This is a genomic window from Mesorhizobium carmichaelinearum (assembly GCF_900199455.1).
GTDB classification, from domain to species: Bacteria; Pseudomonadota; Alphaproteobacteria; order Rhizobiales; family Rhizobiaceae; genus Mesorhizobium; species Mesorhizobium carmichaelinearum.
The window spans coordinates 1-82,283 of the sequence record NZ_FZQR01000023.1; the positions used below are offsets into that span (position 1 = coordinate 1).

Consider the following 82,283-nt stretch of genomic DNA (forward strand, 5'->3'; position numbering starts at 1 on the left):
CCAGCAACACCCCCTGCTCCCCCACCCAAAACCAGTGATCCTCCCCCTCCACCTCGACAAACTTTGCCCCAGGAATCCGCGCCGCCAGGTACCGCCCGGCCTCGACCCGCACCGCCCGGTCACCCCTGCGGTGCAGGACCAGCGTCGGGGCCGCGACCTTTGACAGCAGCGGCCGGACATCGGCGTCGCGCAGCGCCTGCAGCAGGCCGGCGACGGCGCCGGGGCTGGAGGCGGCTCTGAGCAGGCCGGCCCACCAGGCGCGCGCCTGGCGGTCGGCGGCGACGCTCGGCGCAAAAGTCTCGATTTCCGCCGGGCCGCCCCAGCCGGCGAGCAGGCGCTGTTGCCACAGGTCGTATTGCGCCGCTGTGAGCGCGAAGGGGTAGTCGGGCGCGTGGCTGCCCTTGGCGAGCGAGCCCCACAGAACCAAGCCGCTCAGGCGGTCGGGGTGGTCGACGGCGAAGCGGATGCAGCCCGGGCCGCCCTCCGAGGCGCCGACCAGCACGGCGCGGCGGCTGCCGGCGGCATCCATCACCGCCAATATGTCGCGCGCGGTCGCCTCGACGGTCGGGCGGGCGCCGACGCGGTCGGACAGGCCCATGCCGCGCCGGTCGAACAGGATCAGCCGGCCGAGCCGCGACACGGCACTGAGCCAGGCGCGGCAGCTCCTGTCCTCCCAGATGCGCTCGACATGCGAGATGAAGCCGGGAACCAGCACGATGTCGGCCGGGCCGCCGCCTATCGTCTGGTAGGCGATATGGATGCCGTCCACGGCGACATAGCGGGTTCTGGGCACCTCGGCATCGCTCGCGCGCAGCAGAGCGAGCGTGGCGGGATCGGGCGCCACACCGAGTTCGTCGCGCAGCAGCCGCACGCAGGTCTCGCCCTGGCGCTCGGCCGCCACCCGGTCGCCGGCCGCCAGATGGGCGCGGATCAGATGGCGATGCGCGCTTTCACTTAGGGGGTCGAGGGCGGCAAGACGGGTGGCGTGCATGACAGCGCCACGCGCATCGCCGCCGGCGATCTTGGCTTCCACCAGCCGCTCCAGCGCCTGCACCAGCCGGCTGCGCAAGGCCTCGCGGCGGAAGAACACCCATTCCTCGAATTCGGGACAATCCGGCAGCGAGAAGCCGGCGAGGTAGTCGCTGGTGTAGAGGCCGGCGGCATCGTCGAGCAGCCCGGCATCACAGGCATAGTCGAAGGCCTGGGAGTCAGCCGCGACGAACAGCGGCGGGCGCACAATGAGGGATGTCGCGCTGGCTGATATGACCTCTTCGCCGAACGCGATGCGGATCTTGTAGAGCGTGCGCCGCAGCCGCGCGCGTGCGGCTTCCGCGTCGGCCTCGGGCCACAGCAGCGTGGCGGCGACGTCGCGCGCCACCGGTCCGCCGGCCTCCGCCAGGTAGATGACGAGCGCGGCCGCCTTGCGCAAGGCAAGCTCTATCCGCCGCCCGTCCAGCCGGAACTCCGGAAAACCCAGAAGCCTGAGTTGTATCAGCTCCATCGATCCGCACGCGGCCGCGCAAGGAGAGGACGTTGAGGGGACGCCGGCCGTCTATCCATCCCCGCGATGTCGGGCGATCAGGCCCGATCAACTCCCTTGGAGCGAGAAATGTCACCGGTCAATACATCAAGCCACCGCACCCCTCTTGCCATGGGCGCCGCCCCTGCCAACACCGGGCATGGAGGCTGAGCCATGTGCCAGACCTGCCTCTCCTGGTACGCACGCTGCGTCGCCCCCTATTTCGTCCATGCCGGCTGTTCGGCCGGCGCCTTCTCGCGGATGCGCAGGCGCGTCATCCCACGGGCCGAAGGTGTCGTCGTCGAGGTCGGCTTCGGCTCGGGCCTCAACCTTCCCTATTACGATGCCGCCAGGGTCGAGCGGCTGGTTGGCATCGATCCCGACGGCACCATGCTCGGCCTCGCCGCGCCGAAGAGCAGCACCTCGCCCTTCCCCGTCGAATGCATCCGGGCCGGCGGCGAAAGCCTGCCCTTGGCCGACGGTATCGCCGACACGGTGGTCGTCACCTATGCCTTCTGCACCATTCCGGACCCTCAGGCCGCGCTGGGCGAAATCCGCCGCGTCCTGAAGCCGACGGGCCGGCTGATCTTCATCGAGCACGGCCAGGCCGAGGGCCCGCGCCACCGCCGCTGGCAGGAGCGGCTGAACGGGCTGTGGGGATCAATTGCCGGCGGCTGCCACCTCAACCGCGATCCGCTGCGCCTGATCGGCGCGGCCGGTTTCCGCCTGCTCGAGGTCCAGAACGGGCGCTTCCCCCTGCCCCTATGGCAATTGGGCAGCCACCACGCCGGCATCGCGACGGCTGGCTAACCGGTCTTGGGGGCCGGCACTCAGCCCGGCACCGCCCTCTTCGACCGCTGCTCGCCCTGCTCCGCCTCGCCGCGCTCGACAAACCGGCGCCAGCCGCCGAAGGACGAGATGTCGGAGGCACCGCTGAGCCCAACGGTTTCGGCCAGGAAACCTTTGGCCGAACCGCCATCCTCGAGCTCGACGGTGCCGATGCCAAGCGGCGGCGGGATGGCGGCGACGAAGCGGCCGAAAGCATCGGCGGACAGCCGCCAGACCTCGACCTCGACGGCGGCGCCGCCCTCGGCAACGCGGATCAGGCCAGGCTTGGGCACGGACTGGCCCGCCAGCGCATAAAGCCTGTAGGCGGCGGATGTTTTTGCCGCCCGCGAAAACCGCGCGCCGAGCTGGCTGAGCTGGCCGTTGAGCGGCATGCCCGACAGATGCGCGCCGACAACCACGAGATCGATCATGCCGTCATCGGCTGACGACGCTGCGGGCGCAATGCCCGGCTGCGCCCAGCCGGTTGCGCCGAGCGGCAGGCCGCTCGCGGTATGGATGTCCCGAGCCAGTGCCGCCGTCAGCCAGTCCCTGCCCGCCATGGCGAGCAAGGTCACGCTCATCGGCAGCCCGTCGTCGCGCTTGCCGGTCGGTACGGCGATGCCGCACATGTCGAGCAGGTTGACGAAATTGGTGTAGGTGCCGAGCCGGCTGTTGGTGACGATCGGATCGGCGAGCACGGCGTCCAGCGCATAATGTGTCGGCGCGGTGGGCACGCAGAACAGATCGACCGAAGCGATGACCGGGGCGAGCTTCGCCTTGTAGGCCTGCAGCGCATAAAGGCCCTTGAAGGCGTCGGCCGCCGACAGGCCGCGCGCGCCGCCGATGATCTTGCGCGTCACCGGATGCATGGCGGCTTCATTGGCATCCATGAAATCGCGGATCGCGGCATAGCGTTCGGCCACCCAGGCGCCTTCATAGAGCAGATTGGCGGTGGCGTAGAAGTCGCCGAACGGGATTTCCACCAGCCGGCAGCCGAGCTTTTCCAGCAGGCCAAGCGCCGCCTCGAAGCCGGCCTGCATCGAGGCATCGCCGAAGAATTGCAGGTCCGCCTTCGCCGGCACGCCGACGCTCAGCACCGGCGGGCGGGCGGCCAGCGCCGGCACCTTGATCGCGCGCGAATAGGCATCGGCGGCATCCTTGGCGGCCGCGACAGCGAATACCGCATAGGCGTCGTCGACGGTCAGCGCGAACACCGAGACGCAGTCGAGCGTGCGGCAAGCCGGCACCACGCCGGCGGCCGACAGCGCGCCGACCGTCGGCTTCAGCCCGACGATGTTGTTGAGGCCGGCGGGGATGCGGCCGGAGCCGGCCGTATCGGTGCCGAGCGCGAACGAGACGATGCCGCGCGCGGTGGCCACGGCGGATCCCGAAGAGGAGCCGCCGGGCACCAGGCTGGCATCGACGGCGTTTCTCGGGATCGGATACGGTGTGCGCACGCCGACAAGGCCGGTGGCGAACTGGTCGAGATTGGTCTTGCCCACCACCAGCGCGCCGGCGGCCTTCAGCCGCGCCACCACGGTGGCGTCCGTCTCCGGCATATAGGCATATTCGGCGCAGGCAGCGGTCGTCGGCATGCCGGCGACATCGATGTTGTCCTTGACCGCGAACGGTACGCCCCACAGCGGCTTGGCCACCGGATCGAACGGTCCGAGCTTTTGCGCCTGCGCCAGCATCTCCGCCCTGCCGGCGAGGTGAATGAAGATGCCGGGATCGTCCGCCGCCGCGATGCGCTCATGCACGGCATCGATCATGGCGGCGACAGTAGTACCAGCGGCGTAGGCCGCATGCAGACTGCCGATATCGAAGCGAATCTCGCTCATTTGGCCTCCCCCAGAATGATCACCGGCAAATCCCACTGGATCAGCACGACGCAACCGTCCTTCGTCCATACCGAATGCTCGGTCCCGACCGGGTTCAGGATGACGCTGCCCGCGGGATAATCGCCATTCTCGTCGCTCTGCGTGCCCTCGAGCACGACGATGGTTTCAAGCCCGACATGGCGGTGGCGCGGCACGCCGGCGCCGGCCCGGTAGTCGAGGATCGCCACCGACGGCTCGACCGGCCCGCCCTTGAGCAGCCAGTGCACCGTAATGCCCTCGCGAAAAGGCTCGAACGCCAGGTCGCGCCAGCCGCCACCGACGAGGCCGGCAAAACTCAGATTAGCCATTGGCAAGTCCCTGCAGCACCTGGTCGGTCGTCGCCGTCCAGCCGACGATGGCGCCTTGCGCCCGGATCATGGCGATGGCGGCCGCCTTGAACTCGGGGAAATAGCTTTCCGTCGCGTCTTCGGCGAGCAGGCACTCATAGCCGCGATCATTGGCCTCGCGCATCGTCGTCTGCACGCAGACCTCGGTGGTGACGCCAGCGAAAACCAGTTGCCGGGTGCCGAGCCGCTTCAGTTCGTCACCGAAGCCGGTCGCATAGAAAGCCCCCTTGCCCGGCTTCTCGATGACGATCTCGCCCGGCAGCGGCTTGAGTTCGTCGAGGATCGCCGTGCCCGGCTCGCCGACGATCAGCACGCGGCCCATCGGCCCGACATCGCCGATGCGGATCGACGGATTGCCGCGATTGCGCTTGGCCGGCGGCAGGTCGGAGAGGTCGGCACGATGGCACTCCATGGTGTGGATCACCGGCAGGCCGGCGGCGCGGAACCCCTCGATCAGCCGCTTCACCGTCGGCACGATTGCGGTAACCCGGCTGACATCATTGCCGAGGCTGGCGCCAAAGCCGCCCGGCTCGGCAAAATCGCGCTGCATGTCGATGACGACCAGCGCCATCGTCTCCGGCTTGAACGCAAAGCCAAACGGCTGCGCATCGATTTCCGCCATCAGTGATGTCCCGCCATATGCTCGCCGATGGTCTGCACGCTCGCTTGCGCGATCGGCGTCTCGTACACCAGCGCGCCGTCCGACATGACGAAGATGCGATCCGATAGTTCCAGCAACTCGTCGAGATCCTCCGACATCAACAGCACGGCGGCACCGGCATTGCGCGCCTTCATGATGCGGGCGCGGATTTCGGCCACCGCCGAGAAGTCGAGGCCGAAGCACGGGTTGGAGACGATCAGCAGGTCGACCTCGCCGGTCAGCTCGCGCGCCAGCACCGCGCGCTGCACATTGCCGCCCGACAGCGAGGCGATGGGCGACGACAGCGAGGCGGTCTTGACCTTGAACTGCTCGACCAGCCTGGCGCTGAAGGCGCGGATGGCGCTGGCGTTGATCCAGCTCACCGGCCTGCCATTGCCGTCCATGTCGAAGGTGCGGAAAGAGATGTTTTCGGCGACCGTCATTTTCGGCGCGCAGGCATTCTTCAGCGGCTCCTCGGGAATGAGCCGCACATTGAGCGCGCGCGCCTCGGCGCGCGTCGCCGCATAGGCGGAGCCGCGCACCAGCACTTCACCGGCGTCACGCGGCCGCTGGCCGGCCAGCACTTCCAGGAATTCCTTCTGGCCATTACCGGAAATACCGGCAATGCCGACGATTTCGCCCGAGCGCACGCCGAGATCCTTGATGCGGATCGACTTCAACCCGGTGCGATCCGGCGCCTTCAGCGATTTGACCTTGAGCACGATCTCGGCGTCCGGCTTCGGCGCCGCGCGGCTGTCGAGGGCGGCGATCGGCTGGTCGCCGATCATCATCGCCGCCATCGCCTTGTGGTCGAGATCGGCGACGCGGCCGGTTCCCGTCAGTCTGCCCTTGCGCAGCACGCTGACATCGTCGGCGAAAGCGGTCACCTCATGGAATTTGTGCGAGATCATCAGCACGGTGAGGTCGCCGGCCTTGGTCATGTCGCGCACCAGCCCCAGCACTTCCTGCGCTTCGCCAGGCGTCAGCACCGAGGTCGGCTCGTCCAGCACCAGGAAGGAGCGGCCGAGATAAAGCTGCTTGATGATTTCGAGCTTCTGCTTCTCGCCGGCCGCGAGTTCCGCCACCTTGACGTCGAGCGGCAGCTTGAACGGCATGCGCTCCATGAACACGGCAAGCTCGCCGCGCTCCTTGCGCCAGTCGATGATGCCGGGAACCTTTTCGCGCGAGATGACGAGATTCTCAGCCCCCGTCAGCGACGGCACGAGTGTAAAATGCTGGTAGACCATGCCGAGCCCGAGCGCCGAGGCGTCGCGCGGACTGGCGATCCCCACCTCGCGGCCATCGACGAGGATGTCGCCGGAGGTCGGGTGATAAAAACCCATCATGCATTTGACCAGCGTCGACTTGCCGGCGCCGTTCTCGCCGAGCAGCGCGTGGAACGAGCCCGCCGGCACCTTCACCGATACGGCGTCCAGCGCCGTGAAACCGCCGAAACGCATGGTCATCCCAATGGTTTCGACGCCGACCGCTTTCCTGTCACTCATCGCGACCCCCTCACGGCAGTTGCGCGACGAGCGCCTTCGAATTCGACACCGTGCCGAAGACGCCGCCCTGCATCTTGATCATCTTGATCGCCGCCAGGTGGTTGCTGTAGTCGGTCGCGCCGCAGCAATCCTCCAGCATCATGCACTCATAGCCGCGGTCATTGGCCTCGCGCATGGTGGTGTGCACGCAGACATCGGTGGTGATGCCGGTCAGCACGATGTTCTCGATGCCGCGCTGGTTGAGGATCAGCTCCAGGTCGGTGGCGCAGAACGAGCCCTTGCCCGGCTTGTCGATGATCGGCTCGCCCGCGATCGGATAGAGGTCGGGGATGATGTCCCAGCCCGGCTCGCCGCGCACCAGGATGCGCCCGCACGGGCCGGGGTCGCCGATGCCGGCATTGATGCGGCGCGAGCGCCAGCGCTTGTTGGCCGGGAGGTCGGCGAGATCGGGCCGATGCCCCTCGCGTGTGTGGATGATGGTGTAGCCCTTGGCCCGCATCGCCGAGAGCACCGCCTTGATCGGCTCGATCGGCGCGCGCACCAGCGACAGATCATAGCCCATATGGTCGACATAGCCGCCCGGCCCGCAGAAATCGGTCTGCATGTCGATGATGATCAGCGCCGTGTTGTCGGGTCGCAGGTCGCCATTATAGGGCCATGGATAGGGCTCGGCGTCGATCGTGTGCTGGGTGAATTCGGCTCTGGCGTTCATCGGCAAAACTCCAGTCATTTGGTGCCAGTCATTTGGTGATCGACAATTCGCCCGGCGCGCCGGCAAGCGAGCGTGTCGGCGACGAGGTGGCGATCATGATGATGAGGGTGAGGATGTAGGGTGCGGCGTAGAACAGGTAGTAACCCTGCGTGACGCCGACCGATTGCAGTGCCGGGCCAAGCGCGCCTGCGCCACCGAACAGCAGGGCGGCGGCAAAGCAGCCGAGCGGGTTCCAGCGCGCGAAGATGACCAGCGCCACCGCCATCAGGCCCTGGCCCGACGAGATGCGCTCGGTCCAGCTGCCGGGATAGTAGAGCGACAGATAGGCGCCGCCGATGCCGGCCAGCGCGCCGCCGACGCCAGTGGCGGCGAGCCGCACCGTGTCGGGGTTGAGACCCATGGCGCGTGCCGCGTCCGAACTGTCGCCGACGACGCGCACAATGAGGCCGGCGCGGGTGTTGCGGAAGGCCCACCACAGGATGACCGACAGCACCGCCCCGATCAGGAACAGCACGTTGACGTCGAGTGCTGCCTGCACCTGCGGTATGTCGGACCAGCCGCCGAAGGGAATGGCCGGCAGATTGGGCGCCTTCGGCTTGATGAACGGCTTGCCGAAGAAGAAGGCCAGGCCCGAGCCGAACAGCATCAGCGCAATGCCGATGGCGATGTCGTTCACCTTGGGGAATTTGCAGATCCAGCCGTGGAACAGGCCGAAGCACAGGCCGGCGAAGGCAGCGGCAAGCAGGCCGATCCAGGGCGAGTTGGTCATCACCGCCACCGCGTAGGCGGTCATGGCGCCGAAGACGAGCGTGCCTTCGAGCCCCAGATTGATGCGGCCGGAACGCTCGGTGATCGCCTCCCCCAGCGAGACGAAGATGAAGGGCGTCGACACGCGGATGGCGCCGCCCAGAATGGCCAGCGGCACGCCCCAGAGTCCGATCTCGGTCGCGTCCATCAGGCAGTCCCCTTCAAGAGATCGGGCCTCTTCCACAGATCGGGATTGAAAGCCTTGAAGCGGCCGTAAAAGGTTTCGCTGAACAGGATGACGATGAAGATCATGCCTTGCAGCACCAGCACGGTGGCATCGGGCAGGTCGAGGCGGCGCTGGATCAGCCCGCCCGAGGCGTCGATGCCGCCAAGCAGGATGGCGACCGGGATGATCGCCAGTGGGTTGTGGCGGGCCAGGAAGGCGACGAGAATGCCGGTATAGCCATAACCGGCGGCGAGCGAGGCGTTGGCGCTGCCTTGCACGGCGGCCACCTCCAGCATGCCGGCAAGCCCGGCAAAGCCGCCGGCCAGCGCCGTGAAGCCGACGATCAGCGGCCCGACGGCCAGTCCCTGCACCTGTGCGGCCCGCACATTGCCGCCGGCGATGCGCGCGGCAAAACCCCAGCGGGTCTTTTCGATGAGCACCCAGGACAGGATGCAGGCGACAACGCCGACCACCAGCCCCCAATGCACGTCCATGCCCGGTATGTTGCCGATGCGGTAGATGTCGGCCAGCGGCTGCGTCGACGGCTTGTTGAGCGAGGCCGGGTCGCGCAGCGGCCCTTCGACCAGCTGGTTCATCAGCGCGATGGCGATATAGGCCATCAGCAGGCTGGAGATGGTTTCGTTGACAGCCCGGTAGTGGCGTAGCGCGCCGACGGCACCGATCCAGATGCCGCCGGCGGCCAGGCCCGCCACGCCCATGGCAAGAATGACGATTGACGATGGCGCGCCGCTCAGCGCCACGCCGATGGCAGCGGCAGCGACACCGCCGAGCACGATGGCGCCCTCGCCGCCGATGACGACGAGGCCAAGCCGCGCCGGCAGCGCCACGCACAGCGCCGCCAGAAGCAGAGGTGCTGCCCGCGACAGCGAGTTCTGGATGGAGAACCAGGAGCCGAAACCGCCCCGCCACATGGTCTCGTAGAGCAGGACCGGCGACTTGCCGACGAGCGCAATGAACAGGCTGAACAGCGCCATGCCGACGACCAGTGCCGCCAGCGGAATGACGAAAGCCTCCGCCCGCCGCGCAATCCATTCCAGCGCCGCCGGATAAAACCTGGCGCCGAACATCGCCGGCACGCCGGCGCCTGTCACCGTATCCGTCATCACCCCGCTCCCCTCAGATCAGGCGGTCGAGCCGACGACGCCCTCGACCAGATAGTCCATGCTTTCGAGCTCGATCGCGGTCTCCGGGAAGGCCTGGCTCGCGGTGGCGACGACGGCACCCTTGTTGCTCTTCAGCGGTCCCTTGATGACGGCGAAGCCGCCCTTCATCATTTCGGCCAGCGTGGCGTCGAACTGCTTGCGGGCCGGCTCGCCGACGGCGGGACCGAGCGGGCTCATCTTGACGAAGCCGTCGGCCAGGCCGCCGCGGGTGAAGTTGGGCAGCGGCGTGCCGGCGACGAGATCATCGACGAACATCTTGTAGACCTTGGCCCAGTTCCACTCGGCACCGGTGAGATATTTTTCCGGCGCCAGCGGGCTCTGGTTGGCGTGATAGCCGCAGACAAAGGCGCCGCGCCCGGCCGCGGTCTCGACCACCACTTTCGGGCTGTCGACATGGCAGGTGATGACGTCGGCGCCCTGGTCGACCAGCGCATTGGTGGCTTCCGCCTCCTTGACCGCCAACGACCACTCGCCGGTGAAGATGACCTGGCAGGTGATGGCCGGATCGACAGAGCGCGCGCCGAGCAGGAACGAGTTGATGTTGAGCAGCACCTGCGGGATCGGCTTGGCGGCGACGAAGCCGAGCTTCTTGGTCTTCGAGGTGTGGCCGGCAACGACGCCGTTGAGATACTGGCCCATGCCGATATAGCCGAAATAGGAGCCGGCATTCATCGGGTGCTTGGCCTTGTCCCACATGCCGCCGCAGTGGCGGAACTGTACGTCGGGGAATTTCGCGCACATGGCCAGCATGTGGGGATCGAAATAGCCGAACGAGGTCGGGAAGATCAGCGAGGCGCCGTCGAGATTGATCATCGATTCCATCGTCTTCTGGACGTCGACCGTTTCCGGCACGTTCTCCTCCTCGACGACGGTGATGCCCTCGATGCCCTTCAGTGTCGCCGCCCCCTCGGCATGCGCCTGGTTGTAGCCATAGTCGTCCTTCGGCCCGACATAGATGAATCCGACGGTGGCGGTGGCGGCAAAGGCCCGCGAGATGGGAAAGGCCGCGGAGGCAAGCCCGAATGCCGCCCCGGCAGCGGAGGTCTTGAGCAATTGGCGGCGGCTAAGCATGAATCTGTCGGTCATGTGAATGCTCCCCTGTAGGACCCTTTCCGGGTCGGTTAACGCCTTCTCAAGAAAGTGCATGCAATCGCCATGCCAGTTCAAATTGATAAATTTATCCAATAAAATCAATGATAGTTGCAACACGCCATGCACAAGCGAGAGGCAATTGCATGCACTTTTTGCCTTGAAAACAGCCAATTTGACAGACAGATTAAAACATAGGCATAGAGGGTGCGGCCTGAGTCGGGATCGCGCCGTCTGGTCGCTGGATTTCATGGCTTGGGACGCCGGAGCACGGGAGGCGAAGCGGATTTGTCGGCAAAGCGCGGGTTGATCCGGTCGGGCACGACCGTCGATCAGATGGTGCGGGCGATCGGCGACCGCATCGTCACCGGCGTGCTGCGTCCGGGCGAAAAACTCGACGAGGTCTCACTGGCCGCCCGCTTCGAGGTGTCACGCACGCCGGTGCGCGAGGCGCTCGGCCAGCTCAGCGCCATGGGCCTCGTCGAGCGGCGGCCCAACAGGGGCGCCATCGTCGCCGTCGTCACCCAGGAGCATCTCACCTCGATGTTCGAGAGCATGGCTGAGCTCGAAGGCATATGCGCGCGCCTCTGCGCCGAGCGTATGACCGGCAGCGAGCGCCGCGCGCTCGAGACCGAGCACCAGGCCTCGGCGCGGCTGGTGCGGCTGGGCGCCGAGGAAGACTATGAATATTTCAACACCGAGTTCCACAGCCGGCTCTATCGCGGCGCCCACAGCACGCACATCCAAGAGCTGACCGCGACGACGCGCAGCCGGCTGGCCCCCTTCCGCCGCGCCCAGTTCAGGCTGGCCGGTCGGCTGGCCAAATCCTGGCAGGAGCATGACGCCATCGTCACCGCGATCCTGCGTGGCGACGGCGCTGCCGCGGGCAAGGCCGCGCGCGACCACGTCTCCATCGTCAGCGAAGCAAGTGCCGTCTTTGCCGTCGGCGACCAGCCGAAGGCCGCCACCATGACGCCGGTGACGTCAGGCTGAGGGTTCAGCCAGCTTCAATGGCATCGGGGACATGGCCCAGCTGTGTCGCCGCACACCGGTGCAACAAGCCCCCTCACCAAAACCCTACCAGCGACCTCAGCATCGCAGCCGGGCCGACAGCCTCGCGGCATATCTCGCGAAAGCCGGCCCGTCCCGTTGCATCGAGCACGTCGTCGTCGATGCCGCGCAGGATGGTGCTCGCATTGCGCCATCCGATCCTGGCCAGCGCCGAGGCCAGCTCGGCGCGCGCCGGATCAAACGCGGCGCGCTCATCCGTCATGCCCGCAACCTGGTCGAGATCATTGCTCGCGTCGAGCGTGTGCCGCGGGATCTCCACCACGCTACGGACGTCGAAAGGCCTGGCAAAGCCGAGGAAATCAGAGAGCAGATACAGCGACGTGGCCGCGGATGAGACGAGCTGCTCATAGCACATGAAATGCACCGGGGCGCCGGCGCGGCGAAGCGCATCCATGGCGAAGTAGAACTGGTTCCAGTAATCGGCTGGCGACCGGAACCTGTATTCCATTCGCCTTGCTCCGGTAAAATCCTGCCTGACCTCGAACGGGTTGCTGAGAAACGAGCCGAGATTTCCGTTCGGCTTGAAGATCGTGTCGTTCCTGGCAAGGCGATACCACGACAGAATCTGACTGACGGGATCCTTGCTCATGACGACAATGGGCAAGCCTCCATGGTCGATCTCGCGCCCGCTCATCAACGCGGGGAAGACCCCGTGTTTCCAGAACCCCTGATCGAAGACGACCGGGATTTCGAGGTAGCGTTCAATAAGGTGCTTGGCGAGGTTGGTGCCGGATCGCGGCGTCCCCATCACCCGGACGGCAATATTGCCGGGCCGCTCCCGCGCCCCGCCGAGCGTCGACATATCCACAATGGTTCCCATCACGCCCTGCGAAAAACTGGTTGTTCGGCCGCCAACGGGCCAGGCCCCCTGGCCTGCCCGGCCACCACCCGGTTCGGCCCATAAATCCTCGGCGCTAGATCATCTGAAGCGATGCCTGCGACAGGGTCGACGGCCGCGGCGTGGTCGGCTTCTGCGGCGTGGTCGATTGCCGCCACGTGGTCGACTATGGTGGCGAAAAACGCGCGCTCACGGATTGGGCGGTATCGTGTCGCGATGATGTGGCGCAATTCCGCCAGCCAGACCGGATCGGTGCAGGCCTTGGCGACCGCGGCGCACCATGCCTCGACGTCGCGCGCGGCAATAGTCGGCATCAGCCCTTGCGTCGCCTCCGTCAGCGACGGCGCGTCCGAAATCAGAACCGGCAGCCCGAAATCGAGGCACTCGGCCGCTCCAAGCCCCCAGCCTTCGACCGCGGACGGATAGACGCTGAATTCGGCGTCGCGGTAGAGTTCGGCCAGCTCCCGGTCGCTGAGGTTGGAGCGGAACTCGACATGCTCAGCAAGCTCCGGATGCTGCGCCATGAAGGCGGTGAGTTCCTCATACATCCAGCCCCATCGACCGCACAGGACAAGCGTCGGCAGCCGGTCTCCCAGCAGCGGCAAAAGCCGGTGCCAGACCTTGAGCAGCAGGATGTGGTTTTTCCGGATCTCGATCGTCGAGCAGTAGAGGACGAATTTGCGGTTCCGGTTTTGCCGTTCGACCGACATCTCCCGGTCGGTGACGCTTTCCCTCAGGAAGGCTCCGGGCGATGCAACAGCGACCTCAGGAATCCGGCGAAGGCCGGAGGCTTTGGCATGACATTTCACCCTGTTGGCGGTGTATTTCGACACGCAGACGAGCAGCTGCGCATTTTCCAGCTGCCATGCCGTGTTGCGGACAAAACCGCGCGCGTGATGCGGACCGACGAATTGCGGGAAGTCGATCGGAATGAGGTCGTGCATCAGGGTGAAGATACCGCTTTTGGCTTTTCCCGTGAGCTTCTTGGCGGCGAACTCGTGCACGCTTGCGCTGGACAGAAAGCAGATGGCGTTTTCGTCTTTCAGCGGATCTCCGGTATCGAGCCTGCTTGGCCGCAGCGCCGACTTCACGATCTTGAAAAGCCGGATGGCCGTCTTGGACAGCTGAAACTTGAGCCCGCGCCTCTTCTCGGACCCCGAGAGGAAGATCGCCGCCACGCGATCGAACTCGCGCCCACAGGCAAAGGGCGCATCCCGCATGATCGACAGCACTTTCCACAGCCGCGCCAGATACGAGCTGCCCTCGCCGCCAATCGGCTGTGGCAGATCACCATCGACGAGCCGCTTCAGATACCGAAGTTCGGTTTCATCGAGCCTCTGACCCTGCCCCCATGCATCGACGATGAAGAAGCCGACCGGCGAGGACTTCCAACGAAGCGCCTGGCGAATGAGCGCCGTTTCGACGCGCGGGATGCCCACTGGCGGATGCGGCCCCCAGCGAAACGGCAGCGAGGCATCAATATACAGTGTCTTCAATGGTTTACCTTCGACGTTGCTGCACCGAAATCAAGTCAGTCCGGAGGCAACAAAATCCGTGGCGGTCAAAGCCGCGCCGTTTCAGATTGTTTTGCCTTGTTCCGAGGGCCCGAGGATTTGGAAATGATCGTCCTCAGGTGTCGATTTCTTCTACGTGGGAAATTTACCCACGTCAAGCGCGCAGAGTTGACTTGTGGGCAATTTTCCCACATATTGAGTTTGTCAGCGACTGTGAGAGGAAAGGAAGCCAGGACATTCCATCGAATTCAGCGGACCGTCCGCCCCCCGTATGGTCCGCGGAAAGCAGCCGTACCCAAAAAAGCTCATACCCCTACCCAACGAGCCCCGTACGGCTGCGCCGGCCGGTTCCGTCTATCGCAAAGGACGGACCGGCCGGATTATTGCTTCCGCACAGGAAGTGCGAGGGACTTCCCCCCATGGAGGCGCTCAGCGTTTCGTGAAGCGATGAACCGCTCCAACTCCGCTGCGCAATAACGGCCAGCCGTCGGCGCCGCCCCTCACCTGCCTGCCGGCATCCTCTCCCCGTATAGTGACGGGGAGAGGGACGCTGTCATCGGCGGCTTCGCCAACCACCAACGTTGCAAGAAGAACGCCAGCGTCGCGGCCAGCCCCTCTCGCCCCGTTTACGGGGAGTTGAGAAGTGGTCCGCGCAGCGGACGAAAAGCCAACTGCTTGGCTTTTCGAACGACGAACGCCGGCAGGACAGTGAGGGGCAGCGCCGACGCCGGTGAGTACGGCGTCCCGCCAAGATGACGCATCGGACTAAGGCCCGCCCGGACCACCCGGACCACCGCCCGGTCCTCCCGGGCCACCAGGGCCACCAGGCCCATTCGGTCCGCCGGGTCCGCCCGGATTGCCCGGCCCGGTCGGTCCGCCGGGAGGCGGACCCGGCGGCATGCCGGGCTGGTTGGGCGACGGCCCGCCGGCATCGCGACCACGCGACGCCGACACAATATTGCCCGCGCGATCGAACCCGACCTCGATAAACGCCCTGACGGCACCAGTCGATTTCACGCCGCCATTCTGATTGTCGATGGCGACGCCTAGCCCCGATTCCAGCCCTTGCCCCCGGCGCTGCAAAAACGTCTCGTAGAGAACATCAGCGACATAGGCCTGCGGCACCGGCGCTTCCGCTTCCAGATGCACCACTCTGTATCCGCCCGTGGCCTTGGCGAGGGTCAGCTGAACGCGCCGATTTGCCAGCGACGATCCCTGGCCGATCTTGAGCTGCCCGACCAGCAACGTCCCCGACCGCACGACCGCCAGGCCGCGAAGCTGATAGGTCTGCTCATGCGGCCTCGCCTCCACCAGGCTGGCGACGATTTTCCCGTCGGGCCGGCGAATGCCATGGACGGCCACGACATCGCCCACCCCGATCGTCAATTCCTCCGCAAGTTGGCTGATGTCGACCTGCTGTCCCAGCACCCGCATCGATTTGGCTGTTTTGCGCTCGACCGGCCCGACCACCTCGCTGGTGACATGGATCGCTGAGGTCACGATGCGATCGGCCTTTTGCACCACCGCGACGCGAACGACATGCCCGATCTTCAGGCTGTCCGGGGCGACGCGGACGCCGTCGATCCAGACCGGCACGTCAGGCTGGTACTGAACCCGCACGCCGTTGACGAAAATGCTGCCGAAGCGCTGGATCGTCCCGACGATGCCGGTGCCGCCGATGCCCTGGTCGCCGTCGGTTCCTGCCGTCCAGCCGGTGCCGCCAATGCCCTGGTCTTTCGACGGCTCGGTCGCCCGCGCAAGCAGACTGAAAAACACCGCCGGCACGGCGGCTGCGAGCGTCAGGAAATCCCGTCTCGTCGGCCTCCCGCTCATGCCGTCTCTCCGCCGGCATCCTTGTTCTCAGGCTTTTCTTCGGCAACGAGCGACGTGCCGTCGGAGGTGAGGATATAGACACCCCAGTTCCACCGGCTGGTCCCGCCCGGATCGCTTTGAATGGCCTGGTTTGCGTATTTGTTCAGGCGCAGCAGCGTTTCCACCGCGATCTCGCGGCTGTAGGCCTCGAGCGACCTAGCAAGCTCTTCCGACAGCCCGTCATAGTGGACGGCGCGCTCGAGGAAGGGCGGGGCGTCGGCCAGCACGTTCTGGACCGAGGCTGCCGCATGATCCCCGAGATTGCGGGCAAAATAGTAGAGCCGGACCTCGCCGTCGCCGCGCGGCACCATTGCCCCTTCCATCAGGACGATCCGGTCCTTGCCGTCGATTTCGACCAGCTTCCGGTCGAGCCAGTCGTCGAGAACCGCTCGCGGCCTGAGATCCCGGGTCACCGATTCCACCAGGCCGGCAAAGGACGGCTCGCCCGCCTCGCTCGTGCGCGCCAGCGGCAACGGCACGCCCTTGGCGTCGACGAACTGCGGATCGGCAAGCCAGCGCGCGACGATGGCGCTCGTCCTGGAAACGGAATCGGGCACCACCCGCACCGGCGCGCCCACCCCTCTCAGCCGGCTGACTTCCTTCCGGTGGACGCCCGTCAGCAGGCTGACCCTGGAGTCGGTCTGCTGCTTGTCCGGCAGCGCGAATTCATGCTCCGCCACATTGACGTAGAGCTGGCGCAGCAGGTCGACGAAGGCCGGAAAGGTCACGCCGCACTTGATGGCCAACCGCACCAGTGGGCGAAGGACCCGGTTCAACGCGTTCTGGACCCCTGCGGCATCCAGATATTGTCCCCCCGATTTGCTCATTGTCGTCCTTCACTTGCCAATCGTTAAATCGGTCATCCATCCCTCGGAAATTCCTGCCGAAAATAGCTTGTGGGAAATGCTTCCACAAGGGCGCCGGCCAAAGAAGCGACGTCGGCGGTGCTTCTGTCGCGCCAGTTCCGGTTCCCCGCAACCCGACGGGGAACGACGCCTCGACTTGGCCGAAATCATCCAGAGACGAGTTTCACAGCAGTTGACACGTGTGAAATTTTCCCACAACTATGATCCGGCAGATGCATCAGCCAGCTCATGCTCGTCAAGGAGAAACCTTTTGAAGAAGCCCTATGTCAGACCAACCATAGTTCGGGCCGGAGGAATTTTCGAAGAAACCCCTATAGAAGTAACCGACGGTGCCAACACGTTTTCCGGAAATGGAAAGCATATCGATCCCGTTATTTTGATAGCCGCCGATATTGTCTCATCCTATGTCTCGAACAATCCCATTCCCGCCGCCGAGCTCCCTGACTTCATCGGAAAGATACACGCGTCGATCCGGAATATTTCGGATGGCGTTGCCGATGGCGGACCCGACGAGATCAGATATGCCGTCCCCGTGAAAAAATCCGTCACGCCCGATTTCATCATCTGCCTGGAGGACGGCAAGCGCTTCAAATCGCTGAAGCGTCATATCGAGACGAATTACGGCCTGACGCCGGACCAGTATCGCAAGAAGTGGAACCTGCCTTCCAACTATCCGATGGTGGCGCCAAATTATTCCGCGACGCGCTCGAAACTCGCCAAATCCATGGGGCTGGGCCGAAAGGCAAAATAGGCGGCCGGAAGCGGCGCGCGCCCCCTCAAAGCGCCAGGCTCCCCTGCTCCGCCTCCTCGGCGTTGGGGTCGCCGGGTGCCGTGGCCCAGGCGAGTTCGACCAGCGTCACGGTGCGCTTTCCCGTGCCGTCGAGCTGGCAGACGATCAGGCCCTGCTCCTCGATATAGGCCAGGAGACGGCGCGCGCGGCGCAGCGAGTGCGAACCATAGGCGCGGGCGATCGCGGCGTCGCTCGGGCACGGCCAGCCCTCTTTCGCTGCCCGCGCGATCATCATGAACACGCCCTGCATGTCGTCGGGCAGCAGCGAGGCGCGGACGGAAACGTCCCGCCACGAGTCGTCCTGCGTCGTCTCGGAGCCAAGGCCGGCGCGGGCGCGCGTCAGCATGCGGCGGAACTCGGTGAGGTCCGGCACAACCGAGGCGAGCCCTTCGATGCGGCAGCGCACCACGAATTCCTGGTAGAGCACGCCGATGACGCGAAAACCCGCATCGGGCTGTGCAAGAATGGCGCGCAGCACGCGGTCGACCCGCTCGCGCCGCTCGGCCAGGTCCTCGGCGCTGATTTGCGGCTCCGCCGGTTCGGGGCGGATTTCCAGCGCCGCTGATTTTGCTGCCATCAGCTGGTCGAGCAGGTCCGGTGAGGCCACCCGGCGCGGCGTGCGCACCGTTTCGGGCGGCGGTGCCGCCAGGATGATGGCGCGGGCGTCCTCGAGGGCCGCCTCCGGCATCGCCATCAGCCGCGGCGTGCCGTTGCGCGGGCTTGTATCGGTCGGGCCGATGCGCAGACCGAGCGGCCGTCGCGACAGCGCCGGCCCCAGCGCCATGAACTGCCCGCGCTCCAGGTCGCGAAAGGCCTCCGCCTGGCGCCGCTCCATGCCGAGCAGATCGGCGGCGCGCGCCATGTCGATGTCGAGGAAGGTGCGGCCCATAAGGAAATTGGAGGCTTCCGCCGCGACATTCTTGGCGAGCTTGGCCAGACGCTGCGTGGCGATGATGCCGGCGAGCCCGCGCTTGCGGCCACGGCACATCAGATTGGTCATGGCGCCAAGCGAGAGTTTGCGCGCCTCGTCCGAAACCTCGCCGGCCACCGCCGGCGCGAACAGCTGCGCTTCGTCCACCACCACCAGCATCGGATACCAGTGGTCGCGGGCGACCTCGAACAGCCCGCCGAGGAAGGCGGCGGCGCGCCGCATCTGGTTTTCGGCGTCGAGACCTTCGAGGTTGAGCACGGTCGAGACGCGGTGGATGCGTGCGCGCTCGCCGGCCGCCTGCAGGCCGCGCTCGGTGTGCTCCTCGGCATCGATCACCAGATGGCCGTAACGCTCGCCGAGCGAGACGAAGTCGCCTTCGGGATCGATGATGGTCTGCTGCACCCAGGGCGCGCTCTGCTCCAGCAGCCGGCGCAACAGATGCGACTTGCCGGAGCCCGAATTGCCCTGCACCAGAAGGCGGGTCGCCAGCAGCTCCTCGAGATCGAGGTTCGCTGGGGCGCCCGCCGTGGTGTGTCCCATCTCGATCGCAACGGTCATGTCTCGACTCAAAAAGGTCTCCTGCGCGGCATGGGGCTTACCAACCCGGGCGCGGCCCGTCGAGCACCGATGGCCACCCAGTGGGTGTTGCGCACAGTTGTGAGCAAGGGTGAAGCGCCGACAAGAGCGGCCGCCGCCTGTGGATAGTAACCACCTGTTCACCATAGGCCGGCGTTGCGATTGCAGAGGCCGGCCATCCGTTTAGCCTGACCTTGCATCGCGCCCCAACGAGATGCACCCCAACGCCCAAATGGCGGCCGGCGTCTTCAAGTTTCCTTTGTGTATGCGCCGGTCGTCAGTTTTTCCCTTACATCACCGAGCTTCGGCGCCTTGGCACCGGCGGCAAGTGCGGCGCATCCAGCCCCTCGAAAGGGTCGCGCCAGGCGTCGATGGCTTCGAGCTGGCGATACCAGCTGATGAGCGCGGGATAGTCGCCGAGCGGCAGGCCGGCGACATCGTTGAAGGGCAGGAAGGTCGCCATGCGGAAATCGGCATAGGAGAGCGATGGTCCGGCCAGCCATTGCCGGTCTGCCAGCTCCGCCTCCAGGATCGCGGCCGCCTTGTGGAACTCGTTGAGCCCCTCCCCGACCTTTTGCTCATCGATCGGCCCGAGCCCATAGCGCTGTTTGGTGCCACGCTCGAAATGCACCATGTCGCAGGCCCGCACGAAATTCTCCTTGCCCCAGCTCAGCCAGCAGATCATGTCGGGCTCGTCCTCGCCGGTGCGCCAGAAATCGGAACGCGCCGCGCGTGACAGCCGGCAGGCAATGGCGTCCGCCTCCCACAGACTGCCGCCGGGCCATGCGAGGATGGGAATGGAGAGGTTGGGATTGAGCGGCCGGAACCGCTCCGCTTGTCCCGGCGCAAAGGGTGACGCGAATTCGAAAGTCACCTGCGCCTCGAGATGACGTGCCACCGCGACCGCCAGGCGCGGATTGGGATTGCGGCTGAAGTACAGTTTCATTTCACTCCCAGCCGGCATCGGCTCGACCTTGTCACGCATAAATGCCTCTCCTTGTCCTGGCGAACATCGCCAGACCTAGGACGGAGGTGGCCGATCTAATCCGACAAAGTGTGGGTTGACCACCATCGATGGCGAGGCGACACTTCATCTCGCACCAAGGCAGGAGGAATTGCGATGGACGAGCCCGAACGGTGGCGCCACATGTCGACGGCGCCCAAGGACGGCAGCCGGATCCTGGTCACGGTCCGTCCCTCCGAACAAGGGCCGGCGGAAGTCGACCTCGCCTACTGGGCGCGCGGCGACCAGTTCGCCGGCGAAGGCTGGCGCGCCTCGGATTCTTCGCCCGGCCGCGTCGTCGAATATGCCGAACCGGAGCTGAAATGCTGGATGCCCCTGCCCTCGGCCAATCTCAGCCGCGGCGGCTCGCTGCCCGCCCCTTGGGAAGGCGACGACGCGCAGCAGCTCGATGGGTCGGGGATTTAACGCTAACGGCGACGCTGCCAATCTCCCCCCTCGTGGGGGAGATGTCCGGCAGGACAGAGGGGGGCGCCGTAGAGCGCCGGCCTCAATCAAAGGAGGCAGCCATGCCTCATACTCCATTGCCTCCTAAGAGCCGAGCAAACGCACGGTCCATGCGCAAGGTCATGACCGACGCGGAGGTGAAGCTCTGGAACGCGCTTCGTCCCCACAGGCTGATGGGGCTGGGCTTTCGCAGGCAGTTTCCAATTGCTGGTTACATTTTGGATTTTGCCTGCCCGGAAAAGAAGCTCGTCGTAGAAGTCGATGGGTCGCAGCACGGCGACGCGGATCTTGCAGCCACCGACGCGTCAAGGACAAAGCGACTGGAACAGGATGGCTGGACCGTGCTGCGGTTCTGGAACGACGATATCATTCGCGACATCGACAATGTCTGCCAGAATATCGTCATCGTGGCGGGTTTAGGCGGCACAGGCTGAGAGGTTGGCGGGACAGCGCCCCCCTCTGCCCTGCCGGGCATCTCCCCCACTTGGGGGGAGATCGGCAGCGTCATCGCCGGCTCCTTCAAAACAAAAACGCAGCCGTGGCCGGGTTCGGACCGTCGCGTCCATCCGCCGAATCCATGCCCGCGATCGTCTCCAGGTCCTGCGCGTCCAGCTCAAAGTCGAAGACATCGAAATTGGCCGCGATGCGATCTTGGCGGACCGACTTCGGGATGACGATCAGCCCTTGCTGCAGGTGCCAGCGGATGATCGTCTGCGCCGCCGACTTGCCGTGCTTCCCGGCAATGCCGGCGATCGTCGGATCGCTCAGCAGCCGGCCGCTGCCCAGCGGGCTCCAGCTTTCGGTGTGGATGTTATGCGCGGCATGAAATTCCCTGAGCGCGCGCTGCTGGAAACGCGGATGCAGTTCGATCTGGTTGGCCACCGGGACCACGCCGGTCTCGCCGATGATGCGTTCCAGATGGTCCCTGTTGAAATTCGACACGCCGATCGACTTGATGCGGCCGGCCTGCTTCAGCTCGATGAGGGTCTTCCAGGCCTCGACATATTTGTCGCGGCTGGGCACCGGCCAGTGGATCAGGAACAGGTCGATCTGCTCGACGCCGAGTTTTTCCATCGTGTCGTCGAAAGCGCGCAGCGCCGCATCGCGCTGGTGGGCGCCGTTGCGCAGTTTCGAGGTGATGAACAGCTCGTTTCTCGGCACATCGGCGGCGCGGATAGCCTCGCCGACGCCCTCCTCGTTCTGATAACCCTCGGCCGTGTCGATCAGCCGGTAGCCGGCCTTGATCGCCCAGCCCACCACATCGGCGGTGATGCCGTGATCGACCTGCCACACGCCAAGGCCAAGCTGGGGAATGGTGGCGCCGTCGTTCAGCGTGATCTGTGCGGGCATGATCGGGTCCTTTGCGAAGAGATGTCCGGGCGGTCGCCCAACGCAGCCTATCTAGGCACGCGCCGGGACGACGGCCAGTCGCCGGCGGACAAATTCGCAGACCTGACGTCTCCGTCAGGGGAACCGGCTCATTTCGGCCGGCGCACCGCGCGCACCACCGGAGTGGATGTGCTGCCGCAGTAGAGGCGGTCACCGCCGTCGGATTCCAGTCCCGAGACGGTCATGCCGGCCGGCATGTCGAGCCGCTCCAGGAGCTTGCCGGTCTTGGGGTCGACACGACGCAGATCGCTCTCGTCGCCTTCCCAGGTGCCGTGCCACAGCTCGCCATCCACCCAGGTCACGCCGGTGACGAAACGGCTGGATTCGATGCTGCGCAGGATTTTCCCGGTCTCGGGGTCGATCTGGTGGATCTTGCGCTCGCGGTACTGCCCAACCCACAGCGTGCCTTCGGCCCAGGTCAGCCCGGAGTCGCGGCCGCCGCCGGGCGCCGGAATGGTGGAGAGCACCGCGCCGGTATCGGGGTCGATCTTCTGGATGCGATCATCGGCGAGCTGGTAGAAATACCGGCCATCAAAGGCGGTGCCGGCATGCGCCGCGACATCGATCGAACGCAGTGGCTGTCCGCTTTGCGGATCGAAGGCATTCAGTCTGTCGCCTGAGGCAAACCAGACGTTCTCGCCGTCAAAGCTCACCCCATGTATCCGCTCCACACCGGGAAAAGGTCCGTATTCGCGCAGGATTTCGGCCGGTGAATGTTTCATGTCTTGATCCTCGATTGTGGTCATCCACCCTTCCTAACTACTTGGCAGCGGCGCCGGGAGTAACAAGGTGGTCGTGAATCCGGCCACCGGCGGCGTCATCCAGCGGCGCGCCCTTCCATGGCCGAAAGACTGCACCTTACCGGCTTCGGCGAGCGGCTCGAGCGCCCGCTGCACGCTGCGCTGGCCGGTTGCGAGCGCCAGCGCCAGGGCCGAACTCGACCAGGCTTCGCCGTCGGCCAGCAAGGCCAGCACCGCCGCGTGGCGTTCCTCGATCGGCCGTGCCAGCACCATCACCGCGCGCGCATGCCTTGACGCCAGCGTAAAACCGCGCTTGGTGGCGCTGATGTCGGCTAGCGCGGCAAGCTCGGCGCGCAGCCGGCCGATCTCGACGCGCAGGCGAGCGCGGTGCGATTCATCGGCATGCTTGCCGCCAAAGGCCCGCGCCACGAGCGCCTCGCGCGACACATCGCCGGGCCAGGCTTCGGCGAGTGCCCGCGCCAGCGCGAACAGCACTGGCCGGCTCGCCAGCGAGACCGTCCTGTCCCCGGCGCGCACGGCGTAGCGAAAGGCGTCGACGACCAGCGCCGGCGATGCCTGCAGCGCCTCGACCTCTTCGAGCAGCAGCGGCCGCTCCGTGCCTTGCGTGATCAGCCGCGCCGCCGGCGTTTCCAGCGCCAGCGATGCGGTGGCGACCTCCGCCATCAGGCCGGGAATGCCGGCCTGGCGGGCGGCGTTGCGTGCCCATTCCAGCGCCGCGCGCGCCGGCCGGGTCCGCAGACGCCGCATGGCGATGCCGGCGACGGCGAGTTCATGTGCGGCCCGCGCGGCCGGCGGCAGCGGCGTCGGGTCGAGGCCGGCCAGCACATGCTCGGCCTCGTCGAGTCGGCCGATCAACAGCAGGCGCCGCACCTTGAGGTGGCCGGCATGCGCCGCGTTCAGCCGGTCGCCATGCTTTTCCAGCGTGGTGCGCGCCGCGTCGAGCGCCTTGGCCGGCCAGCCGAGATCACGCGAGACCAGCGCGATCTCGGCCTCGGCGACGACGCATCTGGCGCGCGCGACAGCCTCTTTCGGGCTGAACGCGCGGGCCGCGCGCCGCAAGAGCAGCTTGGCGCGGTCGAAATCGCCGAGCTGCGCCATGGCGATGCCGCGCAACGCCAGCGCCGGCGCATCCTCGCGCAAGGCGACACGGTCGAGCGCGCCGAGCGGATCGCCCGCCGCCAGCGCCAGCGCTGCCGCGGTGATCAGCGAGTCCATTCAAATCCCGTCACACTTGTAACTCCCACCCCCGCATCGCCCTAACTTAAATCACCACTGCCGGCCAGCAAGCCGCATCGAGCCAAGGGAGACCTAGCCATGTGGCTGAGGGCACCACCGCCACGATTGACGCCAATTCCGGCACTCGCTAGCCTGAGCATCTCAGGTATTCGTATTAAGCATCTCATTAGAGGTAGTTGAAAATGCCTGCAACCGACAATCTCGAACACAACGCACGGCCCCGCCACCCCTGTTGCGCCGGGCCGGAGGATTCAAATCCCGTCGCAGATGTAACTCACCCCACCCCGCTTCACCGCTCTAGCCTGGATCCCCAGGTAGTCCGCGACGGCACCACTGGCAAAGGAGAAGACCAATGACCAAGCACATGACGATGCAGACCCCACCGATCGTTTCGCGGCAGGAATGGGACGCCGCGCGCGAAAAGATGCTGGTGAAGGAGAAGGCGACGCTGCGCGCCAAGGACGCGCTGGCCGCCGAACGCCGGCGCATGCCGTGGATGGAAGTGGACAAGGCCTATGTGTTCGAAGGCCCCAACGGCAAGGCAAGCCTGCTCGACCTGTTCGAAGGCCGCCGCCAGCTGATCGTCTACCGCGCCTTCTTCGAACCGGGCGTCTATGGCTGGCCCGATCATGCCTGCCGCGGCTGCTCGCTCGGCGCCGACCAGGTCGGCCACCTCGCCCATCTCAACGCCCGCAACACCACGCTCGCCTACGCCTCGCGCGCACCGCAGGCCGATATTGTCAGACTGAAGGCGCGGATGGGCTGGGAGATACCGTGGTACACAATCACCGACAGCTTCGACAAGGATTTCGGCGTCGACGAATGGCACGGCCACAACGTCTTCATCCATGACGGCGACCGCGTCTTCCGCACCTATTTCATCAACAGCCGCGGCGACGAGGCGATGGGCACGGTCTGGAGCTATCTCGACGCCACCCCGCTCGGCCGTCAGGAAATCTGGGAGGACTCGCCCGAAGGCTACCCCCAGACCCCGCTCTACAGCTGGTGGAACTGGCACGACAATTACGAAGCCGGAGCCGACAAGAAATGGGCCGAAGTGTCCGCCGCCGGCGAAGCCGCGTTCAGGGATAAGGCCGAGTGAGCTTGAGTTCCTCGCCCCCGCCAAAGGCGGGGGGAGAGGTGTCCGCGAAGCGGACGGAGAGGGGGCCTTCGTAGGGCGCAGCCCCCTCTCCGTCTCGGCTTCGCCGAGCCACCTCTCCCCCACTTTCGTGGGGGCGAGGAACGCAGATCCTGAAGGGCCGCAACCATCAAGGGATTAAGATCATGAGCGACACCCACATAAGCACCGGCAGCGCGACCCCTGAAAACACCATCACCCTTGGCATGGCTGACTGGCTGTGCCTCGCCGCGGCACCGACCTTCGCCGTGATGGCGCTGCTCTCCTGCATGCAGGGCAGTGATGCGGCTATGCTGTGCATGGGCGGCTCGCCGCTGACTGGCATGGCCGCCATGTATCTCTTGATGAGCGCCTTCCACCTGGCACCCTGGCTGCGGGTGATTTCCGGACGCCAGATCCGATAGGCCCAGCCCCCGTATCAAAACACCCCCACATGTCGGAGACAGACAATGAAGCTCGTCAGGCTGAGAGCGCCGGGTGGCTTGGACAGGCTCGACCTGGTCGAGGAAGATCCGCCCCAGCCAGGGCCTGGCGACGTGATGGTCAGGATCCGCGCCTGCTCGCTGAACATGCGCGACGATTTCGCGGTGCAGGGCAAGACGCCGCTGGCCGATGGCCGCGTGCCGCTGTCCGACGGCGCGGGTGAAGTGATCGCCGTCGGCAGCGGCGTCGATGCGCTCAAGCCCGGCGACAGCGTCGTCAGTGTCTTCTATCCCTGGTGGCTGGACGGCGACATGACGCCCGCCACCAGGCGCGATGTGCCGGGCGACAGTTTTGACGGCGTGGCCAGCGAATATGTGTGCATGCCGGCACAGGCCTTCACCAAAGCTCCGGCGGGCTATACGCATGCCGAAGCGGCAACGCTGACCTGCACCGGCGTCACCGCCTGGCGAGGCCTGGTCGTGTGCGGCAAGGTGAAGCCCGGCGACACGGTGCTGGTGCTCGGCACAGGTAGCGTGTCGCTGTTTGCGCTGCAATTCGCCAAGGCCGCCGGCGCCAGGGTCATCGCCACCTCATCCGACGAGGAAAAACTAGAGCGGCTAAGCCGCCTCGGCGCCGACGCCGTCATCAACTACAAGGCGGTGCCGGATTGGGGCCGCAAGGCCAGGGAGCTGACCTGCGGACGCGGCGTCGACCACGTGATCGAGGTCGGCGGCCCCGCCACGCTGGCACAGTCGATAGCCGCCTGCCGCACAGGCGGTCACATCGCCCTGATCGGCGTGCTGACCGGCTTTGTCGCCGATGTCTCGATCCCGGCCGTGTTCTCGAACCAGATCCGCATCAGCGGCATTTCCATCGGCAGCCGGGCGGACCAGCAGGACATGATCCGCGCGATCGAGGTCAATCGCTTGAAGCCCATCATTGATCGCCGTTTCCCGCTGCGCGACATCGCCGCCGCCTTCACGCACTACGGAGCCCAGAAGCATTTCGGCAAGGTTTGCCTGGAGCTCTAGGAGGATCCATCAGCAACAGCTAATTGACAGGCCGACGGAAACGGCGCTCATTGGCCCCCTAAAGGTGGATCGCAGCAACAGGCGGGCGATTTCGGCCGCCGGCGTCACCTTGGGGAGGATGCCATGCCGACAGTCATCGGTCATCACAACATCTCGAAAGACAGCAAGCACTGGCTGAGTTCACCCAAGCGCAAGGAGCTTTTCGGCTCGCTGGGGATCACCAACATCCGCACCTTCGTCGATCCGCAGAACCCGAAACGGGTGGCCGTGATGATGGACGTTCCTGATATGGATAAGATGGCCGCGCTGATGCAGAGCAAGGCGGCCGCCGACGCGATGGCGCATGATGGCGTGGTGCCGGAATCGCTGGTGATCCTGGTCGAGGCGAAGGCGTAGCCGCGCCAGATCAGGCACTTCAGGTCGCGATATCGTTCACCGGCAGCAACGGCTTGGGCAGGTCGGTCTCGCCAAGTCCGGCGCGCAATTCGATCTCGATCTCACGGCAGATCTGCGAGATCGGAACGTCGTTGGCGTTGCCCTCGAACGGGTTGGCGCTGCTCTCGCCGACCTGGTCGAGCGACATGTAGGCCCAGCCCAGCAGCGTGCTGAACGGGATCGTCAGCCAGATGCTGATCGTGCCGAGCACGCCGCCAAGCTTGCCCATTTCCGCGAACACCGGGACGACGCCGAACGGCAACAGCGTGCAGAAGATCATCACGAACATGGAGCTGACGATGGCGTATTGGCGCGGATAGGGGTTGTTCTTGATGCGGTCGCAGCGCGCCTGCTGATCGTGGAAGTCGCGGATCAGCTTCGTCAGTTCGACATAGATCTGAGGAGGAATTTTGGCGTCCTTGAACAGCGCGTTGACCTGGACCGATTGCATTTCGAGCAGCGCCAACGCCGGCTGCGGCGATTTCAGCACCGCCTCTGCCTGCTCCGCCAGCAGTGGCCGCAATTCGTCGGCGAGCGAGCCCTTATCCTCCTGGATGCGGTAGCGCCGCCGATACTCGACATTGGCGGCCTTGCCCATGGATTCCCAGGGCATCGGCCGCCGCAGCGAAAAGCGCAGCGCCGTCATCCAGGCGATATGGCGGTAGATGAGTTGCTTCGCCGTCGGCGCGTCGAGAAAATCCCTGCAGAAATTCGACCACACCCGGCTGCTGGCGGTGATTTGCGTAAACGCCTGCAGCGCCTCGCCGCTGCGGGTGAACACCTGCGAATTCTTGAAGCCGGCGACCAGCGACACGGTGGTGCCGAGCACCAGCACGACCGACCATGGCACCGAAAAGCCGGCGATACCGGGAAGACGGTATGCCGCGACGGCCAGTCCGCTCACCACCACCATGTAGATGACGCTGCGCCGCGACCACAGCGCAAAATCAGTCACCTTGTAGGAACGGCCCACATACATCGCATCCCCTCGAAAACATGGATAACAGGCAAATCAAGCTATTTGTGCTATGACGCCTAGCATGCCGCGCGCCTGGGATGAATGCCGTTCCCGGTACAGTGGGCGCGGGATCTCTCCCGCGCCCATGCCGCTATCTCAATTGCACTTCGGCTTGGCGCTGTTGCAGGCGTCGACCAGTTCGGCCGGCGGGTCCTTGTGGAAAACCGTCTTGAAGGATTCCAGCACGTTGGACTGCACCACCGGCAGCGACTGCACGCCGACCCAGGCGGGCGTGGGCTGCCCGATCAGCGCCTTCATCATGGCCAGCGCCTCGGCGACGCCCTGGTCATAGGGGCGCTGCGAACCGGTTGCCTTGAGCGGGCCGCCCTTGGCGATCTCGATCGCCGACTGCAGGCCGAGATCGACCGTGGTGATCGGAATGTCGATGCCTTGCGCACGCATCGACGACAGCGTGTCGAGCGCCGGCTGGTCCCAGACCGCGTACAGGCCCTTCACATCGGGATTGCCGGTGAGGAAGTCGCCGGCGATCTGCGAGACCTTCGAGGGATCGGTGAAATCGACCTGCTTCATAACGATGTCGGGCCGGTTCTTCTTCATCCAGTCGCTGACACCCTTGGTACGCTCATTGGTGCTGAAATAGTCGACACCGAAATTCACCAGGCCGATCGTGCCGCCCTTGGGCATGCAGGACGCCAGGATCGTCGCCGCGATCTGGCCGTTGCCCTGGCTGTCGGCCGAGATCATCGAGGCAAAATCCTTTGGCGATGAGAGGCCGACCGGGATTGAGTCCATGAACACCAGCTTGATGCCGGCCTCGCCCACCTTCTTGTAGGTCGGCGCCGTCGCGGTGAAATCGACCGGGATGGAAATGATGCCGTCCGGGTGCTGCTGGATGGTGTTCTCGATATCGGCGATCTGCTTGTCGACCTGATATTCGGCCGAGGCCACGCCGGTGACGGTGACGCCATATTTGGCCAGCGTTTCGCTGATGCCTGCCACCTGCAGCTGCGACCAGTCGAGGTTCACCGTCTGCATGGAAATGCCGACCTTGAACTTGCCGGCCTTGACCTTGGCGGCCTCGTCGTCGGTCAATTTCAGCTCATCGGGCGAGGCTGCCTTTTCGCCGTGCGGGCCCTGGCCGACAATGCCCTTGGGTCCGAGCGTCGCCAGGTCGACGCCGGTAACGCAGGTGTCGGGTGTTTGCGCCAAGCTCATGGATGTCGACAGCGCGAAGGCGCTGGCGGCGAGGCTCAATGTGCAGAAAAGCGAGTGAATTCCTACCGATTTCATGACTTCCTCCGTTGATCGTTGACGTTTGTTTTGCCGTTTGGAGCCGGCGGTTTTCTGCTGATATCCGCGATGCGCGCCTTACCTCCTCGTGAACGCGACCGCGGCGACGATGATTGCTCCCTTGATGACGAGTTGCAGCGACGAGCTGACGCCGAGCAGCACCAGTCCGTTGTTGAGCGTGCCGATGATCAGGCTGCCGAGCAGCGTGCCCAGCACGAAGCCACGGCCGCCGAACAGGCTGCAGCCGCCGAGGATCACCGAGGCGATGACATCGAGCTCCATGCCTTGCACCACGTCGGGCCGCGCCGCGTGCGAGCGCGCCGACAGGATCAGCGATGCCAGCCCGGCGAGCGTCCCGGTCAGCACGAAAGCCAGCGTCGTGACCTGCTTGATATGGACGCCGGAATAGAGCGCCGCCGTCGGGTTGCCGCCCGCTGCATAAACGCGCCGCCCATAGACGCTGTAGTGCAGCAGCAATATGCCGGCGATGGTGACGCCCAGCGTCCACAGGATCGGCGCCGGGATGCCGAGCACCGAGCCCTCGCCGAAGATCGCGAAATAATATTCGTTGGTGATGATCACCGGCTTGGTGTTGGTGACCATCAGCGCCAGGCCGCGCGCGCCGCTCAGCGTGCCGAGCGTCACCAGGAAGGACGGGATTTCGAGGCGCGTGGTCAAGACGCCGTTGATGAGCCCGATCAGCGCCCCGGTGCCCAGTCCCGCCACAGCGCCGACGACCCAGTTGTTGGCGACGAACGCCATGGCCAGCGACGCGCTCATGCCGGACAGCGCCAGCGTCGAGGCGACGGACAGGTCGATCTGCCTGGAGATGATGACGAATGTCATGCCGACGGCAATGATCGAGACCAGCGTCGTCTGGCGGCCGATGTTGAGAAAATTGTCGATCGACAGGAACCAGGGCGATGCCAGGCTGAAGACGATCAGCATGATGGCGAAGGCGACGTAGAGCATGTAGGGGCGCTCGCCTTGCAGCAGATGCCGCAACGCCGAGCGGCCGCCCGGTTGATTGACGGCAGCTTTTGCCGGGCTTTGGGTTTCGGTCATGCCGCGTGCTCTTCCGATGGCTGCGAAAGTTGAATGAGGTGATGAAGATCCTCGGCGCTGCCGAAGTCCGGCCGCGCAATCGTTCTGGTGACGCGGCCATCGACGACGATCGAGATGCGGTCGCAGAGCTGCAGCAGTTCGGACAGATCCGAAGACACCAGCAGCACACCGCTGCCGGCCGCTGCTGCGGCACGGATGACGCCGTAAATCTCCTCGCGCGCGCCGACATCGACTCCGACCGTCGGCTCGTCGAGCAGCAGCACGCGCGGCCGCGGCTCGTTCCATTTGCCGAACACCACCTTCTGCTGGTTGCCGCCCGACAGGTTCTTCACAAGGGTCGACGCGCTTGGCGCCTTGACGGCCAGCCTGCGCATCGCCGCATTGGCGTGTTCGCTCGCCGGACCGCGCTGCAGCCAGCCGAGGCGCGAGAAAGTCGGCAAGCGCGGCAGGGTCAAATTGCGCTCGATCGAATGTTCGAGGACCAGGCCCTGGACGTGCCGGTCCTCCGGCACCAGGGCGATGCCCAGCCCGATCGCCGCCGCCGGATCGATGTCTTTCAACGAGACGCCGTCGAGGCTGGCCTCGCCCGACTGAATGGACCGCAGCCCAAAAATGGTCTGCAGGATTTCGGTACGCCCGCTGCCGATCAGCCCGGCGAGGCCGTGGATCTCGCCGCCGCGCAATTCGAGATTGACACCGTCGAGCCGGTCATTGCTGATATCAGTCAATTCGAGCACGGGCTTCTCAGACGGACCAGTGGAAGCGGATGACGATGTGCTTTGCCCGGCGCCGTCCGTCTTCAGCACAGCGTGATCCGGCCCGACGATGGCGCCGACCAATTGCCGCATATTGGTTTGCGCCGTGACGAATGTTCCGGCGTTCTGGCCGTCGCGGAACACGGTGACCCGGTTCGAGATGCGGAAGACCTCGTTGAGGCGGTGGGTGACATAGATCACCCCGACGCCCCGCGCCGCGACTGCCCGGATCGCCTCGAACAGGATCTTTTCTTCATCGTCGGTCAGCGCCGAGGTCGGCTCGTCCAAAATGAGCAGGCGGACATCGCCCATCAGCGCCTTGGCGATCTCGGTCATCTGGCGATAGGCGAAAGGCAGCGACCCGACCATGGCGCGGGCATCGAGCGGGATGTTCTGCGATTTGAGGAAGGCTTCGGCCTGCGCCACCAGCTGGCCCTTCTTGAGGAAGCCAAGCCGCGTCTTCGGCTCTCGTCCCAAAAGCAGATTGTCGGCGACCGAAAGCGATTCGACCAGGCTCAGATCCTGGTAGACGACCGCCACGCCGGCATCGCGCGACTGGGCGGGCGAAGAAAACGAGACCGGCTTGCCGTCGATTTCGATCGAGCCGCCATCATGCACATGCACGCCGCTCAGGATCTTGATCAGCGTCGATTTGCCGGCGCCGTTCTCACCGAGCAGCGCGTGCACTTCACCGGACAGGATTTCGAGGCTGACGCCGCGCAGCGCATTGACGCCACCGAACCGCTTCCTGACGCCCTCGACGCGTAGCAACGGGGCTTCGGATAGTGGCGCAATCGAACCCGGTTCGATCATGACGCCCGCACTTCCTCCCTTTGACGTCCCCTACCCCAGACTGTCGCGAGTCTCTTTTGAGACTTCTCTTACTTTTTTTGTGACTTTTCCATCACGTTGGGGAAATGTCAAACGGAGTCAGGCCTGCGGCTGGAATGAATCAGCGCCAACCTCGCCGTGCTCGGTGATGACGGCGTCAAAGCCGTCCATAGCTGAGAAGAAGGCGCGCTTGAGCTTGCCGATCTTGCTGGAGTCGATGACCAGATAATTTTCCCGCGCCAGGCCCATCACCTTCTGCTTCACCACCGCCTCGTGGAAATGTTCGCAAGTGGCGCCGCGCTTGGCATCGACGCCGGCGGCCGACAGGAAGGCGGCGTTGATACCGACGCTGTTCAAGATCTCGAAATCATGCGTACCCGAGAAAGACGCCGAGGCCGGATGATAGACGCCGCCCAGCATGATGATCGTGACATTGGCCTTGCGGCTCAGGCGCTCCGCGACGTTCATGGCATAACATATTGCCGTTATTTGATAATTGTCGGGAATAAGATCGACCAGATGGATCAGCGTCGTGCCGCAATCGATGAAGATCGTCTCGTCGGGCCGAATCTTGCGCACCGCATGCACGCAGGCTTCGCGCTTTGCCGCCGCATGGCTGTCGGCCGCTGTCGCCAGCTCGTAGGGAATATCGGCCTCGATCTCGGCCGCCGCCAATATGTGTCCGCCGAGATAGGCGATCTGCCCCTGGTTGTTGGCGATGTCGCGCCGTACCGTCATCTCGGAGACGCCGAGAAGCGCTGCCGCTTCGCTGAGATGGATAACCCGCCGCTGCGACAGCAGATCGATCAGCCGTGCCGTCCTTTGCGCCTTGCGAGCAGTCATGCGTGGGGCCTGTCGGTCACCTGAATTGTGAGGATTTTAACAACCGCTCGCATTCAGATGCAAGCGCGGTGTGTGAGCCGGCTTGGCATGACTCTCCAAATGACAGGCCATGCTCACCTTCGGACGGTTCGCGCACCGTCAAGCTTTGACGGATCCCCCGCATCAAACCACAGCCCTGCCTATCCAGTCGGCACAAGCAGTCGCGCTATCCCGAAGAAAAAATCTTGGAATCTCACAACTGCGTCTCAAACGGCAGCGCCCGCCGACTGCACTCAATTTACAAATCGCTGAAGATCACCACCGAATTTCTTGCAGAACGTAATCCAGTCTCTTATGATCAAATCAATATCGGTCTAAGACTAATCCGGGGGGATAGCTCGTGGCCATTCATTTTGATGTAGTGCGCGACGGAAAGCATTACTCCGCCAGACCGGATAACGCATCCGCTTTTGCAATCGGCTCAAAAGTCTCCTATCGGAACAAAAAGACAGGAGTCGAGCGATTTGGCCTTTCAAACGATGGCGGATTCTTCGGTTCGGACGAAGCACGGAAGCAACTTTACGTAGCCTCCGACTATCAGACCGTCTATCCGTTCTGGTGTGATTTCATCGAGCCAACGGCGATTTGCGAAGGGCAGAGCTTCATCTCTCTCAATACATATGATCGAGCGAGATTTACGTTCGGGTTCGGACAATTTGCGGCTCACGTTCCTGATGGTGATTTCATACGCTGGTTCCGAGATATGCTGCAACGTCCGGAGGTGGTGGACTATTTTCCCAATCTTGAGGTGCGCGGTGGACGCATCGTGAAGGTTGAGGATACCAAGATCATTCCCATGGAGGACGCGGGGTCTACAGAACCTCTGCAACTTTACTTCAATCCAACACTTGATGATGTCGAAGACGCCGAGGTTATAGCCGCGGCCAAGCTCATTCATTGGACTGGCAGCCATCCGGAAGCGCGGCTTCTGCAGGTTCAGCACATGATCAACACTGCGAGCAGGCTGGTGAAGGAAGCCGACAAAAGACTGGGACTCGACGGCAGAGGTGCCGACATCTGTTGCGTGGTGATGGATGTGAGGCACCAGGGCCGCGCAGGGTTTGATGAATTGCAGGCAGCGCTTCTCGCCAAGAAGCCGTTTGAAGCATTGCTCGAAGTCGGCGGACATGGGGAGCCTGAGCGCGTTAAGAACTTGAAAGCAGCCCTCGTGACTCGCCGGGCCGGACTTCAGCAGAAGAAATGGTCTCGCTCGGCCGGCAACTTTGTCTGAGGGGGCAAGAATGACATTCGTTGATGACCTGACAGCAGTGGCGCGGCGCGAATGGACGCGCTGGGGCGGACCGGTGGAAAAGATCGACGGAACCTTAATCGGGTTCACGGACCCCCGCATGGAAGCCAAGCATCCATTTTGGACCTATGTCGGGGAGTACTGGCAGTCGATCGGCATCGATCTCGACGGCAGGGATGCTCCAGCATGGTCGGGAGCGTTCATCTGTTACTGTTTCAAGCAAGCCGGCGCCAAGAAGCGGTTTCCATATCAAGACAATCATTCGATCTATGTGTCGAAAATCGACTCCGGAAAATTCGCTGGACTATCCCTTGAGGATCCGGCCGCAACGACGCTTGCGATTGGCGACCTGTTGTGGGCAAGCCGAAGCGGCGAAAGCTGCAGGACGCCACCATCCAATTTCGCTGACGCGAAGACGGAACTTAGGAAAATTCGCGAGAAAACCGCGGATAGCTTCTGCAGCCATTGCGATATTGTCGTTGCAATACGACCAGGTGAGGCTGATGTCATTGGCGGCAACGTCAAACAGGCCGTCACCCGAACAACCTACAAACTCGATTCGAATGGTAGGATCAGGGACGGCAGGCGAACCTTCGTGGGTGTGATCAAAGTTTCGCTTTGAACCCGTGAAGAGCGACCCGATCGATACTGACGACGATCGTCATTGGAACGCTCTCGGAGGCTTTAGCCATAAAGAGGCCGGCGACAGCCTGTCATCCACCGGCTATTTCCCCGCCCCGAACCGCAACCCATCCATCAACAGCTTGACCAGCCGCCGCGAGCGGTCGCGCCATTCCGGGGTGTCGGGCGCTGAATAGATGCCCGACAGCGCGTGCAGCACGTCGGAGGCGTCGACATCACCGCGGATGGTGCCGTCGGCTACCGCCGCCTCGACCAATTGCCGCAAGGCCTGCGACACCCTGCCCGACGTGTCGGAAAACAGCGTTGAATTGGTGGTGAGGAGGATGCGCAGGCTGGTCGCCAGGCCGCGTTTGGTGGCGATATAGTCGACGAAGCGCCGCATCCACTCTTCCAAGGCGACATCGGACGGATGCTTTGCCGCAAGCTCGCCGGCAGCAGAACACAGCGCCTCGACCTCGCGACGGTAGACCACCTCGACCAGATGCTCGCGCGTCGGGAAATGCCGGTAGAGCGTGCCGATGCCGACACCGGCGCGCCGCGCGATCTCCTCCAGCGAGGCATCGATGCCGCGCTCGGCAAACACCGTCGCTGCCACCTCGACCAGCCGGTCGCGGTTGCGCTGGGCATCCGCGCGCAGCGGTTTTTCCTCTGCGGCCTTCTGTTCAGCAATGACGGCTTCGGCCAATTTTTTCTCCACGGACGAAATATGGGGACTTGAACCCGGCCGGGCCAGCCCCCACGTAATAAACGGAGGCGCCTCCGTTTTAAGTGGAGTGCTTTCATCATATAGGCAGGGAACCCCGTATGTCACGCAATTCGAACCTGCAAGGTCACTGGAGGCTGGCGAAGGCCTCGAAGAGCGTTATCTCCCCCCTTGAGGGGGAGATGGCCGGCAGGCCAGAGGGGGTCGCCGCGCGTAGAGCGCTAACCTCCATCCGCCGCAGGAGGTCGCGCCCGGTCGAACCGACCCCCTCTGTCGCCTTCGGCGACATCTCCCCCTCGAGGGGGGAGATTGGCCTTCGCCTCGCCATTCCTTCCCCTCAGCGTCAAGCAACTGGAGCCAGACGCCCATGACAAAAATCCCCGTCCATCTCGATATCAACGGCCAGCATCACGAATTGCAGCTGGAGCCGCGCGTCACGCTGCTCGATGCCTTGCGCGAGCGGCTCGGCCTGACCGGCACCAAGAAGGGCTGCGACCATGGCCAGTGCGGTGCCTGCACCGTGCATGTCGACGGCGAGCGCGTGCTGGCTTGCCTGACGCTGGCGGCGCAAGCCGAAGGCCGCACCATCACCACCATTGAGGGACTTGCACGGGAGGGCGAACTGCATCCCGTGCAGGCTGCCTTCCTCGAACAGGACGCCTTCCAGTGCGGCTATTGCACGCCGGGCCAGATCATGTCGGCGGTGGCCTGCATCCGTGAGGGCCATGCCGGCTCCGACGAAGAAATCCGCGAATACATGGCCGGCAATCTCTGCCGCTGCGGCGCCTATCCGCACATTGTCGCCGCTGTCCGCCAGGCAGCCCTGGAGGTCGCATCATGAGGGATTTTTCATACCTACGCGCCGGCTCGGTCGACGCCGCACGCCAGGCAGCCGCCCTGCCCGGCGCCATGCTGCTTGCCGGCGGCACGACGCTGATCGACCTCGCCAAATGCGGCGTCGCCGAGCCCGACACGCTGGTCGACATCACCCATCTCAAGGGGCTCGACCGGATCGACGTGAACGAGCGCGGCGCCACCATCGGCGCGCTCGCCAAGATGGGCCATGTCGCCGACCATGCCGACATCAAGAGCCGCTTCCCCGCCATCTCCGAAGCACTGTGGCAGGCGGCTTCGGCGCAAATCCGCAACATGGCGACCATCGGCGGCAATCTGATGCAGCGCACGCGCTGCCCCTATTTCCGCGATCCCGCGAATTTTTCCGCCTGCAACAAGCGGGAACCCGGCTCTGGCTGTTCGGCGATCGGCGGTGTCACCAGGGGTCATGCCGTTCTCGGCACCAGCGAGGCCTGTATCGCCATGTATCCCGGCGACCTCGCCACCGCTTTGGTAGCCTTCGACGCGACAGTCCATCTCGGCGAACGTAGGCTTCTGGTGGATGACTTTTTCCTGCTGCCCGGCACCACGCCCGACAGGGAACACGCGATCAAGCCGGGTGAGATGATCACTGCCATCGAAATCCCCTCATCCGCCGCTGCCCGCCGCTCGACCTACCTGAAAATCCGCGACCGGCAATCTTATGAGTTTGCCGCGGCAAGTGCGGCCGTCGGCATCGAATTCGAGGCCGATGGCCGCACCATCCGCGACCTGCGCGTCGCGCTCGGCGGCGTCGCCACCAAACCGTGGCGTGCCCGCGCCGTCGAAGACGCGCTGAAGGGCAAGGTCCTGGAGCCGGAAACCATCCGTGCCGCCAGTCTGCTTGCCGTCGAAGGCGCCGTCGACCATGGCGCCAACCACTACAAGATCGAGCTCGCGCCGCGCGTTGTCGCGCGCGCCATCCTCAAATTGGGAGAGACGGCATGACCGTTCACAACATCAGACATGGTGACGCGTCAGACGGCGCACTGGCGGAGGCCGTCGGCGGCCGGCTGTCGCGCGTCGACGGCCCGGCCAAGATCACCGGTGCCGCCAAATACGCCGTCGAGCAACAGCTCGAAGGCCTCGCCTATGCCGTGCTGGTCGAGAGCACGATCGCATCCGGCAAGGTGCGCGCGATCGACACCGCGCAGGCCGAGGCGGCACCGGGCGTGCTCAAGGTGCTGACACCGGACACCATCATCAGCCTCAGAACCGCATCCGACTGGTTCGGCACGCCGCCACCGGACAAGCCCTATTGCCCGCTGGCGCGCGACATCACCTTCTCCGGCCAACACGTCGCCGCAGTTGTCGCCGAAACCTTCGAGCAGGCGGTCACTGCCGCGGCACTCGTCAAGGTCAGCTATGACGAGACGCCTGCAATCGTCGATCTCAGCGACGGCAAGGCCGGCGACGGCATTCCGATCGATGCCATGACCAAGGAGTGGGGCGATGCACCCGCCGCCTTCGCCGCCGCGCCGGTGCGCATCTGCGCCGCCTACAACACGCCGCGCGAATATCAGGCGCCGATGGAGCCGCATGGCCTGATCGCCCGCTGGGAAGGCGATCAGCTGACCGTCTGGGAGCCGAGCCAGTGGCTGGACGGCATGGCCCGCACCTATGCCGAATGGTTCGAAGTGCCGTTTGAGAATGTGCGGCTGGTCTCGCCCTATATCGGCGGCGGCTTCGGCTCCAAGGCGCTGGCGCTCAGCCATGGCGCGGTGGCCGCGAGTGCCGCCAAAATGCTGGGCCGGCCGGTGAAGCTGGTGATGACGCGACCGCAGACCTTTACCGGCTATGGCGGCCGCGCCGCGACCAGGCAGACGGTGACGATCGGCGCCGACCATGACGGCGTCATCCAGTCGATCGTGCATCGCGGCGTCAACGAAACATCCATCGACGGCATGTGGGTCGAGCCGCTGGGTTCGGTCACCTCGATCATGTATGCGACGCCGAATTTCTCCTCCAAGCAGAATGTCGTGCGCGTCAATTCCGTCGTGCCGGGCGCCATGCGCGCGCCGGGCGAAAACCCCTCAGCCTTCGGCATCGAAAGCGCGATCGACGAACTCGCCTACGAGGTCGGCATCGATCCGCTGGAGATCCGGCTCAGAAACTATGCCGAGCAGGACCCGCACGCGAAAAAAGCCTGGTCGACCAGACAGTTGCGCGAGGCTTTTGCCGCAGGCGCCGAGCGTTTCGGCTGGGCCAGGCGCTCGCCCAAACCGCGCTCGATGCGCGACGGCAACCAGCTGATCGGCTGGGGCGTCGCCGCCGGCACCTATCCGGTGCGGCGCGCCTATGGCGAGGCGATCGTGCGCATCCTGGCCGACGGCTCGGTCGAGGTCGAAAGCTCCTCGATCGACATGGGCCAGGGCACCTACACCATCCTGGCGCAGACCGCCGCCGAGACGGTCGGCGTGCCGGCCGACAACGTCGTGGTGAAACTGGGCGACTCCCGCTTCCCCCGCGCCGGCGTCACCGGCGGCTCGCGGCTGGCGGGCGTGATGACGGGTGCCGTCTACAAGGCGGCGACCTCGGCGCTCGACCAGCTGGTGGGCTTGGCGATCAGCGATCCGCGCTCGCCCTTCCATGCGCTGCAGGCGAACACTCTGGTCGTTGCCAATGGCCGCATCGGCTCGCCGCGCGGCGATGGCCCCGATGTCACGATCGCCGAACTGCTCAAGAGCGTCGGCCGCGACTGCATCGAGGCGACCGGCGACACCATGCCGGCCAATTCGACCGCCGAGGACCGCTACAAGAACTACACCACCATCGCCATGGCGCTGCCGCACACCGAGGGCGACTATTCCCGCCACTCCTGGTGCGCGCATTTTATCGAGGTGCGCGTCGACGAAGATTTCGGCACGGTGCGCGTGTCGCGTGTGGTGTCGGCGCTGGATTCCGGCCGGCTCTACAACCCGAAACTCGCCGAAAGCCAGTGGAAGGGCGGCATCATCATGGGCATCGGCCAGGCGCTGCTCGAGGAAGGCATCATGGACCGCCGCCACGGCCGCATCGTCAACAACAACCTCGCCGATTATCTCGTGCCGACCAATGCCGACATTCCCGACATCGATGTGATCTCGGTGGGCATCCCCGACCTGCACTCCTCGGTGCTCGGCGGCAAGGGCGTTGGCGAACTGGCGATCGTCGGTGTGGCACCCGCGATTGCCAACGCTGTGTTCCATGCGACAGGCAAGCGCGTACGGGATTTGCCGATCACGCTAGAGAAGCTGATCTAGGTTAGTACCGGCAATCGACGGAGCGGTCTCTCTGTCCGGCATCATCGCGGTGCCGGACCGCACTCAGCCTACAGGCAGGCCCTTGGGTTTGTCGGCTGGTGCGGCACCGTTCGCGACAGCCGGAGGGGACGGCGCGACATTATCGTTCACGACCGCCTCAAGCTACTGGCTGTCGAGGATCGACTTGATCGTCGTGTAGAAACTGCGCCGCAGAATCACGGACTGTCTGACCTTCGGATCGGGGCTGCTGATCGTTCCGCCATAGAGGCGCCTGATGATCTCATCGATATTCCTGGCATCGGCCAGGGCATTGAACGGCTTATAGTCTCTCCAGTACCAGGCGGTCGCCTGGATGTTCGTGCCTATGTCCTTGATGATCAAATCCGGATCGGCCACAAGGCGGTTGTCGCCGAAAACCGCGGTGCTGCACGAGGCATAGGTTCCCTCCCAGGTAAGCTGGTGCATACCGCGGCCGTAATAGCGCCCGTACGGCTTCCCTTGCCCCTTGCCATACTCCTCGAATGTCCTGAAATAGTCGGTCTCGATGACGGCCTGCGACAGGAAGGCGACCTCCCGCAGACGCGTATCGGCGTCGGCAAGCAGCATCGCCCGGTTGAGCGCGTCCGAAACGACATTCAGATCGAGCCGCGATTTGATCCGGATACCGCCACAACGGTCCATGATCGTCTGTAGAAGAACCTTGTCCAGCGTAATGAAGCCGCTTGACGGCGATGATGGTTGCGCCGGTTGCGAGGGGCTTCCATCCGCCTGCTCGGGTCGAAGATAGGACAGCAACACATGGCCGTCCGCGGCGCCGTCGCCGTTTTGGTCCACCTGTCCCCACATCCCTTCCCGCTTCAGAAGGTGGACGCGTGTCCCCAGCGCAAGATTGCCGATAACCGCAAACTCCGTGCCAGGACCCGCTCGCAGATTGAGACCGCCGCGCGCGATCGTCACATAGACATCGCCTGTCGCCGGCGCCGGGCTTGGCGGCGCCGCCGGCTCAGCCTCCATCGGGGCAGTTTCCCCGTCGCCGATCGTGCCATTGGCAGCGGGAGAGACATCGTCCGCTGTCACGTCATCCAAGATATTGGCCATTTTCCCACCCGCCGATCTGAATTCAGTCTATTCTCCGGAACTCCAAAGTAATTTCATTTGAAAGGTCGGTGCGTCCGTATCGGATCTTGCCGAAGGACCATCGAAATACAGCCGCGAACAACAAGCGGCAGTCCCGATTCAATCAGGCGTCGACGCTCTCGCGATCAGTCATGTCTGCCGGGTTTGGATTGGGTAAGCATCATCTGCGCAGCCAGCCAAGATCGCAGGCACTTGCAAAGTCATCAACGAACTATGTGATGACGCTCCCAATCGTTTTATTTTTGTTCTAGCCCGGCCGTCACGCTACTACTGAGCTCAAGTGGAATCGAGTCCCCTTTCCAGCCGTTCTGGTAATTTTTTCTTGAGAATCCTGCCTTGGAGATCCTGGAAGCCCATCTCCTCTGGTCTGGCGGCTATCTCCCCCCGCAAGGAGGGAGATAGCAGCTTCGACGGCTCGCCTTACCGCTCCCTACCACTCCAACCCGAACACCAGCTTGCCGAAGTGCAGGCCGCCGGCGGCCATGTGGGCGTAGGCTTCGGCCGCATCATCAGGTGAAAATACCTTGTCGACGACCGGTTCGATCCCGGCTGCACCGACGGCGCGGGCGGCGTCGCGAAGATCGGACACTGACCCGGTGTTGTTGCCAATCACCTTCAGCGCCTTGATGATGATCGGCAGCAGGTTGACCGTGGCCTCGGCGCCGGTGACGAAACCGATGGTGAACAATGTGCCCCCGGGTGCGGTGGCGTTGATGGCGCGGGCGAAGGTGGCGGTGCCGCCGGTTTCGACGACGAGGTCGGCGCCAAGCCCGCCGGTCAGTTCCAGCACCTTGCCGTCCCAGTCTGATGTCGCGCGGTAGTTGATGAGATGATCGGCGCCGAGCGCCTTCGCCCGCTCCAGCTTCTCGTCCGACGAAGAGGTGATGATGACGGTGGCGCCGGCTGCCTTGGCAAGCTGCAGGGTGAAGATCGAGACGCCGCCGGTGCCGAGCAGCACGACGACCGAGCCCGGCCCGACATTGGCGGCGCGGATGGCGTTCCATGCCGTGGTGCCGGCGATCGGCAGCGTCGATGCCGCCTCGAAGGAGAGATGCGCCGGGACCGGCACGACCGAATTGGCCGGCAACGCGACATATTCGGCCAGCGACCCAGGCAGCGAGACGCCGCGCATCTGCGTCATCTCGTAGGGCCGCGGCCGGCCGCCGATCCAGCGCGGCTTGGCATGGGCGACGACACGATCCCCCGTGCCGAAACCCGTAACGCCCTCGCCCAGCGCGACGATCTCGCCGGCGCCGTCGGCGACGGGGATCAGCGGAAAGCTCGGTCCGGGATAATTGCCGCTCGCCACCGCGACATCGACGAAATTGAGGCTTGCCGCACGCTGGCGGATCAGCACCTCGCCGCGCTGCGGTTCGGGTGTGGCGAGGGTGGCGGCGCGGAAGGCGTCGAGCCTGGGTTGGCTCAGTTCGATGGCTCTCATGGTTTCACTCCAGTGGGACGATTGATGGTTGAGTGAACCTATCTGCTGCGCTATTTCTGGATAATCATTCCATTTTGCATTTGAGCACTGCGAAACATGCAGCAATCACACGAACCTGCGGCCCTTGCCGAAATGGCAGCCTTCGCTGCCATCGCCGAGGCGCGCTCCTTCACCAGGGCTGCAGCGCGTGTCGGGCGCGACGCGACCATCCTGTCGCGGCGCCTGCAATCGCTGGAGGAGCGGCTGGGGGTCAGGCTGCTCCATCGCACGACACGCAGCGTATCGCTGACCGAAGCGGGTGCCGAATTCCTGGTGCGCGTGCGCGCCATCCTGGCCTCCGTCGACGAGGCCGAGGCCGCCGCGTCGGCGCATGCTGATGGGGGCCCGCGCGGCCTGCTCAGGCTGGCGCTGCCCGGCACGTTCGGGCGCATGTGGATCGGACCGCTGCTGCCGCAATTCCTTGCCGAATTTCCCGATATCCGCATCGAGGCAGAATTCTCCAACCGTTTCGCCGATCTGGTCGCCGAGAATTTCGACGTCGCCGTGCGGCTCGGCGCGCTGGAGGATTCGCGCCTGGTGGCACGCAAGGTGGCGACGCGGCGCCGGCTGCTTTGCGCCGCGCCCGCCTACCTCGCCCGAAACGGTCGGCCGCAGACACCGCAGGCGCTGCTCGACCATTCCTGCCTGGGCTTCAGCGGCTTCCAAACCTTTCCGGCCTGGGAGATGACCGACCGCGAGGGCCGGCGTGCACGCGTCGAGGTTTCCGGGCCGTTGGTCAGCGACGATGCCGAGGTGCTGGTCGAGGCCGCCGTGCAGGGCCTCGGCCTGATGATGAGCACCGACTGGCTGATCGGCCGCGAGCTCGCCGACGGACGGCTGGTGCCTGTGCTGGAGGAGTGGACGCTGGCCGACGAAGGCGCGGTCTATGTCGTCGTGCCCTCAGCCAAGGGACAAGCCGCCAAGACCCGCGCCTTCGCCGACTGGATCAGCAAGCGATTTTCGCCGGAGCCGCCGTGGCGGCAATGAAGTGCCGTCATTCGGTTTTCGCCAATCTCCCGCCTATCCTGGAAAATCCCAGTTCGACCGGTTCAGAACATCGCTGGGTGGAAGAATCTCTTCGGGCTTGAGGTCTCGGCGCTGAACCTCATCGGCGACAAATTCCTCGCGTGGTCCCCACGCTCCACCACTGCCGATTTTTAGCGGGACTTTGTCCTGCGTCAGACATTGCGAAAGGTTGATGTCAAACGTACCCGGTGCCATGTCGAACCAGTCGCACGCATCGCCGAGAACACTGTCCGTGCGACCCATGCTCTCCGGGATGACATTGCGGCCGAGGTGAATAGACAGCGAATCTCCGGGCCGACATTTCTCGCATATGGAGAGCCGCTCAAACGCGCCGCCCTTGGCGGCCCTGAAGGATAGCACCTGCCCCGTTTGGTCGTTGCGGATATTTAGGGTTCGCCGTCCATCGGGATACGATATTTCATCGTAGGTCCACGGATCGTGCCGCCGCAATGCCCTGACCGCACCTTGCCATTGCATGTGCATGGCAAAATCCGGCGGGCGCTTGACAGCGGTTGCAGCTTGGGGTGGCTGATCGTCGAAGCGCAGCCATTGGGCAACGTCCAGCAAACTGGCAGGCAGCTCGACCTCCTCGGCGGACACGGGGCGGCGTTCGAGTCTGACAATCGCCGTCGATTGAAACAGCGAGCCGTTCGCAAACACCCTGGTGGCAATCTCGATACCATCAGCGGTCAGGCAACTCAGCCATTGCAGTTGAGGGGCCTGCTTGTCTGGATCGCGCCGCACAACTTCCCGCACGTCGCATCGCTCGCCGGCATGCGTCTCGGTCTGGCCGGTTTCGGTTACTGCGCGAATTCGTTCGTGGGATGTCGACGTCTCACGGTTTATCGAAACAGAGGAATAGCTTGAATCCCTGCTGAATGAGACCGTTATTTGCTTTGCCGGATTTCCGTAGATGACAGTCCCCAATTCGTCCACACGGACCCAGCCGTCATGATGTGTGACGATCCTCGTGTGGGCTCCGGTTGAATTTCCCGAAGGTTGCACCGTCATGGTCGCGACATAGTCGGGGACGTCGGCGGAGGGCGCATAGGGGATGTCGCCTGCCCGCGCCGCGGAACCTACGAGGACGAGAGCCGCCATGATCGACAATCTCATCATGGCTTCTCCCCCGCGTGCCACGCAGCTGCCGGCCGTACGATTCCCAGCAACAGCGGCTATTTTGCGACTGGTTTCTTACTTCGCCCCACCCTGCCCCTTCATGAACTGGCTGAGCAGATCCACCGGCAGCGGGAACACCACAGTGGACGAGCGCTCGCCGGCGATGTCGTGCAGGGCCTCGAAATAGCGCAGCTGCATGGCTTGCGGTTCGGCCGCCAGCATCCGGCCCGCCTCGACCAGTTTCGCCGCCGCCTGCTGCTCGCCATCGGCATTGATCACCTTGGCGCGCCGCAGCCGCTCGGCCTCGGCCTGCTTGGCGATGGCGCGGATCATGCTTTCGTTCAGGTCGACATGCTTGATCTCGACATTCGACACCTTGATGCCCCAGGCGTCGGTGCGCTGGTCGAGGATCTCCTGGATGTCGCTGTTGAGCTTGTCGCGCTCGGCCAGCATCTCGTCGAGTTCGTGCTTGCCGAGCACCGAGCGCAGCGTGGTCTGTGCCAGCTGGTTGGTGGCGGCCATGTAATCCTCGACCTGGATGATCGCCCGCTCGGCGTCGACGATGCGGAAATAAAGCACGGCGTTGACCTTCACCGAGACGTTGTCGCGCGAAATCACGTCCTGCGGCGGCACATCCTGCACCACCACCCGCAGGTCGACCTTTACCATCTGCTGCACGAAGGGAACGAGGATGATGAGGCCGGGACCCTTGACCCCGGTGAAGCGGCCGAGCGTGAAAACCACGCCGCGCTGATATTCCCTGAGAATACGGATGGCCGCGGACAGGAACACGACCACGACCAGTGCAAGCAGCAGATAGGCCACGTAACCGATGCTCATTGTCTTGCTCCATTCTCTCCCGGATCGCGCCGCCGCACGGTGAGCACGAGATCGCTGATGTCGGTGACCTCGACGCTGTCGCCGGCCGCGATCGGTTCGTCGGCCTTTGCCCGCCAGCGCTCGCCCAGGGCCAGCACATGGCCCTCGCCGCCCTGCCAGTCGAGGATTTCGGCCGGCAGCCCGCGCATCGCCTCGCCGCCGACGCGCGGCGGGTTCTTGCGTGCCGCCCAGACATAGGTGCCGGTCAGCAGCGCCAGCCCAAGCGTCAGCGCGGCGGCGGGACCGATGACGGCCCAGGACATGGCAAAGCCCGGCCCCTCTGCCCGCAGCAGCATGGCGGCGCCGAACAGAAAGGCAGCCACGCCGCTTAGACCAAGCACTACGGTGGGGTTGAAGGCCTCGATGACGAGGAAGGCGATGCCGAGCAGCATCAGCGCAAGGCCGGTATAGTTGATCGGCAAGAGGTTGAGCGCATAGAGGCCGAGGACGAGGCAGATGGTGCCGATGACGCCGGGCGCGACCGCGCCGGGACTGGTGAACTCGAAGACGATGCCATAGACGCCGACCAGCATCAGGATGACCGCGATGTTCGGATCGGTGATGACGGCAAGCAGCCGGATGAACCAGCCGGGCTCCAGCGTCTCGACCGGCAGCCCCTTGGTCGCCAGCACCACTTTCTTGCCGGCCACATCGACGGTGCGCCCATCGGCCAGTTGCAACAGCTCGGTGGTGTCGTGGGCGACGAAGTCGATGACATGCTCCTGCAGTGCCGCATTGGCCGACAGGCTCGCCGCCTCGCGCACCGCCTTCTCGCCCCAGTCGCCATTGCGCCCGCGCAGTTCGGCGAGCGAGCGGATCAGGGCGACCGCGTCATTGGTCACCTTGGCCATCATCGCGTCGCCCGCCGGCCGACCGTCCTGGCTCTTCTGGTCGCCCTGGTCTTTCTGATCGCCCTTGTCGCCGCCCGGAAGCGACGGCAGCCCGCCGATCTCGACCGGTGTCGCAGCACCCAGATTGGTGCCGGGCGCCATTGCCGCGACATGGGTGGCGTAGAGGATGTAGGTGCCGGCACTCGCCGCATGGCCGCCGGCCGGCGCGACATAGCCGATGACAGGCACCGGCGAAGCCAGGATGTCGGCGATCATCTCGCGCATCGAGGTGACCAGCCCGCCGGGCGTATCGAGTTGCAGGATGAGGACTTCGGCGTCCCGCTTGGCGGCGACATCAAGCGCTTCCTCGAGCTGCCTGGTGCTTGCCGGCCCGATGGCGCCGTCAATGGCGACGCTCAGCGCAACCCTCTCGCTCCCAGCCGAGGAGAAGGGAGAAAATGCAGCCACGGCGACAAAGGCCGCGGCGAGAAGGGCCACCCGCGCGAAGGTCACGCTCAAAGCTCCATGGACTCAATATGGGTGGTGTCTTGGCGAAGTCCAATGGGGCGAAGTCCAATGGGGGCGAAGTCCAATGGGGGAGCTGACGTTTGGTGATTGGCGACCACGGCCGAGCGCGCATCTCCCCTCGTCGGGGGAGATTGGCAGCTTCAGCCGGCTCACCACTATGATCCGGGAGCCGCCAGCGGCGTGCGTATGTCCGAAACGAGTTTAACCAGATCGGCTTGGCGTCTCGTGCCGGTTTTGGCGAAGATACGGTTGAGGTGGGTCTTCAAGGTGTTTTCGCCGATGCCGAGCGACACCGCGCTTTGCGACCCGGACAATCCGCTGCCGATGCGCAGCAGGACCCGCGCCTCCGTGGGCGTAAGGTCGAACAGCGTGGTCAGAACGGCCTCCGGCAGTGGCGAGGAGGATGTCGTGGTCGACACGAAGACGGCGGCACAGGCGGGCCGGAAAGCCGCGCGCGCGGTGCCTTCGGTCAACGGCAGCACATAGGCGACCGCGGGCGGCTGGCCCGGAGCCGAAATCGGCAGGCCTATGCCGCGGGCGCCAAGCGAGGCATCCGCATGCCCGGCACTGGCGATCGCTTCCAGCAAGGCGCGGGCCACCGCTGGATTCTGCGGCTGGAGCCGGCCCTTCCTGGAAAGAATGGGACCTTGCTCGGAAAACATCCGATCGGCAGCCGCATTCGCATGGAGGATTGCTCCGTCGGCGCCAGTAAGAACAACAGGCACAGCGAAATGGTCGAGCGTCTGGCGATAGAGATTGGCGGTAATGCGGGTTTGATCGAACAGATCTCCGATCAGGGAAGCACGGCGCAGATGCGGCGAGAGCAAGGCCAGGAAACGCTGTTCTTCAACTGATATTGCCCCCCTGCTGGCCCGCGTGGTGCAGCCCAGGAGCCCGATTCGGTCCGGCGTATGAACGAATTTGACGATACAGCCTTCGCGCAATCCCTGCGGTCCGGCCCAATTCCGAAAAAACGACGTCAGCTGGAGCTCGGCTTCACTCATTAGCGAAAGCGTCGTAACGGGCGTGTCGATGTCGCCGACGACCGCCGCCTTCAGTCCAGGAATTCCATCAAAGTCATAGTCTTCCTGGAGAACCCGCATTTGCGCAGGATCCCAAGGCGACTGGGCCATGAAACGACCATGATTATCGGCAGTTCTGGCAAGAGCAATTGTGGAATATGCCGCATCGACAGCTTCTGTGATACGGGTCATTACTCCTGACCAGCCCTCCGGATTCAAAACACAATCATATATATCAGCGATAATCGAAGAAAGTACTTCGATCCCCAGCCCTTCCACCACCACCCCTCTCCCTAACATGCCCCGATCTCGCTGCTCAAGATTTCGCGGCGTCATACTTTCGGGTGACGCCACGCGTGATTGAGCTCGACTAAGGGGTTAAGCTGATAAGCTGAACACCAGGTGACTAATGTTGCTGGTTGTTCCGGGAATGGGAAGCATCGCGTTCGATTTTTTTGAAGCCGTGGGGGCTTTACCGGGGTCTTCGATTGTCGCGAGAGACGGGGTTTTCGTCGACTGATTTGCCGTCGCATCTCAGCGAACGCGATCGATTTCCCCTCTGGCAAGATATCCATGTCGCGGAGATGGCCGGTCGAATACGGCATATCGGAAGACCTGCCTTTCGAAGCTGCGATCGAAGCCACGGCTGTCGGATCACTGGTTCTTCAGCAGATGTCCGGGACGATCAGGCACGCGACGAGGAAGGCGAGCAACATCGCCCGTGACAGCAATGGATAACAACGATGATGGATATCTCCTGCTGATCAACAACACCGACACCGTGTTGAGTGGGGCACAAGCCGGCCGCGAATATGGTGTCGGCCCAGGAGAAGCGGTCCTGGTCACAGCATCGGAAGCGCTGAAATCGGAAGCGCTGAGAATGGCCGGCGCCGACTGGAATGTGTGGACGACCGTGGTGGTCCCACGTGCTGCCCTCATACAGACCTTCCCGCAGATCGATGACAGGCTGGCGTTGAAGATCGGCGCCGACAATGAAGCTCTCGATCTTCTCAAACGGTATTGCCAGTTGCTTGAAACCGGCCGCCCCCTTGTCTCACCCGATCTCATATCGCACGCAACAGAAACGATCGTCGATCTGATCGGGCTGGTGACAGGCGCGAAGGGCGAGGCTGCCGAACTGGCCGGCCCGCGGGGCCTGCGGGCAGCCAGGCTGCAGGCAGTCCTGGCCAAGATCGCGGACAATTTCGCCAGTCCCGGCATCTCCGCGCAAGGCGTCGCAAAGGAACTCGGCCTGTCGGCGCGCTATGTCCAGGATTTGCTTCAGGAGACAGGCATCAGCTTCTCCGAGCGCGTTCTCGAACTGCGCTTGCAGAGCGCCCATAGGATGCTGTCGCAGAGGAATAGTGTCGAGATGCGGGTCGGCGAAATCGCCATGACAAGCGGATTCAGCGATGTGTCTTACTTCAATCGCTGCTTCCGTCGTCGCTTCGGCTATACGCCAACGGGCGCCAGATAAACCTGGGCACGTCCGACAACGGCCAGGCGACGCGATTTCCGGTTTCCTCTCCGTCAGAAGCCGATGCCCAAAGCGCCTGGGGCGATCGATGATGCAATTTCACCACAAGTGCGCAGAAATGCGCTCGGCACCTCTTTCCAGTCCAATTCCAGTGCGGTCCTGCCCAAGACAACGCCTGGCCGTAATGACATGTCGGCTGTGGGCAAACGACTGTCGCGTCGGGGGATTGAATGCAGCAGAATATGTTCGGAAGCCGCAAGGCGTCGCTGACTTTCGTCGCGCCGACGAGTTACCTCAACCTACGCGACAACCTGCGCTCGCAGGCGAGTCGGCTTGCGCTGCGATCCGCAATCGGCATCGCCACGGCTGCGGGCGTGAGCCTGCTGGCACCCGCCCAGGCCTGGGCGGATTGTCTCGTCGGCGCGACCACTGTCCAATGCGACACGACCTCCACCACCGACACGACATTTCCCGCCAACGCACCCAGTGACCGCGCCTATCAGGGCTTGTTGCCCGTGTCGGTCGACGTGACCGTCGATGCGGGAACGACGATAAGCGGGAATGGCCTTGCGGTCACCAACACCGGCACCGGCGGCGTCACCGTCACCAACAATGGCACGATCAGCGTCGATACCGGCAACACGCCGACCGCGGGCGGCACAGCGGCGCTGTCGATCTCGGCGGCCGGCGGCGCGGTCACCTACACGGGTGGAAACATCATCAACCATGGCGCCGGCAACGCGTTCGATGTGTCGCAAACGGCCGGCGCCGGTTCGGTGAGCATCAACGTCTCCGGCAATATCTTTTCGGCGACAGGCGAAGGCATCGTCATCCGCGACGTCGCGACCAGCACCGGCATTTCGGTGACCACCAACGATGTCACCGCGCTGACGGCGGGCAAGGACGCGATCGACGCCCAGAGCCAGTCGTTGACAGGCAATGTCGTCGAGGTTGCCAACGGCAACCTCCAGGCGGGCAATGCCGGCATGGTGGCCGCGATCCTCAACGCCGCGGCGACCGGCAACATCGACGTGACCGCCAACGGATCGCTCGACGCCCGCTTCGGCATCGATGCCGAGAACTTCGGCTCGGGCTCGACCAGTGTGACCACGGTCGGCCCGGTCAATGTGACCACCGGCAACGGCATCTTCGCGCTGTCGACCGGCGGCAATGTCATCGTGAACGCGGGCGATGTCACCTCGACCGGCAACACCGCGATCATCGCCCAGCAGACCAAGGTCGCTGGTACCGGCTTGATCGGCGTGACCGCGGGCAACGTCTCGGGCACGACGGGCATCGATGCGCACAACTTCGGTACGGGCGACATCGGCATCGTCGCCAATGGCACGGTGACCGGCACTGCCGCCGAGGGCATCAAGGCTGTCGGCAACGCCGGCGTGTTCGTGTCTGTGAACCAGACGGTGACTGGCGCGACGCTTGGCCTGAGTTTGGTTGGCGGGACCGGCGGCACGGGGAACATCTCGGTGATCGGCAGCGGCGGGTTCGTCGGCGGCACCGGCGACGCGGCAAACATCAAGAACAACGGCTCGGGCAGTGTCACGGTCGACATCTCGGGCGCGAGCAGCTCGACCGGCGGCGAAGGCATCTTCGTGCGCGACACCTCGGCCGGCGGCAATATCAGCGTCATCACGGGCGCGGTGACCGCGCTGACGGCGGGCAAGGACGCCATCGACGTCCAGTCGCAGTCGCTGACCGGCAATATCACGGAGGTTGCCAACGGCAACCTCCAGGCCGGCAATGCCGGCATGGTGGCCGCGATCCTCAACGCCGCGGCGACCGGCAACATCGACGTGACCGCCAACGGATCGCTCGACGCCCGCTTCGGCATCGATGCCGAGAACTTCGGCTCGGGCTCGACCAGTGTGACCACGGTCGGCCCGGTCAATGTGACCACCGGCAACGGCATCTTCGCGCTGTCGACCGGCGGCAATGTCATCGTGAACGCGGGCGATGTCACCTCGACCGGCAACACCGCGATCATCGCCCAGCAGACCAAGGTCGCTGGTACCGGCTTGATCGGCGTGACCGCGGGCAACGTCTCGGGCACGACGGGCATCGATGCGCACAACTTCGGTACGGGCGACATCGGCATCGTCGCCAATGGCACGGTGACCGGCACTGCCGCCGAGGGCATCAAGGCTGTCGGCAACGCCGGCGTGTTCGTGTCTGTGAACCAGACGGTGACTGGCGCGACGCTTGGCCTGAGTTTGGTTGGCGGGACCGGCGGCACGGGGAACATCTCGGTGATCGGCAGCGGCGGGTTCGTCGGCGGCACCGGCGACGCGGCAAACATCAAGAACAACGGCTCGGGCACGGTCACGGTCGACATCTCGGGCGCCAGCAGCTCGACCGGCGGCGAAGGCATCTTCGTGCGCGACGTGGCGACCAGCACCGGCATCAGCGTGACCACAGGCGCGGTCACCGCGCTGACGGCGGGCAAGGACGCGATCGACGTCCAGAGCCAGTCGTTGACAGGCAATGTCATCGAGGTCGCCAACGGCAATCTCCAGGCGGGCAACGCCGGCATGGTGGCCGCGATCCTCAACGCTGCGGCGACCGGCTATATCTCTGTGACCGCCAACGGGTCGCTCGACGCCCGGTTCGGCATCGATGCCGAGAACTTCGGCTCGGGCTCGACCAGTGTCATCACGGTTGGTCCCGTTACCGCGACCACCGGCAACGGCATCTTTGCGCTGACGACCGGCGGCACCGCCGTCGTGATCGCGGGGGATGTCACCTCGACCGGCAACACCGCGATCATCGCCCAGCAGACCAAGGTCGCTGGCACGGGCCTGGTCGACGTGACCGCAGGCAACGTCTCGGGCACGACAGGTATCGATGCGCACAACTTCGGCACGGGCGCGACCAGCGTCACCGCCAATGGCACGGTGACCGGCACGCTCGCCGAGGGCATCAAGGCGACCGGCAACGGCGCGGTGAGCGTATCGGTCGCCGACACGGTGACCGGCGCGACGCGCGGCCTCAGTCTGGTTGGCGGCACCGGCGGCACGGGGAACATCTCGGTGACCGGCACCGGCGGGTTCGTCGGCGGCAGCGGCGACGCGGCAAACATCCTCAATGGCGGCTCGGGCACGGTCACGGTCGACATCTCGGGCGCCAGCAGCTCGACCGGCGGCGAAGGCATCTTCGTGCGCGACACTTCGGCCGGCGGCAAGATCAGCGTCACCACCGGCGCGGTCACCGCGCTGACGGCTGGCAAGGATGGCATCGACGTCCAGAGCCACTCGGTGATCGGCAATATCACCGAGGTCGCCAATGGCGACATCAAGGCCGGCAATGCCGGCATGGTGGCCGCCTTCCTCAACGCTGCGGCCGTCGGCAACATCGACGTGACCGCCAACGGATCGATCGATGCGCGGTTCGGCATCGACGCCGAGAACTTCGGCTCGGGCTCGACCAAGGTGACCACGGTCGGCCCGGTGACCACGACCAACGGCAACGGCATCTTCGCGCGGTCGAGCGGCGGCGACGTGACGGTCAACGCCGGCGATGTCACCTCCACCGGCAACACCGCCATCGTCGCACGACAGACCGGCGTTGGCGCGATCGCCATCACCACCAGCGGCACCGTCGAAGGCTCCCTCGCGGCGATCGACGCACAATCAAACGCCGGCCACGCGATCGGCATCACTCTTTCCGGCGCGACGCACAACAGCGCTCAGACGGCCACGGCGCTGGTCATCAACACCGCCGGCGGCGCCACCACGCTCACCAATGACGGCGCGCTGCTTGGCCGGGTGACGCTTGGCGACTTCGTCGACAAGGTGACCAACAACGCCACCTGGACGACCGGCGGCACCAGCCAGTTCGGCGCCGGCTTCGACAGCTTGATCAACGCGGCCTCGGCAACGCTCGTCACCGCCAGCATTGGCGCATCACTCGAGACCACGACCTTCAGCGGCCTCGAATCCCTGTCGAATTCCGGACTTTTGACCATGCAGGACGGCGGCGCCGGCGACCGCACCCTGGTTTCGGGCAATGTGACGCTGGCGGCCGGCTCGACCTACGCCATCGACATCGGCGGGGCTCAGTCGGATCTGCTTCATGCCTCCGGCACCGCCGACATCACCGGCTCGACGCTGGCGGTCAATATACAGGGCGGCCTGCAGTTCGGTTCCCACTATACGGTGCTGACCGCCGATCTCGGACTGGCCGGCCACTTCGCCGACGTGACAGGAATCACCAACACCGCGTTCCTGTCGGTGATCGATACCTATGACTTCAACAACGCCTATCTCGACGTGTTGAAGACGCAAACCTTCGCCGATGCCGGGCTGACGCCCAACCAGATCGCGACCGGCCAAGGGCTCGACAGCATTCCGGCATCCGGATCACTGTTCAATGCCGTCGCCGGCCTGGCCACCGACGCCGAGGCACGCGCCGCCTTCGACCAACTGTCGGGTGAGATCCATGCCTCGGCCAAGGGAATGCTGGTGGAGGACTCGAGCTTCATCCGCGACGCCGCCAGCAACCGCATCGCTGCAGCCTTCGGCGATGCTGGTGCCGCCGCATTGCCGGTCATGGCCTATGGCGAAGGCGGGCCGGAAATGGTCGCCGCCGACACCGACCGCTTCGCCGTCTGGGGCCAGGCCTTCGGCTCCTGGGGCAACACGGATTCCGACGGCAACGCCGCCGCCTTCGACCGCTCGACAGGCGGCCTGCTGGCCGGCGCCGACACGCTGGTCGGCGGCTGGCGCGTCGGCCTGCTCGGCGGGTACAGCCATTCCTCCTTCAACGCCGACGATCGTAATTCCTCCGGCAAGAGCGACAACTACCATCTCGGCCTCTATGGCGGCACCAACTGGGGCGCCATCGCCTTCCGCACCGGTGCGGCCTATAGCTGGAGCAGCCTCTCGACACATCGCTCCGTTGCCTTCAACGGCTTCGCGGATGCGCTGTCGGCCGACTACGATGCCGGCACCGCGCAGGTCTTTGGCGAACTCGCCTACAAGGCCGGAGCGGGCCGCTTCAAGTTCGAGCCTTTCGCCAATCTCGCTTATGTCAGCGTGCACACGGACGGCTTCACCGAAACAGGTGGCGCTGCCGCACTGACCAGTGCCGGTTCGACCACCGACGCGACCTTCACCACGCTCGGGTTGCGGGGCTCGACCGACTTCGCGCTGGGCGGCATCGACGCCACCGCGCGCGGCACGCTCGGCTGGCGCCATGCCTTTGGCGATGTCACGCCGACCTCCAGTTTCGCCTTCGCTGGCGGCAACGCCTTCACCATCGCCGGCGTGCCGATCGCCAAGGACAGCGCGATCATCGAGGCTGGTATCGACATGAAAATGTCGCCCAATGCGACGCTCGGCCTGTCCTATACCGGGCAATTCGGCGGCGGCACGGTCGATAACGGCGCCAGGGCAAACCTCAGCGTCAAGTTCTGACGACAGCAGGCCACCGGGTCACCGCCAGATTGACGTCGCCGTGCGGCCGATGCGTCCGTCCCTACTCCGGCGACGGCACCGGCGGCTTCGAGGTCAGCGCGGCGCCGGCGGCCGCGACAATGACGGCGGCGATGCCCGCCAGTTGCGGCGAGGTCAGGCCCCCGTGCAGGAACAGGAAGCCGGCCAGCGCGCCAACCTCGGCTCCAGGCAGGTCAGCGTGCCATAGATGCGGGCCGGCATGCCGGTCAGCGCCACCATCTCCAGGAAGAACGGCAGCGCGCTTGATAACAGGCTGACATGCCGACCCGGTCCGTCGGCTGCTTCCCGGCTGCTCCGTGAACTGGGCCTATAAGCGCGCTGTCCAGACTTCTACCCGCCAGAACGGGTCCCACACAAACAGCCGGACAACCGAAGGGCGATATTCTCAAAAAAGGCAGGGCGGACTCGCACAAGATACTTCCGTCAATGTGTAATCGTCGGAGAACAGTTCTCTGCTGCAAATAAATAGCCTCGACACACAACTTCTGTTGATTTCCCGGAAAAAATTTCTCGCGTATAGTGCCAATCCGAGGGCCATGGAAGCCGTAGAGAGCACCCATGCCTGAAACAGGGGATTTTCAAACATCGAGTTGTAACTGGGGGGACGGGACATGCTTGAAGGATTGACGGGGTTCAGGGACAAATTGACGTCGCGGTTTGCGGCCAAATGTTTCGCGATCGCTGGTAGCTTGCTGCTGATTTTATGCCTGGGACGGACCGCATGGCTGGAGCATATTGCCGCGGCCGACCCAGTCACTTGCAATGGCCTGGTTACGCCTGACGGCAAGGTTGTGCCTGAGACACCGCCGGACGACAAGGTTCCGCCTGAGACACCGCCAGACGGCAAGGTTACGCCTGGGACGCCGACAGACGAACAGAAGGCGGCGATGGCCAATGGTGCCTTGCAGTTGCTGGCGGTCCGGCCGACGTCGACGGTCATAAATCACCACATCTGCATCGTTGTCGGCGGTGTCGTGCCACAAGTCGCCGAGGCGCGTCTGGCGGACGACATCATCCAGAAGCGCAAAACGCGTGATGAAGCGCAAGCCGGTTACGAAGCCGCAAGCGGATCGGCGCGCGATGGGGCGTGGAACACGCTACAAGCAACCGACACGGCTCTGCAGAAGGCGCTCACTGCTGCCGCCACCAAGCCGCAACCGATCACGTTGTCGGTGTTCCTGAACGGCAAGACCTCTTCCGACCTGACGGTTCCGGCCGAAGCCAAGTCAGGCCCGCAGGCCCTTCTGTTTGGACTGGAGGTCCCCAACGATGCAGAAAAAAGCGGTGCGACCTTCTGGCGCGAACTGCTGAGTGCCCCGACGCCGGACAAGGACTGGACCAAAATTGGTCAGAAGGCCCTCGCCATTGGTCTGTCGCGAGGCACAACCACCTTGCCGGATACGACGACCGAGACGGTCACGGTCATGGTCTACGATCTCCTGACGCTGGCGATCGGCACCCTTTCGCTTCTGTGCTTTACCGCCAGCTTCTGCGGACTGGCCAGGCAGACGACGATGCTGCGCGACAACAAGCGCACCCAGAACGACGTGCAGATCGCGACCGACGCGTTGACGGCGGCGCAGACGGCGGATCAGGACGCAAAAGCAAAGCTGAAGGACGCCGTCGATGCCGCCGCGGCGGCAAAGACCGGTGTTGCCAACGCAAACGACGCGGCCGCCAAAGCCGCCGACGATGCCGCCAAAGCCGCCGCTGCCGACGCCGTGGCAAAGGCTGCCGCCGAATCCGAAAGCGCGCAGACAGCCGTGGTCACCGCAACGGCTGCCGCCAACAATGCGGCCAGCACGTTGAAGGCGGCTCAAGCCAAGGCCGATGAGGCGGCCAAGACTGGCAATATCGAACGGCCGATAGGCCCCTACAGCCTCGCCCGCACGCAAATGGCCTTCTGGATGTTCCTGACAGTGGCCGGGTTCGTGTTCATCTGGCTGACCATGGGCATCTATCTCGGGCTGATCACCAGCGGCATTCTTGTGCTCTTGGGAATCAATGCGACATCCGGAATGGCGGCCATCGGCCTCAACGATGGGAACGACGACACAAGCACCTCGAACTCGTTCTTTCTGGATATTCTAAGCGATGGCAAAGGACCCGTGCTGCATCGTATCCAGGCGGTGGCGTGGACTTGCATCCTGGGAATCCTGTTCATTTGGAACGTCGTCTGGAGCTTCACCTTCGTCAACTTCGACACCAATCTGCTGCTGCTGGTCGGTGTGGCGCAGAGCATGTACGTCGGTTTCAAATGGCAGGAAGCGCCGGCCGCGCCGCCCGATCAGAATTGATCTGTCGAAAGCATTACGGCCGGGGACTTCCCCCGGCCGGGCGGTTCGGCACGAGCATCGCCGCCCCCCTACTCCGGCGACGGCACCGGCGGCTTCGAGGTCAGCGCGGTGCCGGCGGCAGCGACAACGACCGCGGCGATGCCGGCCAGCTGCGGCGGGGTCAGGCTCTCATGCAGGAACAGGAAGCCGGCCAGCGCGCCGAGCCCCGGCTCCAGGCAGGTCAGCGTGCCGTAGATGCGGGCCGGCATGCGGGTCAGCGCCACCATCTCCAGGAAGAACGGCAGCGCGCTCGAAAACAGGCCGACGAGCAGCGCGCTGACCAGGATCGACGGTGCAAGCAGCCCCGTTCCCGCCTGCGCCACGCCGAAGGGCAGCACCAGCACGGCGGCGATCGCCATACCGTAGGCGGTGGTGCGGGTGCCGAGCTCGGCACCCGCCTTCTGCGCCAGCACGATGTAGAGCGCCCAGAACCCGCCGGCCGCCAGCGCCAGCATCACCCCGATCGGATCGAGCGGCTGCAGCGAATGAATGAAGGGCGACAACAGGATGATGCCGGCCACTGCCAGCGCGATCCAGGCAAAATCGCTGGCCCGCCGCGAGGTCAGCGTCGCCACCAGCAGCGGCCCGGAAAATTCGAGCGCCACCGCGACACCGAGCGGGATCCTGGCAAGGGCTGCATAGAACAGCAGGTTGAGCGCGCCGAGCGTCACGCCATAGGCGACCAGCCACGGCAAGGTGGCGCGCGTCGGCCGCATCTGCCAGGGCCGCAGCACCGCGATCAGCATCAGCGCGCCGATGACCAGCCGCAACGTCGTTGTGCCCTGCGCGCCGATCTGTGGGAACAGCGTCTTGGCGAAGGTGGCGCCGATCTGGATCGACACCATGGCCCCCATCAGCGCCGCCACGGGCAAGGGCGCCGCTTCGCGATTGGCAACCGGTATCGATGTCACTTTGGTTTCATCCTTCCCTGCCGGGCATCCGCGCGACCCGGCGGCATGGCTGGCAGCTATGGCCTGCCCGGGCGGGCCTGTCGTGAGGCACGGGACGACAGTCGGCTGGGGCAAGCGCTGGCATCGGGTCCGGAAGTCGGGGAACACCCTTCCGGCCATTCACGGCATGGTTGGGGCTGCCTGCCTAAGCGGCGGCGGCAACAGAGCGCTTGAAGACGATGGTGACCCGCGTGCCCTTGCCGGCGCTCGAATTCACGTCGAATTCCGCCTTGGCGTTCTCGGTCAGCGAACGCGCGATCAGCGCGCCGAGCTTGCCGGGCTTGGGCCAGGTCTCGCCTTCGGGCAGGCCGATGCCGTCGTCGGCGATCACAATACGGCAGCCATCGCCGTTGACGATGCTGTGCAGTGTGATCGTGCCGCCGTCGCGCCCTTTGAAGGCATGCTTGAGCGCATTGGTCAAAAGCTCGTTCACCACCAGCCCGGTTGGCATGGCGACGTTGACCGACACCGGATAGGTATCGACCTTCATGTCGAGGCGAATTCCCTCGACCGCATGCGAGTTCATCACCGCCGATGCGATCTGGCTGAGATAGACGCCGAGATCGACCTCGTCCTTGTGATCGTCGCCCGACAGCGTCTGGTAAAGGATCGCCAGCGCGTCGACGCGGCCGGCCAGCCTCTCGAACCGCTTCTGGTCCGGCTCCATCGCATTGCGCGTCTCCAGCCGGATCAGCGCCGTGATCATCTGCAGATTGTTTTTCACCCGGTGCTGCAATTCGCGCAGCAGCGTGTCCTTCTCGCGCACGAGTTCCTCGACCGAAGCTGCATCCTCGGTCTCGCCGTGGGCCGAGACGTCGACCAGCGCAACCAGCCGGAAGCAGACCTTGCCATTGTCGTCCTCGATGACGTTGGAATAGGCGTCGACGATCGCCGGCGTGTCCTCGGCCCGCTCCAGCCGGAACGTACCGACAAAATCGGTCTCCTCGACCAACGCTTCGAACAGTGCGCGGTCCTTCTGCTGGTGCAGGCCGGTGCCGGAAAGTGCCGCCCAGTGCTTCTGGGCGAGCCTGGCCGCCTTCAGCCCTGACAGCTTCTCGAATTCCGGGTTGGCATAGACGACGCGCTCCTTCGCGCCGAGGTCCGAGACGGCAATGGCGATCGGCACCTGGTCGAGGAACTTCTTGAACTGTTCGCTTTCCAGCGCGCTGGCAAGGTCCGGCGTATCGAGCAACTGCTCGACCGCTTCGGCCTTCTGTGTGTCGGATGTCATCTGCGGCGCCTGTGCTGTGCGTGAGCGCCATCAGTATCAGCGATAGGGTGCGCCTGCCATCACAATGCAGGAGGAGGCTGGCACCTGCCTCCGGGTCAGGGCGCCAAATCGGTTTCGCTCGCCTTAGGTCGCTAAGTCGCCCGCCCCCGGTTCAGGCGCTGAACGACACGCCCCTGCGGCGCATTCCGGCCTGCACGCCGCGCACGATCAGCCTGGACAGCATTTCCATGTCCCAGGGCATGCCCGGGCGCCAGACATCCAGCAGCAGGGCTATGCGGCCTTCATCGGCATTGTTCATCACCTCGTGCGGGTAGGTGTCGTCCCACAGCATGCCTTCGCCGTCGGTGATCCGCTTCTCCTGATGGTTGATCATCATGATGGTTGCCGGGCGGCCATCGGCCTGGCGCGGGATGACCAGGCCAAGATGAAACCGCATGATGCCGCGGAAAGGCCCGCGATGGGCGGGTATGTGCTTGCGCGGAGCGAGGAACGAGATAGCCGCCGATTTGACTTCCGGGCATTCGGCAAGCAGCCGGCTGAGAACCGGCATGCGCGCCAGGTTCTCCGGAACAGTCATGTCATAGGCCTTGAGCACGAACATGCGCCAGTCGAGACCGTCATTGGCCGAGATATCGGCCTGCTCGGGCATGATGTCGTGGAAGCGCGGGACCTTGCCCAGATGCACGCCAAGCGCTTCGTCGCGGATGTCGCGCCAGGCATTGGTGAATTTCGCCGCGTTCGGAAATTCGGTGGCGGTATCGAGGATCGCCGGCGCGTCTATGCGCTTTTCATAGACACGCCGGATCACATCGGATGCAAGATCGTAGGTACGGGACATCGCATTGCCTCCACGACATTATAAACGGACGGCCACCGGCTTTGCTTACACATTTTGTTCACTGCGCCGTCATCGCTGCCGCCAGCCGTGGCCCGGTCTTGACGTCGACGATTTCGGGCTTGCTGCTGTCGACCGCGCCGTCCCAGCCGCCGCCGAGCGCCTTGTTGAGGGCGATGTAGTTGGTCGCCAGAAGCACACGGCTTTGCAGCAGGGAATCCTCGGCTGAATAGAGCGAGCGCTGGGCGTCGAGCACGTCGAGCAGGCTGGTCTCGCCGGCCTTGTAGAGCGTGCCTTCGAGGCTCGCCGCTTCGCCATAGGATTTCGCCGACGCGGCAAGCTTGCTGATCCGGATGCGCTCCTGCGCCATCAGCACCAGCGCATTCTCGACATCCTCGAGCGCGGTCAGCACCGAAGCGCGGTAGGCGATGAAATACTGGTCGCGCTGCGCGCGGGCGACGTCGGCGGCCGCCTGCAGCTGGCCGGCATTGAACAGCGGCACGCTGAGCGACGGCCCGAACGACCAGCCGATCGACGAATTCTTGCCGAGATCGCCGAGATTGAGCGCCGCCGTGCTGATGTTTCCCGTCAGGCTGACCGAGGGATAGCGCGCCGCCTCGGCCTGGCCGACCTTGGCGGTGTATTGCGCATATTGCCGCTCGGCCATGCGCACATCGGGGCGCGACAAAAGGATGTCGGCGGGAATCCCGGTCGGCATCGGCAGGCGCGGCGACGGGATCGGCTTGCTGCGCTTCAGCCGCTCGCTGAGTGCCGCCGGCGGCCGGCCGGTGAGCACCGACAGGCGATGCACCGCCTCGGCATAGCTTGCCTCCAGCGTCGGCACCGCGGCCTCGGTGCTGGCCGCCTGCCCCATCGCCTTGGCGACGTCGGCGGCCGTCGCCGACCCGGCCAGCGCCATGGTGCGGGTGAGTTCGGCGGTCTGCCGCTGCGACACGGCAGAACGCCGGGCGAGCGCGATGCGGGCCTGGTAGCCGCGCGCCTGGGTGTAGTAGGACGCGACATCGCCGACCAGGGTCAGCAGCGTCGAGCGCAGCTCCTCCTCAGACGCGTCCACACCGTAGCGCGCCGCCTCGACGCCCCTGCGGTTGGCGCCGAACAGGTCGAGCTCCCAGCTGGCGTCGAAGCCGGACTGGTATTCTGCGTAGATGGAATTGGTTCCCGATGTGGTCTCGGCCGACTTGTTGCGCGTCACCGAGCCGGAGCCGTCCACCGACGGCAGCAATGTGCCGGCGCTCTGGCGATAGCTGGCGCGCGCCTCGCGGACCTTGGCCTTGGCGGTGGCGACGTCGAGATTGCCGGCGACGGCTTCCTCGACAAGCGTGTTGAGCTGCGGATCGCGCAGGCGCTGCCACCATTGCGACAGCTGCGCCGGCTGGACGGATTTCGTCGGCTTCTCACCGCTCCAGTTCGCCGGCATCGGCAGGATGGGCGTGCGATAGTCCGGGCCAACGACGCATCCGGCGAGCAAAACAGCCGTAATCATGGGCACAATGAGCCGCCCCGCGGCCAGAGGGCCACGTTCAAAACCTGTCATGGAAAGTTTCCTTATTGCTGGTTGGCCGTCGCCGGCTTCTCGTCGCTGCCCTGCCCAGAATCTTGTTTGGCCGCCCTGCCCTTGAAGATGCGCCGCACCGTGACGAACAGCAGCGGCACCAGGAACACGCCGATCACCGTCGCCGCGATCATGCCGCCCATGACGCCGATGCCGACCGAGTTCTGCGCGCCCGAACCAGCGCCGCTGGCGATGGCGAGCGGCGTGACGCCGAGGATGAAGGCCAGCGACGTCATCAGGATCGGCCGCAATCGTTGTCGCGCCGCCTCCAGCGTCGCCTCGACGAGCCCCATGCCCGCCGCCTGCCGCTCGATGGCGAACTCGACGATCAGGATGGCGTTCTTCGAGGCCAGCCCAATTGTGGTCAGCAGGCCGACCTTGAAATAGACGTCGTTGGTCTGGCCGAAAAGCGTTGCCGCCGCGAGCGCGCCGAAGATACCGATCGGCACCGACAGCATGACCGCGAACGGGATCGACCAGCTCTCATAAAGTGCCGCCAGGCACAGGAACACGACCAGCGCCGAAATCGCATAGAGCGACAGTGCCTGGTTGCCCGAAAGCCGTTCCTGATGCGACAGGCCGGTCCACTCATGCGAATAGCCGGCCGGCAGCTGCGCCACCAGCCTGTCGATCTCGTCCATCGCAGCACCCGAGCTTACGCCCGCGGCCGCCGCGCCCTGGATCTCGACCGCGGCCGAGCCATTGTAGCGTTCGAGACGCGGCGAACCGAATGTCCAGTGGCTGGAGGTGAAGGCCGAGAACGGCACCATGGCGCCGCTGGCATTGCGCACCTGCCATTTGTCGAGGTCTTCCGGCTGCATGCGGAAGTTCGCGTCCGACTGCATGTAGACCGGCTTCACCCGGCCGCGGTCGATGAAGTCATTGACGTAGTCGCTGCCCCAGGCGCTCGACAGCGTGTTGTTGATGTCGGCGAGGCTGACGCCGAGCGCGCTGGCCTTTTCCTGGTCGATGTCGACAGAGAATTGCGGCTGGTCCTCCTGGCCGTTGGGCCTTGTGGCGGTGAGCAGCTTGCTCTGCGCGGCAAGACCCAGAAGCTGGTTGCGCGTCTGGATCAGCGCATCATGGCCGGCGCCATTGACGTCCTGCAGGTAGAAATCGAAGCCGTTGGTGTTGCCGAAACCCTGGATGGCGGGCGGGGCAAGCGCGAAGACCTGCGCATCCCTGATCTCTCTGAAGGCGCCCATGGCGCGGCGGGCGACCGCTTGCGCCGACAAAGCCGGAGACTTGCGCTGGCTGAATTCCTTCATCGGCACGAAGGCGATACCGACATTTTGTCCGGCACCGCCGAAGCCGAAGCCGGAAGCGGTGAAGACGCCCTGGACAGCGTCCTTTTCCTCCTTGAGATAGTGCTCGGTCACCTCAGCCAGCACACGCTCGGTCCGGTCCTGCGTCGCACCAACCGGCAGCGACACACTGGTGATCAGGATGCCCTGGTCCTCTTCCGGCAGGAACGAGCTCGGCAGGCGGGCAAACATCCAGCCCATGGCGATGACGATGGCGAGGAAGACGGCGAGGAAGCGCCAGGACCGGTTGATGATGCCATGCGAGCCGTCGCGATAGGCTGATGTGCCGCGGTCGAAGACGCGGTTGAACCAGCCGAACGGACCGGTCTGCGTCGCATGGTCCTTGGGCCGCCGCAGGATGGTGGCGCACAGTGCCGGCGTCAGCACCAGTGCCACCAGCACCGACAGCACCATCGCCGAGACGATGGTCACCGAGAACTGCCGGTAGATGATGCCGGTCGAGCCGCCGAAAAAGGCCATCGGCACGAACACCGCCGACAGCACGGTGGCGATGCCGACCAGCGCGCCGGTGATCTCGTTCATCGATTTTCGCGTCGCCTCCTTCGGCGACAGATCTTCCTCCTGCATGACGCGTTCGACATTCTCGACGACGACGATGGCGTCGTCGACCAGCAGGCCGATGGCCAGCACCATGGCGAACATGGTCAGCGTGTTGACCGAATAGCCGAACAGCGACAGCACGCCGAACGTGCCGAGCAGCACCACCGGCACGGCGATGGTCGGGATGATCGTCGCCCGCAGATTCTGCAGGAAGATGAACATCACCAGGAACACCAGCACGATCGCCTCGGCCAGTGTCTTGACCACCTCCTCGATCGACAGCCGCACGAAGGGTGAGGTGTCGTAGGGATAGACGACCTCGACACCTTGCGGGAAGGTCGAGCTCAGCCGGTTGATCGTCGAGCGCACCGCTTCCGCGGTGCTGATGGCGTTGGCGCCGGTTGCGAGGTTGATGGCGACGCCGGCCGCCGGCTGGCCGTTGTATCTGGCTTGCGTCGTATAGCTCTCGGCGCCGAGCTCTACGGTGGCGACGTCGTTGAGGCGAACCAGCGAACCGTCGGTCTGGCTTTTCAGGATGATGTTGCGGAACTGTTCGGCGGTCTGCAGCCGGCTCTTGGCCGTCACCGTGGCGTTGAGCTGCTGGCCCTTGCGTTGCGGCATGCCGCCAAGCTGGCCGGCCGAGACCTGCGTGTTCTGCGCCTCGATCGCCGAGGCCACGTCGCTCGGCATCAGCGTGTATTTGGCGAGCTTGTCGGGATCGAGCCAGATGCGCATGGCATAGCTGGAGCCGAACAGCTGCGTCGAGCCGACGCCTTCGACGCGCTTCAGCGTGTCGTTTATGGTCGAGTCGACATAGTCGGCAAGGTCGGTCGAGTTCATCTTGCCGTCGCTGGAGACGAAGCCGATGACCATCAGGAAGCCGGTCGAGGATTTCGAGACGGTGATGCCGTTGCTCTGCACCACCTGCGGCAGCTGCGACTGCACCAGCTGCAGCTTGTTCTGCGTCTGCACCTGGGCGGTGTCGGGATCGGCCGCACTGGTGAAGGTCAGCGTGATGGTGGCCGCACCGGTCGAGGTCGAGGTCGCCGTCATGTAGTCGAGATTGTCGATGCCGGTCATGCCTTGCTCGATGACCTTGGTCACTGAGTTCTCGACCGTTTGCGCGTCGGCGCCGGGATAGTTGGCGCTGATGTTGACCGTGGTCGGCGCGATCTGCGGATATTGCGAGATCGGCAGCGTGGTGAGCGCGAGCAGGCCGCCCAGCATGATCACGATGGCGATCACCCAGGCGAAGATCGGCCGGTTGATGAAGAATGCTGACATCGCTCAGTTCCCGGTCGACTGATTGCTGGCCATCTTGGACGTGGAAGATATGGACGAAGAGGTCTGTGCCCAGTCCTTCACCTCGCCGGTCGTCTCGTCGATCGTCACCTCGACGCCGGTCGCATCGCCGCCGGGGCGCACCAGCTGCAGGCCTTCGACGATGACGCGGTCGCCGTCGCCGACGCCCGAATCCACCAGCCAGTTGTTGCCGACGCTGTTGCGCACGGCCAGCACGCGCGTCTCGACTTTCCCTTGCGCGTTGATGACCATGGCGGTCGCCTCGCCCTTGGTGTTGCGGGTGACGCCGCGCTGCGGCACCAGGAAACTGTTCTGGGCAACGCCCTCCTCGACCAGCGCGCGCACATACATGCCCGGCAAAAGCAGGCGGTCGGGATTGGGGAACTCGGCCCGCAGCGCAAAGGTGCCGGTGGTCTGGTCGACATTGGCGCCGGCGAATTCCAGCTTGCCGGTCTGGTTGTAGATGGTGCCGTTCTCGAGCTTCAGCTTGACGCTGACATTGGGGCCACTGAACTTCAGCCGGCCCTCATTGATGGCCTGGCGCAGATTGAGCAAATTGGTGCTCGACTGCGTGACGTCGACATTGATCGGATCGAGCGAACGGATGGTGGTGAGCAAGGTGTCCTGATTGGCGGTGACCAGGGCGCCCGGCGTCAGCGATGACTTGTCGATGCGGCCGGCGATCGGCGCGGTGATCTTGGTGTAGTCGAGATTGATGCGCGCGGTTTCGACGCTGGCCTTGGCGGATGCCACATCCGCATTGGCCTGGGCCAGCGTTGCGGCGGCATCGTCATAATCCTGTTTGGAAACAACGTTCTGCTTCAGCAAGCCGGCATAGCGGTCGAACTTGGCCTGCGCCGTCGGCACCGCCGCTTCGGCCTTCTGCTGGGCTGCCTGCGCGCTGTCATAGGCGGCCTGGTAGCTCGCCGGATCGATGAGGTAGAGCGGCTGTCCGACCACCACCTCGCTGCCCTCCTTGAACAGCCGTGCCTGGATGATGCCGTTGACCTGCGGGCGCACATCGGCGGTGAGCGAAGCTGACGTGCGTCCCGGCAGCTCGGCCGTGATCGCCACCGATTGCGGATGCAGCGTGACGACGCCGACTTCCGGCTTGCCGACGCCGCCCATGCCGGCGGGAGCTTTGCTTCCTTCCTGCGAACAGGCTGCCAGAAGAACCGTGGCGGCGAGCGCGGCGGCCCAGGGCGCGAGCCGGAGGACCGGCAAGGAGGACGGGCTAGACTGGATAGACATGGCCTGGATGATCTTTCGCTGGAGTTGCGGTCGCCGTCTGGCTGTCGGGGTCGGATCGTTCCACCAGCAGCCGCGCGAGGTGCCGGCCGAGAAAGCGCTGGATGTCGTCCATGAAGGTGTAGACGACGGGAACATAGACGAGGCTGAGCACGGTCGAGGAGATGAGTCCGCCGATCACGGCGATCGCCATCGGCGCCCGCGTCTCGGCGTCGGCGCCGATGCCGAGCGCGATCGGCAACATGCCGGCGCCCATGGCGATCGATGTCATGACGATGGGCCGTGCCCGCTTGCGGGCGGCGTCGAGCAGTGCGTCGAAGCGGCTCATGCCACGCTCCTTCTCGGCGACCAGGGCGTACTCGACAAGCAGGATCGAGTTCTTGGCCGCAATGCCCATCAGCATCAGTATGCCGATCAGCGGCGATATGCCAAGCGCCTTGCCGGCAATCAGCATGAAGCCGAGCGCACCGCCGATCGAAAGCGGCAGCGCGACCAGGATGGTCACCGGCTGCACGAAGCCGCGGAACAGCAGGACCAGCGTCAGGTACATCAGCAGAATGCCGGCGGCGATCGCGGTGGCGAAACCCGAGAACAATTCCTGCATGCGCTGGGCGTCGCCGCGCGCCAGTTCATGGACGTCGGCGGGCAGATTGCGCATCGCCGGCAAGGCATGGATGGCCTCGGTCGCCTGGCCGAGCGTCAGGCCGGAAAGGTCCGCCTCGACCGTGGCGCTGCGGCTGCGCCCCACCCTTGTGATGCTGTTGGGCCCGGCATTGAAGCCGATTTCGGCGACGGCCCCGAGCGGCACCGTGCCCTTGCTGCCGATCAGCGGCAGCACAGCCAGTTTCGCCGGATCGTCGATGGCGCCGTCGGGCAAGGTCACCACGATAGAAACCTGGCGGTCGCCGAGATTGAACTTGGCCAGGCTGGTATCGGTGTCGCCGATGGTGGCGATCTTGACCGTCGCCGCGATCTCGGTCGGCGTGACGCCGAGCTCGGCCGCTTTGGCGCTGTCGGGGCGCACGATGAGCTCCGGCTTGGTCGTCGCCGCGGTCGACTTCGGATTGATCAGGCCGGGCACCGATTTCATGCCGTCGATCAGCGCATCGCTTGCCTTCTGCAGCGCCTCGCCATCGTCACCGACCAGGGTGATCGCCACCTTGGCGCCGGCAAAGCCGTCGGCGCCGAACTGGATGCGTGCGCCCGGAATGTCGTTGAGCTTCGGTGAGGCCTCGGCCTCGAACTGCTGCTGGCTGACATCGCGCTCGCCGCGCGGCTTCAGATTGACGGTGACATTGGCGCTGCGCACCTCGGCCGAGGTCGAGCCACGGTTCGGTCCGCCGCCGGATGAAGCCGCGGTGCCGATCGTGGCGAAGATGCTGTCGACGGCCGGTTCGTCCTTCAGGCGCCTTGTGATGTCCTGGACGACGGCGGTTGTCTGTTCGATCGTCGAGCCCGGCTGCAGCTCGACAGAGATCATCGAGCGGCCGCGATCGGTCGCCGCCATGAATTCGGTCGGCAGTTTCGTCGCTAGCGCCAGCGAACCGGCGAAGAAGGCGATGCCGGCGACAAGCGTGATCCAGCGATGGTCGAGCGCCTTGCGCAGCAGCCAGAGATAGGTCGGCACCCAGGCCGGCAGATCGTCCTCGCTGTGGCCGCCGGCGCGCACCAGATAGGCACCCATCAGCGGGGTGAGCATGCGCGCCACCAGCAGCGAGAACAGCACCGACACGCAAACGGCAACGGCAAAGGAGAAGAAGAATTTTCCGGGAATGCCGGGCATGAAGGCGACCGGCAGGAACACCGCGACAATGGTCGCCGTGGTCGCCACCACGGCAAGCCCGATCTCGTCGGCCGCCTCGATCGCCGCCTGATAGGCGCTGGCGCCGGTCTGGCGCATATGGCGCACGATGTTCTCGATCTCGACGATGGCGTCGTCGACGAGGATGCCGACCACCAGCGACAGCGCCAGCAAGGTGATGTTGTTGAGCGAAATGTCGAACGCCGCCATGACAGCGAAGGTCGGGATCAAGGACAGCGGCATGGCGACCGCCGAGACCAGCGTCGCCCTGATGTCGCGCAGGAACAGCCAGACGACGCCGATGGCGAGCAGCGCGCCAAGCCACAGCGCCTCGAACGCTGCGTCGTAGCTTTCCTGCACGAAGCCGGAGGACGAGGTGACTTCGGTGAATTTCGCGGTGTCGGTCTTCGCCCCTATTTCCGCGATCGCGGCGCGCGCGGCTTTGACCACGTCGATCTCACTCGATCCGACGGACCGGTAGACGTTGAAGGCAACGACCTGCCTGCCGTCGAGATAGGCAGCCTGGCGCGGCTTTTCCCAGCTGTCGACCACGCTGCCGAGATCCGAGAGCTTGACGCCGCCGGCGCCCGACAGCGCGATCCGGGTGTCGGCCAGCGCCTCGACGGTGCCGGCGCTCGCCAGCGTGCGCACCGACTGCTCCTGGCCGCCGACGCTGGTGCGGCCGCCCGGCTGATTGACATTGTTGGAGGCGAGCGTCTGGCTGACATCGCCGGCGCTGATACCGAGTGCTGCCAGACGGTCCGGATCGAGCTCGACGCGGATGACGCGGTCGACGCCGCCCGAACGGGTGATCTTGGAGACGCCGTCGACGCCGAGCAGCGCCTTGGCGACATCATTGTCGATGTACCAGCTCAGCGCGTCCGGCGACATCGAGGGTGCCTCGACGACATAGGTCAGCACCGAATTGCCGGTCGCGTTCATCTTGGCCACGACAGGCGTCTGCGCGGCGGCCGGCAGGCTCGACTGCACCTCGGACACGGCGTTGCGGACATCGTTGGCGGCGGTCTCGGGATCGATGCCCAATGTGAACTCGACCGTGGTGACGGACGAGCCCTCGCTGATCGAGGTCGAGACGTCGTCGACGCCTTCCAGCGTCGCCACGGCATTCTCGATCACCCGCGCCACCTGCACTTCCATTTCGCTGGGTGCCGCACCCGGCTGCGAGACGGTGACGGTGACCGTCGGCAGGTCGATGTCGGGCATGTTGTTGGTGCGCAGCTGCATAAAGCCGTAGAGGCCGGCGATGGTCAGCGACAGGAACAGCACGATGGTCGGCACCGGGTTGCGGATCGACCAGGAGGAAATGGCGTTCATCGCGCCGCCTCCGTCACCTTGCCGGCGGGTTGCGCATCGGCGATACGCACCAGATTGCCGTCACTGAGGAAGCCGGCGCCGGCGATGACGACGCTGTCACCCTCCGAGAGCCCGCTCTCTATGGCGACCCGGCCGTTCTGGTGCGCGCCGGTGGTGACGGCACGCGCGGCGGCCCTGTCGGCGGCGTCGACGACGAAGACAACAGGCTTGCCGTCCTGCCAGACCAGGGCGGCCTCGGCAACGCTGAGACTTTGCGAGGCGGCGCCCGCGATCGAGACGCGGGCGAACATGCCGGGCTTCAGGCCCGAGCCTTCGCCAAGCCCGACATAGACGGTGGCGAGCCGCGTCATCGAACTGACCGTCTGCGCGATCGAGGACACCTGTCCGGCAAAAGTCCGGCCCGAAGCGTCGACGACGCTGGCCGCCTGCCCGACCGAAATCGCCGGCAGGTCCTTTTCGGGGACAAGCACGCCGACCTCCAGCCTGCCGTCGCGAATGATCTTCATCAGTTCGGTGCCGGCCTGGACGATCGAGCCGGCAACCGCCGGCCGGTTGGAGACGATGCCATCGAAGGGCGCAAGGATGGTTGCCCGGTCGAGTTCGGCCTGCAGCCGCTCAGTAGCGGCCTTGGCCTGCTCGAGTGCGGCCCGGCCGGTCTTGACGGCGGTCGCCTTGTCTTCCGCCGTCTCGGCGCTGATCGCCTTGCTGGCCAGCAGCCGGTCGGCGCGGCCGGCGGCGGAAACCGCCGTGTCCAGCGTCGCCTGCGCCTGGTCGACCGCGGCCTTCTGCTCGGCCAGCTGCGCCTTGAGCACCGAGGCGTCGAGCCGGGCGACGACGTCGCCGGCCCGCACATGGTCGCCTTCGCCAACCAGCACTTCGGTCAATTTGAGGCTGGAAGTCTCGGCGCCGATGGTCGCTTCCTGCCAGGCGGCGACGGTGCCGGTGGCGCTGATCGACGAGGCGACCGCCTGCGAGCGCACCTTTTCGACCGCGACCGTAAGGCTGGCCTGCGGCGCCGCGACAGCTTGCGTGGCCGATTCAACGGTCGCGCGTCCATAGGCTCTCAGCGCCGCCATCGCCCCCAGGACGATCAGCACGCCGGCCAGGACAAGATAGGTCTTACGCGATCTTGCGGTCATGATGTCCGTGGCTGTTGGGCTGCGAAACCGGCAGCGACAGGCGCCAGGCGGCAAAGTGCAAGCGCACCGCGCCCTTCAGCGTGTCGGCCGGCAGCGCCGCCGGCGTGGCGGCATGGCTGGCGCGCTGACTGACCGAGAGCCTCGGGCTCATCGATGCGATCAGCCGCAGCATCATCATGGCTTCCCACATTGCCGTGCTTCCATTGTGGATGATTTTCAACGGTGGGATGGCGGACATATGCGCCGTCCCACGAGACCGGCCGGCCCGAGAACGGGTTGGACATCGGGCCGGCCGGCGCAGCCGGTCGGAGTTGTCAGCCATTCCCGGGCTGGGGTGGCGGAAGCTGTCCGCCCTGGTCGGGCGGACCTCCAGGTCCGGCTGCATCTTCCGGCGGGCCGCCCCAGGGACCGGGGGGTGGTCCGTGGGGGCGTTCCGCCGAAGCCAGGATTTCGAGCTGTTCGGGCGAAAGCTTGGTGCGCAATTCGGCGATCGCATCCTTCAGCTTGGCGGCCGAAGCGGCACGCGCCGTAACCTCGTCGGCCAGCCTTTCCTGGAAGGCGAACGGATCGGGCTTGCCGCCCGGCCCCATATCAGGGCCCTTGGCCTCTGGTTCGCCAGGGCCGGGGCCGCCAGTGCCACCGGGGCCGCGATCATGCCGTGGCGGCGCAAGCACGGCCTGTAGGGCGCTGGTGTAGTCGCGCCAGGCGTCGAGCTGTTCGCTGCGGATGCCGACGCGTGTCTCCAGCGCCGCCAGCCGGGCGGCCAGCATGAATTCCGGCGGCGGTCCCATGCGGTGCGGGCCGAAGCCTTCGGGGCCAAAGCCCTGCGGGCCAAAACCCTGCGGACCGTGCCGCATCGGCCCATGCGGGCCATTCTGGCCGAACCAGGGCATGGGGCCATGGTCCGGTCCATCCTGAGCGATGACCGGGGGCTCGCCGGCGCCGGCATCGGGCTGTGCCGCCAGCACGGGATGGATTGCGGCGACGGAAAACAGGCCGAGCGCAAGAAGTCTGCTTCGCATGATTGTGTTCCTTTCTCTCATGCATCGGACGGCCATGAGGATCGGAAGCCTGTTTGTCTGCTTCGCGTCGGCATGTTGCCGAAGGTTTCCGCAAAGGGGCAATTTGTTTCCGAATGTTTCCCGTCCCCGCCCAGAAACATTGAGTTGCAATTTTCCATGCCGCTGGCGCGCGCGCTCCCTATAATCAGGGCAAGCAAGGGCATGATCATGCAATCACAACCCCATATCCTCGTCGTGGACGACGACCGCGAGATCCGCACGCTGCTCGGCCGCTATCTCGACGGCCAGGGTTTTCGCGTCTCGGTGGCGGCGGACCGGCGCGAATGCGAGCAGAAGCTTGGCGCCGGCCAGTTCGACCTCGTCGTGCTCGACGTCATGCTGCCGGATGGCTCGGGGCTCGACATCTGCCGCAGCTTGCGCGACCGCAAGCCGCATATCCCCGTCATCCTGCTGACGGCGCTGAAGGAGGATGTCGACCGCATCATCGGTTTGGAGCTCGGCGCCGACGACTATCTCGGCAAGCCTTTCAACCCGCGCGAACTCACCGCCCGCATCCGCGCCGTGCTGCGGCGCGCCGCACCCGAGGAGGCGCCGGCCCCCCGCCCCCGCATCTACCGCTTCGCGAGCTACCGGCTGGAGCCCGACACCCGCAAGGTGACGGATGGGCGTGGCGAGCTCATCGACCTCACCGGCGCCGAGTTCGACCTGTTGCAAGTGTTTCTCGACCGCCCCGGCCGGCTGCTGTCGCGCGACCAATTGCTTGATCTGACCCAGGGCCGCGAGCGCGACCCGCTCGAACGCTCGGTCGATGTGCTGATGAGCCGGCTGCGCCGCAAATTCGCCGACACCGGCGATGGCCCGCTATTCAAGACCGTGCGCAATGGCGGTTACCAGCTGACCGCGCGCGTCGAAGCGGTGGAGATCCCGGCGTGAACTCGCTGCGCCGAAGGCTGATCATCCTGCTGGTGGCCTCGATCATCGGCGTCGTCGGCCTCGCCACGACCGTGGCGATCAAGGTGCTCGGCGGGCCGTCGCCGGAACTGATCATGGGACCGGTTGCCCGTCAGGTCCAGTTCATGGTGCAACTGGTTCCGGGCCATGTGCCTGGCACGGGCGACGCTCCGCTCACCGTCCGCGACAGTCCCGCCGATGGTCTGGAGGACCGCAAGCACACGCGTGTGCTCAACGACATCCTGCGTCGCGATGGCCTCGACCTCCATGCCATCGTCAGCCACAAGCCCGGCAGCCCCGGCATGGTGGCTTCGGTGGCGCTGCCTGACATGCGCTGGCTGATCGTCGACGTCCCCGACTTCGACCCGCCGAGGGATGTCTGGCTGGTTCTCGCCGGCTGGATCACGCTGATCGCGCTCGGCGCCACCGCCGTGTCGGTCTATTTCACCAGCGTGCTGGTGCGGCCGCTGGAAATGCTGGAGGCTGCCGTCTCGAAGATCGGCTCGGACGGCTTGCTGGCGCAGTTGCCGGAAGAAGGCTCGGCCGAGGTCAGGGCGACGGCGCATGCGCTGAACCAGCTCTCCTCGCGGCTGCGGGCGGCCATGGAGAGCCGTATGCGGCTGGTGGCCGCCGCCGGCCATGATCTGCGCACGCCGATGACGCGCATGCGGCTGCGCGCCGAATTCCTCGACGAGGAGCGCGACAAGTGGCTCCACGATCTCGACGAGCTCGACCGCATCGCCGACAGCGCCATCCGCCTGGTGCGCGAGGAGGTGAATCAGGACGCGGTCGAGCCGCTGGACCTGGAAAAGATGGTGCGCGACATCGAAGCCGAGATGGTCTCGCTCGGCCATGCCGTCTCGATCGGCCCTCTGGACAAGGTTTCGGTGCGCGCCGGCGCGCTTGGCCTGCGCCGCGCCCTGCGCAATCTGATCGTCAACGCCGCCACCCACGGCAAGGCCTGCACCATCGCCCTTGCCGCCACCGACAGGCGCGCCGTGCTGACCATTTCCGACAACGGCCCGGGCATCCCGCCCGACCTCATCAACAAGGCCTTCGAGCCCTTCTTCCGCGTCGACCCCGGCCGCCAGCAATTCATCCCCGGCGCGGGATTGGGTCTCGCCATCGCCAAGGAGATCATCGAGCGCTACGGCGGGACGGTGACGCTGGAGAACCGCAGGGGTGGTGGGCTGGCGCAGACGGTGGTGTTCAAGGCGGTGTGAGGGATTGGGCCAACCTGCGTCTTAGCGGCCGAGGGCAGATAAGAGCATGCCTAAGTAAAATCGACCCAAAAAACATGCGCCTATTTCGTATCTAATTCGAATATGCTTAAATATGAGACAGAGCTAAATATCCGACAGACATTCCTGCCTGGTGAATACGGTTGGGCATATCATGGCCAAGACGCCAGAGGCTTCGAAAACCGAGCTACAGGATTTCATGCGCGTGGCGCTTGGACCAAATCCTGAGCCGGATCCAAGGCCGACACCTGACGGAAAGCCGAGACTTATGGGCCCTCCGGCAGCGATCGTGGCGTTTTCGGATTGGAACTACTACTACACCAAGGACATTGTAGGGTGGCGCTCCGACACCAGTCCTGCCCGCACAGTGAGTGTCCCTGTCGGTTTCGTTACGGATCTGGCCAGCACGCCGTCCCTATTGTGGACATTCCTGCCGAAGACAGCCGAATACAGCTATCCTGCAATCATTCACGATTATCTCTATTGGTTTCAGCCCTGCGAGCGGAAAGACGCTGACGACGTCTTGAAGAGCGCCATGGAGGATCTCGACGTCGCGACGGCAAAGATCGTGGCCGTCTATGGTGGCGTCAGGGCGGGCGGGGAAAGCGCCTGGGAAGCCAATGCCGCGGCGAGAGCCAAGGGCGAGAAGCGGGTCCTGAAGAAATTTCCGACCGATATGAAGACCAGCTGGGAGGAATGGAAAAAGCGGCCTGATGTATTCTGACGAATAATCCCGAACCCCATTCAGAACGGCCACGATCAAACATGAAGAATCTGCGGAGTCAGACCTAATCCAAGACGTAAGCCTGACTGGGGTCATCAATTGGGGGAAACACGATGACTGGAGGAAAGTATGCGCTGGTTGTGGGCAATGGCGCCTACAGCGGGGACATGGCACTTGCAAACCCTTGCAACGACGCCAAGGCAATGTCGGCCAGGCTTGCCGAATTGAAGTTCAACGTGACCCCGCTTGCAGACGCTACACTGGCCGATATGCAATCGACGATAGCTGATTTCGTCAAAAGACTTGAGGCAGAGCGGGCATCGGTCGGACTGTTCTATTTCTCCGGCCACGGCGTACAGATCAACGACCAGAACTACGTTGTGCCGGTCGATTTCGATCGACAGGGCGGGCAACTGGCTTCGCACCTGATTCCGGTCCAGCCGCTTATCGACGACATGTCGAGCGATGTCACACTGATCCTTCTCGATGCCTGCCGGAACAACCCCAGTGCCCAAAGGATCATCGGATCAAAGGGGCTGGCCAACATCGATGAAGCGAGGACCCTGTTTGTCGGCGGAGCCTCTCCAACGCCAGGAGGTGATGTGGCCACCGTCTCTGGGTTGGGGGGCATGACCGCGGATCTGAACAAGAACACCTTTATTGCCTTCGCGGCCAGGCCTGGCGGCTTTGCCTATGATGGCAAGGGGCGCATGAGCCCATTCACCCAGGCACTCGTCAACAACATGGACGCGGTTGACCTTCCTCTTTCCAACCTTATGGCTCGCGTCCGCCAGGAAGTCCTTTCGATAACAAAAGCCAAGCAGCGAACGTGGGATAACTCTTCGCTTTTGGGTCCATTCTTCTTCAATCCTGGATCGCTTCTTCTGTTCCTGGGAAATATCATGGCGCTGATCGGCCTTCTGCTTTCCTTGATCCCATACTCGCTGGTGCTCACCACCTATAATGCCAGTTGGAAACAGATGGCAGCGGCTGCCGCACTGCCATTGATCTCGCTGATCATTCTGCTGTTCGGCATGCAAAGCGTGTATTCACGCCTTCGCGGAAATTTCCAATATAGCGACAGCGAAGAGAAGACAGTCCGCGGCCATTTCCTCCTCAGCCTGCAAAAAGGCGGCGTTGGCGGTTATTTGGGCGCGCAGCTTGCCGCGCTGTGGATCAGCGTGCCCTACTACATATCCTGGCTCCGTAAGTACGATCAAGGTGCCACTTGGATCCCGCCGGAATCGCTCGGCATTCTGACCATGGAGATGGCAATTGCCGCGGCGTTCATCGCCTGCTTGCTCGGCACCGCCTGTATTTTCTTCACCCGGATAAAATGGTCGAGCCGCCGGCTGAAGCTTGTTCAGCACCCCAGGCAAGCGCAGATCCTGCTCGGGGCCGCCTGCGGCGGCACGCTCACCGGGGGGATCACGGCGCCGTTCCTCATGGGATATTTTGGCAGCATGAACCGGCCGGAGGTCACACCCGAATATCTTCTTCCCGGCTCCATCATAGGCGCTTCGATCATCATCTTTTCGATTGTGAACTTCGATTTCGAGCGGCTGAACGCCAGGCGTCTGGGAGCGAGCGCACTGGCCGCGTTTGCGGCCATGCTGTGCGGCGGCGTCGCGGCTATCGTCGTGTTCGGCCCCCTTTATGCACTGGGCATCGTGCAATTTATAATAGATCAGCTGGAACAGCACTTCGACGACCCGGTGATCATGATCAGTGGGGGTGCCGCCTACGGACTTCCGGTCGGGTTGATCCTGGGTGTCGTCATCGGCGCGGCCATAGTGCTGACAGAAAAATGGTCTTCCCGACCGGTGATCTAGGCGGGCGGCCAGGGCAGGCCTCCACCTCCCCTTGCACGGCGGCACCATGACGCTGGAAAACTGCCGGGCAGCGGACTGGCGCAGACGGTGGTGTTTAAGGCGGTGTGAGGCGTAACCGAGCCACGGCTTCTTTGCCGCGTGAAAGGCCTTTCCCACAACCTACAGCTTGGCCGAATGCCTGTCTTTGAGGGAAGCCAGCCGTCTGGTCAGCCGACGAAAAGGGGCGACTATGCTGCACCGCGAAAAGCCAATGATTCCAATTCATTCGCGGGTAAATCGGTATGAACCAAAATAGATAAAATGTAGATTTCTCAAATTTCAAGATTTTTTTACAGAGATTCTAACGCCTCCTGTCTCCCGAGGCAGAAATGCTTCCAATCAACCAAAGCGGGTAGATCGATACAACTCGAACCACAGGGTTGAAGTGCTGTCAAAAATCGCCGAAAGCGGGAAAAATGGCGGGTTTTTGCCAATTTCTAGCCTTGCTCACATAAGTATTTCAGCCTGCTAAATTTTTTGTGTTGCACTGCACAATGCCGTGACCGAACCATCCCCTGGGGGACTCATTTGCGACTGGACATACGCCGTGGAGGATTCCGCCAGCTTGACCAACTTGAGCTGTCCATCCGTCGAATTCGTTTCTGGCTCGGATGGACTCGCAAGGCTCGGGTTTGACAGTGCCGGGCCGAGGACAGGTACCGTCCATCTTGGCCCCCGGCTCGAAGCGGCCAGACGGCACGGACATCATAGGGGCGCAAGCTGATGGCAAACGCCCGCGACATCCAACTGGATGCACTGAGGGCCATCGCCGTGACGATGGTGTTGTACTCCCATTTCTTCGCGGCGGGAGGATCTTCCTTCTGGGGTCATATCGGCGTGCGGCTGTTCTTCGTGCTGAGCGGCTTCCTGATCACGCGCCTGCTCCTGGAAGCGCGCGCGGCCGCCGCGTTTGAGACCGGCCCCGCCCTGCGGTCCTTCTACATCAGGCGGGCGCTGCGCATATTCCCTCCCTATTTTGCCGTCCTTGGTTTCGTCTGGCTGGTCGACCTGGAACAGGCCAGGGGATCGCTGGTCTGGCATGCGCTCTATCTGTCGAATTTCTGGTATGCGCTGCGCAATGACTGGACGCCCTGGGTGCTGTGCCATTTCTGGAGCCTGAGCATCGAGGAGCAGTTCTATCTAGCCTGGCCGCTGGTCGTCCTGCTTGCCCCACGGCGGCGCTTTGAGGCGATCTGCATCGGCGTCATCGCGCTGTCGCTGGCCTATCGCTTCTACTGGCCGGTGACCGCCACTCCGGCGCTGGCGCGCGACCTGCTGCCGCCGGCGTCGATGGATGCGCTGGCGTCGGGCGCGCTGCTGGCCTGCTGGCGGTCAAGGGGCGCCGGCCTGCCGCAATGGATGCGGCTGGGCTGGCCTGCCTTCGCTGCCGCGTTCCTGCTGATCGAGTGGTTTGTCCCGGCACCTCCCGATCCGACGCTGGAATGGGCCCGTTGGCTGCTGCTGCAGGTCCTGCCCCTGGTGCCGCTGATAGTCATCGTCGCCGCCTGTTCGCGCGGCCTCGGCGGCACCCTTGGCAGGCTCGCGGAGCTGCCGCCGCTGCTGGCCCTCGGCCGTATCAGCTACGGCGTCTATCTCTATCATCCGATATTGCTGTCGCTCGCCGTCAAGTCGCAGCCCTGGATTCCGCTCAATGTCTCGCAGCAAGGGCCAGGACGGTTCCTGGTTGCGAGCACCGCCACGATTGTCGTGGCCTCGATTTCCTGGATGGTTTTCGAAAGGCCGCTCAACAGCCTCAAGCGCCACTTCCCGTATGTCCGGCGAGCCCAGGCCGGTCATGCCGGCTGGTTTGCGAGGCCGGTGGGATCGCCCGATGGCCGCACGCCATCCCTCGACCTCCCGCGAACGGATGCAAGACCATGACCGCCGCGCCGCTCGTTTCCGTCCTGCTGCCGGTCTACAATGCCGGCCCCTATCTCGCCGCAGCACTTGGAAGCATCCTGCGGCAGGATTACCGCCGCCTGGAGGTCATCGCGATCGATGACGGCTCGAGCGACAATTCGCTCGAGATCCTCGAGCGACACCGGCAGGCCGACAGCCGCATCTCGATCATCTCGCGCGAAAACCGCGGCCTCGTCGCGACGCTCAACGAAGGGCTGGCGGTCACCCGGGGCGAACTGGTCGCGCGGATGGACGCCGACGACATCGCCTATCCCTGGCGCCTGTCGCGCCAGGTGGCGCTGTTTGAACAGCGGCCCGAGCTCGGCTTCTGCGGCGCCGGCGTCGACATGTTGATCCGCGGCCGCATCGCCAGGGGCAAGCCCGATCCGGTGTTCCAGTTCGGCCGCATGCCCATACTGGCGATGTTCTTCACGATCTTCATGCACCCGACGGTCGTCTACAACAGGAAGGTCATCGAAGACGCCGCTCTCACCTACGACCCGACCTACCGGCACGCCGAGGATTTCGATCTCTTCAGGCGGCTGGCCAGCCACTATCCGGCAGCCATGATGGCCGAAAACCTGCTCGTCTACCGTACTCATCAGGGGAGCGTGACCCACCGGCACAGCAAGGAGATGCGCAGGACGCATTTGCGCATCGTGGCCGAAAACCTCGAGCGCGAGGGCCTGGCGGAAACCTCGCGGGACCTGCGCGACATCGGCGAAACGGTCAGCCTCGACACGGTCACCCGCGCGGCCGACTTCATTCTCGCGCTGGAGGAGCGGATCTGCTCGCTGCCGGACGAGACGCGGCCGAGCTTCGCGGCCGGCGCGCTCAACCTGTTCTATTTCCTTTACCAGCTTGTCGCCGACGAAAAGCAGCCCCCACTGACGCATGAACTGCTGACGCGGACCGCGAAGTGGAACGCCATCCGGCGGCGCGAGAAATATGCGCTGCGGCCGGGCGCCTGGGCGCCCTGGCTCAGCCGCGCCTCGCTGTCGGCCGGCAAGCAAGCGGACGCCGTGGAATACTTCTTCAAATCCGCGCCCGCCGCGGCGGTTCTGGCATCTCATCAGGTGGGCTAGAGGAATGACCATCGAAGCCCACCAACCTCTACAGCGCGATCGTTCGACGGCGCTTGGCGCCGCCCCGGCCGGTCTGCGAGCGGAGCGACCAGGCCCCGAAGTCAGCTTCATCATCTGCACGCGCAACCGCGTCGCCGTGCTCGAGGCCTGCATCCAGTCGGTGCAGGCGGCGTGCCGCGCCCATGCCGGCTACGCGGCCGAGCTCGTGGTCGTCGACAATGGCTCGAGCGACCGCACGGCGGAACGCCTGGCCAGCATCGCCGCTATGTCGGACATTCCATTCACGCCCGTTTGCGAGCCACGCCGCGGACTGGCGGCTGCCCGTAACGCCGGGTTGCGGCGCGCGCGGGGGCGCGTGCTTGTCTTCGTCGATGATGATTGCGCGGTACATCGCGACTATCTCGCCGACCTGGAGCGACATTATTCCTCCGCGGAACAGTGGCTCATCCGGGGAGGCCGTGTCGAGCTTGGCGATCCCAGGGACCTGCCTTTCACGATCAAGCGATCGCGGGTGCGCGAGCGGCTGACGCCCGATATTCATCCCGGCGGCTTCGTGCTGGGCTGCAACATGACGATGCATCGCGACGTCGCGGCCCGCATCGGCTATTTCGATGAGCGCTTCGGCGCGGGCGGGCCATTGCGCTCGGCGGAGGATACCGATTACCTCGTTCGGGCGGTGTTGCTCGGCATCGCTGTCGAGTACGTGCCTGATATGACGATATTCCATCATCACGGCCGGCGGGATCGCAAAGCCATCGAAAAGCTCCACCGCGACTACAGCCTGGGCAATGGCGGGCTCTGCCTGAAACACATTCGCCATGCGCCCTGGCTGCTTCGCCATTTCTACTGGGCCGTGAGAGGGGCCTTCCGGGAATTGGCGGGCGGGCCCGCGTTCGATCGCGAACTCGATCTGTCGCACTGGCCGATCATCGGCATGAATCTGCTCGGCGCGGCCAGATATGCGCTCCTCCTGCTGGTGGGACGGCCGCAGGCCGAGCCGGTGCGGCAGGATCAACAAGCCAATGCCGAGGCACCGCTCTGATGCCATTGCTCCCGCCTAGCCTGCCGATGCTGTTCCGCGCGTTCGGAAAGCGGCAACTGCGCCTGGTTCCGGCCGTGGTGGCTCTCGGTCTGGTCAGCGCCGCCCTCGAAGGGTTCGGCATCGGCCTGATCATCCCCCTGCTGGGCATCATCATGGGACACGGCGATGCGACGGGAATGGCCGGTTTCTCCGCTGTCCTCCAGCAGGTCGGATCGGGCTTCAGCGAGCGCGACCGGCTTGTCGTCATCTCGGCCGCCATCCTCGGCTCGATCATCCTGAAGAACGTTTTCGCCTTCGCCAACATGCTGCTGACGACCTTCATCTCCGGCAAGGCCAGCCATTCGATCCGCAGCGCACTGTCGGAGCAGCTCCTGCGGGTCGGCTACCCCTTCTTCCTGCGGCAGAGCCCCGGGCGGCTGCTCAACATCATCTCCAACGAATCCTGGCGGGCGTCCGATGCCATCCAGATCATGCTGTCGGCGATCATCAGCGCATCGGCCGCCATCATCCTCCTGGCCTTTCTGCTGCTGCTGTCATGGCGCATGACGCTGCTGGTCACGCTGGGACTGGCGCTCGTCCAGATCGCGCACGCCATCCTCTCGGCCAATCTGAAAGGCCCCAGCCGCAGCGTCGCTTCGCGCAACAGCCACCTCGCCTCGCAGATGCTCCATCTCGTGCATGCCGGACGCCTGATCCGCATCTTCGGCCAGGAGAGCCGGGAGAAGGCGATATTCGACACCGCGTCCGATGCAGTCCGCCGTGCCTCCTTCGTCCTGCAGGTCCGCCAGGGCGCGTTGCCGCCGCTGACGGAAGTTCTCCACGCCATGCTGTTCCTGGCGGTGGTGATCGGCGCCTGGCTGGCGCAGGTGAGTTTCCCGCTGATCATCGCCTTCGTCATCCTGCTCTACAGGCTGCAGCCGCATATGCGGGCCCTGCAGGGGTCTTGGAGCCAGCTGCAGGGCCTCAGCGGATCGCTGGAAGAGGTGACGTGGATGCTGGATCCCGCGGGCAAGCCCAGGCCGCCGCAAGGCGATGGGCCGTTCCACGGTTTGCGCCAGGGCATCAAATTCGATGAGGTGACCTTCACCTATTCCGGCACGGACCAGCGTGAAGTGGTGCTGCATGCGGCGACGTTCGCAATCAACAGTGGCCGCTCGACGGCGTTGATCGGCCGCTCAGGCGCTGGCAAGACGACGATCGTCAATCTTCTGTGCCGCTTCGTGGAACCGGACAGCGGCAGGATTCTCATCGATGGATCGCCCCTCGATGGGATCGACGCCAGCCAGTGGCGGCGCCACATCGCACTGGCCAGCCAGGAGCTGGAACTGGTCGATGGCACCATTTTCGAAAACATAACCTATGGCCAGGACGCAGCCACCGGCGGCGACGCCGAGCGCGCTGCCAGACTGGCCGAAGCGCATGAATTCATCGAGCGACTGCCTCAGGGCTACGAGACGCTCGTCGGGTACAGGGGCGTCAATCTGTCGGCCGGACAGAGGCAGCGGATCGCGCTGGCCAGGGCCCTGGTGCGCGATCCCGACCTGCTCATCCTCGACGAAGCCACCAATGCGGTGGACGGGCTGTCGGAAGCGGCCATCGTCGAGACCCTGAAGTCGAGGGCGGGACGGCGCACGACCATCGTCATCAGCCACCATCACAGCACCATCTCGTTCTGCGACGACGTGGTGATCCTGAGCGGCGGCCGGGTGAAGAAACAAGCCCCTTTCGGCGCCCTGGCATCGCTCTCGATGGACGAGCTCTACCAGCATGAACCGCTTGACTGACATGGGTTCGGGCAGCGATTCTCGGTGCGGCCCTCGGCCGTCCGAATCAGTGGCCCCGTGCTTGCCGCTCGCACCCTGCGCGATCGCACCAATGCCACGCGGTACCCGGACTCGCTAGCGTTCCTTCGCGGCGGACCTGTCGATCCGCCCGGGCCGGCGCCCATCGCTTACTCTCCAGATGCGGCGCCGGCCTCCCTCTTGGGCGCCCCTCCCCGCTTTGCGGGGGCGAGGAGCCCAGGTCTTGGAGCGTCGCGCTGCCCCCACCCCGATCCGCTTTGCGGATCGACCTACCGGGGCGAGCCACGGGTCTCGCCCGTCCTCCGGACCCCCACAAAGGGGGAGGGTGAAGAGGCGCCCTGCTTGCCGGCGGAACAGCACTTTTGTTGGAGATCGGATCGCGAAAGGCTCGCTCCCCACCTCCCCCTTGTGGGCAGGGCTATCGCATATGAGCGATTGCCTGGATGAGATAGTCGTCATTCCAAGCGCATTTCTTGATGCGGTGGCTGATGGGGACTTTGTCGATGTCGGCGGCCTGAAGGATATTTCTGGCGATGCG

66 protein-coding genes are annotated in these 82,283 nt (G+C 64.6%); 26 read left to right on the plus strand and 40 right to left on the minus strand.

The window, feature by feature from the left end; all coding sequences use genetic code 11:
• Positions 1-1,501: bifunctional AfsR/SARP family transcriptional regulator/alpha/beta hydrolase (locus tag CKW40_RS32905; RefSeq protein ID WP_095203908.1), on the minus strand; the 1,501-nt coding region annotated here is incomplete at its 3' end.
• A 192-nt stretch (positions 1,502-1,693) separates the two neighbouring features.
• Here CKW40_RS32905 and CKW40_RS32910 point away from each other — a divergent pair.
• Positions 1,694-2,329 (plus strand): class I SAM-dependent methyltransferase, encoded by a 636-nt coding sequence (locus CKW40_RS32910; protein WP_095203909.1) that lies wholly within the window; start codon positions 1,694-1,696, stop codon positions 2,327-2,329.
• 20 nt (positions 2,330-2,349) lie between these two features.
• Here CKW40_RS32910 and atzF read toward each other — a convergent pair whose 3' ends face one another.
• The 8 genes from atzF to CKW40_RS32950 are packed head-to-tail and all read right to left on the minus strand — an operon-like array spanning position 2,350 to position 10,674.
• Positions 2,350-4,188, minus strand: coding sequence for an allophanate hydrolase (atzF, locus tag CKW40_RS32915; protein WP_095203910.1), 1,839 nt, complete (start codon positions 4,186-4,188; stop codon positions 2,350-2,352).
• Entirely contained in the window at positions 4,185-4,535 is a 351-nt protein-coding gene (locus tag CKW40_RS32920; protein WP_095203911.1) for a cupin domain-containing protein, read from the minus strand. Before CKW40_RS32920 ends, atzF begins: the two co-directional genes overlap by 4 nt.
• On the minus strand, positions 4,528-5,196 hold the full coding sequence (locus CKW40_RS32925; RefSeq protein WP_095203912.1) for a cysteine hydrolase family protein: 669 nt from the start codon (positions 5,194-5,196) through the stop codon (positions 4,528-4,530). Before CKW40_RS32925 ends, CKW40_RS32920 begins: the two co-directional genes overlap by 8 nt.
• Positions 5,196-6,719 carry an ABC transporter ATP-binding protein gene (locus CKW40_RS32930; protein ID WP_095203913.1) on the minus strand — a complete coding sequence of 508 codons (1,524 nt, stop codon included), beginning with the start codon at positions 6,717-6,719 and terminating at the stop codon, positions 5,196-5,198. Before CKW40_RS32930 ends, CKW40_RS32925 begins: the two co-directional genes overlap by 1 nt.
• Positions 6,720-6,729: 10 nt before the next feature.
• A complete protein-coding gene (gene biuH, locus CKW40_RS32935; protein ID WP_095203914.1) occupies positions 6,730-7,431 on the minus strand; it encodes a biuret amidohydrolase in 702 nt (233 codons plus the stop codon).
• A 28-nt stretch (positions 7,432-7,459) separates the two neighbouring features.
• Entirely contained in the window at positions 7,460-8,386 is a 927-nt protein-coding gene (locus tag CKW40_RS32940) for an ABC transporter permease (protein ID WP_095203915.1), read from the minus strand.
• Positions 8,386-9,492: an ABC transporter permease gene (locus CKW40_RS32945; protein WP_244571387.1), complete on the minus strand. Its 1,107-nt coding sequence runs from the start codon at positions 9,490-9,492 to the stop codon at positions 8,386-8,388. The genes CKW40_RS32940 and CKW40_RS32945 overlap by 1 nt, the downstream gene beginning before the upstream one ends.
• A 54-nt stretch (positions 9,493-9,546) precedes the next feature.
• Complete coding sequence (locus CKW40_RS32950) at positions 9,547-10,674, minus strand: BMP family ABC transporter substrate-binding protein (protein ID WP_095203917.1); 1,128 nt, start codon at positions 10,672-10,674, stop codon at positions 9,547-9,549.
• A 339-nt stretch (positions 10,675-11,013) separates the two neighbouring features.
• Here CKW40_RS32950 and CKW40_RS32955 point away from each other — a divergent pair, with 339 nt between their 5' ends.
• On the plus strand, positions 11,014-11,670 hold the full coding sequence (locus CKW40_RS32955) for a GntR family transcriptional regulator (RefSeq protein ID WP_244571388.1): 657 nt from the start codon (positions 11,014-11,016) through the stop codon (positions 11,668-11,670).
• Between the two features lie 73 nt (positions 11,671-11,743).
• On the opposite strand, the gene CKW40_RS32960 is transcribed toward CKW40_RS32955, so the two are convergent.
• The 4 genes from CKW40_RS32960 to CKW40_RS32975 all read right to left on the minus strand — a co-directional run bounded on the left by CKW40_RS32960 (position 11,744) and on the right by CKW40_RS32975 (position 16,799).
• Positions 11,744-12,550 (minus strand): hypothetical protein, encoded by an 807-nt coding sequence (locus CKW40_RS32960; RefSeq protein ID WP_143748414.1) that lies wholly within the window; start codon positions 12,548-12,550, stop codon positions 11,744-11,746.
• Between the two features lie 17 nt (positions 12,551-12,567).
• Complete coding sequence (locus CKW40_RS32965) at positions 12,568-14,082, minus strand: glycosyltransferase (protein WP_095203919.1); 1,515 nt, start codon at positions 14,080-14,082, stop codon at positions 12,568-12,570.
• Positions 14,083-14,865: 783 nt separating this feature from the next.
• Positions 14,866-15,933, minus strand: a complete 1,068-nt coding sequence (locus CKW40_RS43255; RefSeq protein ID WP_143748415.1) for a DUF5666 domain-containing protein — start codon at positions 15,931-15,933, stop codon at positions 14,866-14,868.
• The gene (locus CKW40_RS32975; protein ID WP_244571380.1) at positions 15,930-16,799 is read right to left on the minus strand and encodes a DUF6502 family protein; all 870 of its coding nucleotides are present in this window, start codon (positions 16,797-16,799) and stop codon (positions 15,930-15,932) included. Before CKW40_RS32975 ends, CKW40_RS43255 begins: the two co-directional genes overlap by 4 nt.
• Before the next feature lie 352 nt (positions 16,800-17,151).
• On the opposite strand from CKW40_RS32975, the gene CKW40_RS44810 reads away from it, so the two are divergent.
• Entirely contained in the window at positions 17,152-17,589 is a 438-nt protein-coding gene (locus CKW40_RS44810) for a Ros/MucR family transcriptional regulator (RefSeq protein ID WP_439331019.1), read from the plus strand.
• A gap of 25 nt (positions 17,590-17,614) precedes the next feature.
• Here the strand turns inward: CKW40_RS44810 and CKW40_RS32985 are convergent, their stop codons facing one another.
• Positions 17,615-19,117, minus strand: coding sequence for a helicase HerA domain-containing protein (locus CKW40_RS32985; RefSeq protein WP_095203922.1), 1,503 nt, complete (start codon positions 19,115-19,117; stop codon positions 17,615-17,617).
• Between the two features lie 307 nt (positions 19,118-19,424).
• Positions 19,425-20,081 (minus strand): glutathione S-transferase family protein, encoded by a 657-nt coding sequence (locus CKW40_RS32990; protein ID WP_095203964.1) that lies wholly within the window; start codon positions 20,079-20,081, stop codon positions 19,425-19,427.
• A 174-nt stretch (positions 20,082-20,255) separates the two neighbouring features.
• Here CKW40_RS32990 and CKW40_RS32995 point away from each other — a divergent pair, with 174 nt between their 5' ends.
• Together CKW40_RS32995 and CKW40_RS33000 are read left to right on the plus strand one after the other, a co-directional pair.
• Positions 20,256-20,564, plus strand: coding sequence for a hypothetical protein (locus CKW40_RS32995; protein ID WP_095203923.1), 309 nt, complete (start codon positions 20,256-20,258; stop codon positions 20,562-20,564).
• Between the two features lie 101 nt (positions 20,565-20,665).
• Positions 20,666-21,037 carry an endonuclease domain-containing protein gene (locus tag CKW40_RS33000; protein ID WP_095203965.1) on the plus strand — a complete coding sequence of 124 codons (372 nt, stop codon included), beginning with the start codon at positions 20,666-20,668 and terminating at the stop codon, positions 21,035-21,037.
• Between the two features lie 85 nt (positions 21,038-21,122).
• On the opposite strand, the gene CKW40_RS33005 is transcribed toward CKW40_RS33000, so the two are convergent.
• The 3 genes from CKW40_RS33005 to CKW40_RS33015 all read right to left on the minus strand — a co-directional run bounded on the left by CKW40_RS33005 (position 21,123) and on the right by CKW40_RS33015 (position 23,968).
• On the minus strand, positions 21,123-21,953 hold the full coding sequence (locus tag CKW40_RS33005) for an aldo/keto reductase (protein WP_095203924.1): 831 nt from the start codon (positions 21,951-21,953) through the stop codon (positions 21,123-21,125).
• A 128-nt stretch (positions 21,954-22,081) separates the two neighbouring features.
• Positions 22,082-22,714 (minus strand): Vgb family protein, encoded by a 633-nt coding sequence (locus tag CKW40_RS33010; RefSeq protein WP_095203966.1) that lies wholly within the window; start codon positions 22,712-22,714, stop codon positions 22,082-22,084.
• A 33-nt stretch (positions 22,715-22,747) separates the two neighbouring features.
• Positions 22,748-23,968 carry an ATP-binding protein gene (locus tag CKW40_RS33015; protein ID WP_095203925.1) on the minus strand — a complete coding sequence of 407 codons (1,221 nt, stop codon included), beginning with the start codon at positions 23,966-23,968 and terminating at the stop codon, positions 22,748-22,750.
• A 373-nt stretch (positions 23,969-24,341) separates the two neighbouring features.
• On the opposite strand from CKW40_RS33015, the gene CKW40_RS33020 reads away from it, so the two are divergent.
• From CKW40_RS33020 to CKW40_RS33035, 4 genes are all read left to right on the plus strand, one after another.
• Positions 24,342-25,091 (plus strand): DUF899 domain-containing protein, encoded by a 750-nt coding sequence (locus tag CKW40_RS33020; protein WP_095203926.1) that lies wholly within the window; start codon positions 24,342-24,344, stop codon positions 25,089-25,091.
• Between the two features lie 182 nt (positions 25,092-25,273).
• Positions 25,274-25,531 (plus strand): hypothetical protein, encoded by a 258-nt coding sequence (locus tag CKW40_RS33025; RefSeq protein WP_095203927.1) that lies wholly within the window; start codon positions 25,274-25,276, stop codon positions 25,529-25,531.
• A gap of 45 nt (positions 25,532-25,576) precedes the next feature.
• Complete coding sequence (locus CKW40_RS33030) at positions 25,577-26,581, plus strand: zinc-dependent alcohol dehydrogenase family protein (protein WP_095203928.1); 1,005 nt, start codon at positions 25,577-25,579, stop codon at positions 26,579-26,581.
• A gap of 123 nt (positions 26,582-26,704) precedes the next feature.
• Positions 26,705-26,977: a hypothetical protein gene (locus tag CKW40_RS33035; RefSeq protein WP_019859410.1), complete on the plus strand. Its 273-nt coding sequence runs from the start codon at positions 26,705-26,707 to the stop codon at positions 26,975-26,977.
• Between the two features lie 19 nt (positions 26,978-26,996).
• Here CKW40_RS33035 and CKW40_RS33040 read toward each other — a convergent pair whose 3' ends face one another.
• The 5 genes from CKW40_RS33040 to CKW40_RS33060 all read right to left on the minus strand — a co-directional run bounded on the left by CKW40_RS33040 (position 26,997) and on the right by CKW40_RS33060 (position 32,779).
• Positions 26,997-27,995: a bestrophin family protein gene (locus CKW40_RS33040; RefSeq protein ID WP_095203929.1), complete on the minus strand. Its 999-nt coding sequence runs from the start codon at positions 27,993-27,995 to the stop codon at positions 26,997-26,999.
• A gap of 135 nt (positions 27,996-28,130) precedes the next feature.
• On the minus strand, positions 28,131-29,285 hold the full coding sequence (locus CKW40_RS33045; protein WP_095203930.1) for a substrate-binding domain-containing protein: 1,155 nt from the start codon (positions 29,283-29,285) through the stop codon (positions 28,131-28,133).
• A 78-nt stretch (positions 29,286-29,363) separates the two neighbouring features.
• Positions 29,364-30,350: an ABC transporter permease gene (locus CKW40_RS33050; RefSeq protein WP_095203931.1), complete on the minus strand. Its 987-nt coding sequence runs from the start codon at positions 30,348-30,350 to the stop codon at positions 29,364-29,366.
• Positions 30,347-31,918: a sugar ABC transporter ATP-binding protein gene (locus CKW40_RS33055; RefSeq protein WP_095203932.1), complete on the minus strand. Its 1,572-nt coding sequence runs from the start codon at positions 31,916-31,918 to the stop codon at positions 30,347-30,349. Before CKW40_RS33055 ends, CKW40_RS33050 begins: the two co-directional genes overlap by 4 nt.
• Positions 31,919-32,035: 117 nt before the next feature.
• Entirely contained in the window at positions 32,036-32,779 is a 744-nt protein-coding gene (locus CKW40_RS33060) for a DeoR/GlpR family DNA-binding transcription regulator (RefSeq protein ID WP_095203933.1), read from the minus strand.
• 379 nt (positions 32,780-33,158) lie between these two features.
• On the opposite strand from CKW40_RS33060, the gene CKW40_RS43260 reads away from it, so the two are divergent.
• Together CKW40_RS43260 and CKW40_RS33070 are read left to right on the plus strand one after the other, a co-directional pair.
• A complete protein-coding gene (locus tag CKW40_RS43260; RefSeq protein WP_143748416.1) occupies positions 33,159-34,049 on the plus strand; it encodes a hypothetical protein in 891 nt (296 codons plus the stop codon).
• A gap of 10 nt (positions 34,050-34,059) precedes the next feature.
• Entirely contained in the window at positions 34,060-34,689 is a 630-nt protein-coding gene (locus CKW40_RS33070) for a DUF2272 domain-containing protein (protein WP_095203935.1), read from the plus strand.
• Positions 34,690-34,791: 102 nt separating this feature from the next.
• On the opposite strand, the gene CKW40_RS33075 is transcribed toward CKW40_RS33070, so the two are convergent.
• Entirely contained in the window at positions 34,792-35,406 is a 615-nt protein-coding gene (locus CKW40_RS33075; RefSeq protein ID WP_179298205.1) for a TetR/AcrR family transcriptional regulator, read from the minus strand.
• Positions 35,407-35,779: 373 nt separating this feature from the next.
• On the opposite strand from CKW40_RS33075, the gene CKW40_RS33085 reads away from it, so the two are divergent.
• From CKW40_RS33085 to CKW40_RS33095, 3 genes are read left to right on the plus strand one after another with little or no spacing between them, the layout of a single operon-like run.
• Positions 35,780-36,253 carry a (2Fe-2S)-binding protein gene (locus CKW40_RS33085; RefSeq protein WP_095203937.1) on the plus strand — a complete coding sequence of 158 codons (474 nt, stop codon included), beginning with the start codon at positions 35,780-35,782 and terminating at the stop codon, positions 36,251-36,253.
• Positions 36,250-37,233: an FAD binding domain-containing protein gene (locus CKW40_RS33090; protein ID WP_095203938.1), complete on the plus strand. Its 984-nt coding sequence runs from the start codon at positions 36,250-36,252 to the stop codon at positions 37,231-37,233. The genes CKW40_RS33085 and CKW40_RS33090 overlap by 4 nt, the downstream gene beginning before the upstream one ends.
• Positions 37,230-39,527, plus strand: a complete 2,298-nt coding sequence (locus CKW40_RS33095; protein ID WP_095203939.1) for a xanthine dehydrogenase family protein molybdopterin-binding subunit — start codon at positions 37,230-37,232, stop codon at positions 39,525-39,527. Before CKW40_RS33090 ends, CKW40_RS33095 begins: the two co-directional genes overlap by 4 nt.
• A 162-nt stretch (positions 39,528-39,689) precedes the next feature.
• Here CKW40_RS33095 and CKW40_RS33100 read toward each other — a convergent pair whose 3' ends face one another.
• Entirely contained in the window at positions 39,690-40,625 is a 936-nt protein-coding gene (locus CKW40_RS33100) for an SH3 domain-containing protein (RefSeq protein ID WP_095203940.1), read from the minus strand.
• Positions 40,626-41,094: 469 nt separating this feature from the next.
• On the minus strand, positions 41,095-42,105 hold the full coding sequence (locus tag CKW40_RS33105; RefSeq protein WP_095203941.1) for a zinc-dependent alcohol dehydrogenase family protein: 1,011 nt from the start codon (positions 42,103-42,105) through the stop codon (positions 41,095-41,097).
• A gap of 96 nt (positions 42,106-42,201) precedes the next feature.
• Between CKW40_RS33105 and CKW40_RS33110 the strand changes: the two genes are divergently transcribed.
• Positions 42,202-43,131: a LysR family transcriptional regulator gene (locus tag CKW40_RS33110; protein ID WP_095203942.1), complete on the plus strand. Its 930-nt coding sequence runs from the start codon at positions 42,202-42,204 to the stop codon at positions 43,129-43,131.
• Positions 43,132-43,164: 33 nt separating this feature from the next.
• On the opposite strand, the gene CKW40_RS33115 is transcribed toward CKW40_RS33110, so the two are convergent.
• From CKW40_RS33115 to CKW40_RS33130, 4 genes are all read right to left on the minus strand, one after another.
• On the minus strand, positions 43,165-44,289 hold the full coding sequence (locus tag CKW40_RS33115; RefSeq protein WP_095203943.1) for a hypothetical protein: 1,125 nt from the start codon (positions 44,287-44,289) through the stop codon (positions 43,165-43,167).
• Between the two features lie 75 nt (positions 44,290-44,364).
• Positions 44,365-45,129 (minus strand): slipin family protein, encoded by a 765-nt coding sequence (locus CKW40_RS33120; protein ID WP_095203944.1) that lies wholly within the window; start codon positions 45,127-45,129, stop codon positions 44,365-44,367.
• Positions 45,126-46,511, minus strand: coding sequence for an NfeD family protein (locus CKW40_RS33125; RefSeq protein WP_095203945.1), 1,386 nt, complete (start codon positions 46,509-46,511; stop codon positions 45,126-45,128). The genes CKW40_RS33120 and CKW40_RS33125 overlap by 4 nt, the downstream gene beginning before the upstream one ends.
• A gap of 170 nt (positions 46,512-46,681) precedes the next feature.
• Positions 46,682-47,830, minus strand: a complete 1,149-nt coding sequence (locus CKW40_RS33130) for a helix-turn-helix transcriptional regulator (RefSeq protein ID WP_244571382.1) — start codon at positions 47,828-47,830, stop codon at positions 46,682-46,684.
• Positions 47,831-48,278: 448 nt separating this feature from the next.
• Here CKW40_RS33130 and CKW40_RS33135 point away from each other — a divergent pair, with 448 nt between their 5' ends.
• The 3 genes from CKW40_RS33135 (at position 48,279) to CKW40_RS33150 (ending at position 56,790) form a co-directional block, all read left to right on the plus strand.
• On the plus strand, positions 48,279-49,025 hold the full coding sequence (locus CKW40_RS33135; RefSeq protein ID WP_244571383.1) for an AraC family transcriptional regulator: 747 nt from the start codon (positions 48,279-48,281) through the stop codon (positions 49,023-49,025).
• A 230-nt stretch (positions 49,026-49,255) separates the two neighbouring features.
• A complete protein-coding gene (locus CKW40_RS44815; protein ID WP_244571384.1) occupies positions 49,256-54,454 on the plus strand; it encodes an autotransporter outer membrane beta-barrel domain-containing protein in 5,199 nt (1,732 codons plus the stop codon).
• A 650-nt stretch (positions 54,455-55,104) separates the two neighbouring features.
• Positions 55,105-56,790: a hypothetical protein gene (locus CKW40_RS33150; RefSeq protein WP_095203946.1), complete on the plus strand. Its 1,686-nt coding sequence runs from the start codon at positions 55,105-55,107 to the stop codon at positions 56,788-56,790.
• A gap of 68 nt (positions 56,791-56,858) precedes the next feature.
• On the opposite strand, the gene CKW40_RS33155 is transcribed toward CKW40_RS33150, so the two are convergent.
• The 10 genes from CKW40_RS33155 to CKW40_RS33200 all read right to left on the minus strand — a co-directional run bounded on the left by CKW40_RS33155 (position 56,859) and on the right by CKW40_RS33200 (position 71,130).
• On the minus strand, positions 56,859-57,740 hold the full coding sequence (locus CKW40_RS33155; protein ID WP_095203947.1) for an EamA family transporter: 882 nt from the start codon (positions 57,738-57,740) through the stop codon (positions 56,859-56,861).
• 184 nt (positions 57,741-57,924) lie between these two features.
• Positions 57,925-59,010, minus strand: coding sequence for a sensor histidine kinase (locus CKW40_RS33160; RefSeq protein WP_095203948.1), 1,086 nt, complete (start codon positions 59,008-59,010; stop codon positions 57,925-57,927).
• A gap of 151 nt (positions 59,011-59,161) precedes the next feature.
• Positions 59,162-59,848: an aspartyl/asparaginyl beta-hydroxylase domain-containing protein gene (locus tag CKW40_RS33165; RefSeq protein ID WP_095203949.1), complete on the minus strand. Its 687-nt coding sequence runs from the start codon at positions 59,846-59,848 to the stop codon at positions 59,162-59,164.
• A gap of 58 nt (positions 59,849-59,906) precedes the next feature.
• Entirely contained in the window at positions 59,907-61,400 is a 1,494-nt protein-coding gene (locus CKW40_RS33170) for an efflux transporter outer membrane subunit (RefSeq protein ID WP_095203950.1), read from the minus strand.
• Between the two features lie 11 nt (positions 61,401-61,411).
• Complete coding sequence (locus CKW40_RS33175) at positions 61,412-64,567, minus strand: efflux RND transporter permease subunit (RefSeq protein WP_095203951.1); 3,156 nt, start codon at positions 64,565-64,567, stop codon at positions 61,412-61,414.
• 3 nt (positions 64,568-64,570) lie between these two features.
• Complete coding sequence (locus CKW40_RS33180) at positions 64,571-65,836, minus strand: efflux RND transporter periplasmic adaptor subunit (protein ID WP_095203952.1); 1,266 nt, start codon at positions 65,834-65,836, stop codon at positions 64,571-64,573.
• Positions 65,820-68,969, minus strand: coding sequence for an efflux RND transporter permease subunit (locus CKW40_RS33185; RefSeq protein WP_244571385.1), 3,150 nt, complete (start codon positions 68,967-68,969; stop codon positions 65,820-65,822). The genes CKW40_RS33180 and CKW40_RS33185 overlap by 17 nt, the downstream gene beginning before the upstream one ends.
• Positions 68,966-70,108: an efflux RND transporter periplasmic adaptor subunit gene (locus CKW40_RS33190; RefSeq protein ID WP_095203953.1), complete on the minus strand. Its 1,143-nt coding sequence runs from the start codon at positions 70,106-70,108 to the stop codon at positions 68,966-68,968. Before CKW40_RS33190 ends, CKW40_RS33185 begins: the two co-directional genes overlap by 4 nt.
• A complete protein-coding gene (locus tag CKW40_RS33195; RefSeq protein WP_244571386.1) occupies positions 70,089-70,346 on the minus strand; it encodes a hypothetical protein in 258 nt (85 codons plus the stop codon). Before CKW40_RS33195 ends, CKW40_RS33190 begins: the two co-directional genes overlap by 20 nt.
• Before the next feature lie 76 nt (positions 70,347-70,422).
• A complete protein-coding gene (locus tag CKW40_RS33200; protein ID WP_095203954.1) occupies positions 70,423-71,130 on the minus strand; it encodes a hypothetical protein in 708 nt (235 codons plus the stop codon).
• 207 nt (positions 71,131-71,337) lie between these two features.
• Between CKW40_RS33200 and CKW40_RS33205 the strand changes: the two genes are divergently transcribed.
• The 8 genes from CKW40_RS33205 (at position 71,338) to CKW40_RS33240 (ending at position 81,727) form a co-directional block, all read left to right on the plus strand.
• Positions 71,338-72,063, plus strand: coding sequence for a response regulator (locus CKW40_RS33205; RefSeq protein ID WP_095203970.1), 726 nt, complete (start codon positions 71,338-71,340; stop codon positions 72,061-72,063).
• Positions 72,060-73,304 carry an ATP-binding protein gene (locus tag CKW40_RS33210; protein WP_095203955.1) on the plus strand — a complete coding sequence of 415 codons (1,245 nt, stop codon included), beginning with the start codon at positions 72,060-72,062 and terminating at the stop codon, positions 73,302-73,304. The genes CKW40_RS33205 and CKW40_RS33210 overlap by 4 nt, the downstream gene beginning before the upstream one ends.
• Positions 73,305-73,611: 307 nt before the next feature.
• Positions 73,612-74,046 carry a DUF1353 domain-containing protein gene (locus tag CKW40_RS33215; RefSeq protein WP_179298206.1) on the plus strand — a complete coding sequence of 145 codons (435 nt, stop codon included), beginning with the start codon at positions 73,612-73,614 and terminating at the stop codon, positions 74,044-74,046.
• A 113-nt stretch (positions 74,047-74,159) separates the two neighbouring features.
• Entirely contained in the window at positions 74,160-75,878 is a 1,719-nt protein-coding gene (locus tag CKW40_RS33220; protein WP_095203957.1) for a caspase family protein, read from the plus strand.
• Positions 75,879-76,640: 762 nt separating this feature from the next.
• Complete coding sequence (locus CKW40_RS33225; protein WP_095203958.1) at positions 76,641-77,798, plus strand: acyltransferase family protein; 1,158 nt, start codon at positions 76,641-76,643, stop codon at positions 77,796-77,798.
• A complete protein-coding gene (locus tag CKW40_RS33230) occupies positions 77,795-78,901 on the plus strand; it encodes a glycosyltransferase family 2 protein (protein WP_095203959.1) in 1,107 nt (368 codons plus the stop codon). Before CKW40_RS33225 ends, CKW40_RS33230 begins: the two co-directional genes overlap by 4 nt.
• Positions 78,902-78,905: 4 nt before the next feature.
• On the plus strand, positions 78,906-79,943 hold the full coding sequence (locus CKW40_RS33235; protein ID WP_095203960.1) for a glycosyltransferase family 2 protein: 1,038 nt from the start codon (positions 78,906-78,908) through the stop codon (positions 79,941-79,943).
• A complete protein-coding gene (locus CKW40_RS33240; protein ID WP_095203961.1) occupies positions 79,943-81,727 on the plus strand; it encodes an ABC transporter ATP-binding protein in 1,785 nt (594 codons plus the stop codon). The genes CKW40_RS33235 and CKW40_RS33240 overlap by 1 nt, the downstream gene beginning before the upstream one ends.
• Positions 81,728-82,283: the final 556 nt, after the last annotated feature.

Coding starts and splice junctions, on each gene's coding strand:
- CKW40_RS32910 (WP_095203909.1), top strand. CDS start 1,694: ATGTGCCAGACCTGCCTCTCCTGGTACGCACGCTGCGTCGCCCCCTAT.
- atzF (WP_095203910.1), bottom strand. CDS start 4,188: ATGAGCGAGATTCGCTTCGATATCGGCAGTCTGCATGCGGCCTACGCC.
- CKW40_RS32920 (WP_095203911.1), bottom strand. CDS start 4,535: ATGGCTAATCTGAGTTTTGCCGGCCTCGTCGGTGGCGGCTGGCGCGAC.
- CKW40_RS32925 (WP_095203912.1), bottom strand. CDS start 5,196: ATGGCGGAAATCGATGCGCAGCCGTTTGGCTTTGCGTTCAAGCCGGAG.
- CKW40_RS32930 (WP_095203913.1), bottom strand. CDS start 6,719: ATGAGTGACAGGAAAGCGGTCGGCGTCGAAACCATTGGGATGACCATG.
- biuH (WP_095203914.1), bottom strand. CDS start 7,431: ATGAACGCCAGAGCCGAATTCACCCAGCACACGATCGACGCCGAGCCC.
- CKW40_RS32940 (WP_095203915.1), bottom strand. CDS start 8,386: ATGGACGCGACCGAGATCGGACTCTGGGGCGTGCCGCTGGCCATTCTG.
- CKW40_RS32945 (WP_244571387.1), bottom strand. CDS start 9,492: ATGTTCGGCGCCAGGTTTTATCCGGCGGCGCTGGAATGGATTGCGCGG.
- CKW40_RS32950 (WP_095203917.1), bottom strand. CDS start 10,674: ATGACCGACAGATTCATGCTTAGCCGCCGCCAATTGCTCAAGACCTCC.
- CKW40_RS32955 (WP_244571388.1), top strand. CDS start 11,014: ATGGTGCGGGCGATCGGCGACCGCATCGTCACCGGCGTGCTGCGTCCG.
- CKW40_RS32960 (WP_143748414.1), bottom strand. CDS start 12,550: ATGTCGACGCTCGGCGGGGCGCGGGAGCGGCCCGGCAATATTGCCGTC.
- CKW40_RS43255 (WP_143748415.1), bottom strand. CDS start 15,933: ATGAGCGGGAGGCCGACGAGACGGGATTTCCTGACGCTCGCAGCCGCC.
- CKW40_RS32975 (WP_244571380.1), bottom strand. CDS start 16,799: ATGAGCAAATCGGGGGGACAATATCTGGATGCCGCAGGGGTCCAGAAC.
- CKW40_RS32985 (WP_095203922.1), bottom strand. CDS start 19,117: ATGACCGTTGCGATCGAGATGGGACACACCACGGCGGGCGCCCCAGCG.
- CKW40_RS32990 (WP_095203964.1), bottom strand. CDS start 20,081: ATGAAACTGTACTTCAGCCGCAATCCCAATCCGCGCCTGGCGGTCGCG.
- CKW40_RS32995 (WP_095203923.1), top strand. CDS start 20,256: ATGGACGAGCCCGAACGGTGGCGCCACATGTCGACGGCGCCCAAGGAC.
- CKW40_RS33000 (WP_095203965.1), top strand. CDS start 20,666: ATGCCTCATACTCCATTGCCTCCTAAGAGCCGAGCAAACGCACGGTCC.
- CKW40_RS33005 (WP_095203924.1), bottom strand. CDS start 21,953: ATGCCCGCACAGATCACGCTGAACGACGGCGCCACCATTCCCCAGCTT.
- CKW40_RS33010 (WP_095203966.1), bottom strand. CDS start 22,714: ATGAAACATTCACCGGCCGAAATCCTGCGCGAATACGGACCTTTTCCC.
- CKW40_RS33015 (WP_095203925.1), bottom strand. CDS start 23,968: ATGGACTCGCTGATCACCGCGGCAGCGCTGGCGCTGGCGGCGGGCGAT.
- CKW40_RS33020 (WP_095203926.1), top strand. CDS start 24,342: ATGACCAAGCACATGACGATGCAGACCCCACCGATCGTTTCGCGGCAG.
- CKW40_RS33025 (WP_095203927.1), top strand. CDS start 25,274: ATGAGCGACACCCACATAAGCACCGGCAGCGCGACCCCTGAAAACACC.
- CKW40_RS33030 (WP_095203928.1), top strand. CDS start 25,577: ATGAAGCTCGTCAGGCTGAGAGCGCCGGGTGGCTTGGACAGGCTCGAC.
- CKW40_RS33035 (WP_019859410.1), top strand. CDS start 26,705: ATGCCGACAGTCATCGGTCATCACAACATCTCGAAAGACAGCAAGCAC.
- CKW40_RS33040 (WP_095203929.1), bottom strand. CDS start 27,995: ATGTATGTGGGCCGTTCCTACAAGGTGACTGATTTTGCGCTGTGGTCG.
- CKW40_RS33045 (WP_095203930.1), bottom strand. CDS start 29,285: ATGAAATCGGTAGGAATTCACTCGCTTTTCTGCACATTGAGCCTCGCC.
- CKW40_RS33050 (WP_095203931.1), bottom strand. CDS start 30,350: ATGACCGAAACCCAAAGCCCGGCAAAAGCTGCCGTCAATCAACCGGGC.
- CKW40_RS33055 (WP_095203932.1), bottom strand. CDS start 31,918: ATGATCGAACCGGGTTCGATTGCGCCACTATCCGAAGCCCCGTTGCTA.
- CKW40_RS33060 (WP_095203933.1), bottom strand. CDS start 32,779: ATGACTGCTCGCAAGGCGCAAAGGACGGCACGGCTGATCGATCTGCTG.
- CKW40_RS33070 (WP_095203935.1), top strand. CDS start 34,060: ATGACATTCGTTGATGACCTGACAGCAGTGGCGCGGCGCGAATGGACG.
- CKW40_RS33085 (WP_095203937.1), top strand. CDS start 35,780: ATGACAAAAATCCCCGTCCATCTCGATATCAACGGCCAGCATCACGAA.
- CKW40_RS33090 (WP_095203938.1), top strand. CDS start 36,250: ATGAGGGATTTTTCATACCTACGCGCCGGCTCGGTCGACGCCGCACGC.
- CKW40_RS33095 (WP_095203939.1), top strand. CDS start 37,230: ATGACCGTTCACAACATCAGACATGGTGACGCGTCAGACGGCGCACTG.
- CKW40_RS33100 (WP_095203940.1), bottom strand. CDS start 40,625: ATGGCCAATATCTTGGATGACGTGACAGCGGACGATGTCTCTCCCGCT.
- CKW40_RS33105 (WP_095203941.1), bottom strand. CDS start 42,105: ATGAGAGCCATCGAACTGAGCCAACCCAGGCTCGACGCCTTCCGCGCC.
- CKW40_RS33110 (WP_095203942.1), top strand. CDS start 42,202: ATGCAGCAATCACACGAACCTGCGGCCCTTGCCGAAATGGCAGCCTTC.
- CKW40_RS33115 (WP_095203943.1), bottom strand. CDS start 44,289: ATGATGAGATTGTCGATCATGGCGGCTCTCGTCCTCGTAGGTTCCGCG.
- CKW40_RS33120 (WP_095203944.1), bottom strand. CDS start 45,129: ATGAGCATCGGTTACGTGGCCTATCTGCTGCTTGCACTGGTCGTGGTC.
- CKW40_RS33135 (WP_244571383.1), top strand. CDS start 48,279: ATGGATAACAACGATGATGGATATCTCCTGCTGATCAACAACACCGAC.
- CKW40_RS44815 (WP_244571384.1), top strand. CDS start 49,256: ATGCAGCAGAATATGTTCGGAAGCCGCAAGGCGTCGCTGACTTTCGTC.
- CKW40_RS33150 (WP_095203946.1), top strand. CDS start 55,105: ATGCTTGAAGGATTGACGGGGTTCAGGGACAAATTGACGTCGCGGTTT.
- CKW40_RS33160 (WP_095203948.1), bottom strand. CDS start 59,010: ATGACATCCGACACACAGAAGGCCGAAGCGGTCGAGCAGTTGCTCGAT.
- CKW40_RS33165 (WP_095203949.1), bottom strand. CDS start 59,848: ATGTCCCGTACCTACGATCTTGCATCCGATGTGATCCGGCGTGTCTAT.
- CKW40_RS33170 (WP_095203950.1), bottom strand. CDS start 61,400: ATGACAGGTTTTGAACGTGGCCCTCTGGCCGCGGGGCGGCTCATTGTG.
- CKW40_RS33175 (WP_095203951.1), bottom strand. CDS start 64,567: ATGTCAGCATTCTTCATCAACCGGCCGATCTTCGCCTGGGTGATCGCC.
- CKW40_RS33180 (WP_095203952.1), bottom strand. CDS start 65,836: ATGTCTATCCAGTCTAGCCCGTCCTCCTTGCCGGTCCTCCGGCTCGCG.
- CKW40_RS33185 (WP_244571385.1), bottom strand. CDS start 68,969: ATGAACGCCATTTCCTCCTGGTCGATCCGCAACCCGGTGCCGACCATC.
- CKW40_RS33190 (WP_095203953.1), bottom strand. CDS start 70,108: ATGACCGCAAGATCGCGTAAGACCTATCTTGTCCTGGCCGGCGTGCTG.
- CKW40_RS33195 (WP_244571386.1), bottom strand. CDS start 70,346: ATGTCCGCCATCCCACCGTTGAAAATCATCCACAATGGAAGCACGGCA.
- CKW40_RS33200 (WP_095203954.1), bottom strand. CDS start 71,130: ATGCGAAGCAGACTTCTTGCGCTCGGCCTGTTTTCCGTCGCCGCAATC.
- CKW40_RS33205 (WP_095203970.1), top strand. CDS start 71,338: ATGCAATCACAACCCCATATCCTCGTCGTGGACGACGACCGCGAGATC.
- CKW40_RS33220 (WP_095203957.1), top strand. CDS start 74,160: ATGACTGGAGGAAAGTATGCGCTGGTTGTGGGCAATGGCGCCTACAGC.
- CKW40_RS33225 (WP_095203958.1), top strand. CDS start 76,641: ATGGCAAACGCCCGCGACATCCAACTGGATGCACTGAGGGCCATCGCC.
- CKW40_RS33230 (WP_095203959.1), top strand. CDS start 77,795: ATGACCGCCGCGCCGCTCGTTTCCGTCCTGCTGCCGGTCTACAATGCC.
- CKW40_RS33235 (WP_095203960.1), top strand. CDS start 78,906: ATGACCATCGAAGCCCACCAACCTCTACAGCGCGATCGTTCGACGGCG.
- CKW40_RS33240 (WP_095203961.1), top strand. CDS start 79,943: ATGCCATTGCTCCCGCCTAGCCTGCCGATGCTGTTCCGCGCGTTCGGA.